The 115343-nt window shown below is 38.4% G+C and carries 108 protein-coding genes and 1 tRNA gene (2 of these 109 cut by a window edge); 51 read left to right on the top strand and 58 right to left on the bottom strand.

The genetic code is table 11. The features are described 5' to 3' along the window. The 12 genes from rpoN to ACFOSX_RS04650 all read right to left on the bottom strand — a co-directional run. A protein-coding gene (gene rpoN / locus ACFOSX_RS04595) for an RNA polymerase factor sigma-54 (protein ID WP_386097475.1) crosses the window boundary here: on the bottom strand, nucleotides 1-1444 show its 5' portion. 20 nt of this gene lie to the left of the window's left edge; 1444 of the gene's 1464 nt are visible here — the first part of the coding sequence; the start codon lies at nucleotides 1442-1444; the stop codon falls past the left edge of the window. Between the two features lie 261 nt (nucleotides 1445-1705). Beyond that, on the bottom strand, nucleotides 1706-3139 hold the full coding sequence (gene asnS, locus ACFOSX_RS04600) for an asparagine--tRNA ligase (protein WP_386097477.1): 1434 nt from the start codon (nucleotides 3137-3139) through the stop codon (nucleotides 1706-1708). Between the two features lie 7 nt (nucleotides 3140-3146). Further along, nucleotides 3147-5555, bottom strand: a complete 2409-nt coding sequence (locus tag ACFOSX_RS04605) for an efflux RND transporter permease subunit (protein ID WP_386097479.1) — start codon at nucleotides 5553-5555, stop codon at nucleotides 3147-3149. Nucleotides 5556-5629: 74 nt separating this feature from the next. After that, the gene (locus ACFOSX_RS04610) at nucleotides 5630-6910 is read right to left on the bottom strand and encodes a DUF5686 family protein (protein WP_386097481.1); all 1281 of its coding nucleotides are present in this window, start codon (nucleotides 6908-6910) and stop codon (nucleotides 5630-5632) included. Between the two features lie 39 nt (nucleotides 6911-6949). Then, nucleotides 6950-7504, bottom strand: a complete 555-nt coding sequence (frr, locus tag ACFOSX_RS04615; RefSeq protein WP_386097483.1) for a ribosome recycling factor — start codon at nucleotides 7502-7504, stop codon at nucleotides 6950-6952. 48 nt (nucleotides 7505-7552) lie between these two features. After that, nucleotides 7553-8260, bottom strand: coding sequence for a UMP kinase (pyrH, locus tag ACFOSX_RS04620; protein WP_386097485.1), 708 nt, complete (start codon nucleotides 8258-8260; stop codon nucleotides 7553-7555). 124 nt (nucleotides 8261-8384) lie between these two features. Continuing rightward, entirely contained in the window at nucleotides 8385-9200 is an 816-nt protein-coding gene (locus ACFOSX_RS04625) for a hypothetical protein (RefSeq protein ID WP_386097487.1), read from the bottom strand. Between the two features lie 131 nt (nucleotides 9201-9331). Further along, the gene (gene tsf, locus ACFOSX_RS04630) at nucleotides 9332-10306 is read right to left on the bottom strand and encodes a translation elongation factor Ts (protein ID WP_386097489.1); all 975 of its coding nucleotides are present in this window, start codon (nucleotides 10304-10306) and stop codon (nucleotides 9332-9334) included. Nucleotides 10307-10366: 60 nt separating this feature from the next. After that, nucleotides 10367-11152, bottom strand: a complete 786-nt coding sequence (rpsB, locus tag ACFOSX_RS04635) for a 30S ribosomal protein S2 (protein ID WP_386097491.1) — start codon at nucleotides 11150-11152, stop codon at nucleotides 10367-10369. A gap of 316 nt (nucleotides 11153-11468) precedes the next feature. Next, nucleotides 11469-11855 carry a 30S ribosomal protein S9 gene (rpsI, locus tag ACFOSX_RS04640; protein ID WP_386097493.1) on the bottom strand — a complete coding sequence of 129 codons (387 nt, stop codon included), beginning with the start codon at nucleotides 11853-11855 and terminating at the stop codon, nucleotides 11469-11471. Then, on the bottom strand, nucleotides 11855-12310 hold the full coding sequence (gene rplM, locus ACFOSX_RS04645) for a 50S ribosomal protein L13 (RefSeq protein WP_386097495.1): 456 nt from the start codon (nucleotides 12308-12310) through the stop codon (nucleotides 11855-11857). Before rplM ends, rpsI begins: the two co-directional genes overlap by 1 nt. Before the next feature lie 201 nt (nucleotides 12311-12511). Continuing rightward, nucleotides 12512-13519: an FUSC family protein gene (locus ACFOSX_RS04650; protein ID WP_386097497.1), complete on the bottom strand. Its 1008-nt coding sequence runs from the start codon at nucleotides 13517-13519 to the stop codon at nucleotides 12512-12514. A gap of 170 nt (nucleotides 13520-13689) precedes the next feature. Between ACFOSX_RS04650 and ACFOSX_RS04655 the strand changes: the two genes are divergently transcribed. Next, the gene (locus tag ACFOSX_RS04655; protein WP_386097499.1) at nucleotides 13690-16347 is read left to right on the top strand and encodes a DUF5916 domain-containing protein; all 2658 of its coding nucleotides are present in this window, start codon (nucleotides 13690-13692) and stop codon (nucleotides 16345-16347) included. On the opposite strand, the gene ACFOSX_RS04660 is transcribed toward ACFOSX_RS04655, so the two are convergent. Further along, nucleotides 16325-16501: a hypothetical protein gene (locus tag ACFOSX_RS04660; protein WP_386097501.1), complete on the bottom strand. Its 177-nt coding sequence runs from the start codon at nucleotides 16499-16501 to the stop codon at nucleotides 16325-16327. The two genes, ACFOSX_RS04655 and ACFOSX_RS04660, sit on opposite strands and share 23 nt — an antisense overlap. 214 nt (nucleotides 16502-16715) lie before the next feature. Between ACFOSX_RS04660 and ACFOSX_RS04665 the strand changes: the two genes are divergently transcribed. Further along, entirely contained in the window at nucleotides 16716-17276 is a 561-nt protein-coding gene (locus ACFOSX_RS04665; protein ID WP_386097503.1) for a type 1 glutamine amidotransferase domain-containing protein, read from the top strand. 56 nt (nucleotides 17277-17332) lie between these two features. Here the strand turns inward: ACFOSX_RS04665 and ACFOSX_RS04670 are convergent, their stop codons facing one another. The 3 genes from ACFOSX_RS04670 to polA all read right to left on the bottom strand — a co-directional run bounded on the left by ACFOSX_RS04670 (nucleotide 17333) and on the right by polA (nucleotide 22601). Beyond that, nucleotides 17333-18028, bottom strand: coding sequence for a DUF2490 domain-containing protein (locus tag ACFOSX_RS04670; protein ID WP_386097505.1), 696 nt, complete (start codon nucleotides 18026-18028; stop codon nucleotides 17333-17335). Further along, nucleotides 18028-19665 (bottom strand): FAD-dependent oxidoreductase, encoded by a 1638-nt coding sequence (locus tag ACFOSX_RS04675; RefSeq protein ID WP_386097507.1) that lies wholly within the window; start codon nucleotides 19663-19665, stop codon nucleotides 18028-18030. The genes ACFOSX_RS04670 and ACFOSX_RS04675 overlap by 1 nt, the downstream gene beginning before the upstream one ends. 98 nt (nucleotides 19666-19763) lie before the next feature. Further along, nucleotides 19764-22601, bottom strand: coding sequence for a DNA polymerase I (polA, locus tag ACFOSX_RS04680; RefSeq protein ID WP_386097509.1), 2838 nt, complete (start codon nucleotides 22599-22601; stop codon nucleotides 19764-19766). A 192-nt stretch (nucleotides 22602-22793) separates the two neighbouring features. Between polA and ACFOSX_RS04685 the strand changes: the two genes are divergently transcribed. Beyond that, on the top strand, nucleotides 22794-23726 hold the full coding sequence (locus tag ACFOSX_RS04685) for an isoaspartyl peptidase/L-asparaginase family protein (protein ID WP_386097511.1): 933 nt from the start codon (nucleotides 22794-22796) through the stop codon (nucleotides 23724-23726). Here ACFOSX_RS04685 and ACFOSX_RS04690 read toward each other — a convergent pair whose 3' ends face one another. Continuing rightward, nucleotides 23727-24587 carry a cyanophycinase gene (locus ACFOSX_RS04690; protein ID WP_386097513.1) on the bottom strand — a complete coding sequence of 287 codons (861 nt, stop codon included), beginning with the start codon at nucleotides 24585-24587 and terminating at the stop codon, nucleotides 23727-23729. A 92-nt stretch (nucleotides 24588-24679) separates the two neighbouring features. Between ACFOSX_RS04690 and cphA the strand changes: the two genes are divergently transcribed. Then, nucleotides 24680-27319, top strand: a complete 2640-nt coding sequence (cphA, locus tag ACFOSX_RS04695; protein ID WP_386097515.1) for a cyanophycin synthetase — start codon at nucleotides 24680-24682, stop codon at nucleotides 27317-27319. A gap of 19 nt (nucleotides 27320-27338) precedes the next feature. Here cphA and ACFOSX_RS04700 read toward each other — a convergent pair whose 3' ends face one another. From ACFOSX_RS04700 to ACFOSX_RS04710, 3 genes are all read right to left on the bottom strand, one after another. Continuing rightward, nucleotides 27339-28376, bottom strand: coding sequence for an aldo/keto reductase (locus tag ACFOSX_RS04700; protein ID WP_386097517.1), 1038 nt, complete (start codon nucleotides 28374-28376; stop codon nucleotides 27339-27341). 128 nt (nucleotides 28377-28504) lie between these two features. Continuing rightward, a complete protein-coding gene (locus tag ACFOSX_RS04705; RefSeq protein ID WP_386097519.1) occupies nucleotides 28505-29464 on the bottom strand; it encodes an OmpA family protein in 960 nt (319 codons plus the stop codon). A gap of 23 nt (nucleotides 29465-29487) precedes the next feature. Continuing rightward, on the bottom strand, nucleotides 29488-30249 hold the full coding sequence (locus ACFOSX_RS04710) for an exodeoxyribonuclease III (RefSeq protein WP_386097521.1): 762 nt from the start codon (nucleotides 30247-30249) through the stop codon (nucleotides 29488-29490). 141 nt (nucleotides 30250-30390) lie between these two features. Between ACFOSX_RS04710 and ACFOSX_RS04715 the strand changes: the two genes are divergently transcribed. Then, complete coding sequence (locus ACFOSX_RS04715) at nucleotides 30391-33810, top strand: hypothetical protein (protein WP_386097523.1); 3420 nt, start codon at nucleotides 30391-30393, stop codon at nucleotides 33808-33810. Nucleotides 33811-33873: 63 nt separating this feature from the next. After that, nucleotides 33874-34428, top strand: a complete 555-nt coding sequence (locus ACFOSX_RS04720; protein WP_386097525.1) for a DUF3575 domain-containing protein — start codon at nucleotides 33874-33876, stop codon at nucleotides 34426-34428. Here the strand turns inward: ACFOSX_RS04720 and ACFOSX_RS04725 are convergent. The 3 genes from ACFOSX_RS04725 to ACFOSX_RS04735 all read right to left on the bottom strand — a co-directional run bounded on the left by ACFOSX_RS04725 (nucleotide 34425) and on the right by ACFOSX_RS04735 (nucleotide 38723). Then, on the bottom strand, nucleotides 34425-36164 hold the full coding sequence (locus tag ACFOSX_RS04725) for an FG-GAP-like repeat-containing protein (protein WP_386097526.1): 1740 nt from the start codon (nucleotides 36162-36164) through the stop codon (nucleotides 34425-34427). The two genes, ACFOSX_RS04720 and ACFOSX_RS04725, sit on opposite strands and share 4 nt — an antisense overlap. Before the next feature lie 63 nt (nucleotides 36165-36227). Beyond that, nucleotides 36228-37769, bottom strand: a complete 1542-nt coding sequence (locus ACFOSX_RS04730; RefSeq protein WP_386097528.1) for a glycine--tRNA ligase — start codon at nucleotides 37767-37769, stop codon at nucleotides 36228-36230. A gap of 66 nt (nucleotides 37770-37835) precedes the next feature. Beyond that, nucleotides 37836-38723, bottom strand: coding sequence for a hypothetical protein (locus tag ACFOSX_RS04735; RefSeq protein ID WP_386097530.1), 888 nt, complete (start codon nucleotides 38721-38723; stop codon nucleotides 37836-37838). 126 nt (nucleotides 38724-38849) lie between these two features. Between ACFOSX_RS04735 and ACFOSX_RS04740 the strand changes: the two genes are divergently transcribed. Continuing rightward, nucleotides 38850-39467 carry a ComF family protein gene (locus ACFOSX_RS04740; protein ID WP_386097532.1) on the top strand — a complete coding sequence of 206 codons (618 nt, stop codon included), beginning with the start codon at nucleotides 38850-38852 and terminating at the stop codon, nucleotides 39465-39467. A gap of 44 nt (nucleotides 39468-39511) precedes the next feature. Then, complete coding sequence (locus ACFOSX_RS04745; protein ID WP_386097534.1) at nucleotides 39512-41137, top strand: Ig-like domain-containing domain; 1626 nt, start codon at nucleotides 39512-39514, stop codon at nucleotides 41135-41137. On the opposite strand, the gene ACFOSX_RS04750 is transcribed toward ACFOSX_RS04745, so the two are convergent. Further along, nucleotides 41121-41903, bottom strand: coding sequence for an amidohydrolase (locus ACFOSX_RS04750; protein WP_386097535.1), 783 nt, complete (start codon nucleotides 41901-41903; stop codon nucleotides 41121-41123). The two genes, ACFOSX_RS04745 and ACFOSX_RS04750, sit on opposite strands and share 17 nt — an antisense overlap. A gap of 75 nt (nucleotides 41904-41978) precedes the next feature. On the opposite strand from ACFOSX_RS04750, the gene ACFOSX_RS04755 reads away from it, so the two are divergent. Continuing rightward, nucleotides 41979-43133 (top strand): serine hydrolase domain-containing protein, encoded by a 1155-nt coding sequence (locus ACFOSX_RS04755; RefSeq protein ID WP_386097537.1) that lies wholly within the window; start codon nucleotides 41979-41981, stop codon nucleotides 43131-43133. Here the strand turns inward: ACFOSX_RS04755 and ACFOSX_RS04760 are convergent. From ACFOSX_RS04760 to ahcY, 6 genes are all read right to left on the bottom strand, one after another. After that, nucleotides 43130-43639, bottom strand: coding sequence for a hypothetical protein (locus tag ACFOSX_RS04760; RefSeq protein WP_386097539.1), 510 nt, complete (start codon nucleotides 43637-43639; stop codon nucleotides 43130-43132). The two genes, ACFOSX_RS04755 and ACFOSX_RS04760, sit on opposite strands and share 4 nt — an antisense overlap. A gap of 60 nt (nucleotides 43640-43699) precedes the next feature. Continuing rightward, nucleotides 43700-44845 carry a methionine aminotransferase gene (locus tag ACFOSX_RS04765; RefSeq protein WP_386097541.1) on the bottom strand — a complete coding sequence of 382 codons (1146 nt, stop codon included), beginning with the start codon at nucleotides 44843-44845 and terminating at the stop codon, nucleotides 43700-43702. Further along, a complete protein-coding gene (locus ACFOSX_RS04770) occupies nucleotides 44829-45308 on the bottom strand; it encodes a very short patch repair endonuclease (protein WP_386097543.1) in 480 nt (159 codons plus the stop codon). The genes ACFOSX_RS04765 and ACFOSX_RS04770 overlap by 17 nt, the downstream gene beginning before the upstream one ends. A gap of 65 nt (nucleotides 45309-45373) precedes the next feature. Continuing rightward, entirely contained in the window at nucleotides 45374-46012 is a 639-nt protein-coding gene (locus tag ACFOSX_RS04775; RefSeq protein ID WP_386097545.1) for a transglutaminase domain-containing protein, read from the bottom strand. A gap of 45 nt (nucleotides 46013-46057) precedes the next feature. Next, the gene (locus ACFOSX_RS04780; protein ID WP_386097547.1) at nucleotides 46058-46537 is read right to left on the bottom strand and encodes a DUF1569 domain-containing protein; all 480 of its coding nucleotides are present in this window, start codon (nucleotides 46535-46537) and stop codon (nucleotides 46058-46060) included. Between the two features lie 148 nt (nucleotides 46538-46685). Further along, nucleotides 46686-48002 (bottom strand): adenosylhomocysteinase, encoded by a 1317-nt coding sequence (gene ahcY / locus ACFOSX_RS04785; RefSeq protein ID WP_386097549.1) that lies wholly within the window; start codon nucleotides 48000-48002, stop codon nucleotides 46686-46688. A 134-nt stretch (nucleotides 48003-48136) separates the two neighbouring features. On the opposite strand from ahcY, the gene ACFOSX_RS04790 reads away from it, so the two are divergent. From ACFOSX_RS04790 to ACFOSX_RS04825, 8 genes are all read left to right on the top strand, one after another. Next, the gene (locus ACFOSX_RS04790; RefSeq protein ID WP_386097551.1) at nucleotides 48137-48763 is read left to right on the top strand and encodes a 4'-phosphopantetheinyl transferase family protein; all 627 of its coding nucleotides are present in this window, start codon (nucleotides 48137-48139) and stop codon (nucleotides 48761-48763) included. Next, nucleotides 48763-49509 carry a geranylgeranylglyceryl/heptaprenylglyceryl phosphate synthase gene (locus ACFOSX_RS04795; protein WP_386097553.1) on the top strand — a complete coding sequence of 249 codons (747 nt, stop codon included), beginning with the start codon at nucleotides 48763-48765 and terminating at the stop codon, nucleotides 49507-49509. The genes ACFOSX_RS04790 and ACFOSX_RS04795 overlap by 1 nt, the downstream gene beginning before the upstream one ends. 36 nt (nucleotides 49510-49545) lie before the next feature. Continuing rightward, nucleotides 49546-49806 (top strand): hypothetical protein, encoded by a 261-nt coding sequence (locus ACFOSX_RS04800; RefSeq protein ID WP_386097555.1) that lies wholly within the window; start codon nucleotides 49546-49548, stop codon nucleotides 49804-49806. Next, nucleotides 49790-50422, top strand: a complete 633-nt coding sequence (pnuC, locus tag ACFOSX_RS04805; RefSeq protein ID WP_386097557.1) for a nicotinamide riboside transporter PnuC — start codon at nucleotides 49790-49792, stop codon at nucleotides 50420-50422. Before ACFOSX_RS04800 ends, pnuC begins: the two co-directional genes overlap by 17 nt. After that, nucleotides 50383-50958: an AAA family ATPase gene (locus tag ACFOSX_RS04810; protein ID WP_386097559.1), complete on the top strand. Its 576-nt coding sequence runs from the start codon at nucleotides 50383-50385 to the stop codon at nucleotides 50956-50958. Before pnuC ends, ACFOSX_RS04810 begins: the two co-directional genes overlap by 40 nt. Beyond that, nucleotides 50949-52505 carry a DUF4301 family protein gene (locus ACFOSX_RS04815; RefSeq protein WP_386097561.1) on the top strand — a complete coding sequence of 519 codons (1557 nt, stop codon included), beginning with the start codon at nucleotides 50949-50951 and terminating at the stop codon, nucleotides 52503-52505. Before ACFOSX_RS04810 ends, ACFOSX_RS04815 begins: the two co-directional genes overlap by 10 nt. Beyond that, the gene (gene arfB / locus ACFOSX_RS04820) at nucleotides 52502-52906 is read left to right on the top strand and encodes an alternative ribosome rescue aminoacyl-tRNA hydrolase ArfB (RefSeq protein WP_386097563.1); all 405 of its coding nucleotides are present in this window, start codon (nucleotides 52502-52504) and stop codon (nucleotides 52904-52906) included. Before ACFOSX_RS04815 ends, arfB begins: the two co-directional genes overlap by 4 nt. 438 nt (nucleotides 52907-53344) lie before the next feature. Beyond that, nucleotides 53345-55597: a TonB-dependent receptor gene (locus ACFOSX_RS04825; RefSeq protein WP_386097565.1), complete on the top strand. Its 2253-nt coding sequence runs from the start codon at nucleotides 53345-53347 to the stop codon at nucleotides 55595-55597. On the opposite strand, the gene ACFOSX_RS04830 is transcribed toward ACFOSX_RS04825, so the two are convergent. Next, complete coding sequence (locus ACFOSX_RS04830; RefSeq protein ID WP_386097567.1) at nucleotides 55594-56025, bottom strand: hypothetical protein; 432 nt, start codon at nucleotides 56023-56025, stop codon at nucleotides 55594-55596. The two genes, ACFOSX_RS04825 and ACFOSX_RS04830, sit on opposite strands and share 4 nt — an antisense overlap. Before the next feature lie 245 nt (nucleotides 56026-56270). Between ACFOSX_RS04830 and greA the strand changes: the two genes are divergently transcribed. The 3 genes from greA to ACFOSX_RS04845 all read left to right on the top strand — a co-directional run bounded on the left by greA (nucleotide 56271) and on the right by ACFOSX_RS04845 (nucleotide 58022). Beyond that, on the top strand, nucleotides 56271-56744 hold the full coding sequence (gene greA, locus ACFOSX_RS04835) for a transcription elongation factor GreA (protein ID WP_386097569.1): 474 nt from the start codon (nucleotides 56271-56273) through the stop codon (nucleotides 56742-56744). A gap of 129 nt (nucleotides 56745-56873) precedes the next feature. Beyond that, on the top strand, nucleotides 56874-57266 hold the full coding sequence (locus ACFOSX_RS04840; RefSeq protein ID WP_386097571.1) for an HIT family protein: 393 nt from the start codon (nucleotides 56874-56876) through the stop codon (nucleotides 57264-57266). An 18-nt stretch (nucleotides 57267-57284) separates the two neighbouring features. After that, entirely contained in the window at nucleotides 57285-58022 is a 738-nt protein-coding gene (locus ACFOSX_RS04845) for a hypothetical protein (protein WP_386097573.1), read from the top strand. Here ACFOSX_RS04845 and ACFOSX_RS04850 read toward each other — a convergent pair. Next, nucleotides 58019-58375 (bottom strand): hypothetical protein, encoded by a 357-nt coding sequence (locus tag ACFOSX_RS04850; protein WP_386097575.1) that lies wholly within the window; start codon nucleotides 58373-58375, stop codon nucleotides 58019-58021. The two genes, ACFOSX_RS04845 and ACFOSX_RS04850, sit on opposite strands and share 4 nt — an antisense overlap. A 4-nt stretch (nucleotides 58376-58379) precedes the next feature. After that, on the bottom strand, nucleotides 58380-59603 hold the full coding sequence (locus ACFOSX_RS04855; protein WP_386097577.1) for a sensor histidine kinase: 1224 nt from the start codon (nucleotides 59601-59603) through the stop codon (nucleotides 58380-58382). A 121-nt stretch (nucleotides 59604-59724) separates the two neighbouring features. Here ACFOSX_RS04855 and ACFOSX_RS04860 point away from each other — a divergent pair, with 121 nt between their 5' ends. Genes ACFOSX_RS04860 through aat form a run of 3 tightly spaced genes read left to right on the top strand, consistent with a single transcriptional unit; the run spans nucleotide 59725 to nucleotide 61696 of the window. After that, a complete protein-coding gene (locus tag ACFOSX_RS04860) occupies nucleotides 59725-60594 on the top strand; it encodes a flavin reductase family protein (RefSeq protein WP_386097579.1) in 870 nt (289 codons plus the stop codon). Between the two features lie 40 nt (nucleotides 60595-60634). Further along, nucleotides 60635-61012, top strand: coding sequence for a DUF3127 domain-containing protein (locus ACFOSX_RS04865; RefSeq protein ID WP_386097581.1), 378 nt, complete (start codon nucleotides 60635-60637; stop codon nucleotides 61010-61012). Nucleotides 61013-61072: 60 nt separating this feature from the next. Next, the gene (gene aat, locus ACFOSX_RS04870) at nucleotides 61073-61696 is read left to right on the top strand and encodes a leucyl/phenylalanyl-tRNA--protein transferase (protein ID WP_386100217.1); all 624 of its coding nucleotides are present in this window, start codon (nucleotides 61073-61075) and stop codon (nucleotides 61694-61696) included. Between the two features lie 7 nt (nucleotides 61697-61703). Here the strand turns inward: aat and ACFOSX_RS04875 are convergent, their stop codons facing one another. Beyond that, nucleotides 61704-62267, bottom strand: a complete 564-nt coding sequence (locus tag ACFOSX_RS04875; RefSeq protein ID WP_386097583.1) for a DNA-3-methyladenine glycosylase I — start codon at nucleotides 62265-62267, stop codon at nucleotides 61704-61706. 70 nt (nucleotides 62268-62337) lie between these two features. Between ACFOSX_RS04875 and ACFOSX_RS04880 the strand changes: the two genes are divergently transcribed. Beyond that, the gene (locus tag ACFOSX_RS04880; protein WP_386097585.1) at nucleotides 62338-62964 is read left to right on the top strand and encodes a thioredoxin family protein; all 627 of its coding nucleotides are present in this window, start codon (nucleotides 62338-62340) and stop codon (nucleotides 62962-62964) included. On the opposite strand, the gene ACFOSX_RS04885 is transcribed toward ACFOSX_RS04880, so the two are convergent. From ACFOSX_RS04885 to ACFOSX_RS04915, 7 genes are all read right to left on the bottom strand, one after another. Then, the gene (locus tag ACFOSX_RS04885) at nucleotides 62961-63854 is read right to left on the bottom strand and encodes a hypothetical protein (protein ID WP_386097587.1); all 894 of its coding nucleotides are present in this window, start codon (nucleotides 63852-63854) and stop codon (nucleotides 62961-62963) included. The genes ACFOSX_RS04880 and ACFOSX_RS04885 overlap by 4 nt on opposite strands. Before the next feature lie 18 nt (nucleotides 63855-63872). Beyond that, nucleotides 63873-64610: a hypothetical protein gene (locus ACFOSX_RS04890; protein ID WP_386097589.1), complete on the bottom strand. Its 738-nt coding sequence runs from the start codon at nucleotides 64608-64610 to the stop codon at nucleotides 63873-63875. 93 nt (nucleotides 64611-64703) lie between these two features. Next, nucleotides 64704-65399 carry a tRNA pseudouridine(55) synthase TruB gene (gene truB, locus ACFOSX_RS04895; RefSeq protein ID WP_386097591.1) on the bottom strand — a complete coding sequence of 232 codons (696 nt, stop codon included), beginning with the start codon at nucleotides 65397-65399 and terminating at the stop codon, nucleotides 64704-64706. Further along, nucleotides 65399-66190 (bottom strand): undecaprenyl-diphosphate phosphatase, encoded by a 792-nt coding sequence (locus ACFOSX_RS04900; RefSeq protein ID WP_386097593.1) that lies wholly within the window; start codon nucleotides 66188-66190, stop codon nucleotides 65399-65401. Before ACFOSX_RS04900 ends, truB begins: the two co-directional genes overlap by 1 nt. A gap of 74 nt (nucleotides 66191-66264) precedes the next feature. Beyond that, nucleotides 66265-66534, bottom strand: a complete 270-nt coding sequence (locus ACFOSX_RS04905; protein WP_386097595.1) for a DUF3098 domain-containing protein — start codon at nucleotides 66532-66534, stop codon at nucleotides 66265-66267. 141 nt (nucleotides 66535-66675) lie between these two features. Further along, the gene (locus ACFOSX_RS04910; RefSeq protein WP_386097597.1) at nucleotides 66676-66810 is read right to left on the bottom strand and encodes a hypothetical protein; all 135 of its coding nucleotides are present in this window, start codon (nucleotides 66808-66810) and stop codon (nucleotides 66676-66678) included. 151 nt (nucleotides 66811-66961) lie between these two features. Then, on the bottom strand, nucleotides 66962-67840 hold the full coding sequence (locus tag ACFOSX_RS04915) for a cell division protein FtsX (protein ID WP_386097599.1): 879 nt from the start codon (nucleotides 67838-67840) through the stop codon (nucleotides 66962-66964). A 118-nt stretch (nucleotides 67841-67958) separates the two neighbouring features. Between ACFOSX_RS04915 and ACFOSX_RS04920 the strand changes: the two genes are divergently transcribed. From ACFOSX_RS04920 to ACFOSX_RS04930, 3 genes are all read left to right on the top strand, one after another. Next, on the top strand, nucleotides 67959-71285 hold the full coding sequence (locus tag ACFOSX_RS04920) for a leucine--tRNA ligase (RefSeq protein WP_386097601.1): 3327 nt from the start codon (nucleotides 67959-67961) through the stop codon (nucleotides 71283-71285). A gap of 97 nt (nucleotides 71286-71382) precedes the next feature. Further along, nucleotides 71383-72078, top strand: a complete 696-nt coding sequence (locus ACFOSX_RS04925) for a zinc metallopeptidase (RefSeq protein ID WP_386100220.1) — start codon at nucleotides 71383-71385, stop codon at nucleotides 72076-72078. A 108-nt stretch (nucleotides 72079-72186) separates the two neighbouring features. Then, nucleotides 72187-72894: a Bax inhibitor-1/YccA family protein gene (locus ACFOSX_RS04930; protein ID WP_386097603.1), complete on the top strand. Its 708-nt coding sequence runs from the start codon at nucleotides 72187-72189 to the stop codon at nucleotides 72892-72894. A gap of 94 nt (nucleotides 72895-72988) precedes the next feature. On the opposite strand, the gene ACFOSX_RS04935 is transcribed toward ACFOSX_RS04930, so the two are convergent. Further along, nucleotides 72989-73459 (bottom strand): Lrp/AsnC ligand binding domain-containing protein, encoded by a 471-nt coding sequence (locus ACFOSX_RS04935; protein WP_386097605.1) that lies wholly within the window; start codon nucleotides 73457-73459, stop codon nucleotides 72989-72991. A gap of 56 nt (nucleotides 73460-73515) precedes the next feature. Then, on the bottom strand, nucleotides 73516-74880 hold the full coding sequence (locus tag ACFOSX_RS04940; protein WP_386097607.1) for a saccharopine dehydrogenase family protein: 1365 nt from the start codon (nucleotides 74878-74880) through the stop codon (nucleotides 73516-73518). Between the two features lie 79 nt (nucleotides 74881-74959). Here ACFOSX_RS04940 and ACFOSX_RS04945 point away from each other — a divergent pair, with 79 nt between their 5' ends. Both ACFOSX_RS04945 and pckA read left to right on the top strand, forming a co-directional pair. Continuing rightward, entirely contained in the window at nucleotides 74960-75349 is a 390-nt protein-coding gene (locus tag ACFOSX_RS04945; protein ID WP_386097609.1) for a DUF423 domain-containing protein, read from the top strand. A gap of 65 nt (nucleotides 75350-75414) precedes the next feature. After that, nucleotides 75415-77031 carry a phosphoenolpyruvate carboxykinase (ATP) gene (gene pckA / locus ACFOSX_RS04950; protein ID WP_386097611.1) on the top strand — a complete coding sequence of 539 codons (1617 nt, stop codon included), beginning with the start codon at nucleotides 75415-75417 and terminating at the stop codon, nucleotides 77029-77031. A gap of 70 nt (nucleotides 77032-77101) precedes the next feature. On the opposite strand, the gene ACFOSX_RS04955 is transcribed toward pckA, so the two are convergent. Together ACFOSX_RS04955 and ACFOSX_RS04960 are read right to left on the bottom strand one after the other, a co-directional pair. Next, a complete protein-coding gene (locus ACFOSX_RS04955; protein ID WP_386097613.1) occupies nucleotides 77102-77851 on the bottom strand; it encodes a uroporphyrinogen-III synthase in 750 nt (249 codons plus the stop codon). Nucleotides 77852-77867: 16 nt separating this feature from the next. Further along, nucleotides 77868-78518, bottom strand: coding sequence for a DUF4271 domain-containing protein (locus ACFOSX_RS04960; RefSeq protein ID WP_386097615.1), 651 nt, complete (start codon nucleotides 78516-78518; stop codon nucleotides 77868-77870). Between the two features lie 118 nt (nucleotides 78519-78636). Here ACFOSX_RS04960 and ACFOSX_RS04965 point away from each other — a divergent pair, with 118 nt between their 5' ends. From ACFOSX_RS04965 to ACFOSX_RS04975, 3 genes are read left to right on the top strand one after another with little or no spacing between them, the layout of a single operon-like run. Beyond that, nucleotides 78637-79365, top strand: coding sequence for a polyprenol monophosphomannose synthase (locus tag ACFOSX_RS04965; protein ID WP_386097617.1), 729 nt, complete (start codon nucleotides 78637-78639; stop codon nucleotides 79363-79365). Between the two features lie 2 nt (nucleotides 79366-79367). Further along, on the top strand, nucleotides 79368-80711 hold the full coding sequence (locus ACFOSX_RS04970) for a dihydroorotase (protein WP_386097619.1): 1344 nt from the start codon (nucleotides 79368-79370) through the stop codon (nucleotides 80709-80711). Further along, nucleotides 80708-81160, top strand: coding sequence for a DUF4296 domain-containing protein (locus tag ACFOSX_RS04975; RefSeq protein WP_386097621.1), 453 nt, complete (start codon nucleotides 80708-80710; stop codon nucleotides 81158-81160). The genes ACFOSX_RS04970 and ACFOSX_RS04975 overlap by 4 nt, the downstream gene beginning before the upstream one ends. Before the next feature lie 7 nt (nucleotides 81161-81167). On the opposite strand, the gene ACFOSX_RS04980 is transcribed toward ACFOSX_RS04975, so the two are convergent. Continuing rightward, nucleotides 81168-82184 carry an NAD-dependent epimerase/dehydratase family protein gene (locus ACFOSX_RS04980; protein WP_386097623.1) on the bottom strand — a complete coding sequence of 339 codons (1017 nt, stop codon included), beginning with the start codon at nucleotides 82182-82184 and terminating at the stop codon, nucleotides 81168-81170. 93 nt (nucleotides 82185-82277) lie between these two features. Here ACFOSX_RS04980 and tyrS point away from each other — a divergent pair, with 93 nt between their 5' ends. After that, complete coding sequence (gene tyrS / locus ACFOSX_RS04985) at nucleotides 82278-83573, top strand: tyrosine--tRNA ligase (protein ID WP_386097625.1); 1296 nt, start codon at nucleotides 82278-82280, stop codon at nucleotides 83571-83573. Nucleotides 83574-83656: 83 nt separating this feature from the next. Here the strand turns inward: tyrS and ACFOSX_RS04990 are convergent, their stop codons facing one another. The 3 genes from ACFOSX_RS04990 to ACFOSX_RS05000 all read right to left on the bottom strand — a co-directional run bounded on the left by ACFOSX_RS04990 (nucleotide 83657) and on the right by ACFOSX_RS05000 (nucleotide 87014). Continuing rightward, a complete protein-coding gene (locus ACFOSX_RS04990; protein WP_386097627.1) occupies nucleotides 83657-84103 on the bottom strand; it encodes a YHS domain-containing (seleno)protein in 447 nt (148 codons plus the stop codon). 42 nt (nucleotides 84104-84145) lie between these two features. Continuing rightward, nucleotides 84146-85126, bottom strand: a complete 981-nt coding sequence (locus ACFOSX_RS04995) for a LuxE/PaaK family acyltransferase (protein WP_386097629.1) — start codon at nucleotides 85124-85126, stop codon at nucleotides 84146-84148. Between the two features lie 73 nt (nucleotides 85127-85199). Then, nucleotides 85200-87014, bottom strand: a complete 1815-nt coding sequence (locus ACFOSX_RS05000) for a T9SS type A sorting domain-containing protein (protein WP_386097631.1) — start codon at nucleotides 87012-87014, stop codon at nucleotides 85200-85202. 223 nt (nucleotides 87015-87237) lie between these two features. Between ACFOSX_RS05000 and ACFOSX_RS05005 the strand changes: the two genes are divergently transcribed. Both ACFOSX_RS05005 and ACFOSX_RS05010 read left to right on the top strand, forming a co-directional pair. Then, the gene (locus tag ACFOSX_RS05005) at nucleotides 87238-87924 is read left to right on the top strand and encodes a response regulator transcription factor (RefSeq protein WP_386097633.1); all 687 of its coding nucleotides are present in this window, start codon (nucleotides 87238-87240) and stop codon (nucleotides 87922-87924) included. A gap of 38 nt (nucleotides 87925-87962) precedes the next feature. Next, nucleotides 87963-88964 (top strand): sensor histidine kinase, encoded by a 1002-nt coding sequence (locus tag ACFOSX_RS05010; protein ID WP_386097635.1) that lies wholly within the window; start codon nucleotides 87963-87965, stop codon nucleotides 88962-88964. Here ACFOSX_RS05010 and ACFOSX_RS05015 read toward each other — a convergent pair. Beyond that, entirely contained in the window at nucleotides 88938-89987 is a 1050-nt protein-coding gene (locus tag ACFOSX_RS05015) for a glycosyltransferase (RefSeq protein WP_386097637.1), read from the bottom strand. The genes ACFOSX_RS05010 and ACFOSX_RS05015 overlap by 27 nt on opposite strands. Before the next feature lie 57 nt (nucleotides 89988-90044). Between ACFOSX_RS05015 and trmB the strand changes: the two genes are divergently transcribed. The 8 genes from trmB to ACFOSX_RS05055 all read left to right on the top strand — a co-directional run bounded on the left by trmB (nucleotide 90045) and on the right by ACFOSX_RS05055 (nucleotide 95381). Further along, complete coding sequence (gene trmB, locus ACFOSX_RS05020) at nucleotides 90045-90719, top strand: tRNA (guanosine(46)-N7)-methyltransferase TrmB (protein ID WP_386100223.1); 675 nt, start codon at nucleotides 90045-90047, stop codon at nucleotides 90717-90719. 2 nt (nucleotides 90720-90721) lie between these two features. Then, nucleotides 90722-91351: a LysE family transporter gene (locus tag ACFOSX_RS05025; RefSeq protein WP_386097639.1), complete on the top strand. Its 630-nt coding sequence runs from the start codon at nucleotides 90722-90724 to the stop codon at nucleotides 91349-91351. Further along, the gene (locus ACFOSX_RS05030; protein WP_386097641.1) at nucleotides 91351-91695 is read left to right on the top strand and encodes an MGMT family protein; all 345 of its coding nucleotides are present in this window, start codon (nucleotides 91351-91353) and stop codon (nucleotides 91693-91695) included. Before ACFOSX_RS05025 ends, ACFOSX_RS05030 begins: the two co-directional genes overlap by 1 nt. A gap of 121 nt (nucleotides 91696-91816) precedes the next feature. Next, nucleotides 91817-92953: an Mrp/NBP35 family ATP-binding protein gene (locus ACFOSX_RS05035; RefSeq protein ID WP_386097643.1), complete on the top strand. Its 1137-nt coding sequence runs from the start codon at nucleotides 91817-91819 to the stop codon at nucleotides 92951-92953. Nucleotides 92954-92956: 3 nt separating this feature from the next. After that, nucleotides 92957-93196: a NifU family protein gene (locus ACFOSX_RS05040; protein WP_386097645.1), complete on the top strand. Its 240-nt coding sequence runs from the start codon at nucleotides 92957-92959 to the stop codon at nucleotides 93194-93196. Between the two features lie 9 nt (nucleotides 93197-93205). After that, on the top strand, nucleotides 93206-94267 hold the full coding sequence (locus ACFOSX_RS05045; protein ID WP_386097647.1) for an NAD(P)/FAD-dependent oxidoreductase: 1062 nt from the start codon (nucleotides 93206-93208) through the stop codon (nucleotides 94265-94267). Between the two features lie 52 nt (nucleotides 94268-94319). Continuing rightward, complete coding sequence (locus tag ACFOSX_RS05050; RefSeq protein WP_386097649.1) at nucleotides 94320-94889, top strand: hypothetical protein; 570 nt, start codon at nucleotides 94320-94322, stop codon at nucleotides 94887-94889. Between the two features lie 156 nt (nucleotides 94890-95045). Beyond that, entirely contained in the window at nucleotides 95046-95381 is a 336-nt protein-coding gene (locus ACFOSX_RS05055; RefSeq protein ID WP_386097651.1) for a ferredoxin, read from the top strand. A gap of 8 nt (nucleotides 95382-95389) precedes the next feature. On the opposite strand, the gene ACFOSX_RS05060 is transcribed toward ACFOSX_RS05055, so the two are convergent. The 6 genes from ACFOSX_RS05060 to ACFOSX_RS05085 form a co-directional block, all read right to left on the bottom strand. Beyond that, nucleotides 95390-96286, bottom strand: coding sequence for a serine/threonine protein phosphatase (locus ACFOSX_RS05060; RefSeq protein WP_386097653.1), 897 nt, complete (start codon nucleotides 96284-96286; stop codon nucleotides 95390-95392). Between the two features lie 48 nt (nucleotides 96287-96334). Beyond that, nucleotides 96335-96997: a hypothetical protein gene (locus ACFOSX_RS05065; protein WP_386097655.1), complete on the bottom strand. Its 663-nt coding sequence runs from the start codon at nucleotides 96995-96997 to the stop codon at nucleotides 96335-96337. A 10-nt stretch (nucleotides 96998-97007) separates the two neighbouring features. Then, a complete protein-coding gene (locus ACFOSX_RS05070) occupies nucleotides 97008-98186 on the bottom strand; it encodes an acyl-CoA dehydrogenase family protein (protein WP_386097657.1) in 1179 nt (392 codons plus the stop codon). A gap of 110 nt (nucleotides 98187-98296) precedes the next feature. Next, on the bottom strand, nucleotides 98297-99010 hold the full coding sequence (locus tag ACFOSX_RS05075) for a tRNA1(Val) (adenine(37)-N6)-methyltransferase (RefSeq protein WP_386100226.1): 714 nt from the start codon (nucleotides 99008-99010) through the stop codon (nucleotides 98297-98299). Nucleotides 99011-99086: 76 nt separating this feature from the next. Then, nucleotides 99087-99614 carry a ribosome maturation factor RimM gene (gene rimM / locus ACFOSX_RS05080; protein WP_386097659.1) on the bottom strand — a complete coding sequence of 176 codons (528 nt, stop codon included), beginning with the start codon at nucleotides 99612-99614 and terminating at the stop codon, nucleotides 99087-99089. Nucleotides 99615-99771: 157 nt separating this feature from the next. Further along, complete coding sequence (locus tag ACFOSX_RS05085; RefSeq protein ID WP_386097661.1) at nucleotides 99772-100326, bottom strand: 30S ribosomal protein S16; 555 nt, start codon at nucleotides 100324-100326, stop codon at nucleotides 99772-99774. Nucleotides 100327-100494: 168 nt separating this feature from the next. On the opposite strand from ACFOSX_RS05085, the gene ACFOSX_RS05090 reads away from it, so the two are divergent. From ACFOSX_RS05090 to ACFOSX_RS05115, 6 genes are all read left to right on the top strand, one after another. Next, a complete protein-coding gene (locus ACFOSX_RS05090; RefSeq protein WP_386097663.1) occupies nucleotides 100495-100992 on the top strand; it encodes a DUF6252 family protein in 498 nt (165 codons plus the stop codon). A 231-nt stretch (nucleotides 100993-101223) separates the two neighbouring features. Next, nucleotides 101224-101673 carry a ferritin-like domain-containing protein gene (locus ACFOSX_RS05095; protein ID WP_386097665.1) on the top strand — a complete coding sequence of 150 codons (450 nt, stop codon included), beginning with the start codon at nucleotides 101224-101226 and terminating at the stop codon, nucleotides 101671-101673. A 264-nt stretch (nucleotides 101674-101937) separates the two neighbouring features. Further along, nucleotides 101938-106323 carry a DNA polymerase III subunit alpha gene (gene dnaE / locus ACFOSX_RS05100; RefSeq protein ID WP_386097667.1) on the top strand — a complete coding sequence of 1462 codons (4386 nt, stop codon included), beginning with the start codon at nucleotides 101938-101940 and terminating at the stop codon, nucleotides 106321-106323. 200 nt (nucleotides 106324-106523) lie between these two features. Next, nucleotides 106524-106841 carry a thioredoxin gene (trxA, locus tag ACFOSX_RS05105; RefSeq protein ID WP_386097669.1) on the top strand — a complete coding sequence of 106 codons (318 nt, stop codon included), beginning with the start codon at nucleotides 106524-106526 and terminating at the stop codon, nucleotides 106839-106841. 128 nt (nucleotides 106842-106969) lie between these two features. Continuing rightward, the gene (locus tag ACFOSX_RS05110) at nucleotides 106970-107899 is read left to right on the top strand and encodes a DUF58 domain-containing protein (RefSeq protein ID WP_386097671.1); all 930 of its coding nucleotides are present in this window, start codon (nucleotides 106970-106972) and stop codon (nucleotides 107897-107899) included. 74 nt (nucleotides 107900-107973) lie between these two features. Then, nucleotides 107974-108047 (top strand) — tRNA-Asp (locus ACFOSX_RS05115). A gap of 203 nt (nucleotides 108048-108250) precedes the next feature. On the opposite strand, the gene ACFOSX_RS05120 is transcribed toward ACFOSX_RS05115, so the two are convergent. Together ACFOSX_RS05120 and ACFOSX_RS05125 are read right to left on the bottom strand one after the other, a co-directional pair. Then, nucleotides 108251-108937, bottom strand: coding sequence for a glycoside hydrolase family 78 protein (locus tag ACFOSX_RS05120; RefSeq protein ID WP_386097673.1), 687 nt, complete (start codon nucleotides 108935-108937; stop codon nucleotides 108251-108253). 2 nt (nucleotides 108938-108939) lie between these two features. Then, nucleotides 108940-112440 carry a T9SS type A sorting domain-containing protein gene (locus ACFOSX_RS05125; RefSeq protein WP_386097675.1) on the bottom strand — a complete coding sequence of 1167 codons (3501 nt, stop codon included), beginning with the start codon at nucleotides 112438-112440 and terminating at the stop codon, nucleotides 108940-108942. 634 nt (nucleotides 112441-113074) lie between these two features. Between ACFOSX_RS05125 and ACFOSX_RS05130 the strand changes: the two genes are divergently transcribed. Both ACFOSX_RS05130 and ACFOSX_RS05135 read left to right on the top strand, forming a co-directional pair. Further along, the gene (locus ACFOSX_RS05130; RefSeq protein ID WP_386097677.1) at nucleotides 113075-113248 is read left to right on the top strand and encodes a hypothetical protein; all 174 of its coding nucleotides are present in this window, start codon (nucleotides 113075-113077) and stop codon (nucleotides 113246-113248) included. A gap of 113 nt (nucleotides 113249-113361) precedes the next feature. Further along, nucleotides 113362-115343, top strand: partial view of an ATP-binding protein gene (locus tag ACFOSX_RS05135; protein WP_386097679.1) — the 5' portion only. Its footprint extends 46 nt past the window's final position; the window shows 1982 of its 2028 coding nt (coding positions 1-1982); its start codon is at nucleotides 113362-113364; its stop codon lies beyond the right edge, outside the window.

The following is a 115343-nucleotide window of genomic DNA, read 5'->3' on the forward strand; positions in this document are numbered from 1 at the left end:
GGGCAACAGGTAGATCCAATTGCTCTCGGTATTTTGCAACGGTTCTTCGTGCAATAGGATAACCTTTTTCTTTAAGGATTTTAGCCAGTTTCTCGTCGGTTAGTGGTTTCTTTTTGTCCTCTTCTTCAATGACCGTTTCAAGGATTTTTTTGATTTCACGCGTAGACACTTCCTCACCTTGATCATTGGTCATCGATTCCGAAAAGAATTCCTTTATCAATTTAGTGCCATAAGGTGTATCGACATATTTACTATTGGCTACACGAGAAACGGTTGAGACATCCATTTCAATCTCGTCTGCAATGTCCTTAAGAATCATTGGTCTTAATTGACGCTCATCACCAGTTAAAAAGTAATCCTTTTGGTAATGCATAATAGAGCTCATTGTTACAAAAAGCGTTTGCTGACGTTGACGTACAGCTTCAATAAACCATTTGGCGGCATCAAGTTTTTGCTTTATAAACATTACCGCATCTTTCTGGGCTTTGGTCTTTTCTTTAGATTCCTTGTAGCCTTTAAGCATGTTATTATACTCACGGGATACATGGAGTTCTGGTGCATTACGGCCATTTAGCGTTAACTCCAATTCGCCATCAACAATCTTAATGGCAAAATCTGGAACCACATGTTCTACCATACGGTTATTGCCCGCATAAGAACCTCCTGGTTTAGGGTTAAGACGTTCTATTTCTTCAATGGCATCTTTAAGCTGGTCTTCTGTAATACTGAATTTTTGAAGTAATTTTTTGTAATGCTTCTTAGCGAATTGCTCGAAGGCAGTATCAATGATTTTGGCGGCCAATTCAACATCAGGATGCTGTTCTTTGCGTTGTAATTGAATACTCAAACATTCTTGAAGGTCCCTGGCACCAACACCAGCAGGGTCTAATTGATGCACAATTTGAAGTACTTTTTCAACCTCTTCATCCGTAGTAAATACGTTTTGGGTAAATGCCAAATCATCGGTGATATCAGAGATTTCTCTTCGGATATATCCACTTTCATTAACACTTCCGACTAAAAAAACAGCAATTTCATATTCCTGTTCATTCAATCTGAAGGTGTTAAGTTGGTTGATTAAATGTTGTGTAAATGATGTGCCTGCGGCGTATGGTATAGATTTTTCATCGTCATCTGCACTGTAATTGTTGGCATGCGTTCTGTAATCTGGGATTTCATCGTCACTTAAGTAGTCATCAACGTTGATGTCACCCGCATCGATGGTGTCGTTGTCATCGTATTCGTCCTGAGAATTGTCAAACTCATCATAAGCGTCCTCAGCAGCGTCACTTTCCTTGCCAGTATCTAATGCCGGATTTTCTTCCAGCTCTTGTTTTAAACGCTGTTCAAAAGCCTGCGTCGGTAACTGAATCAACTTCATCAGCTGAATCTGCTGTGGCGAGAGTTTTTGAGAGAGTTTAAATTGTAAATACTGCTTGAGCATAGGGTTGTTTGTGTCTTACATTAATTTGATTCTTTAGCTAAAAATACAACTAAATATAAATAGCTCTTAAAAATAAACTGTTGTCACTTTGAGCGCAGTCGAAAGGTATTTCATATTGACAACTTTAATAGGTTTCGACTGCGCTCAACCTGACATTTAAACTATAACCAGTTCCGTATTCGGACTAGATTAAAGTTAAAAAAACAATCTAAGATTATTAATGCATTTGTAGGGTTTGTTTTGTCATTCTTTTTGACGCATTTAGAATTCTGCATTCTGAGGTGTTCGTGGATAAGGAATAACATCCCTAATATTGGTCATCCCTGTAGCAAACATCACCAAACGCTCAAATCCTAATCCGAAACCTGAATGCACCGCCGTACCATATTTTCTTAAATCTAAATACCACCAAAGTTCTTCTTCAGGAATATCTAAAGCGGCCATTTTTTCCTTAAGCACCTCCAAACGTTCTTCACGTTGTGAGCCACCTACGATTTCACCTATGCCAGGGAAAAGGATATCCATTGCGCGTACGGTTTTTCCATCTTCATTCAAACGCATATAAAATGCTTTGATATTAGCTGGATAATCAAATAAAATAACAGGGCATTTAAAGTGCTTTTCAACTAAAAACCGCTCATGTTCCGACTGTAAATCGGCACCCCATTCGTTGATTAGATATTTGAATTTTTTCTTCTTATTGGGCTTACTGTTTCGTAAAATGTCAATAGCTTCTGTATAGCTAACACGTTTAAAGTTATTATCAGTGACAAATTTGAGCTTTTCAAGTAAACGCATTGGACTACGGTCAGCTTGAGGTTTTGTCTTTTCTTCATCAAAGAGGCGATTATCTAAAAACTCTAAATCTGTTTTATTATGCTCAACAATATAAGAAATGACGGATTTTAAAAAGTCTTCAGCTAAGTCCATATTACCAGCCAAATCCATGAATGCCACTTCTGGCTCAATCATCCAAAATTCTGCCAAATGACGTGAGGTATTTGAATTCTCAGCTCTAAACGTTGGTCCAAAGGTATAGACTTTCCCTAATGACATAGCGTAGGTTTCAGCCTCTAGTTGACCAGACACGGTAAGATTTGCTTCTTTACCGAAAAAGTCTTCCTTGTAATCAACTTCTCCATCGTCATTGAGAGGTGGATTTCTTGGGTCTAATGTACTCACTCTGAACATTTCGCCAGCACCTTCGGCATCACTTCCTGTAATGAGCGGTGTATGCATATTGTAAAAGCCATTCTCTGTAAAATATTTATGTACAGCAAAAGAGGCTGATGAACATACACGCATTACTGCAGAAAACGTATTGGTTCTCGTGCGTAGATGTGCATTTTCACGTAAAAATTCGAATGAATGTTTTTTTGGTTGAATCGGATAGGTTTCCGGGTCGGAATCACCTAAAACTTCAAGCTCAGAAACTGCAATTTCAACGCTTTGGCCTTTACCTTGGCTTTCCACCAATTCACCTTTAACGTGTATCGCGGCGCCTGTTGTGATTCGTTTTAAAAGTGCTTCGTCAAAATTTTCAAAATCAACAACACACTGAATGTTATTTAAGGTAGACCCATCATTTAAAGCAATAAAGCGGTTGGCTCTAAAGGTTCTTACCCAACCTTTTATATCTACTTGTTGTAGTGTAATGTCTTGAGATAATAAGTCTGAAACGGTATATGTTTTCATAAAAATGTTAATCTTTTAAATCGTCGGGAGCGTCGCCTTCTCCGTCTTCTGGTATAATATTTATAGCTGGTTTACGTAGTGTTTGTTTGTTGGCAATACTACGTTCTAATGATAATAATAGCGAAGGCAATAATAGTAAATTAGACAACATGGCGAATAATAATGTCGCTGAAACCAATGCGCCAAGAGCTACGGTGCCACCAAAACTCGAAATGGTAAACACCGAAAACCCAAAGAATAATACTATGGAGGTGTAAAACATACTTACGCCTGTTTCACGCAAAGCGGCGTAGACAGACTTTCGTATTTTCCAGTGGTTGGCTTGCAACTCTTGTCGGTATTTGGCCAAAAAGTGAATGGTGTCGTCTACCGAAATACCAAAGGCAATACTGAAAACCAGAATTGTGGATGGCTTAATCGGTACGCCAAGGTAACCCATTAATCCGGCGGTAACCAATAATGGCAATAAATTTGGAATCAACGAGACGACAATCATTCGAAACGACCTAAACATAAAGGCCATAAAGAGCGAAATTAAAACAATGGCCAACGATAGTGAAATAACCAGATTTTTAACAAGGTACTTTGTTCCTTTTTGAAAGACCAAGGCTTTACCGGTCATTGTGACTTCGTAACGTTCTTCGGGAAAAAGTTTGTCTATTTTAGTTTGAAGGTCTTCCTCAATACGTTCCATGCGGTCCGTACCGATATCCTTCATAAACGTGGTAATCCTAGCATACTGCCCCGTACTGTCCACAAAGTTTTTTAGAAGGTCGACATCGGAGTTTGAGTTCTTTGCATAAGACAAGATGAAACTATTCTCTTGGCTGGTTGGCAATTGATAATACTTGGGATTACCATTGTAGTATGCTTGTTTAGAATACTTCACCAAACTGACCACAGATACAGGGCGAGATAATTCTGGTGTATCTAAGATTAAGTCTTCAAGCTCATTGATACGCTTTAGGGTTGCCAGTTTCATCACACCCTTTTTACGCTTGGTATCTACCATGATTTCTAAAGGCATTATACCATCGAACTCACGTTCAAAAAAGCGGATGTCCTCAAAAAATTCGGTTTTTTTCGGCATGTCTTCAATGAGGCTTCCTGATATTTTAATTTGATATATTCCAATGATACTAGCGACTAGCAACACCAGGGAAATGACGTAAATAGTAATGCGTCGGTGTTTTACCATACGCTCCATCCAATCCACAAAAGCATTAATCCAGCGTTTGTTGAGATGCTCTAAGTGTCGAGGTTTAGGATACGGCAAAAAGGTATATAGAATCGGAATAATAAAAAGGCAAAGGATAAAAATGGCCAATATGCTCAATGAGGCGACGATACCAAATTCCTTAAGCAACTTGCTTTCCGTAAGAATAAATGTTGCAAAACCCGATGCCGTAGTAACATTGGTCATCAAAGTAGCGTTGCCAACTTTGGTAATTACACGTTGGAGCGATTTTACTTTATTGCCGTGTAACTTTACTTCGTGCTGGTATTTATTAATGAGAAAAATACAGTTAGGGATACCGATGACGATAATCAATGGCGGAATCAAGGCCGTGAGTACCGTGATTTCATAATTCAATAATCCTATAATCCCAAAGGTCCACATTACCCCAATACACACTACGATTAGCGAAATAATAGTAGCTCTAAACGACCTAAAGAATAAAAAGAATATCAGTGAGGTTACCAGAAGTGCGGCGCCAATGAACATCCCAATTTCATCAATGATGTTTTGAGAGTTCAGTGTACGGATATAAGGCATCCCTGACACGCGCACATCGAGGTTGTTATCGGCTTCAAAAGAGGCTATTTTCTTTTGAAGGGTCTCCATGATAAACTCTTTCCGTGCCGGAGTGTTTACAATATCTTTTTTAATGTAAATGGCCGTTCTAACGGTTTTTGTTTCGGTGTTGTAAAGGAAGTTATCGTAAAACGGATAGTTATTAAAGAGGTCGTTTTCGAGTGTTTTAAGCTGTTCGGAGGATTGAATAGAATCTTTGATAAACGGTTCTAAATCAAACTGTTCCTTCTCGTTGTTTTTGACTAATTTCTGAAGGTCTTTTATAGAGACCACTGTCTCAACTTCATCGTAAGCTTTGAAATCTTCTGATAGTTGATTCCATGCATTCAGTTTGTCAACCGTAAAAAGCGAACTATCTTTTACGCCGAGAATTACGAGATTGCCTTCCTCACCAAAAATATTGAGAAAATTGTTGTAGACAACGTTGACCTCATGGTCATCCGGAAGCAGATTTGCCTCGGTGTAGGTAAAGCGCATTTTGTCCCACTGCATGGCAAAGAAAATGGTGTACAGCGCCACGGTGATTAATATGGCAATTTTATTGCGCAGTATCAATCGGGCAGTTGCTTTCCAAAAGCCTGTGGTCAAAGGTTTTTTCATATTGAAAATAATGCCCACAAAGGTAGAAAAAAGCTAAGTACTTACTAAAAATTTAACCTGCTAAATAGCTAGGCTTAAAGCGAAAGATTAAAGGTGAATTTAAAGGCGAAATTATCTTCAAAAACAGGGAGGTGATAACTGCCATAGCGATAAGCAAAACTCAACCCGAAACCGAAGATAAGCTTATTGATTTCAAAACCAGATTCACTATACAATTGTTCCAAAGTTTCAAACGGAATACCGATGTGTCTATCTCGACTTCGCATATTGCCCAAAGCATGTCTTGAAATCAGTACCAATTGTGGTTTAAACCAGTCCGAAATGTTAAATGGCCTTAAAAAATGTTTGAATTGAAACGTCATAAAACGGTCACTAAAGAACTCATTAAAGTACATGGTTTCAAAACTGTTTAAACCAGCCACAGAAAAACGTTGTAAAATGGTGTCCTTGTTTATGTTGTTTGGGTAGGCGTGGTATAAATGTGTCAAAGGAATTTCGCCACCAGCTAAACCACCTACTAATGTAAGATTGGTGATAGAATCTTCGCCTAAACTGAATTGGTGAATCGTCCTAAAATCCACTTTCCCAAAGTTGAAATCAGCATTGAACACGTCGGCAAAACCCTTGGTGTATTGTAATGTGAATTTTGGAAAGCCATCAACAACTTCATCGACACGTTTGTCTACCATTTCAAATTGACTAAACGGACTCCATTGCAAACTGACCGTTGCCGTAGACAAGGCAAAGGTATTGAAGAGCTCGCCGTTTAAATCAAAATTATAGTTGTAAGTAGGATTGATACGACTGACAGCCACTTCGGTTTCAGAAAGTAAATGATTGCTGATGCGATGTTCTAAGGATAGCGATTTTGTAATTTTTCTATGGAACAAATCAATGTTCAATAATCGCGGTTCAAAAAAGGTAAAAAAGCGTTTGTCCGTTAAAAAGCCAGAGCTTCCTGTTTCTTGAAGGTCATCGGTATAGGTAGCATTTAACCATGTGCCACTGCCTTCATGAAGCCGAACACCACCACCGATACTATACTTAACTTCTTTGTCCTTAAAGCCGTAAACCACATAGCCATTGACTCTATATTTTTCTGAAAAGGCTTCATTGGTAATACCACCAACCCCCGTTCTAAAACCTTCAAACTGATTGAATTTTACAAGGTGACGTAAATCGAAATTCCAATACTTTGTCGGAAAATATCCAACACCAATATTTTGAAGAAACTCTGCTTTTCGGATAGAGTCCCGTTCAACTTTAGTGATGGAGTCTAAAGCTCTTTTTGGAGTTTGAGCACGTCCTGTTACTGCTGTGAGAAGTAATAAAACAATAACAAGATGTTTAATCATAAATTTTGAATTAGCAACAGGCAAAAAAAATGACGGAATTTAAACCGTCATTATTTCTTTTTCCTTGACATCTAAAATGTCGTCTATGCGTTTAACGTATTTATCGGTTAAATCTTGTACGTCGATTTCAGCATTAGCTTGTAAATCTTCAGATACATCCGATTTTTTAATATCGTTATTGGCCTCTTTACGAGCGCTTCTAATCCCGATTTTAGCATCTTCAGCCTCAGCTTTAGCTTGTTTGGCCAAATTTAAGCGGCGTTCTTCTGTTAACGGTGGTACATTGATGATAATCATCTCACCATTATTCATAGGGTTTAAACCTAAATTGGCAACCATAATACCACGCTCAATTTCTTGAAGCATGGATTTCTCCCAAGGCTGTACGGAAATGGTTCTGCCATCCGGGGTATTAACGTTGGCGACTTGGTTTAATGGTGTCTGTGAACCGTAATAGTCAACCATTACAGAACCTAACATGGCTGGGCTGGCCTTACCAGCTCTAATGTTAACCAATTCTTTTTCTAAATGCTTAATGGCGGCATCCATAGCCTCCTTAGCGGTATCAATAATAAATTTAATGTCTTCGTTCATAGTATGAATTTTAAATCGATGCTATCAAATTGTACGCCAAATTTAAAACTACAAGTTGACTTGCGTTCCAATTTGTTCGCCAGAAATTAATTTTAATAGGTTGCCTTTCTTGTTCATATCAAAAACAATGATGGGCAATTCGTTTTCTTGACTCAATGTAAATGCTGTTGTATCCATGACTTTTAGTCCTTTTTTCAAGACGTCTTCAAACGTTATAAAATCGAATTTTGTAGCTGTTGTATCCTTTTCTGGGTCGGCGGTGTAAATACCGTCTACACGTGTTCCTTTTAAAATAACATCCGCTTCAATTTCAATGGCTCTCAATACAGCGGCCGAGTCTGTCGTAAAATAAGGATTCCCTGTACCGCCACCGAAAATAACAACACGTCCTTTCTGTAAATGGCGCATTGCTTTACGTCTTATGAAGGGCTCTGCCACTTCATTGATTTTAATGGCGGTCTGTAAACGAGTTGGTACATCAGCATCTTCTAAAGCCGATTGTAAGGCCAAGCCGTTAATCACGGTAGCCAACATGCCCATATGGTCACCTTGTACACGGTCCATACCGTTACTAGCGCCTGCGACACCTCTAAAAATATTGCCACCACCAATGACAATAGCTACTTCAACACCCAAATCGGTCACCTGTTTGATGTCTTGGGCATATTCTGCCAAACGTTCTGGGTCAATACCGTATTGGCGATTGCCCATTAGGGCTTCGCCTGATAATTTTAAAAGGACTCTTTTAAATTTCATGTGTGTTGTCGTAGATTTTGGCTTGTGGCACTACTGCTACAAAGCAGAGCAAAGCTACATAAATATCTCTAGCTTTAAAAGTGATTTTTGGGTGTAAAAAAAGCCACTTTGAAGATTAAGTTTTTCAATTTTCAGTTTTGAGTAAGATGTTTAAATCTTTAATCTTTTTTGGATAATGCTTTTGAAAGTTAGAAACAACTTCCATCGTAGTTTCATCATAAATTAAACTGATATCATATTTTTTTAAAAAATGATTGATTTCAATAAACTCGGGTTTCAAATCATTGAAGTAGCTTTCAAAAGTTTTGTAGTCACTTGGATTTTTAGGTAATTTCATTTGCACCGCATAAATAGTATTGTTTTTTAAAATGAAATAGGTGTCCATTCCATCTATAAAAAAGACAAAGTTTTCTTTTTCTAATTTTTCTTTATAGGTATAAACTTCTGTTAAATCAAACGGGAGACCTGTGACAAATTCATTTTTATGGATTAAAAACGAATTAGTTAGAAACTCAAATTCATCAGTTTGTTTTTGAATACCGGAAAATTTATAATTTGCATTTACCGAATGCATACTAATTAAAATATCTTCATCGTATATGAAAATTACTTGTTTTTCAAAAGCATCGGAAAAGTCTATTAGACTAATGAAATTTTTAACTTTCGAATAATCTTCAGTCACGTTATTGAGTTTAAAAATTGGGCATGAATAAATATCTAAATCAGTTCTTTTATGCTCTATTGCAATTAAAGAACTTGTGTGCTTTTGAATTATAGAATCTTCGATTTTCGAGATTTCTAAATATTTTTCATCAACATAATGAGAAGCGTACTTTTGATAATCTTCAAGATTTATATTAATCAATTTAGAGTCTTTTTGAGAAGCACAACTAGAGACAAATAGAATAGATATAAAAATGATAATGTTTTTTATTTCCATAATTAAACATATGAAAAACTTAATTAATACTTGGTTATCCTGGCGGAATAGTGACACTAATTGATTTTTAAAAACAAAAAACCGCTTCAATTTACATCGAAGCGGTTTCAAATTATTGTAATGACTAAGGCTTACCCTAAAGTAACACGTTTAAATCCGGTTACGGCAACATCACCGTAAGACTCTACATATTTCGCTACAGTCATTTTTTCGTCTTTAATGAAGTTTTGGTCCAACAAACACTGCTCTTTATCAAGTGTTGTGTTGTCAGAAATAAAACGCTCCATCTTACCTGGTAAGATACGGTCCCAGATTTGCTCTGGCTTACCTTCAGCTTTCAATTCTGCTTTGGCATCTTCTTTAGCTTGCGCTAAAACCTCATCCGTCAATTGAGACATAGAGATGTATTTAGGTACATTTTTTAATGGCTTACCTAAACGACCTAATTCAATATTATCTTTTTCAATCACTGCGATACGTGCTTCAGTTTCTGAAGCCACATAAGCAGGGTCAAAATCCTTGTAAGATAATGACGTTGCGCCCATAGAGGCAATCTGCATCGCTAAATCTTTAGCCAATGTTTCAACATTGTCAACTACAGAAGATAAACCAACGATAGCTGCAATTTTGTTGATGTGTACATAAGAACCAACGTAAGCTGCTTCTAATGTTTCAAAGGCATTGATGTCTAGTTTTTCACCAATAACACCAGTTTGCTCAACTAATTTTTCTGCAACAGTCATACCTCCGAAATCAGCAGCCAAGAATTCTTCTTTGCTGTTGTGGTTTAAGGCAATCTCTCCAAGGTCGCTTGCTAATTTTAGGAAGTTCTCGTTCTTTCCAACGAAATCAGTTTCACATCCTAAAACAATAGCCACACCTTTAGTATTGTCTGCGTTTATTTTTGCTACAGCAGCACCTTCAGTAGATTCTCTGTCGGCTCTCTTTGCAGCAACTTTTTGTCCTTTTTTACGAAGGACCTCAATGGCTTTGTCGAAATCACCTTCGGCCTCAACCAAAGCTTTTTTACAATCCATCATACCTGCACCCGTTGCTTTTCTAAGCTTATTAACTTCGGCAGCTGTAATTTTTACTGTGTTTTCCATAATTATTAATTAAAATAGAAATCTATTTTGTTTAAGATTCCCACTGGCGCGGGAACACGTTTATTCTTCTTCCTCTTTTGTGGCAACAGCTTCTTTCTTTGCTTCAGCTTTTGGAGCTTCTTTTTTAGCTGCTGGCGCATCTTTAGCTTCTTTTTCAGATTTTCTGTCAGCAAGTCCGTCAGCAATTGCTCCGGTAACTAAGCTTAAAATCTTATCGATAGACTTAGATGCATCATCATTTGCAGGGATTAAATAATCTACCTGACGTGGGTCAGAGTTGGTATCTACCATTGCAAAGATTGGAATGTTTAATTTCTGTGCTTCTTTAATAGCGATGTGCTCACGCATAATATCAACTACAAATAAAGCACCTGGTAAACGTGTCATATCAGAAATAGAACCTAAATTCTTTTCTAATTTAGCACGTTGACGGTCAACCTGAAGACGTTCTTTCTTAGATAAAGAGTTGAATGTCCCGTCTTTCTTCATTCTATCGATAGAAGCCATTTTCTTAACGGCTTTACGGATAGTGATGAAGTTGGTTAACATACCACCTGGCCATCTTTCAGTAATGTAAGGTTGATTTACGGCACCTGCTTTTTCAGCGACGATGTCCTTAGCTTGCTTTTTAGTAGCAACGAAGAGAATCTTCTTTCCAGAAGCTGCTATTTTTTTAAGCGCTTCAGACGTCTCCTCAATTTTAGCTGCTGTTTTGTAAAGGTTGATGATATGGATGCCGTTACGCTCCATATAGATGTAAGGGGCCATGTTTGGATTCCACTTACGTGTTAGGTGACCAAAGTGTACACCTGCGTCAAGTAATTCTTTTACTTCTACGTTTGCCATTTTGTAATAGTTTACGTTCTGTTGTATTAGCAATAATAAAGTGGTTGTTGTAAGCCTTTACTATTTAGATGCTAAACTAAGCTCTGACATTTATCGTCATGAGCAACAAAAACTGGTTTTAGTTTTGCAGTCCCGAGCTATTCGGGATCTAGCGATTTCAATAAGTTTTGCCAACTCGTGGCTAATTTCTCGAAGATGCTTTAAACTCATCTTCACTGTCTCGTTGAGCGCAGTCGAAACGTTTTAGGAGTTCTCGACTCCGCTCGAACTGACAGGGTATATATTCACAATAAAACTGAATATAAATTGTTGGATATTAACGTTTAGAGAACTGGAATTTCTTACGCGCTTTCTTCTGTCCGAATTTCTTACGCTCTACCATTCTTGGATCTCTTGTTAATAGACCTTCTGGCTTTAATATTGCTCTGTTTTCAGCATCTAGCTCACACATTGCGCGAGATAATGCTAAACGTATTGCTTCCGCCTGGCCGGTGATACCACCTCCATATACGTTTACAGTAATATCAAAGTTGCCATCATTGTTAGTCAAGGCCATTGGTTGATTTACCTTATACTGCAATGTTGCAGTAGGGAAATAGACCGCCATGTCTTTTTTGTTCACCGTGATGTTACCTTTTCCTTTGGCAACGTACACACGAGCAACAGCCGTCTTTCTACGGCCAATTTTGTGAATTACTTCCATTAGTTAATGTCGTTTAATTTAATTGTTTTAGGCTTTTGAGCTTGGTGAGCATGCTCAGAACCAGTCACAACGGTTAGGTTACGGAAAAGTACAGATCCCAATTTGTTTTTTGGAAGCATACCCTTTACCGATTTCTCTACCAATCGTGTTGGATCTTTGTCAAACATCTCAGTAGCACTCAAACTTCTTTGCCCACCTGGATAACCTGTGTGACGGATATAAGATTTATCTGTCCACTTGTTTCCTGTTAAGTTGATTTTCTCTGCATTGATAACAATAACGTTATCACCACAATCAACGTGAGGTGTGAAGTTTGTTTTGTGCTTTCCTCTAAGAAGTATTGCAACTCTAGAAGCTAGACGGCCTAAGTTTTGTCCTTCAGCGTCAACTAAAACCCACTCCTTATTCACGGTAGCTTTGTTAGCAGAAACTGTTTTGTAGCTTAATGTGTCCACACTAGTTAATTTAATAATCACGCTATTAGGCGTGATAGGTTATACATTTCTCTCCCGAAAAAGAGTTTGCAAATTTACGATAACTTATTGGATTGGCAAGTGTTGAGTGTTTTTTTTTGAGTCTGAAAATCAATTGAATGTAACATCAATTTTTAAGATTATAATTTGAAGGGTTTAACTATAGTTTGAAGACCAATAAATCTAGTCTGAAAAGCTTTCATTCAAACCAATTAAACTATCCTGAATTTCCAAAACCCCAAACACAAAGGCATGTCTCAAAAGATTAAGATCACGATTATCCTCACTGTTTTTAAAGTTGTCCTTAACTTTAGATATTTGCTCTTTAAATTCTTCAAGCTTTTCTTCGGAAGCACATTCGTTGTCAATCAAATCTTTTATCAAATCTAAAGCACACAATTTTAAGTCTTCCGTGTTTTTTTCAATTCCGGAGTCGCCATCAGTAACGTCTGCTTTGGTATTCAATGCCACCCGATTGATAATTAAGGTAGAATTATACAGTTTTTCAATCTGGTTGATTTGGTTTCTGAATCCTTTAGGGTCATTAAAGGTTATCGATCCTACGCTTTGTTTAGCTTTACTGAGACTTTCATGAAATTTTGAAGCATGCGCACTGCCTTCATTCTCTTCAGAACGGGTATTGTCTATAGCGAATTCAAAACGTTTGTATAAAGCTCTAAGTGCATTTTTGATATGTCGTTTTGTTCGGGTTTCAGACTTTTCGGGCCATACGACAAAGGAAACCAAAATGCCAACTGCCACACCAATACCGATGGCAATTATTCTATCTAACGATGTATCCCACGCATCATTTGTCGACCCCAGAGCAATGGCCACCGCAGCCACGACTCCGTAACGCCAAGTAGGTTTAAAACTAGATATGCCATTTAAAACAAACATAGCAATAGCTAAGGAAAGCGCCGTGCCAAATCCCCAAGGAATAACGACTAGTAAAATGAACCCTATAGCACTTCCAACGATAGTGGCCAACACACGACCCTTTGCAGCAATAAAGGTATTTCCGATACTGGGTTCCACAACCAACACCGCAGACAGCACGGCCACAAAAACTTCTGGAAGGTTAAAATATTTAAGGATAACAAATGTCAATGCAGCTGAGACGGCAGATTGTAACGCTAATCTTAGGGCATCTTTTATTTCGACTTTGGAAAAATTAAAAGGAATGGTCATAACGCCAATGATATGAAATAGCCATTATTAATATTGATGTATAACCATTTAGTATTGGCTGATTTCAAACAGAACCGTTCTTTTTTTAAGAATTGTGTAACACTACCGTATTAAAATAGTCTTTAGTATTGTAACAACTAACTGAACACAATCATCAATCAATCACAATCATGACTTCTTTTAGACTGTTTTTACTCCTCAACTTTGGGGTTAATTTGGCATTTTATGCACAATCGGGATCAATACCAAAACGAACCTACACTACAAAGCCCATTGTCAATCAAAAAGCACCTTCAATCGACGGCCAGTTAAATGATGTTGCATGGGAACTGGTAGAATGGACAAGTGATTACGTGGAATTTCAACCTGATGTTGGGACAGCTCCCACGGAGCAAACGAAGATGAAAATTCTATATGACGAAAAGAATTTATATGTGGCATTTAAATGTTATCAGAAGGATCCTTCAACCATTGAAAAACGCATGGGACGACGCGATGATTTCCCGGGCGATTGGGTAGAGATTAATCTCGACAGTTATAATGATGACAGAACCGCATTTTCATTCACCATTTCGGCATCGGGTGTAAAAGGCGATGAATTTGTATCGAATAATGGGAATTTTGACTCTAGTTGGAATCCAATATGGTATACAAAAACCCAAATTGATGAAGAAGGTTGGACGGCAGAAATGCGTATTCCTTTAAGTCAATTAAGATTTGGAAATGAGCAAGAACAAACTTGGGGTTTACAATCCACAAGACGTTATTTTAATAATGAAGAACGTTCAACCTGGCAACCACTTGAGGCTAATCCGCCTGGGTGGGTCAGTGAGTTTGGGGAATTAAGAGGGTTAATAGGTTTAAAACCTCAAAAACAACTTGAAATTCAACCTTACACTGTTGCTCAGCTTAACACTTATGAAGCGCAATCTGGTAATCCTTTTAGAGACGGTAGCGATACACGTTTAACAGGAGGTTTGGATGCCAAGATTGGTATTACCAATGACCTTACATTAGATTTAACTATAAACCCCGATTTTGGTCAGGTAGATGCAGATCCGGGTGCCATTGCCTTAGATGGCTTTGAGATTTTCTTTCAGGAACGCCGACCATTCTTCGTGGAAAATAAAAATGTATTTGATTTTAGGTTGGGTGGTGGCTCTGACAATTTGTTCTTTTCAAGACGTATCGGTCGGACACCACAGGGGTTTACAACAGCAAATCCAAGTTTGGGCGAATATGAAGATATTCCCAATTTCAGTACCATTTTAGGGGCAGCGAAATTCAGCGGTAAAACCAAAGACGGTTGGGCCATCGGAATATTGGAAAGCGTTACAGCCAAAGAATTTGCTGAAATTAAATTAGACGAACGCGAGGAGATTATAGACAACTTGGCTACCGTTGGCGATGAACGTGAAGAGCTCGTTGAACCATTTACCAACTATTTGGTCACACGGGTTCAAAAAGATTTTAATGATCGAAATTCCTACATCGGCGGTATTTTTACAGCCGTAAACCGAAAGCTAGAAGGCAATTTGGACTTCCTTCATAAATCAGCATATTCTGGCGGGATAGATTTTAGACACAATTGGAAAAATAGAACCTACTATGTGGAAGGTAATCTTTCTCTAAGTACCGTGAAGGGAACTGAAGAGGCTATTGCTAACACTCAATCTAATATTACACATTTATTTCAGCGCGTCGATGCAGATTATTTAGATTTTGATCCAAACAGAACATCCTTAACAGGAACTGGTGGCGCTTTGGAAGTTGGAAAAGGTGGAAATGGAAACTGGAACTATAATATAGGAGTGAATTGGAAATCCCCAGAGTTGGAATTGAACGATATAGGATTTTTGAGACAAGCCGACGACATTAGGCAGTTTGTCAACATCCGACGGTTTTTTAACAAACCAACGGATTGGTATCGTAGAGCGCAGTTATCCTATGAGTTAGTAAACCGTTTTGATTTTGGAGGCCATTTTAATAGAACCCAACACGAATTTAAAGGCAATGTGAATTTTGCCAACAACTGGTTCTTTGATACAGGTTTTGGTCATATTCCCAGAACATATTCTAATGCCTTTTTAAGAGGTGGCCCACGTTGGCAAGATAATCAGGAGAATTTTGGGTTTTGGTTTGTTGGAACAGATCAAAGGAAGAAATTCAGTACGGTTTTGGGCTATGTTCATTTAGATACTCAGGAAGATGTTTTTCAATTGAGACGTTACGAGATGCGCTTTAGATACCAACCTTTAAACGCATTGAGCTTATCATTAGACCTTCGATATGAGCAAACGCCAACCATTACGCAGTACGTAGGGCAAGCATCTTTTGAGGACACCAGCCGTTATATTTTAGGGACGATTGACAATGAAAGTTTGAGTGCTACGTTACGTTTAAACTACAATATCAACCCGGATTTAACCATCCAATACTACGGCCAACCCTTTATATTCAAGGCAGATTTTTCAGATTTTAAATTTGTAAATCAAGCGGATGCAGATTCTGTAAATGATCGTATTACAGTATATGATGAAAATCAAATTAGTCAAGACGGAAATACCTTTAATGTAGACGAAGACAGAAATGGAAGTACGGATTATTCATTCGGAAATCCGGATTTTGCCTTTGTGCAGTTTCGATCTAATTTAGTATTGCGTTGGGAGTATATTCCAGGATCGGAAATTTTCTTGGTATGGTCACAAGGCATAACAGGTTTAGGAAATGTCAATAATGACTTTGGAAGCATTATTGATAATCAATTGCTAAAACAGCGTCCTGAAAACACCTTTTTACTTAAGGCTACTTATCGATTCGCACTTTAGTATCAGCTGAAGGATCAACCTTTAATTCTGGCTCGGGTTCACCTTTCTTAATGGCGTAAGCAAGAATGGCTAATTTTGCCGCTCCGATCAGGAATCTGGCTTTTTTGTTTTTTAAAACAACGCCTCCAAGAGATAGTAATTTTGAGATAATCATAGTTCTGAATTTTCAGACTACAAACTACGATAAAGGTTATGAATCTCTAACCTCATTTCAAATGGATGTTGACTTAATCGGTATCCTTATATCAAAAATAACATCTCTTAACAAAAGGTACTAAGCTTAGGTTAAACCCTTTAAAATCCTTGTAATTACAGGTCTTTCGTGTTATATTTAAGTAATTAAATTATTAACAAATTAAAATTTCAAAATGGAAAATTTAGATAGAAAGACCGTTGCTATTTTGGCAACCAATGGATTTGAAGAAAGTGAATTAAGAGAACCAAAAAAAGCCTTAGAAGAAGCTGGTGCGGATGTGCACATCATTAGTGTGGAAGAAGGTGAAATCAAAGGATGGGCTGACGGAAATTGGAGTAATTCTTATAAAGTAGATAAAACTGTGGATGAAGTCTCACAGAAAGATTATAACGCTCTAGTATTACCGGGAGGCGTGATTAACCCAGATCAAATTAGACGCGACAAAACAGCAATTAATTTTGTACGCTCATTTTTTGAAAACCATAAGCCAGTGGCGGCAATTTGCCACGCGCCATGGATTTTGGCAGAAGCTGATGTGTTAAAGGATAGAGAGATTACCTCATTTAACTCTATTAAAACAGACATGATTAATGCTGGTGCAAACTGGAAAGATCAAGAGGTAGTTGTTGATGCAGGGTTGGTAACAAGCCGTTCTCCAGAAGACCTGCCAGCATTTAATGCCAAATTAGTAGAAGAAGTCTACGAAGGAAAGCATGAAATGCAGATGGCATAATCTTGTAATCAGATTATAATAAAAAAGCAGAACGTTTGTTCTGCTTTTTTTATGCATTATATTTTGTGGTGCAAACTAAATTGCAACTGATTCTTTCCCCAGTTATCCGTGACTTGGCGCATGTAACCTAACTGAATATTCACTTTAGGTGAAAGCGAATAACCGAGTCCTAAATAGGTTCGGTTTCTGTCAAATAATTCTACACGTCGATTGTCACCGATGTTCCGTTCGCCATTGAGGAATAATTCATTATAAAGCGCAAGGTAAATGGCGCCTTTAGAGATTTCAGACTGATTTAATGGCACATTCAAAAATAAATTATACCGATATCTTGTTCTAAAATCCTGATTCTCTACCCAACGCTGTTCGTATCGGATTCTATGGTTAAAATATAATCGATTCCCCACTTTTGAAGGGAATAAGGCTTCCTGATAAATACGACTTTCATTTACAGTGTCGTCAGCATCACTACCAAAAGCACCCGTTGTAATATTTCCGTAACCTAAGGTAAATTTAATGTTGGCTGTTTTTGGTGTGTATGTAATTCCACCCCTTAACAATAATTGCTCTAAATCACCGATGAGGTTCCAGTTACGATATTGAATATCACCTTGAAGTCCCCATTGACTTTCCTTAAATTGTGTATTCCAAAAATACATGTACCAGGCACCGACTTTGTCTTCGCCAATTTGCGCTTTACTAAATAGAGAAAAGCATACTAGGGTTAAAAAAAGGAATAGTTTTTTTGTCATTATAATTTATTGTTTAATTCACTTAAATAGGTGTGGACTTGAGATACCGCCATGGATCCTTCGCCTACAGCCGAAGCAACACGTTTTACAGAACCGTTTCTGGCATCGCCCACAGCAAAAATCCCAGCAACGCTAGATTCTAAAGACTGGGGTTTTCTGTTTTTATAAATATGGCAGGTTTCTAAATCTTTTGGTTGAAGGTTTGGTCCAGTGCATATAAAGCCTCTTTCATCTGTGACTACATTGTCTTCCAACCATTTGGTATTTGGCTTGGCGCCTATGAAAGAAAATACGTTGGAAATTGGCATTTCATTGGTGTTGTCTTTACAACTCACTTCTATGGATTCTAGGTAATGGTTGCCATTCAACTTTGTTATTTCTGTTTCCTTATGAATTTCTATCACATCAGAATCCTCTAAACGTTGTACCAAATAATCACTCATTTTTGCGCCCAGATTATTCCCTCTAATCATTACATGGACTTTATCTGCAAAACCAGATAGAAACATAGCTGCTTGACCAGCAGAATTACCACCACCAACAATTACTACCTCTTCGTCTTTGCAGTGACTGACGTCCATACCTGTTGCTGAATAGTAAACTCCGCTACCTTCATAATCGTTTATATTATCTATGGGAAGCTGTCTGTAATCTGCACCAGTGGCTATAATGATGGCTTTAGATTTAATAACTTTATCATTAGTGGCGCAGACTGTAAAATATCCATCATGGCGCTCAAGGCTTTTTGCTCTATGGGGGATGGAAATATTGCATCCAAACTTTTGGGCTTGCACATAAGCACGATTTGCCAAATCACCACCAGAAATGCCGGTTGGGAAGCCTAAATAATTTTCAATTTTTGAACTTTTACCCGCTTGTCCTCCAGGCGCTTCACTGTCTATAGTTACTACTTCAAGTCCTTCAGAAGCGGCATATACACTTGCAGCTAAACCTGCTGGGCCAGCACCAATGACCAAAACATCAAAGATTTTATCTTCAAAATCCATGAGAACACCGCTATAGCGTCCTAACTCTTCCAAACTAGGATTTTTGCATACTTTGGATTCGCTATTTATAAGAAGTGGTAAATCATCTTGCGAAAGATCAAAATGCGCCAATAGATCTTTGGCCTCTTGGCTAGAATCAACATCCAAGAAATTATACCATATATGGTTTTTCTCTAAAAAGTCTCGAATTTCATAAGTTTTGTTTGACTTTTCTGAACCTAATAACTTCATGCCACCACTCATTTCATTGAGAACAGTTTCTTGTCGTAACAAAAAGGCATTGAGTAGAATGTCACTGATGTCACTATTTTTTGAAATAGCTTCTTTCAGCTGTTTGGGTTTTATGCGTAGTAGAGTTGACCCAGCTTTTGCCACAGCGTGAAACTGTGCGCTACGTTCAGAAAGCATGCCACTGTCTCCTGAGAATTCGTATTTACCATGCTTTACAATTATGGTGTCGTTGTAAGGGTCTTCAATATGAATTTCACCTTCAAGAATAGCAAAAAAATCATAGGTGTTATCACCAATTTTGAAGACATAAGCATCTTTTTCATAAGTCTCTACTTCGCCGTAAGACTTTAATTTGTTGATTTGGCGATATGATAGTTCTGGAAACCTTGGGTCTTTCATGAAATTGTATTAACCGACTTACTTTTTCGTAAGTACGAAGATATTAAATACCTATACTACTTAAAAGCCTGTTATAATATCATTAACGTCAGTGGCTATTAATGCGCCTCTAGCCAATTTTCTCCAACGTCCATTTCAACATCGAGTGGCACTTCTAATTTAAAAGCGTTTTCCATTTCAAACTTTATGAGTGCTTTTAGTTTTTCAAGCTCAGGTTTGTAGGCGTCAAAGACCAATTCATCGTGTACTTGAAGCAACATCTTGGAGGTGTAATTTTCAGTTTCTAGTTTTTTATGAATGTTAATCATTGCCAGTTTAATGATGTCGGCCGCAGATCCTTGTATCGGTGCATTGACGGCATTTCGCTCAGCGGCACCTCTCACCACGGCATTTCTGGAATTGATATCTTTTAAATAACGGCGACGTCCTAAAACCGTTTGTACATAACCATTGTCTCGTGCAAAATCTACTTGGTCGCTCATATAGGCGCGAAGTTTTGGATATGTAGCATAATAGGTATCGATAAGATCTTTGGCCTCACTTCGCGACAAATCTGTTTGGTTGCTCAAACCAAAGGCAGACACACCATAAATAATCCCGAAGTTGACCGTTTTGGCATTACTACGCTGTTCTCTTGTGACATCATCAATAGCCACATTAAAGACTTTTGAAGCCGTGGACGCATGAATATCTTCACCATTTTTAAAGGCTTCAATCATGGTTTCCTCTTCACTTAGAGCTGCTATGATGCGTAATTCTATCTGACTGTAATCTGCCGCTAACAAAACGTGGTTTTCATCTCTAGGGATAAAGGCTTTTCGGACTTGGCGACCACGTTCTGTTCTAATAGGGATATTCTGCAAATTAGGATTATTACTACTCAATCGACCCGTCGCCGCAACGGTCTGCATGTAATTGGTGTGTACACGCCCGGTGGTTTTTTCAACCTGAGTTGGAAGAGCGTCGACATAAGTGCTTTTCAACTTGGTCAATCCACGATAATCCAATACATGCTGAATGATAGCATGGTCTTTTGCCAAATAACTCAACACATCTTCAGCAGTGGAATATTGACCTGTCTTGGTCTTTTTTGGCTTATCGACCAACTTCAATTTTTCAAAAAGAATAACGCCAAGTTGCTTTGGCGATCCAATGTTGAATTCTTCGCCAGCATCGTCATAAATCTGTTTTTCGAGATTGGCAATATCTGTATCTAAAGCGGAAGACAAATCCGATAGAAAATTAGTGTCTAGATTAATACCTTCAAGCTCCATATCAGCCAAAACACGTAATAGTGGCAATTCAATTTCCTTGAAGAGTTTTTGAGTATTGGCGTCTTGCAATTCTTTTTCGAAATGGGTCTTCAATTGTAAAGTAATATCCGCATCTTCAACTGCATATTCGGTTTGCTTTTCTAATGGCACATCACGCATGGAAAGTTGGTTCTTCCCTTTTTTGCCAATGAGTTCCGTAATGGAAATTGGTGTGTAGTTGAGATAAGTTTCGGCTAATACATCCATGTTATGACGCATATCTGGATTGATTAAATAATGCGCCAACATAGTATCGAATAATGGCCCTTTGACATCGATACTGTACTTGGCTAAAACTTTTATATCGTATTTAAGATTCTGCCCGACTTTCTCAATAGCCTCGTTTTCAAAAAACGGTTTCAATGTGTCCACAATGGTTTGGGCTTCAGACTTATCTTCCGGAATTGGAACATAAAATCCCTTGCCAGCTTCCCAGGAAAAGGCAATCCCAACGAGTTCTGCTTCGAGCGGATTCAAACTTGTAGTTTCTGTATCAAAACACACGGACGTCTGATTCATCAAATTCTTTAAGAATAAAGTGGTTGCCATACCTGGCGCCACACTTTGGTAAAAATGAGATGTAGTTTCAGCCGTTTGTCTTATATGGCTTGGCGTTTGGGAAGTGTCATCCGATTCCTCTGAACCACCAAAAAGCGAAAATTGGCCAAAACCTGCGCTTTTTGGTTTTGAAGGTTGTTTAGTCTCGGCAGTGGCAGTTGCCTTCGGAGCTTCTGCGTCTTGAGGCGCAAAAGTCTTCAAAAAGTTGTCCGTCAATCTTCTAAATTCCAGCTCCTGAAACAGCGCCTTTACTTTTTCAACATCAGGGTGGTCCAATTCAAAATCCTTTGCATTAAAGGTCACAGGGACATCGAGTATAATGGTCGCCAGTTGTTTGGATAATAATCCAAGTTCTTTACTGGCTTCGATTTTTTCCTTCATTTTACCTTTTAGCTCGTGGGTGTTGGCCAAAAGATTTTCCATACTGCCATATTGGGCCAAAAACTTTTTCGCTGTTTTTTCGCCAACGCCCGGTAAGCCTGGAATATTATCTGAAGAATCGCCCATCATTCCCAAGAAGTCAATCACTTGGAGCGGGTCGGTGACTTCAAATTTTTTCTGAACTTCAGGGATTCCCCAAGTTTCGTAACCACCGCCAAAAACGGGGCGATACATAAATATGTTTTCGGTGACTAATTGCGCAAAATCCTTATCTGGCGTGACCATGTAGGTTTTGTAGCCTTCCTTTTCGGCTTGCCGAGACAGAGTTCCGATGATATCATCGGCTTCGTAGCCTTCCTTTACCATAATGGGGATGTGCATAGCTTCCAAAATTTCACAAATATGCGGAATGGCGGTGCGGATGCCTTCTGGCGTTTCGTCACGGTTGGCCTTATATTCTTCAAACATTTCCACACGGTCGGCACTACCTCCTTTGTCAAAACACACGGCTAAATGGTCTGGGCGTTCGCGCTTAATAACGTCTAAAAGCGAATTCATAAACCCCATAATGGCTGAGGTATCTTGGCCTTTGGAATTGATTCTTGGATTTTTTATAAATGCGTAATAACCTCTAAAAATCAATGCGTAGGCATCAACTAAAAATAGGCGTTTTTGGTCGGACATAGTTTCAATTTTGAAAGAGCATAAAGCTACAAAAATATGAGCGTTTCCACGGATAGTTTTTGAAACGAAATGGGAAGAATTATGTTTCGATTTTAGCCATCGTGATATTGCAATATTAAATCAGTTAAATTTTAAGTTTGAAGAAATAGTCTAACCTAAAACATCCGTATTTTTGAAGCAAATTATATGATGATGAAAAACCCAATTGCTTTGGCCATTCACGGTGGCGCAGGAACGCTGGTAAAAGGGCAAATGACACCAGAGCTTGAAAACGAATATAAGTCTGCGTTAGAACAGGCATTGGCTATGGGCTATGCTATTCTGGAAGCAGGAGGCTCAAGCACGGATGCTGTGGAAGAGGCTGTAAAACAATTGGAAGATTCACATTTATTCAACGCAGGAAAAGGCAGTGTGTTCACGGCTGAGGGTACGCATGAAATGGATGCCTGTATCATGGAGGGCGCATCTAGAAATGCTGGTGCAGTTAGTTTGGTGACTGGTATTAAAAATCCGGTGGCATTGGCTAGAGCTGTTATGGACAAAAGTGAGCATGTGTTTTTGGCTGGGGAAGGTGCTATGGCGTTTGCGAAAGCCCAGAATTTTAGCTTGGAAGAGGCCTCTTATTTTTATGATGAACTAAGACACAATCAGTGGTTAGAGATTAAAGACACGGATAATTTTCAGTTGGACCATTCGTTGAAAAAAGATTCAAAATTTGGAACAGTAGGCGCCGTGGCGTGTGATGTAGATGGTAACTTGGCGGCGGCCACATCTACCGGTGGTATGACGAATAAAAAATGGGGTCGTGTTGGTGATAGCCCGATGGTTGGTGCAGGCAATTATGCCAATAATAAAACCTGTGCAATAAGTTGTACGGGCAGTGGTGAGTTCTTTATTCGAGGTGTAGTGGCCTATGATGTCTCATGCCTTATGGAATTCAAAAACTGGTCTTTGGAAAAAGCGTCAGACCACGTGGTTAATGAACGTGTGCTCAATATTGGCGGTGATGGAGGTCTAATTGCGGTTGATACAGAAGGCAATATCAGTATGCCTTTTAATACGGAAGGTATGTACCGCGCAAGCAAATCTTCTAACGGTAATTTTGAAATTTCAATCTACAAATAGCTAAACAAACGGTTCCGTTACCGGGAGGACTTTTACCGTCTTCTTCTTAATATTGAAACGGTCCCCATTGGCCAAAACATGGGTCTTCAAATTAGTTAAACTCATTGGGGTTCCTTCAGAAAGGATGGAAGAGTTATTATGCTTCAATTTACGAGGGTCAAAGACAATGACCATTCCAGAACCGATGACTTCACATTCATTTTTTTGAATCACTAAACCTGTGTCTTCGGCTAATCCAATACCAATACGTTCAGGATATCGCGCCACAGCTTCGGCCAAACGTCCAAAGCGTCCACGTTTTATAAAATGCGTATCAATCGTCAATTGAGGCACGAGAGAAAGTCCCTTTTTCATTTTTACTGCGCCTTTTACGAAAGAATCAACGGCACTACCGCCAGCTATCATATTATTCGCCATAGCCATGGCGCCAGCGCTTGTTCCGGCAATTACAAAATCGCTTTCGTTCTTGTAACGTTCTTTCAAAATCTTGTGAATAGAAGAACCTCCGATATGCTCCGTAATCTTGGATTGGTTACCTCCTGAAAACATCACACAATTGGCTTTCGAAATTAAATCTATTGCGCGAGAACTTTCAGAATCCTTTTGAGAACGGATGTCCAATATTTCAACATTAGTACAACCAATAGTGCCAAAAGCTTCAAGATAATTATCGCCAATTTCAACAGGAATACTACTTGCCGTAGGGATGACCACAATTTTGGCATCAATGCCACCAGAAAGTTCTACAATGCGATATAAAATACCTTCGGTGACAAAATCCAACGTGTACATTTCGTCTGCTTCAATCCCTTTATCTTCATTACCGCCAATAGGAATGAGTATCCCTTTATTGCTTTTCATACCGTCAACATTAGTTTAATCGAGGCAAAAATAAACTAATTTACATGTAGAAAAATGCATATCTTTAAAATCTTTACTGAAAACCAACCTCTATGAAAATTCGTGAAATAAATGCCATGCGCGGGCCTAACTATTGGTCTGTAAGACGTCATAAATTAATTGTGATGGTACTTGATTTGGAAGCTATGGAAGACTATCCTACCAACAAAGTACCAGGCTTTTCAGAACGTCTAAAAGAAATGTTTCCCAGTATGTATGAGCATCGATGTTCCGAAGGCTGTCCTGGAGGGTTTTTTATGCGTGTGGATGAAGGCACTTGGATGGGTCATGTTATAGAACATATAGCTTTGGAAATTCAGACTTTAGCTGGCATGGATACAGGCTTTGGAAGAACCCGTGGTTACGGTGAGGATGGTGTATACAACGTTGTGTTTTCCTATATAGAAGAAAGTGTTGGGCGTTATGCGGCTAAAGCTGCTGTAGCCATATGTGAAGCTTTGATTGGTGCTGAGGATTACGATTTAGACAAGGATATTCAAGAAATGCGAGAGCTTCGTGAAAGCTCAAGATTGGGGCCAAGTACAGGCTCTATTGTTGAAGAAGCTGAATCAAGAGGCATACCTTGGATTAGATTGAATAAATATTCATTGGTACAATTGGGTTATGGTGCTAATCAAAAACGAATACAAGCCACAGTAACTAGCGAAACAAGTAGTATTGGTGTAGAATTAGCTTGCGATAAAGAGGATACCAAATATTTATTGGAACAAGCTGAGGTTGAAGTGCCACGAGGTGATATCATTCGAAGAGAGCGTAGTTTAGAAGATTCTTGCCGTTATGTAGGTTATCCTTTGGTTATTAAACCGATTGATGGAAATCACGGTCGTGGGATTACAGTTGATATTCAGAATTATGATGAAGCGTTGGAAGCCTTCAGACATGCAAAAGACAGCTCAAGAAGTGGTGCTATCATTGTAGAGAAGTTTATTGTTGGGGAAGATTACCGTTTGCTGGTCATCAACAATCAATTGGTGGCTGCTGCTAAACGTTCGCCAGCGCATGTCATAGGTGATGGTGAATCTAATATTCAGCGTTTAATAGATATTGTCAATAGAGACCCCAGACGAGGTTACGGGCACGAAAAGGAACTAACCCAGATTACGGTCAATGAATTAACCCAAACCATTATAAAGGATGCAGGCTATACTTTAGAATCTATACTACCAAAGGGTGAAAAGCTGATTCTAAAAGATACTGCCAACCTTTCCACTGGAGGTACTGCCGAAGATGTTACCGATATTGTTCATCCAGCGAATGTTTCTATGGCAGAGCGAATTTCAAAAATAATTGACTTAGACATTTGTGGGATTGATATCATGACCACTGATATTTCTAAACCATTGTCAGAAACTGGTGGCGCCGTATTGGAAGTTAATGCTGGGCCAGGCTTTAGAATGCATTTGGCACCAACAACAGGATTGCCTCGAAATGTGGCAGCGCCTGTCATAGATAAATTGTTCCCCAATCATAATGACACAGGACGAATCCCAATAATCGCTATAACAGGAACTAACGGAAAAACAACAACCTCAAGATTGGTATCCCACATCGCAAAAATGAAAGGGTATCGCGTAGGTTATACAACGAGTGATGGAGTTTATATTCAGAATAGATTACTGATGACCGGTGATTGCACAGGACCGGCAAGTGCGGAATTTGTACTCAAAGATCCTACGGTGAATTTCGCCGTTTTAGAATGTGCTAGAGGTGGTTTACTCAGAGCTGGTCTTGGTTTTAAACGTTGTGATGTGGCCATTGTCACTAATATTGCTGCCGATCATTTAGGTTTAAAAGGTATTCATACCGTAGAACAATTGGCTAAGGTTAAAGGTGTAATTCCTGAAACCGTTTTGCCAGATGGCTACGCTATTTTAAATGCGGATGACGATTTGGTCTATGATATGCGGCGCTCCTTAGAGTGTAATGTAGCGTTGTTCTCCATGGATGAAAACAATCCAAGAATCAAAGCTATGCAACGCCTCAATGGCTTAACGGCAGTTTACGAAAATGGTTACGTTACAATTTGTCGAGGCGAATGGAAAATGCGCATTATGCAAGCTGAAAATATTCCGTTGACTTATGGCGGAAAGGCAAAATTTATGATTCAAAATGTGTTGGCAGGAATTTTGGCAGCACATGTTCAAGGCATTAGAATTGAAGATATGAAAGCCGCACTTGAAACCTTTGTGCCTTCCGCAACACAAACACCTGGACGATTGAATCTTTTTAAATTCGAAAAGTTTTCAATCCTTTTAGATTATGCCCATAACCCAGCCGGAATGCGTGCTTTGCAAAAGTTTACTGATGAGCTCGAAGCAACGGTCAAGGTCGGGATCATCGCAGGTATTGGTGATCGTCGTGTAGAAGATAACAACGAAATGGGAAGTATTGCCGCCGAAATGTTTGATGAAATCATCATCAGACAAGACAAGCGTCTACGAGGTAAAACCGAAGAGGAGCTCATAAAAATGCTGAATGACGGCATTAAAAAGAAAGACCCAAACATTAAGACTACAATTATTCCATCTGAAAAAGAAGCCATAAAACATGCGGTAAAAAATGCTGTGGATGGTTCCTTGATTATTTTGTGTAGTGATGTTGTTCCTGATGCGCTCGATTTGGTACAACACTTAAAGAACCTAGAATCTAAAGGGGAATTACATACAATTTAAATTCAAGAAAAAAAAAGGTTTAAGGCGCTGGGTTGGGAATCACAGCATGGACCTCATTAATGGCTTTCAAAACGTCATCTGATAGTTCAACATTAATACTGTCGATATTTTCTTCCAGTTGCTCTAAAGACGTTGCACCAATAATATTACTCGTTACAAATGGTCTAGAGTTCACAAAGGCTAAAGACATCTGTGCAAGTGACATTTCATTGTCTTCTGCAATTTTTAAATAGCGTTTTGTCGCTTCTGTAGATTGCTCACTACTATAGCGTGCAAATCTTGGGAATAGTTTTAATCGGGCGTTGTCGGCTGCCGTGCCTTTGACATACTTTCCTGAAAGCACACCAAATGCCATTGGTGAGTAAGCTAGCAATCCAATGTCCTCACGGTGCGAAATCTCTGCCATGTCACCTTCGTAAACTCTATTCAATAGAGAATAGGCATTTTGAATAGTAATTGGTCGAGCTAAATTATGTTTGGCTGATTCGTTGAGGTATCGCATTGTACCCCACGCTTTTTCATTAGATATTCCTATCTGGCGCACTTTACCTGATTTAACAATCTCGTCCAGATTATGAAGAATTTCTCCAAAATTATCTTCCCACTTATCATTGTCATCTCTAGTGTAATTCCTAACTCCAAAGGTATTTGTAGAACGCTCAGGCCAGTGTAATTGATACAGGTCCACATAGTCCGTTTTAAGACGCTTAAGACTATTGTTTATAGCTTCATTCAAAGCTTCTTTACTAAAGCCCGTTGTTCTGATATGTGCTGTATAATCTCCAGGCCCAGCAATTTTTGTTGCTAATACAACTTTATCCCTATTTCCAGTTTTTTCAAACCAGTTCCCGATGATACGTTCTGTTTCGGCATAGGTTTCAGCATTGGCGGGAACAGGATAGAGTTCGGCACAATCAAAGAAGTTGACACCTTTTTCAAGCGCTAAATCCATTTGGGCAAAACCTTCGTCTTGCGTATTTTGGTTGCCCCAAGTCATGGTTCCTAGGCAAATTTTACTGACTTTAATATCGGTGTGTGGGAGGTTAGTGTATTTCATCTTCAGTTCCCGCGTAGGCGGGAATCTCTTTAAGTAGTTAAACAAGAATCATAGTAATATGACAAAAATAAAAAGACCTGACAGCTTTTGAAGGCTCGTCAGGTCTAAATCTATGTTAAGTTTTTTATTTAGATGTCATTCAACAACTTTGAAATCTCATCTAACTTCGGCGTTAAAATCACTTCTATACGCCGGTTTTTGGCTTTACCTTCTGCTGTATCATTGGTAGCGATTGGGGCATATTCACCTCGCCCAGCTGCCGTTAGATTTTCAGGGTTAATGGCATTGTTTTCTCTAAGGATATTCACAATAGCCGTTGCACGTTTTGTCGATAAATCCCAATTGCCGCTGAGTTGTGCATTGCCTTTGTAAGGGACGTTGTCGGTATGACCTTCAATTAAAATGGCAATCTCAGGATTCTCTGCTAAGACAGACCCAAGTTGTTGAACAGCTTTTCTGCCTTCGGTTCCTACCGACCAACTTCCGGATTGAAACAACAGCTTATTTTCCATGGACACGTACACTTTTCCGTCGCGTTGTTCAACTGTTAAACCTTTCCCTTCAAAATTGGTTAAGGCTTGAGAAATAGCATCTTTTAATTTGGTCATGGCCGCATCTTTTGACGCAATGACCTGCTCTAAATCAGCGACGCGTTGTGAGCGTGCGGCCAATTCTTTTTCAAGTTTATTTAAGCGCTCGCTTTCTGTGGCCAAGGCTTGTTCTTTGGCTTCGAGTTGAGCGAGAAGCTCCCTGTTTTTTTGTGAATTTGATGCTATGGCGGCAGAACTGTTTTTTTCTAAAGCGTCGTAAGAGGCTTTCAAATTATCTAAATTTGCTTTGCTTGCAGCCAAATCTGATTTTGATTTATCACGTTCTTCAACTGCCTGGGCATAGGCGTCTTGGAGTTTTTCTAAATTGTTTTTTAGTGTGTTTCGCTCTTTGGTTAAGGCTTCGTTTTGTTCATTTAGCGCACGCTGTTCCTTTTTAAGGTTGGCATAACGGTCTTCTAAATCCGTATATAATTTTTTGGAGACACAAGAGGTGAAGGTCGCCAATGTCATTGCTATTACTAAGCTTTTATTAATCATTGATTTGTTTTTTTTGATTGATTTTAAAATTCAAATTCTACTAAAATCGGGCAGTGGTCACTATGCACTGCATCGTTAAGGATAACGCTTCGTTTTATATTTTCTTGTAAATTTTCGGTCGCCATAGCATAATCTAATCGCCAACCTTTGTTATTCGCGCGGGCATTGGCACGGTAAGACCACCAACTGTATTTCTGAAGTTCAGGATTTAAATAACGAAACGTATCAATAAAGCCACTCTGAATGAAGTTGCCAATCCATTCGCGCTCCACAGGAAGGAAACCCGAAACGCCTTTCATTTTAGGGTTATGAATGTCGATTTCTTCATGACAAATATTGTAGTCCCCCAAAATGACAAGTCCGGGTAAATTAGTTTTTAATTGATTGATGTAGTTTTGAAACATGGCCATATATTCTAACTTATGGTCCAATCTGGCATCATTGGTTCCCGACGGCAGATACAAACTCATCACGGAAATATTATCAAAATCCGCGCGGATATTTCTACCTTCAAAATCCATGGAGGCAATGCCGGTCCCGTATTCCACGTGGTTGGGCTCGGTTTTACTTAAAATGGCAACACCACTGTAGCCTTTCTTTTGTGCGCTAAACCAATATTGGTAGCTGTAGCCCGCATCTTTAAATAGTGAAAGGTCTAATTGGTCTTCTTGGGCTTTAATTTCCTGAAGACAAATCACATCGGGATTCGTAGCTGTTAACCAATCTATAAAGCCTTTTTTTAGGGCGGCCCTGATACCGTTGACGTTATACGATGCAATTTTCATACGCGTTTCCCATTAAAGCGGGACTCTCATTTAAGTTAAACTCAATTTCCCAGCTAAATTAATAATACTGTACATTTACGCTATTATTTTAGGCTTGATTTAACGATAAAATAATTCTCGTTTTAGGAAGTTATTCTTTAGATGAAGGTTGCCGTAACTATTGTTTGTTTACTTGTGTCGTATCTTGGGTTTTCTCAAAAATCCGAAGGCAACTACCGAACCAAAAAACTAGCCGTAGAAGATTCTATAAAATTAGATTCGGTAAGTATAAATCCCGCTTATTTTAGTTTGAAGACCAAAGCTGGAACGTTAATCGATTCATCCCTATTCAGCATTGATTTTCCGACTTCAATTTTGAAATTGTCCAGCACGCTTGAAACCGACACCATTATTGTTTCATATTTACCCTACCCGAAATTTTTAACCCAAACCTACCGACAACTTGATTCTTCGGTGATCGTGAATAATTCTCAGGGTTTGCAGCGCTTGTATACCCTTCAAAATAGAGAACGAAAACGCGACTTTACACCGTTTGATGGGTTGACCACTTCTGGAAGTATTTCCCGCGGTGTCACTATTGGAAACAATCAAAACACGGTTTTAAATTCTGAATTAGACTTGCAGATTTCTGGAAAGCTTAGTGACAAGGTGACCTTAAAAGCCTCTATACAAGACGCCAATATCCCCTTGCAAGAAAGTGGGTATTCTCAACGTTTGGATGAGTTCGACCAAGTGTTTATTGAACTGCAAAGTGAGGATTGGCGTATCCGTGCGGGCGATATCGATTTGGTGGATACACAAAGTTATTTTGCGCGCTTTTCTAAACGTGTGCAAGGGCTTTTGGTCAATGCCAATCTCAGCGAAAAGATAACCGTTTTTGCTTCGGGCGCTTTGGTACGGGGACAGTTTACCACCAGTCAATTCACGGCGCAAGAAGGCAATCAAGGGCCGTACAAATTGCTTGGCCCTAACGGAGAATTATTTGTCTTGGTGGTGTCGGGAAGTGAGGTCGTCTATGTCAATGGAATTCCACTGACGCGGGGCGAAAATGAGGATTACATTATCGATTATAATGCGGGAGAAATCATTTTCAATTCAACGTATCCGATAACTTCGGAAATGCGAATCACAGTCGATTATCAATTCAGCGAACGCAATTATTCACGATTTATAGCCTTCGGTGGCGGGACGTTTGAAACTGAAAAACTAAAATTGAAAGCGTCGGTTTATTCCGAAAGTGATGCCAAAAATCAACCTTTACAGCAGAATTTGTCGACGGAACAAGTTCAGATTTTAGCGGATGCTGGGGATGACAGAGGGCAAATGGTAGCACCGTCTGCCCAGCAAGAAGACTTTTCCGAAAATCGAATTTTATACCGAAAGGATTTTGATGGCACAACGGAAATCTTTGTGTTTTCCAACAATCCTGAAGATGAATTGTTCAGTGTCCGTTTTTCGCAAGTCGGGCAAAACCAAGGGAATTATATCATCAGTACCACCGATGCCGTAAGTACCATTTATGAGTATGTTGCGCCCATTGCTGGCATTCCCCAAGGTAATTTTGAACCTGTGATTCAGCTCATAGCTCCTGAGCGTTTGCAGATTGCAGTCGTAAACGGCAACTATAAACCAAGCGAAAAAACCGATATCTTTTTTGAAGCTTCGGGGAGTAAGGAAGACCTCAATTTATTTTCAGGTCTAGATGATGGAAATAACGATGGCTTCGCCGGAAAGTTACGATGGAAACAGAAACTCATTCAGAATGATAGCCTCTGGAATTTAACGGCGCTAGCCGATGGGGATTTTATCAATAAAAACTTTAAGACCATTCAACGTTTGTACCGGGCGGAGTTTAATCGGGATTGGAATTTAGACATGCCTCTGGGGAATCAGTTACTATTGAATACGGGATTTCAGCTCAGCCATGCTAAAAAAGGCCAAGCCTCATATAATTTTGAACACCTTAATTTCTCCGAAAATTTTAACGGCAATCGGCATTTGTTGTTTGCCAATTTTAATTTGAAGGGCTGGTCAGTATTTAGCAATTCTAGTTACCTAAACAGTGAAAGCAATATCAATAGTTCTGAATTTTTGCGTTCGTTTAATCGAGTGGTTTACGGTCAGAAAAATAAATGGGCTGGCACAAAAGTGGCTTTGGAATCTAACGAGCAAAAAGATAAAGCCACTAATGAATTTACGCCGTTAAGCCAGCGTTTTATATCGTATGAAGCTTTTGTTGGCGTCGGCGATTCTACAGCGATTTTTGCTGAAGTTGGATATAAATTCAGAACCAATGATAGTTTGCGCAATAATCAAATTGAGCGCGTTAACACTTCGGATACCTATTATGTAGAGTCGAAATTGATTCAATCTGCAAAAGCCAATCTAAACCTATTTGCCAACTACCGTAATTTAAAATTCACAGACCCCGAGATTGAAGACCAAAACTCACTCAATAGCCGATTGAGTTTCAATTTAAAATTGTTTCAAAATGTGTTGTTGTCCAATACTAATTATGAAACCAATTCGGGTTCGCTACCACAACAAGAATTCACCTATGTGGCGGTAGAGCCGGGACGAGGTGCGTATACCTGGAATGATTACAATAACAACCGTATCCAAGAGTTGGATGAGTTTGAATTGGCACAGTTTCAAGACCAAGGCGAGTTTATTAGAGTGTTATTACCAAATCGGATTTTTGTTAGGACTCATCAAAATCGTTTTAGCCAAACCTTAACGTTTAATCCACAACCTTGGGCCGTTTCAGAAGATAAAACAAAAAAATTCTGGTCTCATTTTTACAATCAGTCGTCCTTTTTAGTCGATAATAAATTGCGAAGAACGGGTAACGATTTTAACCTAAATCCGTTTGAAGCCTTGGGCGATGTTGCGGATGATAATCCCGACCGATTAGGCCTGAATATCAGTTTGCGGAATACCCTGTTTTTTAATCGAGGAAAGCAGAATTTTACAACATCCTACACGTTTTTGAATAATAAAACTCAGAATCTGTTATCTATAGGTTTTCAGAAGAACAATTCGGTGGCGCATCAGTTTAATTTCAACCATAAGTTAGGTGCAAATTGGCTGTTAACGGCGATATCTAATTTTAGTACAACGGAGAATTTAAATCAGAATTTCGCCAATAGGGATTTTGACATCAAGGCTTCAGAAATCCAACCGAAATTGTCATATTTATTCAGTGAAAATGCTCAGTTTGATGTGTTTTATACCTTCAAAAATAAATCGAATGAAATAGGGTTATTGGAAGCGCTAGACCAGCAGAATTACGGATTTTCGTTCAATTTTAATAATGCCCAGAAGATAGGTTTGATAGGCGCGTTTAATGTCTTTCAGAATGATTATGAAGGCAATCCCAATAGTCCGGTAGCTTATCAAATTTTAGAAGGTTTACAGCCTGGAACTAATTTTACGTGGAATCTTTTAGCCCAGAAAAGGCTGACTAAATATCTTGATTTAAACCTAAGCTATTTTGGAAGAAAGAGTGAGTCTTCAAGAACCATCCATACAGGCAATGTGCAATTACGTGCCTATTTTTAATGTTACTGAAGCAACCTTTTTACTATACTTGCATCTAGTAAAGAAATTAATCAATGTAATATTATGAAAAAAATCATTTTAACTGTTTTAGCACTTTCAATTTTTATTACATCTAAAGCTCAAGACGGCGAAACGCCAGAAATTGCTGATAATGCAACAAGTGAAGTAAAACTAAATGCTCTTTTTATGGTGGTTGGAGCCTTTGACGTCACTTATGAATATCTGTTAAACCAAGAATCAGGTCTCGGTATTGAGGTATTTGTCCCATTCGATGAAGAGATTAGGGATGATATTAATTATTATGTATCACCATATTATCGACTGTATTTTGGAAAGAAATATGCCGCTGGATTCTTCTTGGAAGGCTTTGGAATGTTAAATTCCATTAAAGAGACAACCTTTGATTTTTCTCAAACAGTATTTGACGGCCCTGTAATTGAACGTGAAGAAAACATCACAGATTTTGCGCTCGGTATTGGTTTAGGTGGCAAATGGTTAACTAATAGCGGCTTTGTTGGTGAATTGAGTTTTGGAATCGGCCGAAATTTATTTAATAGCTCCGATGTTAGCGAAGATTTTGTAGGTAAGCTGGGTATTACTTTAGGGTATAGATTTTAATGTTTTAAAAAACGTTGCGTTATTGGGCCACTTGAAGTCATTGCTTCTAGAAAATAAATACCACTTTGATATAGCGAAACGTCAATATGTTTTTCATACGAGTTTACCTTAAAATGCTTTATTATTTTACCTGTAGATTCGTATAGTTTTACAAATTCAATATATACCTTGGATTTTAGTTTTAATATATCTGTAACCGGATTTGGATGCAGTGTAAAGTCCAACACCGCTGTTTCATTTAAACTTAGAGTGTTTCCTTCTATAAGAAATAGTGTCTGATTTGGATTAATATCTCTATAGGTTTCTACTAGTCCACTCAACCAAGTAACCTTTACGTAATCAATAAGGGTAGCATTACCGATGCCAAATGTCTCAGTAGCTGAATTTTGTCCTAGATAGCCTTCACCACAATTGGTGTAATGATATTGTTGCTGTCCGTTCGAAGAAATTTCAATTACTGAGCCAATACCATCTCTATTACTGGTTGTGCCTTGAAGTTTAACTTTTAGCCAATTATTGTTTTCAGTGTTTTTATTTTCCCAGAGTACAATATCCTGGTCATCGGTATTAGTTACTACAAAATCAGTAAGCCCATCATTATTTAAATCTCCTGTTGCGTTACTATGGCTTCGCCCTTCGTCATTGTCAAAACCAGCCATAGTTGGGATACTGAAATTACTGTTACCATCATTTTCAAAGAATGCTGCAGATGGAAAACTACTTTGAAAGAGACTACTGCTTACATAGAGATCTAAATCAGCATCATTATCTCCATCTAAGAATATAGCACCCCAAGTAAAGCTGACGAGATCGGTGCCTGTGCTTGGAGCAACATCTGTAAAAGTTTCATCTCCATTGTTTTTTAGTAGGACACATTCGCCAGCATTGGTGACATAAATATCAAAAAAACCGTCACGGTTATAATCGCCAACAGTTACTGTCATCGCATCAATTAAAAGATCAGTTCCCGAAGAAGCACTTATATCAGTAAACGTACCGTCGCCATTATTCTTGTAAAGCTGATTTTTATGAAATTCTTCAGCTCTTTTATCATTTGAAATATACAAGTCCTGAAAACCATCATTGTTAATATCAATCCAAGCCGAGCAAAAAGAAACATGCTTAGAACGGTCAATACCTGCCTCTACTGAAACGTCCGTAAACGTGGAATCACCATTATTTTTATAAAGGTAGTTAGGCGTAAAAGAAGACACCATTGGATCTCGGCTAGAAATGAACACATCTAAGAATCCATCATTATTATAGTCGCCCCATGAAGCTCCAAAAGAGTTTAAATCAGTAGTAGGAAACCCAGCTGTAACTGTGATGTCCTCAAAGATTAAATTACCTGTATTTTTAAAAAGTTTATTTCCAGCTTCATCACTAGTTACAAATAGATCTTTATCGCCATCATTGTCAATATCTACCCAATTAATTTGCTTCGCTTGGAAATCGATGAGGTTGTTATCGGTATCTCTCAGATTCAGGTTTATAGTAACAAAACCTAAGCCATCAATATTTTGAAAAAAAGCAAGCTCCGCACCGCTCTCAGTAGCAAATGATAAGTCGTCAAAACCGTCGTCATTAAAGTCGAAAAACGAAACGCCACCACCTAAAAAGGGAGCGCCACATGAAAAATCTACACCACGAGAAACTGCGGTGTTTTCAAATCTAATCTGAGCATTGGAAATAAAAGAAACGCTACAAAGCGCAAAGCCAAGTAATATTCTATTCATAATAGCACTTTTTTAAGCAAAGTATTGAATATAACTTGATATAGCAAATTATTAAGAATTGGCTTACATCCGCTTCAACCACTCCTTTACATCAACTTCTTTTTTAATGATCGACCTTAGGTCTTCAATTTTAACGCGACGTTGTTCCATGGTGTCTCTATGACGGATGGTTACACTGTTATCATCCAAGGTGTCATGGTCTACAGTGATACAGAAAGGCGTACCGTTTGCGTCTTGTCTACGGTAACGTCTACCAACTGCATCTTTTTCGTCATAAGCAACATTAAAATCCCATTTTAAATCGTTGACGATTTGTTTTGCGATTTCGGGGAGTCCATCTTTTTTAACCAGTGGAAGAATTGCCGCTTTGGTTGGTGCCAAAACTGCTGGCAACTTAAGAACGGTTCTCGTGGTATTGTTCTCTAATTCTTCTTCAACGAGGGCTGTAGATAGAACCGCCAAAAACATTCGGTCCAAACCGATAGATGTTTCCAAGACATAAGGTGTGTAACTCTCGTTGTCTTCATGGTCGAAATATTGGAGTTTTTTGCCTGAATGTTCCTCGTGAGCCTTCAAGTCGAAATCTGTACGTGAGTGTATACCTTCTAATTCCTTAAATCCGAATGGGAACTTAAACTCAATATCGGCGGCGGCGTCCGCATAATGCGCTAATTTTTCGTGGTCATGAAAACGGTACATATCCTCTCCCATACCAAGAGATAAGTGCCATTTCATTCGAGCTTCTTTCCAGTATTCATACCATTCGCCTTGTGTCCCTGGTTTAATGAAAAATTGCATTTCCATTTGTTCAAACTCACGCATTCTGAATATAAACTGACGCGCCACGATTTCGTTTCTGAATGCTTTTCCGGTTTGGGCAATGCCAAAAGGAATCTTCATGCGTCCGGTTTTCTGAACGTTTAAAAAATTCACAAAAATACCTTGAGCTGTTTCAGGTCGTAAATACAAATCCATAGCATGTTCGGCTGAAGCGCCAAGTTTGGTGCCAAACATTAAATTAAATTGCTTAACGTCGGTCCAATTCTTACTACCAGATAGAGGGTCGGCAATTCCCAGCTCTTCAATCAACGCTTTTACGTCTGCTAAATCTTCAGCTTCGAGTGATTTTGCCATTCGAGATAAAATCTCATTGATTTTTGTTTGATACCCTACTACTCGTGGATGTGTGCTTACAAATTCGTCTTTATTAAAGGCATCGCCAAAACGCTTTTCGGCTTTTTTAACTTCCTTATCAATCTTAGCCTCAAGCTTGGCGCAATAGTCTTCGATAAGCACATCGGCGCGATACCGTTTCTTGGAATCCTTATTGTCTATTAATGGGTCATTGAAGGCATCAACATGCCCAGAAGCTTTCCATGTGGTTGGATGCATAAAGATAGAGGCATCAATCCCAACAATATTGTCATTGAGTTGCACCATTGCCTTCCACCAATAGTCGCGGATGTTCTTTTTTAATTCTGCTCCATTTTGAGCGTAGTCGTAAACGGCACTTAAGCCGTCATAGATTTCACTGCTCTGAAACACATAGCCATATTCTTTGGCATGTGATATTACTTTCTTAAACTGGTCGTCGTTGTTTGCCATAGCGCAAAAATAAAAAACCGCACTTAGTTAACAGCGCGGTTTTTTAAAATTATAATTAGTTAATTTTTATTCGAGTGTAAAAGAGATTGTACCCAATTTTTGGCCTTTGTTAAATACCGTGATAAAGTATAAGCCCTTCATAAATGGTTCTTCATTTTCCTTTGGTTGAATAATCATACATAGGTCCACTGATCTGTTATTGTATTCTATAACGCGCTTATGACTGTAGATTAGACTTTTAGTGTTGAACTTAACCTCACCCATATCAGAAACTACATTATTTTCTGGGTCTACAATTTGAACGTAAATATCCTTCTCTCCGGCTTCCACCAGTGGATTACCCACTAGTGAGACACAGACATCCACGCCTTTGACACGTCTTGCTTTATCTGTATAAACACGTTTGCCGAAAATAGACCTTTTAAAGGCATTGGCTTTTACTTTAGCCATCGTTAAATAGGAAGCTTCGGACAAGCGTTCTGCCAATTGTCGGTTTGTTGTTTTGAGTTCGCTAACGTATTGATTTTTAGAATCTAACGATACTAATGATTCTTCTTTGGTGTTTTTTAGAAGCTCATTAGAGGAATTTAAAGAATCTATAACCGCCAATAAATGGTTGTTTTTCTGCTTAATCTTTTGGTACTGATTTCTGAGAATCATCATTTTAGATAATTCATTTTTGGCATACTTTAGGTCTATGATAGCCGATTGTAATTCCTTTTTAGTCTCTGAAATTACGTTAGACAAATGTGCATTGTCCGCCTCGATATCTTCGTACTTATCGAGCATCTGCATAATCTCAATCTGAATTAAGTTATTCTCTTCTTCAAGAAAGTTCTCCGTTGTTTTGAGCGAACCATAAGTAGAATATCCATAAATAGATATGGCTACGATAGCTAGTGCAAGAGACCCGATGAGAAGGCGGTAGTTAAAATGTTGAGGGTTAACTATCATGCTTTTGGATGTTGTGTCGAAAATATGTAATATTAGTATGGTCTCTTATTTTAATCGATGTAAGTATTGAAAAATTTGTTAAACCTGTTTTTTCCTACAGTTTGTGTGGGATGTAAAGTGCATTTAATGGATAATGAGGAACTTATGTGTACGAGTTGTAGACATCAGTTGCCCGTCACAAACTATCATTTCGTCGATAATGAAGCGGTTAAAAAAGTACTCTATGGTAGAATTAAATTGAAAAATGCAACATCGCTTTTACATTTTTCAAAGAAAGGATTGGTGCAAGAACTTTTGCATAACCTTAAGTATCGTGGGCATGAAGATATCGGCAAACATTTTGGACAATGGCTCGGTGCTGAATTGAAGGAAACGGGCGATTATAATTCTGTAGATGTTGTTATTCCCGTCCCGTTGCACAAATCAAAATTACGAAGTCGAGGCTATAATCAGGTAGATAAATTTGCTCAAGAAATTGCGTTGGCTTTAAATGTTGAATTCAGAAAGGACTTACTTATTAAACAGTTTGCAACTAAAACGCAAGTCTTTAAAAATCGTTTGATGCGCTATGATGATGCCAAGGCGCAATTCAAATTAATTGATACCGAAATATTAAAAAACAAACACGTTTTATTGGTCGATGATATTATTACAACGGGTGCTACGCTCGAAACTTGTGCCAACGAACTGTTAAAAACGGAAGGATTGACCCTTAGCGTCGCAACGATTGCAATTGCGGATTGATTTTTTCGTTTGTAGCTTTTAAAGTTGTTATTTTGCCTAAAATTTTGAAGACCATAATGCGAGGACCTGCTTTCCGTTTTTTCTGTGTATTATCATTAACGCTTCTTATTGTTGCTTGTGCCAGTAGAGGCCGACCTTCAGGCGGTGAAAAGGATACCGAACCACCGGTGATTGTACGTTCAGACCCAGAGAATTTCACTACCAATTTCAATAAGGACGAAATTCGAATTTACTTCAACGAATACATCAAACTGAAGGATATTCGTAAGCAATTGATTGTGTCGCCTCCTATGGACAATGACCCCATAATCTCGCCACAAGGTTCGGCAGGCAAGTACATTAGCATAAAGATCACAGACACCTTGGCGCCCAATACCACTTATGCCTTCAACTTCGGACAAAGCATTGTTGATAATAATGAAGAGAACCCATTTAGCTATTACCGCTACGTCTTTTCTACGGGGCCTACTATTGATTCGCTCTCGGTTACCGGTGCCGTTTTGGATGCGTTGGAGCGTCAACCAGAAACCTTTATAACCGTTGGTCTTTACGAGGTCGATTCTACGTTTAACGACTCCACCATTTACAAACAGAAACCAAAATACATTACCAATACCTTAGATAGCTTAACCACTTTTAGCATTGAAAACATCAAAGCTGGGACGTATAAGTTAGTCGCGTTAAAAGATAATAACGGAAACTATACGTTTGAACCTAAAACAGACAAAATCGGGTTTGTAGAAGGTTATATCGAAGTGCCCAAGGATACCAATTATCTCATAAAACTATTTAAAGAAGTACCGAAATTGAAAGTCTTACGACCCTTCCAAGCGGGAGAACAGCGTGTAGGTTTTCCGTTTGAAGGTAATCCCGAAGGCTTGAAGATTTCAATGTTAGATGCCCTTCCCGAAGGTACTAAAACCCGAATCACCAAAGACCGCGACAAAGACAGTTTATACTATTGGTACCATCCAAAACTTGAACTAGACTCTACATTTTTCAAGCTTGAAAGAGGTACTTTTGTGGATACGTTGAAGCATAAATTCAGGCCAGCCGAAAAGGACTCGTTGACGATAACCATGTTGACCCCAGGAAATTTACCGTACCAAAAAAACATGACTTTGGCGGGTAGCACACCTTTCGACTTATTGGACAGAAGCAAAATTACACTTATCGATAAGGATTCAGTTGCTGTGGCTTTTACTATTGAAGAAGACTCATTGTTGAACACGTATCAATTTCCTATTGAATTAAAAGAAGATGAGCGTTATGCTATGAGTATTCTGCCCGGTGCGTTTGAAGATATTTTGGGCACACAAAACGACACCCTAAACTTCAATTTTAGAACTCGAAAAAAATCTGAATTAGGAAATATTAGAGTCTCCTTAATTAATGCGAAACTTCCATTAATAGTGCAGTTAACAGATGAACAGGGAAAAGTGCTATATGAAAAATATGCAGAAACAAGTCCTGTGGTAGATTTTACCAATATTGAACCTAAGCAATATCAGCTTCGTGTTATTTTTGACGAAAACAAAAACGGCAAGTACGACCCTGGCAGTTTCTTACTCAATACTCAACCTGAACGTACGAGTTATCATCCCGTATTAGAGGATACCAATGTCCGTGCTAATTTTGATTATAATATTTCTCTTACTCTCGAAAATTAAAGTGGTCGCGGTCGTTTAAGAAATTGAGTTTATCTCGGTACGTTTTAATCTTAGATTTCTCTAAAGTCACAACTTCGATAGCTTCTTTATTCTCAGGAATCGAATCTATTCTATGCCCCAAAACATCATAGCACGCCGAGTGTCCAGGATACTCATGATTGTTGCCGTCCAAGCCAACTCTATTTACACCAATGCAATAGCTCATATTTTCAATAGCGCGCGCTTTCAATAGCGCATCCCAAGCGTTGATTCTCGGTTTAGGCCAATTGGCAACATAGAGTAAAAGGTCATAATCTTCGGTGTTTCTTGCCCAAACGGGGAAGCGTAAATCATAACAAATTAGAGGGCAAATTTTCCAGCCTTTATAGTCAATGATGACCTTTTCTTTTCCTGCAGTGTACACCTTATGCTCGCCGGCCAACGTAAAGGTGTGGCGTTTATCGTAAGTTGAAATTTTGCCATCAGGTTCTATAAATACAAGCCTATTGTAAAGCTGTTCATGCTCTTTAATGACCAAACTGCCAGTAATAGCAGTATTGTTTTTTTTTGCTAAATTTTTTAAAAGTTGAATGGACTCACCATTCATGGTTTCGGCAATGCTTTCACCATGCATTGTAAAGCCAGACGTAAACATTTCGGGTAAAACGATAAGGTCTACAGCGTCTGAAATCTCTTCAATATGTTGTTGTATGGCTACCCGATTTTGAACTGGATTCTCCCAAGCCAAAGCCATTTGCACCAATGCAACGGTTAAGTCTTCCTTCATACCGTTAAAATTACGCTTTTAAAATTTCAATTAAAATATATGTGCTAATTTCAAGCATCAAAAAAATTTCAAGATATGCGTATTACCTTTTGGAGTTTGCTGTTTGTTTTTGTAGGGTCGTTTCAAACTTCTGCTCAGAATGATTATTACTTTCCAGCGAAAGCTGAAGCTTGGGAAACGGTTTCAACATCAGATTATAATATTAATAATGGGCAACTTCAAAAGGCCGTTGATTTTGCCAAAGCGAATGAATATTCTGGGTCTCGTGATTTGCGTATCGCTATTTTAAAAGGCTTCGAGCGCGAGCCATTTCATGAAATTTTAGGTCCGACCAAAAAGCGTGGAGGTCCTGCCGGAATGATACTTAAAAACGGGTATAAAATTGCGGAATGGGGAGATACCAAACGTGTGGATATGACCTTTAGCGTTACAAAAATTTTCCTATCTACCGTTGCAGGATTGGCCGTTGACCAAGGTCTTATCGCTTCCGAAAATGATAGAGTCGGCAATTATGTTTGGGATGGCACATTTAGAGGGAAGCACAACGAACAAATTACTTGGGCACATTTGTTACAGCAAAATTCGGATTGGTCGGGAGAACTTTGGGGTATTAAAGATTGGGCGGACCGACCACCACGAGAAGGCGATATTGATGATTGGAAAAACCGAAAACTTAACACGCCAGGAACAGTTATGGAATATAACGATGTCCGCGTCAATGTTTTGGCGTACTCCTTATTACAAGTATGGCGCAAACCAGTGCCACAGGTTTTAAAGGAGAATTTGATGGATAAAATCGATGCCTCAACCACTTGGCGTTGGTTTGGTTATAAAGATGCTTGGACAACGGTTGATGGCTTACAAATGAAGTCGGTTACAGGTGGAGGCCATTCTGGCGCAGGGTTGTTTATTTCTACAGAAGATATAGCCCGATTTGGACTGCTATTCTTAAACGATGGTAAATGGAATGAGGAACAAATTATAAGTAAAGATTGGATAGAACGAGCCATAACACCATCCGAGCCCAACGTGAATTACGGCTACATGTGGTGGCTCAATAAAAAAGGACCACGCCATTGGGAGCAAGTTTCAGAATCTATTTATTATGGTGCTGGATTCGGCGGTAATTTTATAATCGTAGACCGAGATAATGACGTTGTTATAGTAACGCGCTGGTTAGAACCTTCAAAAGTGAAGGAATTTATGCAGACTTTGGTGAAGGCGTTTTAAGACCGCTCAACCTTATCCAATTTTTCCTTAGCCTCATTCACTTTTTCACGGAGTTTGGCAATGTCGGTTTCGTATTCCTCGATTTCAACAGGAGATAGTTTCCCTTTTTTCTTAAGGCGTTCAAACTTATTTTCTTTATCGTTCAAGCGCTCTTTGGCTTTAAGGTAATTGTCTCGCGCACGCTCTAATTCGCGTTGGCGTTTTTCAATTTTATCTTGTTTGCGTTTTAGTTCTTTCGCTTTGTCTTCTGCTTCTTTTTTCGCCTTTTCAATATCTCTTTCACGTTTTTCCAACGCTTCCTCGGCTTCGAGTCGCTCTTCTAAATTTGAAGTGATTCTTTGCTTGTCTTCCTGCGATAATTGTGCCGTTACGTCTTGGCCTTCGTTATAAAAGGTATCGCCTTTTACGGTGTAAACTTTCCCAGAATCCATAATGACCTGCTCGCTACTTCCGCAGGACACTAGGGTTATGGCGAGTGCAAAAAATGTATATTTTAAAAATCTCATAGTGTTATAATTTGTGAACTGATAAGATAGGGAAACCCTTGGCTCATCTTTGTTCAATCCCTATTTTATTTGACACAAAATCTCCGAAGCCTTAATCAGAGTTTCGTCCGTTTTGGCGAAACAGAACCTCAATACCTTGTCGTCTTTTCCGTCGACATTAAATACCGAAAGCGGAATTGATGCAATTTTGAAATCTTTGGTTAAGCGTTTAGCAAAATCAACGTCATGCTCATCTGTAATGTTTGAAAAGTCCAAAACCTGAAAATACGTCCCTTTTGAAGGTTTAAATTTGAATTTTGAATCGGAAATCAAATTCAGGAATAAGTCGCGCTTCGCTTGAAAAAATGACGATAGATTCAAATAGGTTTGTTCGTCTTGCATATAATCCGCAATGCCTTTTTGCGACGGGTGATGCACCGAAAATACATTGAATTGATGTACTTTTCTGAACTCGGCCATTAAGTTTGAAGGCGCGCAGGTATACCCAATTTTCCAACCGGTATTGTGAAAGGTTTTCCCGAAGGACGCTGTGATAAAACTTCGGGCTTTGAGATTTTCAAATGTACAAAGGCTGTGGTGTTGGGCGTCATCATAAACCATGTGTTCGTAGACTTCATCGCTAAGTACTATGATTTCTGTATTGTTAGTCAAATTTTCTAAAGCTTTCATGTCACTTTCAGACCAAATGGTACCACTTGGATTATGAGGTGTATTGATGATAATCATCCTCGTTTTTGATGACACTTTGGATTGTACCTCGTCCCAATCGACACTGTAATCGGGCGCAGACAATTGAACGGATACAGTTTTTCCGCCATTAAGATTAATCGCAGGCTCATAGCAATCGTAAGCCGGTCTAAAAATAATGACTTCATCATCGGGTTTTACAAAAGCAGAAATGATGCAATAAATGGCTTGTGTAGCGCCGGCAGTTACTGTGATTTCGGTATCGGGATGGTAACTGGCGTTGTACAGTTTTTGGTATTTATTGGCGATGGCCAAAAGTAAATCTAACTGTCCTGGCATGGGCGCATACTGGTTGTAACCGTTGTTTGAGGCTTTAGACACCAAGTCTATCAACGTTTGGTCACTCGGAAAATTAGGAAAACCTTGCGAGAGGTTTAAAGCGTTATGGGTGTTCGCCAACTGGCTCATTACCGTGAAAATGGTAGTGCCAACATTTGGGAGTTTAGAGTGGATAGTCATGCGGGTCAGTCGTTAAATAGACCATGACATCGTCAACGCAAGTGTTGAGGTTGTTTTTGATTTCATGGTCCCAAAACCTAAAGATAGTAAAACCAAGGGCTTTTAACTCACTGTTCACCTGCCGGTCGCGTTGCATATTACGTTCTATCTTCGGAATCCAGAAATCACGATTGGTTTTAATCTTGGCTTTGCGTTCTTCCCAATTGTAGCCGTGCCAATATTCGCCATCGATAAACACGGCGAGTTTATATTTTTTAATGGATACATCAGGTCGTCCCGGTAATTGCTTGCTATCCACACGATACCGAACGCCTTTTTTCCAAAGCGCTTTCCGAAAGAGAAGCTCAGGCTTTGTATTCTTCCCACGGATTTTGCTCATGATTTTTGAGCGTTTTTTGGTGGTGTAGAAACCCGCTTCTTCACTAAATTTTGGGACTTTGATTATGAGTTCGTCATAAGCCATGGGCTAAAGTTACTCATGAAATCTGATTGGGATTGTTTCTAAAGCATTAAAAATGAATGCAAGTCTTAAGGCCTTGAGGAACTATTTGCGAAATCTGAAAGTCTTGGCGTATCCTTTAACAATGTCCACCGCTCCTCCAAAGGAAAATGCGAACGAACAAAAATTTCAGGATTGGTAAGGAACCAATAATCATCGGTGTGGTTGGCATTTTTATGACTATTTGCCCAAGTTAAATCCAATAAGTGCCATTGTCCGTTGAGCTTTACGGCATTCCATGTATGGTTTGGGGCATTGTAGCTGGTCGCCATTTTGGTAAAACCGTGAATGTATTCCGATGAAATTCCAACACGTTCACATAGCGCCTTGAATAGAAAGGCGTAGCCACCGCATAAGGCTTTTTTGCGTTTAAGAACGTGAGCAATCACGTTGTATTCAGAAGTGTAAATCTTTTTTTGGAGTGACTTGCTGAGGCGTAAGTCAAAATCATAGTTGATGTTTGTGATAATCCAACGGTAAATAGCTTTTGCTTTTTGGTGTTGTGAACTGCTGTTTTGTGTGATTGAAAATGCTAAATGCGAAAGTTGGGCATCCAAAGTATTCTTAACGGTTTCCTGCTGAGGTACGCTTCTTTTTATGACGTATCTCGACTGGGAAAATACCAAAGAGGAGCACAATAAACATATAATTATGAGAAACTTAGGCAACTTTAGCAATTTAGGGTCTGATTTTTAAACGCTAAAGTTTTGAAATTATTGAGTGTTTCGCACATTTAGAATATCCCTAACAATCTTGAGGTGATGCTCAGTATGAAGTTTAAGAAATCTCAGGGTTTGTTGCTTGTTCAACTGTCCAAAATACGGATGCTTAAAATTGGCTGTTTTTGGTAGGTCTATAACGTGTTGTAATTCGCTCTTGGCATAATTGACCTGTTTTTTTAAATCCTCTGCTGTTATGATTTCGGGTGGTAAGACAGCTTTGGGTGATTTGCCTTTACCTCGTGGTATATAATTGAATGTAAAACAATACAGTCTCATTGCACTGAAATTGGGTTTGAAGCCTTCAGGGTCTGATTGCTGTAGAAGTCCGGCTACACCATTAACCACTTTTAAACTATGGTCTAAATGCCAAGCGATATTCGATTTTGAAACTGCTTTGTTTTCTGTAGTTGCTTTAGTTATATGATTTTCAATTTCAGAAAGTTGTTTCTGTACTGCTTTTATGTATTTCATTGAATAGATATGTAATATCAATATATGGAAAAGAATTGAAGCAAGTACATATTGATTTTCCCAAATTCATTATAAGAGTTTCTAAATAAAAAATCCCAAGCCTGCGACTTGGGATTTGTATGATGTGATTCCAGTTTCTACAAGAATCTTAGTATCTGTAATGTTCCGGCTTAAAAGGCCCTTCAACTGTTACACCGATGTACTCGGCTTGGTCTTTTTTAAGCTCTGTTAGTTCCACACCGATTTTTTCCAAATGTAACTTTGCTACTTTTTCATCGAGGTGTTTTGGAAGCATGTAAACCTCGTTACCGTAAGCTTCACTATTTTTCCAAAGTTCAATCTGAGCCAAGGTTTGGTTAGTAAATGAATTACTCATCACAAAACTTGGGTGACCCGTTGCACAGCCTAAATTGACCAAACGACCTTCGGCTAAGACAATGATATCTTTACCATCAATGGTGTATTTGTCCACTTGAGGTTTAATGGTGTCTTTGGTGTTGCCATAATTGTCATTTAACCACGCCATTTGAATTTCATTGTCAAAATGACCGATGTTACAAACGATGGTTTTGTCTTTCATAGCTTTGAAATGCTCATCTCTTACGATGTCTTTGTTTCCGGTAGTTGTGATAACGATATCCGAATTTCCGACAACAGTTTCCAAACGCTTTACTTCAAAACCGTCCATAGCAGCTTGCAATGCGCAGATTGGGTCAATTTCAGTAACGGTTACAATAGAACCAGCGCCTTTAAATGAAGCAGCTGTTCCTTTACCAACGTCTCCGTAACCACAAACGGTTACGCGTTTCCCAGCTAACATTATATCAGTAGCACGACGAATGGCATCTACTGCAGATTCTTTGCAACCGTACTTATTATCGAATTTAGATTTTGTCACAGAATCGTTAACGTTAATAGCAGGCATTGGCAATGTACCGTTCTTAACACGCTCGTAAAGTCTGTGCACACCTGTGGTTGTTTCTTCCGAAAGCCCTTTGATGCCTGCGGCCAATTCAGGATATTTATCCAAAACCATATTGGTTAAATCGCCACCGTCATCTAAAATCATGTTTAAAGGTTGACGGTCTTCCCCAAAGAATAAGGTTTGCTCTATACACCAATCAAACTCCTCTTCAGTCATGTCTTTCCATGCATAAACAGAAGTTCCGGCAGCTGCAATAGCAGCGGCAGCTTGGTCTTGGGTTGAAAATATGTTACAAGAACTCCAAGTAACTTCAGCTCCCAAAGCTTGTAAGGTTTCTATTAAAACAGCAGTTTGTATGGTCATGTGCAAACAACCTGCAATACGTGCACCTTTTAAAGGTTGCTCGTTTTTGTATTCCTCTCTAAGGCTCATTAAACCTGGCATTTCTGCCTCGGCCAATTCAATCTCTTTGCGTCCCCATGCCGCAAGCGACATATCTTTTACCTTATTCGGTACGTAAGCAACAGTTTTAGTACTCATTTTTTATGTATTTCTATAGTTTTTAAAATGCAACAACTTTGGGTTTCGCGCCTAAAAATGGCTAAATTCGTCTCTCAAAATGTTGCTTTGCTTAAAGCGAGTGCAAAGATAATCAATAACATTCACAATACTAAATGCCACTTTATAAATCCATTAGCCATAACTCACAAACTACTGTTAAAATATGGCAGATTACCGAATCTTTTAAGGACTTGATGGTGCCATTGGATTTAAAACCCGAAAGCCTTTCTAGGGTCGAAAGCATGAAGAGCACATTACACCAACGTGGCTTTTTAAGCGTTCGGCATTTGTTACGAGAGTTTGGGTATACAGACCAAGATTTGTTTTATGATGACCACGGCAAACCGCATTTAAAGGACGGTAAACATATTTCGATTACGCATTCTTTTGAATTTTCGGGAGTTATAATTAGTCATTCTGAAGTCGGTATCGATATCGAAAAACAACGCGAAAAGATTGCTATTATAGCTAAGAAATTTGTGGATTATGAATTTCAATATTTAAGTTTGAAGGCTTCAGATTATGTGAGAAAGCTAACCGTCATTTGGGGCATAAAGGAATCCTTGTATAAATTGTTTGCCACGCCAGGCATGTTGTTTCGAGAGCATTTTTTGGTCATTCCGTTTACGCTTGAAGATTCGGAGACGGTCTGCTGGATTGACTACAACAACCAAAAACACCGTTACAATGCTAATTATTTAGAATTTGAAGGCTTCACCTGCGCTTATGTTGTTGAATGATGGATAAACAGATTTATAAAAACATACAAACCGCTATAAAAAATCAACAGCGTTTGCTGGCCATTTTACTGGACCCAGACAAGTTGAGTATAGCTGATGTTTCAGAAGTGACAAATAAAATTAATGCTTCAATCGCTACACATATTTTTGTAGGTGGTAGTACTGTGGATGATAATAGAACGGAGGCGCTTTTAATCGAATTGAGAAAGCACACTGACTTACCATTACTAGTTTTCCCCGGGGATACTAATCAAATTTCAAATGAAGCTGATGGTTTGTTGTTTTTATCCTTGATTTCAGGGCGAAATCCGGATTATTTAATTGGAAAGCAAGTCGAAGCCGTTTCAAAATTGAGAGAATCGAATCTGGAAGTCATTCCAACAGGATACATCCTTATTGGTGAAGAGAACGAAACAGCAGTTGAAAACGTAAGCCAAACAAAGCCTATTCATTCCGAAGATATTACAACTATTGCTGATACCGCTAAAGCAGGAGAGTATTTAGGTTTTAAATTAATCTATCTCGAAGCTGGGAGCGGAGCCAATCACTCTGTGACTTTTGAGGCTATTCAGCAAGTGAAATCAGATTTAAATATACCGCTAATTGTTGGTGGCGGTATTATGTCTAAAGAAGCCTTTGAGACTGCCCACCAAGCTGGAGCAAATATGGTCGTTATTGGGACGGCTTTTGAGAATGATTTGGAATTCTTGGACTATTTAGAAACTAAGTATCAAGTAGAATTATAAAAATTTCTTCCCTTTGGGAAGATTAAGATGGGAACCATGCAAATATCCGTTGAGTTAACTTACTCGCCATTACAAGCCGATTACGAAGCTGAAATAATTGATTTCATAAAACGGTTGAGGACTTCTAAATTCAAAATTTTGGAAAATCCATTGAGCACCCAAGTCTACGGGGATTATGATGAAGTGATGGCCTTTTTAACCAAAGAAATCAAAGTGGCTTTTGGCGCAATAGATATTGGACTGATGCACCTAAAAATCGTAAAAACGGACCGAAACGATTATGAACGGAATTATTGATTTCTTTTTCGGGCAGTACGCCGACTACGAAACACTCGATACTGTTTTAGAAATTATCGCGGTGGTCTTTGGATTTCTATCAGTTTGGTTTTCAAAGCAAAATAAAATTTGGGTCTTCCCTACGGGAATGATAAGCACATTAATTTTTGTGTATTTGCTTTTAAAGTGGGAACTGCTCGGCGATATGATGATTAATGCCTACTACTTTATCATGAGTATTTACGGTTGGTATATTTGGACGAGGAAAGTCGATGAATCGCAAGTCACACCAATTTCAAGAACCACTAGCAAAGAGAAGCAAATCAGTCTCGTCATATTCTTGGCCACATTAGGCTTTGTTTATGCCGTTTATCAAACTTTCGATAAATGGACAAGTTGGACGGCCTATGTAGATACCATCACAACAGCCATTTTCTTTGTAGGCATGTGGCTAATGGCTCGACGAAAAATCGAGAATTGGATATTCTGGATTATCGGCGATATTATTTCAGTGCCATTGTATTTTTATAAAGGCTTTACCTTTACCAGTTTTCAATATTTAGGCTTTACCTTTATCGCCATTTTTGGATACTTAGCATGGAAGAAAAACTTAAACAGCAACCATCAGACTGCATAAAAATTGTGTTGTTTGGTCCAGAATCAACGGGTAAAACGACATTGTCCCGACAGTTAGCCGAGCATTACCAAGCGCTTTGGGTGCCTGAGTATGCGCGAGAGTACCTGCAAAAAAAATGGGATGAGACAAAAACGATATGCCAACCCGAAGATTTATTGCCCATTGCTATCGGACAAATGCAACTCGAAAACGAACTCGCAAAACAAGCCAACAACATTTTAATTTGTGACACAGATTTGCTTGAAACAAAAGTCTATTCCGAAGCCTATTTTTCAAGTACCTGCGACTCGATGCTCGAAAAATACGCTCTAGAAAATTCTTACGATTTATACTTTTTAACTTATATTGACACCCCTTGGACTCCTGATGATTTAAGGGATAAACCAGGCGAGCGAGAGTGCATGTTTCAAGCGTTTGAAAATGCATTGAACGAAGCCAAAAGGCCTTATGTGTTACTAAGGGGCAATGAAAAAAAGCGATTTAAAACGGCTACCGAATATATTGACAAACTACTAGAAAAACGCTTATGCATCTGAAAGATTCAGATATAAAATACATTACGGACAAAGGACTCACTTTGGACCAGGTTGAATCTCAATTGCAGATCCTAAAAAAAGGTGTGCCCTTTAGTAATATTAAAGAAGCAGCAACTTTAAACAATGGTATAATAGTTCTTACACCAGAACATCAGGAATTATATCTGTCGAGTTATAGTGAAAAAATACAAGGCAAGTCTGTTATTAAATTTGTGCCTGCTTCAGGGGCTGCAACACGCATGTTCAAATTTCTTTATAGATTTTTAGATGAGTTCAATCCCAACGAACAGTCTTTAAATTTTTATATTAATAAGAACAAGGCAAAAGATCTGTCATTGTTTTTGGTAGGGCTGGAAAAGTTTCCATTTTATAATGCTGTCATCGAAAAGTTACAAGAAAAGCTGAAATATGAAGAGCAGCTATCTGCTGGACATTATGCACACGCTTTTGTTGAAACGATGTTGTCTAATGATGGTTTAGATTTTGGTAATTCTCCAAAAGGGCTCATACCGTTTCATAAGTACAAAGATGGTAGCATTGCTACAGCTTTTGAGGAGCATTTATTCGAGTCCGCACTTTATAGTGCAGATTCTAAAATGATAAAACTCCACTTCACTATTTCCGAGCGTTTTAAGGATAAATTTAAGGATGAATTTAAACGTATTCAGAAAAAAGTAGAAGCCATAACAGAGTGCGAATTTAATATTGGTTATTCGTTTCAGCACGAATCAACGGATACCATAGCCGTTAAGGTAACCAATGAACCAATGAGGAATGCAGATGGTAGCTTGCATTTTAGACCTTCTGGTCACGGCGCACTTTTAAAAAATCTTAATGACTTAGACAATGACATTATCTTCATTAAAAATATAGATAACGTTGTTGTTAAGCATTATAAAAATGAAATTGCCAAATACAAGAAAGTCTTAGCCGGATACCTTCTAACGATTCAGGAGCACATTTTCGACTTTTTGAAGCAGTTGGATGATACTGATATTTCCGAAAGCGACATCATCACAATCGCCGAGTTTCTGGAACGTCAACTCAACGTTAGAATTACTGAGGAATTTGAAAAATATTCAAACGAATATAAAATCGAATACCTCCGCGATAAATTAAATCGTCCGCTCAGAGTCTGTGGTATGGTTAAGAACGAAGGCGAACCAGGCGGAGGCCCGTTTTGGGTACGGAATCAGAGTTGGGTGGAATCGTTGCAGATTGTGGAATCTGCGCAAATCAATATTAAAGACAAGCAACAGCGAAAAATTCTCAAAAATGCGACGCACTTTAATCCGGTAGATTTGGTATGTGGCATAAAGGATTATAAAGGCAATAAGTTCGATTTGCAACAATTTGTAGACCATAAGGCCTCTTTTGTGACCATGAAAACCAAGACAGGAAAAGACATAAAGGCACTTGAACTCCCAGGACTTTGGAATGGAAGCATGGCACATTGGAATACTATTTTCATAGAAGTCCCACTGATAACGTTTAGCCCAGTAAAAACGGTGAATGACTTACTGAAACCACCGCACCAAATTAGATGATAAATTTCGAAGATTTACTTTCTGAAGTCAGCTATAAAGCCGTACGAAGTTCGGGAGCAGGTGGGCAAAACGTCAATAAAGTGGCCACGAAAGTAGTCCTACAATTTAATATTGAAGAAAGTCAAATCCTGTCTGAAGAACATAAGGAAAGACTTCGTGAATTCTTCAAAACACGACTTGATAAAAATGGAATATTAACGCTGAATTCTAGCGAAAGCCGAAGTCAATTCAGGAATAAAACTCTTGTCACACAACGTTTTTTAGAATTATTGGAAGAAGGCTTAAAAGAAGAAAAAGAACGCATTCCTACCAAAACCCCAAGAGCCGTGAAGCAAAAGCGGTTGAAGAACAAGAAAATACAAAGCGACAAAAAAGCAAATCGGAAGAAACCTGATGTTTGATATTCTTTTTTCATAATGATATCATCGTAATATTGCAATATTACGATGATTGCTGTATTGGAAATAAAATTTCCATCATTTTACCCATAAAAATCATTTTCTAAACTACCTTTGCAACGTTCTCAATAAAGGGGTGCTATATTAAATTTAAAGTGTCAATAGGTATAGAAGTGGTAAACTTTGAACCATAGACTTGAAGCTTTGAACTAAACACGGCTGAGAATATACCCATTGAACCTAGAACAGGTAATGCTGTTTAGGAAAGCGAGCGTTAAGAAAATGTCTAGTAGACATTTTTAGCGAGTGCGATTAGTTCAACGATTTAGATTTCAAACCGAAACTAAATCATGAAAAAATTGTCAAAGTAAAGCTCACAAATTAAGAATTGTAACAAAGAATAATCGCCTCTTTTTATTCGAAATAAAAATTGTATTTCGAATGTTTTCATTTAAAAAATGTAGCACTTTAGCTCTAGGGCTTATCTTCAGTTTTAGTGCTTTTGCCCAAGACAAACCACAAGATTCTACCAAACTCGAAAAACTGGACGAGGTTTTGGTCAAAGCCGTCCGTGTGGATGCCAAGTCGCCAATTACCCACAGTAATGTGTCTAAAAAGGAAATTGCTAAGCGCAATTTGGGGCAGGACATTCCTATGCTCTTAAACTTCTTGCCTTCTGTTGTGACCACTACTGATGCCGGAGCAGGTATTGGATACACAGGCATCAGAGTTAGGGGAATTAGTTCTCAATCCACTAACGTTACCATCAACGGTATTCAATACAACGATTCTGAATCGCTTGGCACATTTTGGGTGAATTTGGGGGATTTTGCTTCCTCTATTGAAAGTCTTCAGTTGCAAAGAGGCGTTGGTACATCGACCAATGGTGCCGGAGCTTTCGGTGCGAGTATCAATATTTTAACGGATGCTACTTCTGCCGAATCTCTGGGCGAAATTTCAAACTCGTTCGGAAGTTTCAATACCAGAAAACATACGGTAAAATTTAGTACGGGTCTTCTTAATGACCATTTCGAAATTGCGGGAAGACTATCCAATATACAATCAGATGGATTTATAGATAGAGCCTCTTCAAACTTAAAATCGTACTTTTTGCAAGGCTCCTACGTGGATGATAATACCTTGATTAAAGCCATAACCTTTGGTGGAAATGAAGTTACATACCAATCTTGGTACGGCTTTGAATCCGCAACGATTGATGCTATTGGTTTTAACCCAAATATTGAAGAAAACAGTCAATTTAATATCGCTGGAATCATTTTCGATGACGAAGGTAATTTTGAAGGCTACCACAACAATCAAGTGGACGACTATAGTCAAGACCACTTTCAACTCCATTGGAACGAACGCTACAACAGCAACTGGTCTACAAATATTGGTTTGAATTATACTAACGGGCGTGGATTCTTTGAAGAGTATGTTGATGATTATTTATACAGCAATATCTATTTTTCTGACGATGCCACTTTCGATTTTCTTGGTCTCGAACCTATAAATATGGATGGCGAAACCATAAATTCCATGGATTACATTAGACGTCGATGGTTAGACAACAACTTTTATGTGATTAACGCTAGCGCGAATTATAAAGAAAATAATTTGAATGCCATTTTTGGAACGTCTTACAGTTATTACGATGGCGACCATTTTGGCGAAATCATTTGGGCAGAATATGCTAATCAGCTCAATTTTGAAGAACGTTATTACGATGGAAACAGTATCAAAACCGATTTGTCATTTTTTGCAAAAGCCAATTACAGGTTGAATGATAAAGTCAGTCTTTACGGAGATTTACAATTGCGAAATGTCAATTATGAAACCACGGGAACTTCTTCAGATTTGGTTCTGTTTGAAATCGATAAGGACTTTTCATTCTTCAATCCCAAAGCCGGAATCACCTACGAACTGAATGACAACAACAACTTTTACTTTTCGTATGCTAGAGCCAATCGTGAACCCAATCGTACGGATTTTGAAGCCAATGCCGATGTAAGGTCAGAGCAGTTAAACGATTTTGAATTAGGTTGGAGACACCAATCCGACAAATTGCGTTTTAACGCCAATGTATATTATATGTTATATAATGAGCAATTGGTACTTTCTGGTCAGTTAGATGATGTGGGGAATCCTTTTAGAACCAACAGTGGCGACAGTTATCGCCTAGGGTTGGAGTTAGAAGCGGTTGTGCCACTGACTGAACAACTTACACTTCAGCCTAATGCCACAATCAGTTCCAACAAAAACATGGAAACCATTGTATCGTTAGATGGTGACTTCGTCAATTTAGGAAAGACGGATATTTCATTTTCACCAGAATTGGTGTGGGCTAATGCTTTTGTATATCAGCCTTTTGAAAACCTTCAGATGTCATTATTGAGCAAATATGTCGGAGAGCAGTTTTTGAGCAATACGGAATCCGAATTTTCGAAATTAGACAGTTATTTTACAACGGATTTCAACATCGTATATACCATTAAGACAGAAAAGATTTTCGATTCAATTGTATTAACAGGATTAGTCAACAACATCTTTGACGAGCAATATGTGTCTAATGGTTATTACTATACGTTTGATGATGATTTTTCAAATCCAGGAACAGTCACTACTATTGAAGGAGCAGGATTCTATCCGCAAGCGGGCACCAACGTTTTGCTAGGTGTAACTCTTAATTTCTAGTTATTAACCACAAACTGGTTATTGCCTAAAGCCGTAACCCTGTATTCTCTAAGTGTGCAGGGTTGCGGATTATTACCCACAATTTGGCCAGAAAGCAACTCGTATTCATTCCCGTCTGGGCATCCGCAAGTCGCTGTAAGTCCATTAATCATTAACCCTGAACAACTCGATGGTGCATGATTGGGGTCCGAGCCATCCCAAGCGCGTATTGTTCCAGAATTTACAGCGACAAGAATCAATCCATTATTGCCAGGGCCTTCAACACGTACCGCATTCACTGGGAATTGAAGTTGGTTAAATTGGGGAAGATTGAGGTTGACGTTAAAATTAACACCAACATTGAGTAGAAAGCTACATTGGTTGGGGCGGTCATCGCCGGCACAACCAAAAAATAGTATAGATAGGAGTAGAAAAGCTACTTTTTTCATCTTGTTTCTGTGAATGCAGAAATCTTTTACGTTTACCATAGAATTTTGAAACTAAAGTTAAATTTTAACTTTTTTTACGCTAGCGCAATTTACAATATTTCAGTCGTCGACTAATAATTTTGTATATTTGTTGAACAATCTCGTGAAAGCGGGATTTTTTGCGTTTTCTCGGATAGCTCAGCCTATATTTTAGAGTTGTATTCGAGATTATTCAATTTATAGCATAACGATTAAACGACAGAATTATGAGTAAAGTATCATACTATACAGCGGAAGGATTAAAAAAATTAAGAGAAGAGCTAAATCAGCTTAAGGATATAGAGCGCCCAAAAGCATCACAAGCGATTGCAGAGGCAAGAGACAAGGGCGATTTGAGTGAAAATGCAGAATACGATGCGGCCAAAGAGGCGCAAGGTATGTTGGAAATGAAGATTTCTAAAATGGAAGAGACTCTAGCCAATGCACGCGTAATTGATGAGTCGCAATTAGATACGTCTAAAGTTTTGGCCTTGTCAATTGTAAAGATTAAAAACCAAACAAATGGTATGGAAATGACCTATACCTTGGTGGCAGAAAGTGAAGCCGATTTGGCCTCTGGTAAGATTTCAGTAAACTCACCTATTGGTAAAGGTTTATTAGGAAAATCTGTTGGTGATATTGCAGAAATACAAGTACCAAATGGCATAATGAAATTTGATATTTTGGAAATTTCGAGATAACATACCAAGGTTCATTTTGAGAATATTATCACAGACCTGTCAGGTTTTTAAAACCTGACAGGTCTAGTTCTTTAATAACAAAATCATCTTTCAAAGAATCTTTTATCTTTACTAGAAATAACATCAAAAATGGCTTCGATTTTTACAAAAATTATAAATGGCGAGATTCCTTCGTATAAAATTGCTGAGACTGATGATTTTTATGCGTTTTTAGATATCAATCCCAACACTAAAGGACACACATTGTGCATTCCAAAGCAAGAGGTCGATAAGCTATTTGATTTAGACGAAGAGACTTATGCTGGACTCATGGAATTTTCTAGAAAAGTCGCCAAGGCCATTGAAAAAGCCATTCCCTGTAAACGTGTTGGTATGACCGTCATTGGTTTGGAAGTACCACACGCTCACATCCATCTTATTCCTCTTCACGGTATGGAAGATGCGCGATTTACGTCCAAAACCAAGATGACACCAGAAGAATTTGAGACTACGGCCCAACGGATTGCTTCTCAATTGAGTTAACTTAATTTTTTTCGATTGATGTTCTGGAAAAAGAAACCAAAATTACCTATTACTTCAGAAGATAAGGCTTGGGTCGACGATTGCTTAAAATGGTTGCGCAGTGAACTAAGTGAAAGACATTTCTTAGAAATAAAGACAGTTACTCCAACCAAAGATTTTTACAATAGGACATTTGATGGAACTGAGGATGACGCTCATTTTATTTTGAAGCGAACTATGGAGTTAATGTGCATTAAGGATGTAGATATTGAATTAGAATTCTTTTCTGACAATGCAGTTCATTCAGAAGACGGTTCTATACTAACTACACCATCCGAAGAAATCGATGGTTCTTGGGATAGTGCTGCAGGGATATATGAAATGAAAGATGGAGAATTAAAGATTTACATTGAGCGTGAGCAACTAAAAAGAACGATTTCATTAATCGCAACAATAGCACACGAATTAGCACACCAAATACTGATTGGAGAAAATAGAATTGAAAAAAATGATGAATATTTAACGGATCTGGTCGCTATAACTTATGGTTATGGAATTTTCTTAGGGAACAGTCGTTTTGATTTTTCAACGTTTAGTACTTTTGATGGAGGAGGGTGGCAGTCGAGTGCTCAAGGCTATTTACCCGAACAAGTTATTGCGTATACAATGGCTAAACTCTCTTTTGAAAGAGGAGAAAATATAGACTTCAACCAGTTTCTTGAAAAAGAAATAAAAACCTATTTCTTACAGAGTTATAACTATTTGGAGACTAATTAGATTTCAATAATCCCAGTCACAAACAAAACAATCCCAATAATTATCAAGAGGTCTACAATAATAAACGCATAAGCCAAAGGCTTTAGTTTAAAGGATTTCTTTTTGGGAACCACAGCACGTTCGTGATAGGCTACAACACGTTCTATATCATCATCCCAACGGACAGGAAAAATCTCTGTATTACAGGTTTTACAATGCATCTCATGCTTGGTGTCTTCCGTAATGGCCTTCACAAATACATTGTCAGTCATCTTTTGCTTAAAAGTTAAATGCAATCCATCGTTGCTGTAACATTCTGGACAATTGTTCTTTAACTGTACGTCTTTTAGCGTAAAATAATCGGTTGATGCCATAAGTCTAAGATAAAACTTTTAACGAAATCTGAAAGGTCGTGCCTTTGTTCAACTCAGAATTAAGTACTTTTATTTTCCCATTGTGGTATTCTTCAATAATACGTTTGACAAGGGATAAACCTAAGCCCCAACCTCGGGTTTTTGTTGTAAATCCAGGTTGAAAAATAGTATTAAATTTAGATTTCGGGATACCTTTTCCGGTGTCGGAAACACAAATAATCACCTGTTTTCCTTGTTGCTTAAGTTCCAGATTAATAGTGCCTTTTCCCTTCATGGCGTCGATACCATTTTTCACAAGATTTTCAATCGTCCAGCTATATAACGGCGCATTGAGGTTTACTAGTATTTCTGTATTGGGAATAGAACTTTTAAAATCAATCAATTTTGAACTTCGAGCTTTCAGGTAACTAAAAGTGTCTTCCGTGACAGCCACAATATCTTCTTGTTTCAAGGTAGGCACGGAACCAATCTTACTAAAGCGCTCGGTAATGGTTTGCAAGCGGTCAACATCTTTTTCGATTTCTGAAATGTAGTCAGGATTTACCTGTTCGCTCTTTAGGATTTCAGTCCAACCGATTAAAGAAGATAAGGGTGTCCCAATTTGATGGGCCGTTTCCTTGGCCATACCCGTCCAAAGTTTATTCTGTTCTGCATTTTTAGAACTTCGGTAAAAGAAATAGACCACAGCCCCAAAGAGAAGAATGATAAGCAAAAGGGCGAGTGGATAATACTTTAATTTTTTTAAAAGAGGAGAGTTGCCATAATATAAAGTTTGATTGAGTTCTTCAATATACAAGGGCTCGTTTTCCCGTTTCAATTTTTCTAAGAGCATATTTTTATTCTCAAAAACGAAAGATTCGTCGAGACTATCATTCAAACGTTGTACAAAATCACCTTCCCCACGGTATTTATTGGGAGCGAAAATATTTCTAAATCGTTCTATGTCATTGTTTTTATCTACTAACAACATAGGCGTGTTAATTGTAGAATCAAGAACAATGTACTGAGCCACTTCATTAACTTCAAAGTCATCAGGGTTTTCAGGGTTAGTAGTCAGATTTTCAACATATTCATTATACGCAAAAGTCCAACTCTTCATTTTGGCGCGCTCTTCAGCCTTAAAATACTGAAAGAAGGTATAGGTGTTCCAAAGAATGAGGGAGACAATGACAAACGAGGAGATAATCATTATCCATCGCAGGGCATTTCGTTTTGTGGGTAGCGCCATGTAGTGCTTTAATTTCTGATTTTAAATATAATGCATTTCTTCGGAAAATATTGTGGATAAGTCCTTCGACGAAACCTAAAAACCTTTTGAGATTGGTTATATTTGGGAAACGCTTTTTTCAATGAAATCTTTTACTGCCAAAGACTTGGCGACGCCAAAATTACATGGTTACTTATTGAGCGCTGTGGCGCCCAGACCTATTGCTTTTGCAAGTACAATCGATGCTGAGGGCCGACCAAATCTTTCGCCCTTCAGCTTTTTTAATGTGTTTAGTGCCAATCCGCCCATCATGATTTTCTCACCGGCAAGACGCGTACGAAACAATACCACAAAGCATACTTTGGAAAATGTGGAAGCTGTGCCCGAAGTGGTCATAAATGTGGTGAACTATGATTTGGTGCACCAAATGTCATTGAGCAGTACCGAGTATCCTGAAGGTGTCAACGAATTCGAAAAAGCGGGACTCAGCATGTTACCTTCCGATGAGATAAAGCCGTTTAGGGTTGGTGAAGCGCCCGTTCAGTTTGAATGCAAGGTCAATAACATCATAAAATTAGGTAAGGGAGGTGGCGCAGGAAATTTAATACTATGTGAAGTCGTTAAGTTCCATATTTCGGAAGAGGTTTTAAATGAGGACGAGAGTATTAATCAGGAAAAATTAGACTTGGTCTCCCGTGCCGGAGGTAGTTATTACAGCAGGGCGAAATCAGGCTTTTTTGAAATTCCTAAGCCATTATCTAGTTTAGGAATTGGTGTTGATAGTTTGCCAGAAAGCATAAAAAACAGTACTGTTTTAACAGGAAACGACCTCGGCATGCTAGCCAATGTTGAAGCTTTGCCTAGTCAAGAAGTAGTTGAAGCCTTTATTTCTGAAGTTGGGGAGCGCTATCCGAATTTAAGAACCACAGAAACGCTCGAAAAACATAAAATAGCTCAAAATTATTTGAGCTTTGGAGACGTAGAAAGTGCTTGGAAGTTATTACTTTCGTAGCCAGCTAAATTTGAATACATTAATACAATAAATATTTACGATGGAAGTACAAGGACGCATTAAAATGATTGGAGAAACCCAGACTTTTGGAAGCAATGGTTTTAGAAAAAGAGAAGTTGTGGTAACGACGGAAGAGCAATATCCACAGCACATTATGGTGGAATTTGTTCAGGATAAGACGGACTTATTAAACAATTATCAAGTAGGACAACAAGTAAAAGTAAACATCAACCTTAGAGGCCGTGAGTGGGTTAATCCACAAGGCGAAACTAAGTATTTTAACTCTATCCAAGGTTGGAGAATTGAAGCCGTACAAGCCGAGCAAGGCGGTAGCGATATGCCACCTGTACCACCGACGGATGCTTTTGAGCCCGCAGGAGATTTAAATAGTGATGACCACGACGATTTACCGTTCTAGTCCACAAAAAATATAAATTTGAAAGCCACGCTCGTCGTGGCTTTTTTCGTATTTTATTGCATGCACTTTTTAGACCAACGCATAGAATTCCCGGATGTCTCCAAAGCTACTCATGATGGTCTTTTGGCCGTTGGTGGTGATTTGTCCCCAGAGCGCTTATTACATGCCTATTCTCGTGGAATATTTCCTTGGTTTGAAGAAGGCGAAGCTATTCTATGGTGGTCGCCCGACCCACGATTTGTACTGTTTCCAAACGAGTTGAAAGTCTCAAAAAGTATGAAGCAACTCTTGAAAACTTCAAAATTCCAAATAACAATTAACGAACAATTTGAACAAGTCATTTCGCACTGCGCTAACATAAAACGCGACGGCCAAGCCGGTACTTGGATTACATCAGAAATGAAAACCTCTTACCTAAAATTACACGAACTCGGGTATGCTACTTCTGTTGAGGTTTGGGAAGGCGATGAATTGGTTGGTGGTTTGTATGGTATCGATTTAAAAAATGGGATGTTTTGTGGCGAAAGTATGTTTGCTCTAAAAAGTAATGCTAGCAAATACGGTTTTATTTCCTTCATACAGCAGAGCAATTTTAAATTGATAGACTGCCAAATCCATACGCCTCATTTAGAAAGTTTGGGCGCAAAACTGATTCCAAGACAAGAGTTTATAAGTTTTTTGTAAAAGGAGTTTAGACTTCATCATACCTAAAACACCCCACCTCATGGTCATTAACCATGCCTGTGGCTTGCATGTGCGCATAAACCACGGTAGAGCCCACAAATTTAAAGCCTCGCTTTTTTAAATCCTTGCTAATGGCATCACTCAATGGCGTGTTGGCGGGCGCATCTTTATAATGTTTAAAACTGTTTTTTATGGGCTTGCCGTCGGTGAATGTCCAGATGTAGTCTGAGAATGAGCCAAACTCTTTTTGCACGTCCATAAACGCTTTCGCATTGCTAATGGTAGCATTTATTTTCAGTTTATTCCGGATGATACCTGCATCTTGTAGAAGCCTGTCAATTTTCTGGGCATCGTACTTGGCAATTTTCTTATAATCGAAATTATCGAAGGCTTTTCTAAAGTTTTCGCGTTTACGCAAAATGGTAATCCAGCTCAATCCTGCTTGGAAGGTTTCGAGAATCAAAAACTCAAACAAGGTGTCGTCATCATATACGGGAACGCCCCATTCTTCATCGTGATAAGCCTCGTAAAGTGCGTCACCAGCGCACCAGCCACATCTGTGATTTGCCATGTGTAAGGATTTATTTATTGTTGGACTAAGGTACTAAGTCATTTTGAAATGAGTGACGTAAATTTGCACTATGGAAACATTAGAGAAAACGAAACTGAATACCATCATATCCGACAGCTTAAAAAGCAGTCAATCCTATTCTGAATACCGCGCATTAGTTTCAGAATTAACGGAAGTGCAATCAACAACAGGCCCAGATAAATCTGAAGCTATGGTGAATTATACCATGCTGAACGACCGACGTATGAAACGTTGGGACAAAACCGTTAAGGTATCTGACGCGGACCAAGCTGTCATCAAAAATTTTGAAGGCCGATTAACGTGGTTGGTGCTAACCGAAAGCTGGTGTGGCGACGCCGCCCACATTATGCCGGTCATCAACAAGGTCGCCGAACTCAACCCGAATATTACCTATCGTGTGGTTTTAAGGGATGAGAACGAAGATTTGATGAATCAATTTTTAACTAATGGCGGAAAGTCCATTCCTAAAGTGGTAATGATTGATGATGCATCTGAAGACATTGTTGGTTCATTTGGCCCAAGGCCTTCTTTAGCCACAAAATTGGTTAATGATTACAAAGAAGCACAAGGCAAACTCACACCAGAATTTAAAGAGGATTTACAGCGTTGGTATAACAATGATAAGGGGCAGACTGTAATTGCGGATTTGGTGGCGTTTTTGAAGTCTAAGGGTTAGTCTTGCTCTATAAGTGCAAATTTTTGTTTCTGATTTAGATTAATCATACCACTAGACTTTAAGGACATAATTCCATTGTAGGAAATCCATTTCCCTTCATCTATTGAAAACTCAGCTTGCGCTTTAAATACGAATGTCATTTCCGTTTTAGTGCCTTCTTCTTTAGTTGAGAAAAGTGAAGTTGAAGAGGATTCGCCTGAAACAAACTCTAGTAAGTCGTATTCAATTATGGCTACACTTCGGCCTTCTTTCTCTATGATTTCGTTTAAAGTAATATGATTTTTCTTTTCAGCTTTTCTACAAATAAAATCTTGACTGTTATTTAGAAAATTCACATTATTTAAAGACCAAGAATCTCCCTTTTCTAAATGTTTTTCTGGTAATTCGAAGAAAAGAGAAACAACGTTTTTTTGAGTGCGTTTTAACCAAAAACTATGTAAAGAACCTGTTTTGTATATTGACCCCCTTAGAACTGTTCCAGCTATTAACGGTGTAGGTTGACTGCTGTTTTTTATTGAATCATTCTTTCTTGACCCAGCTATAGTTTCAATATTTAATACATTATCAAAATTTTTGGAATTTGTTAATGTTGTCGTCAAATTAGTATCGTTGTATAGACCTTTAATTTTTTCGTAAAACTCTCTTGAAAAATTGTCATTCTTTGAGTTTACACTGTCAATACCATTTAGTATATCTTGAGATGAATCTTCAATTTGATTTATAACGGTTCTGTAGACTAGGGTGTCATTTTCTGAAACTTTCCAATTTAACTGTACACCTTCTTCCGATTGATTTGATACTTTGCTATTGGATGTGTTAGAGCAAGAAATAAAAATAACGGACATTGAAATAATAGTAAAAGTAACTCTGATGAAAAAAGTAGTTCTCATTTTTAATATTATATGACCTTAACCTTTCGCCCTAAACAAAAACGTAATCGTGCCAATCTGTTTTGGCTTTGAACCCTCATTGAACCGAACCGTTTTTGCATAATCTATCGCATGGTCAATCAAACATTGGTCTGAAGCTGTAGACGCACCATTGATACTTGCATCAACTACTTCGCCGATTTGATTCACTTGAATAGAAACGACAACCTTTCCGCCTTCCTCGCATAAATAACGTGGTGTTTTGTAGCTTTCTAAAACGCGGTCTTTTAAAGAATAGGTCAATGTACTGTTGCCAGACGCGTGTTCATCAGCCTGATTCACGTTTTTACTTCGCTTTTTCAGAATGTCTTTTAGTTTATTAAAAGATTCCTTTTCGTCTTTTTTGAGGGCGTAGCCATTATTATCACTATACGAATCGTTGGTATTCAGTTCTTCGGTAACATCACTTTCATTTGGTGCAGTTTCCTCTGCCGTATTGCGTTCAAAATCATCGGAACTTACAGTTTTGAAGTTCTTCATCATCTGTTTGAATTCCTGGTCTTCATTAAATGCTTTATTTGTGGTTGGGATATTGGCATCAGCCAAATCTTTGAGCTCTTGGGCAATTTCCTCTTCGGTTTTTGGCTCTACCAAATATTGACTTTCGGCTCTAAATTCGGCATGCTTCTTCAAGTGAAAACTGAACATACCAAGCACCACAATCCCTATAACAAGGAACGTGAGAATAAAGGCTTTATGCTGGTCTACAAGTTTCAAAATTGCAAATAATGGGTTCTTTTTAATACCCTTCTTATATACGAATATAGTGCTGAAATCGATTTTTCAAAAAAAAGAGGTGCAAATACTATGCTAAAATGAGGGTAAGCTGGCAATAAATTCTTCTGGGGACAGTGCATCTTCGACCTTAAAATCGCCAATTTGTGTACGACGCAATGCCGAAAGGTGTGCGCCAGAATTCAAGGCTTTTCCAAAATCGTGCGCCAACGACCGAATATAGGTGCCTTTACTGCATTGTACTTTAAATTGGAGGTCGTTCCCTTCAATATGTGTAATGCTAAATTCCGAAATTTCAATCTGGCGCGGGTCAATTTTTACATCTTCTCCAGCACGGGCATAGTTATACAAGCGTTTTCCGTCTTTCTTTAATGCTGAAAACACAGGCGGATATTGTTCTATCTGTCCGATGAATTGTTTGGTGGTTTCGTGAATCAAATCTTCAGTAATGTGGTCGGTGGGAAAGCTATGGTCGATTTCTGATTCTAAATCGTACGATGGCGTTGTTCCGCCTAAAGTAATTGTACCCGTATAGGTTTTCGCCTGGCCTTGAAAGGTGTTTATCTGTTTGGTCATTTTTCCTGTACAGATAATCAAAAGCCCAGTTGCCAATGGGTCTAACGTCCCTGCATGCCCAACTTTTATCTTTTTGATTTTATAGGCTTGACGAATCGCCCAACGCAATTTATTGACAGCTTGAAAAGAGGTCCAAGTCAACGGCTTGTCAATGAGCAATACTTGCCCGTCTTTAAAATCGGCCTCGGTTTTCATTAGAGTAGGGACCAGATTATAGCCGTGACGCCAACAATAACGCAGTAAATCGCAAAATATGAGAGTTTACTTTTCTTAACTAGAGCAATCATCCAAGTGCAGGCAAATAGTCCAGATATAAAGGCCGCTACGAATCCTATACTCAGTGATGTAAAGTTTGACGCTTCGTACGTTAAATCACCACTCAATACATCTTTGGCAATCTTCCCAAAAATCAATGGTACAACCATTAAAAATGAGAATCGGGCCGCTTTGGTTTTGTCATTCCCTAGAAGTACTGAGGTTGAAATCGTAGCGCCAGAGCGCGAAATACCTGGTAACATGGCTATGGCTTGAGAAATTCCTATAATAAAGGCATTGGAGAAACTTACTTTTTTATTGGTGTCTTTGGCTTTATCTGCTAAAAATAGAAGGATAGCAGTGATGATGAGCATAAAGCCAACAAGCATAATGTTACCTCCAAACAAAGCTTCTAATTGTTCTTCAAAAAATAAGCCAACCACCACGGCAGGAATCATACTCAGCGCAATTTTTGAGATAAATTGCAGGTCGTCGTTCCATTCAAATTTTAGGGCGCCTTTGATCAAGCTCAGAATATCTTTTCGGAATACCACAATAGTACTCAACGCTGTTGCAAAGTGAAGCACTACGGTAAATAGCAAACTTTCTTCAGGAATGGAATTATCGCCCAAAATAGCTTTCCCTAATTCGAGATGACCACTAGATGATACAGGTAAAAATTCTGTGAGGCCTTGGATGATACCAAGAATGATTGCATCGATGATTTCCATAGGCGCAAATATCAATCTTCAAAACCCAATTTCCAAGATGGAAGGGGTAAAATGCAGAATTTGAATATTGAAATTTAAGATTCGGAATTTGAATCCTTATTCGGATTTAAAAGAATGGCGTACACTTGAATCCCAAAACCAATAAGAATAAGCGTCGGTGCCAAGCGGATGCGTCTCCAGCTAAAAATGGCATCACTATAAACATTTGGGTCGTCACTGCCACCACCAGACATCAAGATAAATCCAACAGCGATAAAGGCCAAGCCTATAAACAACCACTTATAGTTTTTCTTCCCGAAAATGAAATCGGGTTTGTTTTCAGATTTGCGTTTTTTCTCTCCCATTGGGTGTTGTCTAATAGAACTTGTGCAAATTAAATGATTTTAAGGCAAATTGATTCATAATGGAATCAAAAAATAAAGCCCGAATCAAACATTTGGCTCACCAAATATCCCATTCGGGCATTTCTCCTGATTATTGCTGTGTTACCTAAAATTTTCAGGCACTTCAGCTTTTACGATTTTGTGTTCTACTTTTTTGGGTTGCTCGCTGTTATGCTGGGCAAATAAAAAAATCGCCAATCCCACCAAACACAATCCCACAAATACTATACGATTCATAATGACCAAGGTTTTTAATTAAACAAAAATTGGTTAGCGTATAGTTGTGTCAATAGCTTATAAATACAGTTTTCTGTATAACTAATATTTACGCTGAGTATTGTGGGCTGGACGTTAAAAACGCGTTAATTAAGACAGAAGAATCTGTTAATTAATAGTAAAGTTGGTCGGTCTTCAAGTTTAAAAACCGTTGTGTGGCAATAAATGTGCTAATCCAAGTGATGATAACGCCGAGGATAAAAATTCCGATAAATAAAGCGATAATCAAGACTGTATTTTGAAGCAATTGTAACTCCGGAAATGTTTGGTCCGAATAATAAAGAACCACGGCCATACCTATCAAAGCAACGATAGCTCCGACAATACCCAACTTTACACTTTGCCAGATAAACGGACGGCGTATGAAAGTTTTGGTCGCACCTACCATCTGCATCGTTTTAATGATAAAACGCTTAGAATATACAGCAAGTCTAATGGAACTGTTAATCAAAAGCACAGCAATCAGCGTAAACAGAGCACTAATGATAAGCACCCAAAGTGAAATTTTCTTTACGTTATCATTCATAAGTTCCACTAAGTCATTATCGTAGCGTACCTCTTCTACAAAATCTTTCTGGGTGAGTTCATCTGAGATTTCGGTCAGTTTTTCCGAGGTGACGAAATCGGCTTTTAGAAAGACGTCAATTGAATTTTTCAATGGATTGAACCCTAGAAAATTCATGAAGTCTTCGCCATTTTCGGCTTTCATGAGCTCAGCTGCGTCTTCCTTCGAAACGTAGACTGCTTCTTTGGAGTAATCCGCCATGGCCAAACTTTTTTTCAGTTGATTGACTTCGACTTCTTTTGCGGTGTCATTGATATATATCGTCATAACAACCTGTTCCTTAAAATGGTCTGCTACTTTTTTCGAATTAATCACCAATAAGCCCAAACAGCCCAAAAGAAATAGGACAAGTGCGATACTGATGACCACTGAAATATATGAAGAAACGAGTTTTCGTTTTTGATAAGAATCAAAAGATGAAGCCATAAAATGCAATTATTGTCGTAAAAATATAAAAGAATTTAGTTTTGCTGAGTATTACAACGTTTAGTTTTTAAATGTGTTGTAATACCACTAAATTTGCCGACTTGTAAGCGATGCGACCATGAGATACGATTTCAATACCATTGAAAAAAAATGGCAAGACTATTGGGCTAAGAATGAAACATTCAAGGCACAAAACCCTCCCCTTTCGGGGGAGTTGGAGGGGGCTCCTAAATATTATGTTTTGGATATGTTTCCGTATCCAAGTGGTGCTGGGCTTCATGTTGGTCATCCCCTGGGTTATATTGCCTCGGATATCTATGCACGTTACAAACGTCATAAAGGCTTCAATGTCTTGCATCCTCAGGGCTATGACAGTTTTGGGCTTCCTGCAGAGCAATATGCAATTCAAACTGGTCAGCACCCAAGAGACACTACAAATATTAATATAGATGGTGTTTTAGACGACAATGGAAAGCTTAAGAGTGAGTTCATAAATGAAGACAATACAGTAAAAAATGAAGCTTTACTTCCGGAATATAAAAATGGATTACCGCCTTTTGCTACCGAAGATGATTATAAAGGAAAAATAATTCAAGGTTACCGTCGTCAACTAGACCAGATTGGATTTTCGTTCGATTGGAGTCGTGAAGTACGAACCAGTAATCCTGAATATTATAAATGGACACAGTGGATTTTCATTCAACTGTTTGAATCTTACTACTGTTTTGATGCCGATAAAGCGAAGCCGATTTCAGAATTGACTTCAATTTTTGAATCTGAAGGTAACGCTAATGTCAATACAGCTTGTGATGATAACATAGAAACTTTTTCATCAGACGATTGGAAAGCCATGTCATCTGCTGAACAACAACAAGTTTTACTAAAATATAGACTAACTTATTTGGCGGAAACCGAAGTCAATTGGTGCCCAGCATTAGGGACGGTTTTAGCAAATGACGAAATCGTGAATGGTGTGTCGGAACGTGGTGGTCATCCCGTTATCCGAAAGAAAATGACCCAATGGAGTATGCGTATTTCGGCCTATGCGGAGCGATTACTTCAAGGTTTAGATACCATCGACTGGACAGATTCTCTAAAGGAAAGTCAACGCAACTGGATTGGTAAATCGGTTGGTTCGTCTGTGTCCTTTAAGCTCATTACGAGCGAAGCGTGGCAATCTCTTCCTTCAGAAACCTTATTTGTGGACGTTTTTACAACAAGACCCGACACCATCTTCGGCGTTTCCTTTATGACCCTCGCCCCAGAACACGAACTCGTCTCAAAAATCACAACGCCCGAACAAAAGGCAGAAGTCGAGGCTTATGTTGAAGCTACGGCAAAACGTAGTGAGCGCGACCGTATGGCGGATGTCAAAACCATTTCTGGTGTGTTTACAGGCGCTTATGCCGAGCATCCGTTTACTAAAGAACCTGTGCCAATCTGGATTGGCGATTATGTACTGGCGAGCTACGGAACAGGTGCCGTAATGGCCGTACCTTGTGGCGACCAGCGCGATTATGATTTTGCAAAACATTTTAATATTCCAATTCCGAATATCTTCGATAGCGTTGATATTTCTGAAGAAGCCTACACATCCAAGGACAATGTAAAAATCGCAAATAGTGATTTCCTTAATGGCATGAATATGAAAAAGGCCAGCAAACGCGCCATTTTCGAATTGGAGCAATTGGGTCAAGGCGAAGGAAAAACTAACTACAGACTGCGCGACGCGGTGTTTTCACGTCAGCGCTATTGGGGAGAGCCCTTTCCTGTGTATTATGTTGATGGAATGCCACAAATGATAGATTTAAAGCATTTACCATTGACTTTACCAGAGGTTGAAAAATATCTGCCAACAGAAGAAGGCGAACCACCATTGGGCCGTGCTGAAAAATGGTATTGGCTACAATATGGAGATGATGCCAAAGTCGTGTCTAAAGAAGAGTTTGAAAATTCCTCCCCTTCGGGGAGGTTAGGTGGGGCTTTAGAGTTGAACACCATGCCAGGCTGGGCAGGAAGCTCGTGGTACTTCTTCCGCTATATGGAACCTGGCCTGTCGGCAGGCGGGGATTCTCAACGAGACGAAACCTTTGCAAGTAAAGAAGCCCTCAACTATTGGGAAAATGTAGATTTATACATTGGTGGTAGCGAGCACGCCACAGGCCACTTATTGTACTCACGTTTTTGGGTAAAGTTTATGAAAGACCGTGGTTTTGTCGGTGTGGATGAACCCTTTAAAAAGTTGATTAACCAAGGGATGATTTTGGGGACGAGTGCTTTTGTTTATAGGCTACATAATTTTAACGTATTTGTTTCCGCGAATGTTAGAAATAAAATAGTTCATTCTGATTTAAGTGATTTGAAAAATGAGATAGACTTATTCAATAGTTTATTAGGAGCTGATTGTATAAGTTACGGTACTGGAACAATCAATTTGGTCAATTTTGATTATTCAAAAATCAAATCATTGAATATAATAAATAGAGAAAATGAGAGAATGGGAACTTTGGTAAAATTATTTGAAAATGGTGATATTACTCATTCAGATTTCATATCCCAAATGCCTAATCTTCACGAATTAGAGACTGTTGGAATTAGAAATTTAATTCCAATTCATTCAGATGTTTCTTTTGTTAATTCATCTGATGAATTAGATATTGAAGCCTTTAAAAACTGGCGACCAGAATTTAAAAATGCTGAATTTATTACTGAAGAAGATGGTTCATTCAAAGTTAAACGCGACGTCGAAAAAATGTCCAAATCCAAATACAATGTGGTTAATCCAGATGATATTGTAGAACAGTACGGCGCCGACAGCTTAAGACTCTACGAAATGTTCCTAGGTCCATTAGAACATTACAAACCTTGGAACACTGCGGGTATAACAGGTGTCCATAATTTCCTAAAGAAACTCTGGAAATTATACCACCAAGGCGAAAACGGCAATTTCCGCGCTGACTCTTCCTCTTCGGGGAAACCGGATGGGGCTTCTTTAAAAACATTGCATAAAACCATTAAAAAAGTCCAAGAAGACATCGAAAACTTCTCTTTCAATACCTCGGTATCCACCTTTATGATTGCCGTAAATGAATTGACGGCTCAAAAGTGTACGAGCAGAGACATCCTAGAACCCTTGTTGATTCTAATTTCGCCTTATGCACCGCATATTGCTGAAGAGTTGTGGTCACAATTAGGGCATTCAGAATCGATTTCAACGGCTCCTTTTCCGTTGTTTGATGAAAGCCATTTGGTAGAAAGCAGTAAGGAATACCCAATTTCTTTTAACGGTAAAACCCGATTTACAATGGAATTACCTTTAGACCTTTCAAAAGATGAGATTGAAAAAGCGGTGATAACTAATCCCAAAACCCAAGAGCAATTGCAGGGTAGAACGCCTAAAAAGGTGATTGTAGTTCCTGGTAAGATTGTAAATATTGTGGGTTAGCCGTTAGGGTTAAAACTGACAGTTTTTCAGCCCCCATTATCGGCGTGATATTTGTTATCTTTAGAGTATAATTTTAAAGATTCAAATTATGAACGGAATGATGGGTTATTATATACTTATCGGTGCTATTGCATTGGTAAGCTGGTTGGTTAGTAACCAACTGAAACGCAAATTTGCAAAGTATTCCAAAGTACAGTTACGAAATGGAATGAGCGGTAGAGAAATCGCTGAGAAGATGCTGGCGGACAATGGCATTACAGATGTTGAGGTCATTTCGGTAAAAGGACAACTGACAGATCATTACAATCCCAAAAACAAAACCGTAAACCTTAGTGAACCAGTGTATCACCAACGCAATGCGGCTGCTGCAGCCGTTGCGGCTCACGAGGTTGGTCATGCGGTGCAACATGCTCAAGCCTATAGTGCATTACAGATGCGCTCGGCTTTGGTTCCTATTGTGAGTGTAACCTCTAGCATGTCACAATGGTTGGTCATTGGTGGATTGGTATTAGGTGCTGCAGCCGGAGTTGGTTTAGGCTATTGGGTTGCTATAGCCGGTCTTGTTTTTATGGGTTTTGCTACATTATTTAGTTTTGTGACTTTGCCAGTTGAGTATGATGCTAGTAATCGTGCATTGGCTTGGTTAAAGAACAAGAATATGGTTTCTCAAGAAGAATATGCTGGTGCAGAAGATGCCTTAAAGTGGGCAGCACGTACCTATTTGGTGGCTGCAATCGGAGCCTTGGCTTCGCTCTTATATTGGGCGCTTCAGGTGTTTGGTAGTCGAGATTAAGAAGAATAATACATTATAAGGTCTGTCATTCCCGAGATTGCGGGAATGGCAGATTTTTTATTACAGACCAATCAATTTTTTTAAATTGCAGTAACTAAAACAATTATTATGTTAGAAAATCAAATGACTGAAAAAGTAGTCGTTGGCCAGCTTGATAATGCTGAACGTATGGCTTTTTATCGTAAAACCTATGCCCACGTTGCAGGTGGTGTTCTCATTTTTGTGCTTTTTGAATTCCTCTTGTTACAAAGTGCAACAGTCGTCAATTTCATGATGTCCATGACCGAAGGTTATAAATGGCTTTTGATGCTAGGTGGCTTTATGCTTGTGTCTAACTATGCGGAGAGTACAGCTTTAAGAACTGCTGACAAGAACAAACAATATTTAGCGTACACACTCTACATTTTAGCACAAGCTATCATTTTCGTACCATTATTGGGTATCGCTATTATCTATATGCCAGATGGTACAGAACTAGTGAATCAAGCCGCCATCATCACTCTATTTCTGTTCTCGGGATTAACAGCTGTGGTGTTTTTAACCAAAAAGGATTTTTCGTTCTTAAAAACGGGATTAACCATAGGCTTCTTTATCGCCATTGGGCTGATTATCGCTGGAACCTTATTCGGGTTTAATTTAGGCCTTTGGTTCTCAGTAGCCATGTGTTTATTGGCTGGAGGCTCAATTTTATATCAAACATCTAATCTAATGACTAAATATGGTGTTGAGGAGTATATCCCAGCATCTTTAGGTTTATTTGCTTCCTTGATGTTATTGTTCTGGTATGTGCTTCAGATTTTTATGTCGCGAGACTAGAATTTGAAATTTATATAGAATCCCTTTAAAGAAATTTAAAGGGATTTTTCTTTTAATAGTTCTCGAATCCGCTCGAACTGACAGTTTAATTAACTTAGATCTTGATTTGCCGATCAATTTGCTGTTGCAGGGATATAAAAGTTTCCGTTCGTGATACCCCTGTAATGCTTTGAATGTTGCTATTAAGTACATGCATTAAATGCTCATTGTCTTTAGCCAGAATCTTCAAGAAAATACTCCAATGTCCCGTAGTGTAATGACACTCTATGACTTCTGGTATTTTCTGAAGTTGCTTAACCGCTTCAGGATTACTAACGGCTTTATCCAAATACACGCCGACAAAAGCCATAGTGCTGTACCCTAAAACTTTCGGGTTGACAACGAACTTTGAACCGGCCAAGAGTTTCGATTTTTCGAGCTTACGCAAGCGTTGATGAATTGCGGCCCCCGAAATACCAACATTTCTCGCAATTTCTAAAATGGGCGTACGCGCATCTTGCATTAAGGCTCGCAATATTTTTTTATCGATGCCGTCGATATATAAGCCGTCTTTTCTAACCTTCATGTTCAGTTTCTTCTAAATTTGAAAGTTAAAAGTACCAAAATGATTTCAGATTGAAACTATTGATGCAAAGGATTATAGCCTAAATATTGTGTGTCTTTTTCGTTAAATATAATATCGAAGGATTCCAACTCCTTCAAAATAGTTGTATAGACTTCTTTAGTAATCGGTATTTGTACACCAGGTGTGGAAATAGTGCCATTCAAAATAGCCAATGTGGCAATCGCTACCGGTAAACCTACGGTTTTGGCCATTGCTGTATAGGTTTGGTCCTCACCGAGAGCGACCATCGTAGAATCAATTTGATGTTTTTGACCATTGAGTTCAAACCCAAATTTGTGGTACATTACAATCATGTCTTTATCTTCAGGAGCTAAAGTCCAGCTGTCCATTAATATCTTCTGAAGAATCTGCGCGGGTGTTGCGCGTTTGAGTTCAACACGTTTTTCAGCGCTGAAAATATCTAGTTCCATAAATTTGTCCCAAACAATATCGTCTTGGTCAATTTTTAGAGCGTGTCTAAACTTCAATTCTACAGAGTCAGTAGGGCTATACGCCAAGAATGAATTTACGAAATCGCGATAGCTCATATTTTCACTATCCTCAATCACATAGCTGTCATCGGTCATGCCCAATTGTACAAAAACATTCCAAGCACGGCTAAAACCGACACGTCGCATAGTTCCACGGTAAAGGGTCTTGATGTCTTCAAGCCCATAAACACTTTGGTATTTTAGAGAGTCTCTATTGGCATAGGCTTCAAAACGCCCAAAACCTTCAACATCTAAAAACTCGGTACGTCTAAATAAGCGATTATAAGGAATATACTTGTATTGGTTTTCCTGAAGAAATTTTGCAGCGCCACCTTGCCCAGCAACAACTACATTTCTAGGGTTCCAAGTAAATTTATAGTTCCAGAGATTAGTGTCACTTTCTGGTGCTACCAAGCCTCCAGTGAAGGATTCAAACAATAAAAGTTTGCCACCTTTATCACGTATCTCATCGATAACCTTCATGGCACTCATGTGGTCAATGCCAGGGTCAACTCCAATTTCGTTCATAAATACGAGTCCTTTGTCCTTGGCTAATTCATCCAAGGCCTGCATTTCGTCACTGACATAAGAAGCTGTGACCATGTGCTTTCCTAAGGTGATACAATCTTTGGCGACTTCAATATGAAAGCGTGCCGGAAGCATAGATACAACAATATCTGCATTCTTAACAGCGGAAATTCTAGAACTTGCATCAAACACATCCAAATGAATCACATCAGAATTTGTGTGATTATTGGTTAGCTTTTTAGCATTTTCAACATTTAAATCTCCGATAGTGACATGGAGATTTTCTGATTGGGATTTGTCTAAAAGGTATTTTATTAAGTATGAAGAGGACTTGCCAGCGCCAATGATGAGAATCTTTCGCATAGTGGAATCTTATGTCTAAATTTGTTGCAACGAATGTAATAAATAGTCTTTCGTTTCCTAAACCAAACCTCAGTTTTATATGAACAAATTTGTCCTCACTACAGGTTCAATTTTAGGCATACTTGGCATTATTATCGGTGCTTTTGCGGCTCATGGATTAGAAAAACTGATTGATACTGAAGCGCAACAAACGTTTGAAACTGGTGTACGCTACCAAATGTACCATGCCTTGTTCCTTTTGGCGGTTGGTATGATGCCTAAAATCACTCATAAAGCCAAAAAGCAAATTGGAATTTTAGTTGTTCTGGGCATCTTGTTTTTTTCGGGTTCTATTTACGGATTGGCGACTAACAATCTATCCGCGTTTGACTTTAAAATCATAGGATTTATCACGCCAATTGGTGGTTTATTGCTAATACTGGCGTGGCTATTCTTTTTGATTAAGATTCTCAAAATGAAGCAGGATTAATGTTAAACAAACACCCTTGTTTAAAATAAAGTTTTAATTTTGCATCATAAAACAACACACAAATTATGGTAAACCATACCTCGTCAACGAAAACGATTTCGTTAGATAAATACGGCATTAAAAATGCCAAAGTCAATTACCAACTATCGTCAGATGAATTGCATGCCGAAACGCTTGCTAAGGGTCAGGGGAAAGAAAGTTCAACAGGAACCTTGGCAGTCAATACCGGAGAATTTACAGGACGATCCCCAAAGGATCGTTTTATCGTTAAGGACGCCGTGACCGAAGACCGAGTTTGGTGGGGCAATATCAACATCCCTTTTGATAGTGATAAGTTTGAAGCGCTTTATGATAAAGTAGTCGACTATCTGTCTGAAAAAGAACTTTACGTTAGGGATAGTTATGCTTGTGCTGACGATAATTATAGATTGAATATTCGTGTGATTAACGAATATCCATGGAGCAACATGTTTGCTCACAATATGTTTTTAAGGCCAACTGAAGCTGAGCTCGAAAATTTTGAACCAGAATGGACGATCGTCAATGCGCCTGGCTTTATGGCAAATCCTGAAGAGGATGGCACTAGACAACATAATTTTGCAATTTTAGACTTTACTCGAAAAATTGCCTTGATTGGCGGCACTGGCTATACTGGAGAAATCAAAAAAGGTATTTTCTCTGCTTTGAATTTTATTTTACCTGTATTTAAAGAAACTTTACCTATGCACTGTAGTGCCAATGTAGGGAAGGATGGCGATACGGCAATTTTCTTTGGATTATCAGGTACAGGAAAAACAACCTTGTCTACCGATGCTAACCGTAGCCTTATTGGTGATGACGAACATGGTTGGACAAAAGAAAACACTGTCTTTAATTTTGAAGGCGGTTGCTACGCTAAGGTGATCAATTTGTCTCAAGAGCAAGAGCCTGAGATTTATGGGGCCATTAAAAAAGGAGCCATTTTAGAAAATGTCATCATGGATGGCAACGGCGTTGTAGATTATTCAGATACCTCAATTACTCAGAACACACGGGTCAGTTATCCAATTTATCATATCGACAATATAAAGGAACCTTCAATTGGTAAGAATCCGAAGAACATTTTCTTTTTAACAGCGGATGCTTTTGGCGTTTTGCCTCCTATTTCTAAGTTGACACCAAGCCAAGCGGCTTATCACTTTATTTCCGGCTATACAGCAAAGGTGGCTGGTACGGAAGCTGGCGTTGTTGAGCCGGTACCATCGTTCTCGGCTTGTTTTGGAGCGCCTTTTATGCCATTGCATCCTACAAAGTATGCGGATATGTTGAGCAAAAAGATGAAAGACGCTGGCGTTAATGTTTGGCTGGTCAATACAGGTTGGACTGGTGGCCCTTACGGTGTAGGCACACGAATGAAACTAAAATATACACGAGCTATGATCAATGCCGCGCTTAACGGTGATTTGGGATCTTATAATTACGAAGATTATCACATACACTCAGTATTTGGTGTGGCACAACCAAGACAATGCCATGGTGTTCCAACGGAAGTATTAAGCCCAAGAGCGACATGGAAAGATGATGAAGCTTATTACACAATGGCTTTTAAACTATCTAATGCGTTTCGCAAAAACTTTGAACAATTTGAGAAAAACGCCAGCGAAGAAATTAGACGCGGTGGACCACAGCGCTATGCTTTCTAGTTAAGATTATATCAAACAAAAAAGCGATTTACTTTGGTAAATCGCTTTTTTTATGCTTTCAAAAATCTTACTATTTTCCTTTATTGACTTCTTTAATGTATTTCTGAAGTGCCATGGTCATAGACGGCGTCTCAGGTGTTGGTGCAGCAATATCTACGCGCAATCCTTTTTGCTCGACAGCTTTAATTGTTGTGTTTCCGAAAACTGCAATACGTGTGTCTTTTTGTTCAAAATCTGGGAAATTATGAAATAAGGATTCAATTCCCGACGGGCTAAAGAAAACCAAAATATCATAATATACATTGGCCAAGTCAGATAAGTCACTAATTACTGTTTTGTAGAAAGTGGCCTGTGTCCATTTAACATTCAAACCATCTAAGGTTTCAGGGATAATTGGTTTTACTTTATCTGTTGTTGGCAATAAGAAAGTTTCGTCTTTATACTTTTTGATTAAAGGTGAAAGATCTTCAAAATTACGTTTCCCAACATAAATTTTACGCTTTCTGTATACAACATATTTTTGAAGGTAATAAGCTACTGCTTCAGACTGGCAGAAATATTTCATGCTGTCTGGAACCTTAAAACGCATTTCATCAGCAATTCTGAAAAAATGATCCACAGAATTACGGCTCGTTAAAATTATAGCGGTGTAATTATTGAGATCAATTTTCTGCTGTCTTATCTCTTTTGCAGGAACGCCTTCAACATGGATAAAAGGTCTAAAATCTACCTTTACCTTTTGTCTTTCCTCCAAATCGAAATATGGGGAATTTTCAATTTTTGGCTCCGGTTGCGACACTAAAATCGTTTTCACTTTCATAGACAAAACGCTTGTTTTACGTGTTATACTCTGTAATCACCTTATATAAAATAACATAAGGCCCGATTTCGAGAGCGCAAAGATACAACAAAAAATAAAATAAGTGCCGATTTAGTGTATTTAGATGCGTTTTGTAAGTGATTATGAATCCCATGATATTGACCAATAGAGCAAGGCTTATGGCAACATAAATGAGTATTTCGTTTGGCTCTAATGCATACAATAAAATGAGGTTGCAAATAAGAAGAACAATCCCGGTTAAATTTTTATAAGCTGTTTTCTGAAAAAGATAGCTTTCCAATATAGACTCTATATCAAACAGGCTACCGACTAGTCGCTCAATTAGAGTTTTAACCAAAAGAATAACGGCTACTGCAAACACCAATCTTAAAAAGGGAACTATTGAAAACGCTATTGGGTCCACTAAGTTTGAATAAGCAATATGTGCAAAAATGCTAAGAGAAATAACAAGGTTGGTAAACAGCAAACCGTCAAAAAGGTCAATGAATTTTTGGTCTTTCGAATAAATCTTAAGGTACTTAGAGTTGCCCGCTAATGCAATAAAATCATAGAACCTGGCACTATTGAGTAATTTAGCGAATGTAATAAACAGGAGGCCTGCAAAGCATAAAATTGTAAGCCATTCGTGGGTTATAAATTCTCTCATTCAGTGCCTGATTTGGTCGCATAATTTAACCAATAATTATGAGAAATAAAGCGTTCTAAAGTCTAGTTTTGGACACCGATAAAACTACAAAAAGGTTATTTTTGTCAAAAGCACTGCAATGACGGATGCCATAGTCATCATTCCTACTTACAACGAAATTGAAAACATTGAGCCTATAATCAAGGCTGTGTTTGCTCAAGATGAGTGGTTTCATATATTGGTTGTTGATGACAATTCGCCTGACGGAACCCCACAACGAGTTGAAGCTCTACAAAGTGAATTCAAGGGTAAACTCTTTATCCTTAATCGTAAAAAAAAACAGGGTCTAGGGCGTGCCTACATTGCTGGTTTTGAGTGGTGTTTGGCTAAAGACTACGCGTACATTTTTGAAATGGATGCTGATTTTAGCCATAACCCGAAAGACTTGGTACGCTTGTATAAGGCGTGCAAGGTAGATGGTGCGGATGTTGCCATAGGTTCGCGCTACGTTAAAGGTGTTAATGTGGTCAATTGGCCGATGTCTCGTATTATTTTGTCCTACGGAGCTTCAAAATATGTTCGTTTTATAACACGGATGAATATTCATGATACAACGGCCGGCTTTGTCTGCTATAAACGAGAAGTACTTGAGGCAATTAACTTGAAGTCCATTAAATTTTTAGGCTATGCCTTTCAAATTGAAATGAAATTCAACGCTTACAAACGTGGTTTTAAAATCGTAGAAATTCCAGTGATTTTTACAGATAGAACGCGAGGAAAATCAAAAATGAGTGGTGGGATTATTTCCGAAGCTATTTTTGGTGTGATAAATATGAAGTGGAAGAGCTTTTTTAAATCGTATAGTTAAATATGAAGAATACCCTACTTATAAAGAATGCAAAGATGGTCAATGAAGGCCAGATTTTTGAAGGTGATTTATTGATTGAAGATGATATCATCAAAAAAATTGACACCTCAATAAGCGTAAAGTCTGCCGATATGAATGTCATTGATGCCGAAGGCAATTATCTATTACCAGGCGCCATTGACGACCAAGTGCATTTTAGGGAACCGGGATTAACCCATAAGGCTAATATTGAAACCGAATCTAGAGCGGCCATAGCCGGAGGGATTACCTCATTTATTGAAATGCCAAACACCAATCCGCAAACCACAACGGTGGAGAAGCTGGAAGAAAAGTTTGAAATCGCTTCAAACTCTTCTTATGCCAACTATTCCTTTATGTTTGGTGGGACTAATGATAATTTGGAAGAAATCCTCAAAGTAGACCCAAAAACGGTAGCAGGTTTAAAATTATTTTTGGGTTCCTCAACCGGAAATATGCTGGTAGATGACCCTGAGGTGATTGAAAAAATATTCAGTAGTACAGATATGGTCATTTCGGTGCACTGCGAAGATGAAGACACCATACGCAAAAACATGGCGGAGTACAAAGCTGAGTATGGTGATGATATTCCAATGGAGTTTCATCCCGTCATACGAAGTGAGGAAGCGTGCTATAAATCGAGCTCACAAGCCATTGCCTTGGCCAAGAAAACGGGAGCGCGTTTACATGTATTTCACTTATCCACTGGAAAAGAAACGGCCTTGTTTGATAATGCCAAACCACTAAAAGACAAAAAAATTACTGCTGAGGTCTGTATCCATCATTTGTGGTTTTCAGATGAAGACTATAAGGAAAAAGGCACACGAATTAAATGGAATCCGGCCGTAAAAAAAGCAAAAGACAGAGAACAATTGTGGAAGGCATTGTTGGACGATAGAATAGATGTCATAGCTACAGACCATGCACCGCATACCATAGAAGAGAAAAATAACGTTTATACCAAAGCACCATCAGGCGGGCCGTTGGTGCAACATGCATATGTGGCCTTATTGGAGAAACATCACGAAGGTAAAATCAAAATTGAAAAGATTGTAGAGAAATTTTGCCATAATCCTGCCATTCTGTTTAACGTTGAGAAACGGGGTTACATTAAGGAAGGCTATTATGCTGATTTGGTTTTGGTGAATTTGAATAAACCTTGGACGGTAAACAAAGACAACATATTATATAAGTGTGGTTGGTCACCGTTTGAAGGTAGAACCTTTAGAAGTAGAATTACCCATACCATTTTAAATGGCCAATTGGTTTATGAGAATTTTGAAGTAATGGAGCCACGTGCCGGAAAACGTTTAACTTTTAATCGATGAAAACAAGACTAGTATTTTTTACACTTCTTTTCTTAGGACTTACAATGTCTTGCGAGAAATCGGTAAAGCCACCGAAGCCTGATAATTTGATTTCCAAAGACAAAATGCATAACGTTTTGTACGATATGTTTATCATTAATTCTGCAAAAGGGATCAACAGAAAACTATTAGAGAATGAAGTCGTAAATCCAGAAAAGTATATTCTAGAAAAACATAGCATCGATAGCACACAGTTTGCACAAAGCAATGCCTACTACGCTCATGATATTGAGGCCTATCAAGAAATAATCGCTGCTGTAAGACAACGTCTTGTCAAAGAAAAAGAAGCTGCAGAAAAGGCTGAAACTGATATAAAAGAAGCAGCAAAACGAAAAAGGGATTCCTTAAAAAAGGTCAATGCTAATAAAGAAACTAAACCTATAATAGCAACCGACAAGAAGCGTCAGTAAATTTTAGTTATTTTTTGTCTTCAAGAAACCACTTTGCGGTATCATCAATAGACTTTGAGATGTCCTTAAAGCTAAAATCCAATACACCTTTTATTTTTGAATTATCATAGGTAGTCCTTGACGTTAGGGAGTTTACTAACTGTTTGGTCATACGCCTTCTAGAGTCGGTAATCTTATGTTTTAGCCAATCCAATCGCCAGAGTAGATGTAACAGCCAAGGGTTCGCTTCCTTTTTTGTTGGTGGAACATTTATAGCCTTTGCCACAGTATCCAAAAAGGTTTTAAAAGTCAAATTTTCTGCTATTAAAATATAGCCTTCATTTTTAATACTGCTATTCATTAATGTAATCATGGTTTTGGCAACATCTACAACGTCGATATAGGCTGATGTTCCCTTAGTATAATAAGTGTTATTTTTATTGACACGTGTAAAAATGCTACCGCTACTACCACTTCGCCAAAAGCCTGGGCCAATGACAACACCAGGATTAACAATTATAACGTCCAAACCCTCTTGCGAACCGCGCCAAACTTCTAGTTCAGCACCATATTTTGTAATGGCGTACACACTATTATCTGCTTCAGGGTTCCATGCTGTTTCCTCAGTAATAATTATTTGATTGCTGGTGGGTTGGCCAATTGCCGCAATAGAACTGACATGAACCATTTTTTCAACCTTATGTGCTATACATAAGTTCACGATATTGGCAGTCCCTTCAATATTAATCTTACGAAGCGTTTCAAACTTATCGGGTTCAAAAGAGACAAAGGCGGCACAATGGTAAACTTTGGAGACACCTTCAAACGCAATTTCTAGTTTCGGAATATCAGTAATATCCGCTTCAATCCATTCAATTTTATTGAAAAGGGCTTCAAAATCTTCAGAATAATAGGAGAACACGCGTTTTACCAAATCGAGTTTGTGGGCTCTTCGGTAAATGGCACGTACTTGGGTTTCAGTTTGAAGTAATTCAAACAACAAATGCGAACCAACCAATCCTGTGCCACCTGTAACTAAGACCATATAGCGAAGTTAGTCTTTTTTGGTTTTGTCTTTTCTCTTTCGGGTCGGAAACATATCTTTGCCCTTGTAATTTTCTCGAATAAACCCTTACCGATGAAGACCAATTTTGTTGATGAATTAAAGTGGAGAGGCATGTTGCACGACAGTATGCCAGGCCTGGAAGAACATTTAAGCGAAGCTATGCGAAGTGCTTACGTAGGTTTTGACCCAACGGCAGATTCGCTACACATCGGTAATTTGGTGCCTATTATGTTATTGGCGCATTATCAGAGAAGCGGGCATAGACCTGTGGCTTTGGTCGGTGGTGCAACGGGTATGATTGGTGACCCTTCAGGGAAATCGAGCGAACGAAATCTGCTCGATGAAAAAACTCTACGACACAACCAAGAGGCGATAAAAAACCAATTGGCTCATTTTTTGGATTTTGAAAGTGATGCCCAAAATGCAGCAATTCTGGTGAATAATTACGACTGGATGAAAGAATTCTCCTTTTTGGAATTCATTCGTGATGTCGGTAAGCATATCACAGTCAATTATATGATGGCCAAGGATTCTGTAAAGAATAGAATTTCTTCGGAATCTACTTCAGAAGGTATGAGTTTTACCGAGTTTACCTATCAACTGGTTCAAGGGTATGATTTTCTGCATTTGTACAAAGCCAATGACTGCACCATACAAATGGGCGGAAGTGACCAATGGGGGAATATTACTACAGGAACGGAACTGATTCGTCGTATCGGTAACGGTAAAGGTTTTGCTATTACCTGTCCACTGATTACCAAAAGTGACGGTTCTAAGTTTGGAAAGTCCGAAGGCGGTAACGTCTGGTTAGATGCTGAGCGTACTTCGCCTTATAAATTCTACCAATATTGGTTAAACAGTAGTGATGAAGACGCCGAAAAGTATATTAAAATATTTACGTTTTTATCTCAGTCTGACATTGAATCGCTTGTAGAATCACACAAAGAAGCACCGCATCAACGTCAGTTGCAACGCCGTTTGGCAGAAGAGATTACAAAAATGGTACACTCGGAAGAAGAGTTTGAAAATGCGGAGCGTGCCTCTAATATTCTTTTTAGTAAATCCTTTAAAGAAGATATTGCAACCTTAAATGAGCGTACATTTTTAGATGTGTTTGAAGGTGTGCCACAAGCTGAAATCACAACATTAGATTTTGAAAGCTTGGACATGATTGGAGCATTATCTGCCCAGACCAATTTTTTAGCATCTAACGGAGAAGCCAGGCGCGCGCTTAAAGAAAACTCAATTTCCGTGAATAAAGAAAAGGTAAAAGAAGATTATCAGTTGACATCCAAAGATTTAATTAATGATAGATACATTATTTTAAATCGTGGAAAGAAAAGCACTTACATTATAAAAGTGGTATAAAAGAAAGTGCCCGGTAATCACCCCGGGCACTCAACCAACCAATCAACTTTAAAACTATAATCAGTTTTTCTTTTTCATAGAAATTAGAAATCTTTTATAGCTTCCCAATTTTTGTCGGCTTTTTTCTGTAAACCTTTCACATTATTTTCTCGCCAAGTTTCTAGGGTGTTATTACCCCAAGAATTATAGAATAAATAGAGCTTTCCGTCTCGTATTTCAAAAGTTTCAGGGTCAATACCGACTTTCTTGGATTTCACGGCAACCGCGTAAGCGCAATAGCCACCGTATTGTGGTATATACTGTTCAGGATTTTGCTTGAAGGCCTCAAGATTCGTCTTAGAACTGAATTTAAATTTTACGCCATCATGTGTTAAACTGAATTCTTTTTTGCCTTCCACAGCTTTGTTTTCAAAATAGGAGACTACATCGTAACCTTCGGCGACATAACCTTTTTTAAGATTGTAGTCAATTGATTGTCCAATAAGGTTTAAGCTGAAGATTGAAAACGTAATCAACAAAAGATATTTCATAATGTGTGGTTTTAAAAGTTAGTCTTTATTTTGAAGCTTTACTTACAAAGCCATCAAGTTACAACCTCTAATATCACTATGGTCAAAACGTCCGATAACTTCGAAAGTACAATCATTATAAACACGTCCCAAGTCTTGCGTGGCGATAAATGAACAAGAATTGACATTGGCCAAATCGATAATATTTAACCCGCCAGACTTACCAATAGCTTGAATACTGAAGGGGTCTTCCGTTTCTCGTGTGAGAACGCGCATCCAAGGCGGACATTCAAATATACCATTACCTTTAGAATAGGACTGACTCAACAGCTCCGTCATACCATACTCGCTATGAATGTGGTCAACCCCAAAGCCTTTTTTCAGAATGTTATGTAATTCTACTCTGATGATTTCCTTGCGTCGTCCTTTCATGCCACCAGTTTCCATGATGATGGTATTCTTCAAGTTGAAGGATTGGGTTTCAATTAAATCCAATAACGCGAAAGAGACACCAATCAACAGTGTCTTTTGGTTTTGGTTTTCAAGATGTTGAAGGGTTGCTGATAAGGCATTTAAATCATTTAAATAAAAACCACTTTGAGGATGCTCGGAATCTTTAATCAAACGGTCTGCCATATAAACAAGTGAAGACCCTTCGCGCTCTAAATAGTTGGGCAACAAGGCAAGAATGGCATAGTCCTCAATAGTGCCATAGAAATGATTGAATCCCTTTATAAAACTCTGCTCGTAAATGTTTATATCAGTAACATGGTGTTTGCTGGTGATACTTCCCGTTGTTCCCGAACTTGAAAACGTAATGTCAATTGGAGCACCAGAACTAACAACAACATGCGACTTAAAAAACTGAATAGGTAAAAACGGAATATCTTCAATTTGATTAATATCGCTCGGATGTTTGTACAGCAAATCACAGTAAGAACGGTAAACCTTATTATGTTCATGCTGAAACCGAAAGACATCTAAGGCTACTAACTTAAAGTCGTGCTCAGAGGAAATGGTAAATATGCGTTTGGTGAGTTCCACAGTTCAAAATTAGACAAAATAAAAAACGCTACCCGTATTGGATAGCGCTTTTTCAATATCTAAAAATAAATGCTTAGTTGATGACCAATTTCTTAGTTACCGTTGCTTCATTTTGTGTTAGTCTTAGTAAGTAAACACCAGACTTTAAGTTAGAGACATCTAAACGCTCATTTTTTAAAGTTTCATTCTTTACTTGCTTACCGAGAATGTCATAAACCGCAACCTGAACGTCATCATTGTTCACTGTTGAGATGTTGACGTAACCTTCTGATGTTGGGTTAGGGTATAATGAGAAATTGAACGATCTAACGTCAACATTAGAAAGGGTCATTGGAGTAACTTGAGCATAAGTTGTTCCAATGCGTAACTCATCAAATAACAAAGAAGGAGTTTCTCCAGCAGAATCTTGTCGTAAAAAGAATCTATCAATTACATTTGTTGGGTTTGCATCTGTTTCAGTAAAATCAGGTGCTGGTTCCGCTCCGCCTAAGCTTGTTGGGTTTATCCATCCTTTGATAGAGCCATTTGTAGGGTCATAACTCATTACAACCAGGACGGTGTTTCCTTCGCTATAAGTTCCAGAAAATACTATCCCATCGGTCGAGGAGCTTAAAGATGTTATTGCCATATCATAGGTAGAGGATACAGGATCTGTATTTGGTCGAACCCAAACTCTAACGTCGTACCCAAAATCTGAACCAGCCAAAGCGGCGATATAGCCTCCATCGGCAAGGTCGGTTATTGCGCTTAAGTCGGCAACATTCAATAGAAATGAAGAATAAACAGGGCCCAACGTTGTTGGGGTGAATTCTAATTTAGACTCCATACCACTGCCATCAAAAGTCACATGGTTTCCAGTTTGTGAATTCCCAGCTAAACCTGTGTAGGTTAAGCCTCCAGGCCCGGCTATTACAATGTCATCACCAGAATTAATGTTTGACCATATGTTTTGATCGCCTAGATTTTGACCCACAGTATAATCAAAACCTTCATAATAAGGTAGATTTTGAACAATATTATTAACTGTGAAATTTACGACAGAGCTAACTGCTGGAGTTAGGGGCATCCCTGAGTTATCTACCAATTCTACCGTTAGAGAATGCGGACCTGCAGATAACCCCGTAATCACAATTGCACTAGCGTCAAATTTATTAATAGCCGCATCCGAGTCAATTGTGTATTGGATATAACCGTCTCCAGAATTATCACTCGCACCCATTCCATTATCATTAGAAACCGTAAAGTTTTGAACATCTAATGTTGCATTAAAGCCAGCGGTTCCAGAATTTACAGTTTCACCTTCTGTAGGTGCTATGATGGATAAACTAGGATCAGTTACTGCGCCAGATTCTAATAAAATATTATCGATACCCGCATAATCTGAACCTCCATTTTGTCTAGCTAAAATTGTAAATCTTACGCTTGAAGTACCATCAGGCACAACCTTCGAAAAAAGGCTCCATGCACCACCTGTATCTTTGGCCATCGACTCTTCCCCTTGAGAGACGTCATCAAAAAAGAATTCGACCCTTATGGTATCTGTTGAGTCGAAACCAACAGTTTGGAAATAGAATGTCAGTAAGATGTTCGTCTGACCAGAGACGTTCACATTTGAGAAGGCCAAAGTGTGATCAAAAGCTCCTCCTCCATTAGTGTTTTCTAGATCTTGCATTCCCCAGAAATTCGTACCATTTTGAGGATTTGTAATTGTCCCAACAGACGTGACATTTGCCCAAACGTCGCCACTGACATTATAAGTGCCTGGAGTTTCAATAAAAGTCCAAGTATCTCCTGAAGCGCCTTCAAAATCTTGAGCAGCGAGAGTTGTCTGCCCAAAAGACGCTACCGAAATTAAAATCGTAAAAAGTAAAAAGTAAAGTTTTTTCATAATGTGTTTTGTAAAATTAGCACGTAAATATACGAAGAAATTAAAGTAACCTTTGACGTAATTGAGACTGATTAAGTGCTCTTTACAATATAATAACATTGACTCCATCACCTTGTAGGAAAGTCTTTTCAAATATCAGTGTTATGGTAATGTTACCATTAAAACGAGCGCATTAGATTTTTAACGATTAACCTTATATTTACAAAGATTTAATCTTTCAGTTGTGAAGAAAAAGGACATCAAGATTTTACTGGTGGATGATGAACCAGATATTCTAGAAATTGTAGGATACAATTTATCTAATGAAGGCTACCAAGTATCTACAGCAGAAAATGGTGCTGAAGCTATTGTTGTTGCTAAAAAACAAAAACCCCATCTTATCATTCTGGATGTGATGATGCCCGAGATGGACGGTATTGAAGCCTGCGAGCGTCTCAGGGAAATCCCGGATTTGAGCGAAACCATAATTACATTTTTAACTGCAAGAGGTGAAGATTACTCACAAGTTGCTGGTTTTGAAGCGGGTGCAGATGATTATATCACAAAACCCATCAAGCCTAAAGTCTTGGTTAGTAAAGTGAAAGCCTTATTGAGGAGACTTAAAGACAACAATATTAAGGTCGATAGTATTCTTAAAATCGGGGATTTGGTCATTAATCGCGAAGAATATAAAATATCCCACAAAGGCAAAGAGATTATTTTACCACGTAAAGAGTTTGAATTGTTATCTTTATTAGCAACCAAGCCTAATAAAGTGTTTAAGCGCGAAGAAATCCTAGACAAAGTCTGGGGTAATGAAGTCGTGGTTGGCGGTAGAACAATCGATGTTCATATCCGAAAACTCCGCGAAAAAATCGGTGATAAATCCTTTAAAACCGTTAAAGGTGTTGGTTACAAGTTTGTAGACTAATGCAAAGAAATTTCAGGAGAACATATAAGTTCGCCATAATGACAGCGCTCTACCTCACAATTTTTGTGACCTTATTGATGGTGGTCTTCTTTTACGTCTTACACCAACTCAAATGGCAAATGCTGTTCTTCCCTCTGATTTGCTATCCGTTGTCTTTTGTCATTGTGCAATACCGTGTTGAGCGATTTATATACCGGCGCGTTAAAAAGATTTATGACGATTTAACCTTGTTAGAATCTGCTGATTTAAGGCGTCAACCCATCACCACCGATATGGGAACGTTAACCAGACAGATAGACCGATACGCCAACGAGAAAAAACTAGAAATTGAAACCCTTAAAGTGCGTGAGGAATACAGAAAGGAGTTCATTGGTAATGTGTCCCATGAACTAAAAACACCGCTATTTACGGTGCAAGGATATATTGAAACCTTACTCGGTGGTGCAATGGACGATAAAAAACTACGCGAGAAATACCTGTCTCGAGCTAGTAAAGGTGTGGAACGACTTAGCTATATCATTAAAGATTTGGATATGATTACCAAGCTCGAAGTCGGTGATTTAAGTTTGAATAAGCAACGGTTTGATATTATTGAATTAGTTAAAAACGTTTTTGATTTATTCGAAATGAAAGCGGGGAAAAAGAAAATCACGCTCGATTTTGACCGTGACTACACCAAACCAATTTATGTTTTTGCTGATAAAGAACGCATTCAGCAGGTGTTAACCAATCTCATTGTAAACAGTATTAAATACGGAAAAGAGAAAGGCACCACCGAAGTCAATATTGAAAATCTCATAAAAAATAAAATCATTGTTCGCGTTACGGATAATGGCGAAGGAATTTCCAAGGATAACATTCCACGTTTGTTTGAGCGTTTTTTCCGCATAGACAAGAGTGGCTCACGTAAGGAAGGTGGCTCCGGACTCGGTTTGGCCATCGTTAAACATATTATTGAAGCTCACGACGAAAAATTATATGTAGAAAGTGAAATCGGCGTCGGCTCAGAGTTCTCATTTACGCTCGAAAAAGCGAAATAAATCTTCAAAATCAATATTTGAAGTTTGTGTTTTAAAGCCTGAATAATCTACAACAGCTTTTAATTTTTCAAGATTAAATTCAGTTTGAAGACAGCATGGTGCTATATTTAATTCGTCTAAGCGTTTTGCTAAATACTCTTGTTCAAACTGTCCGGGCGTTGGAATGAAAAAAGCCTTCTTTTCAAGCGACGCTAAGTCCATAATGGTACTGTAACCAGAGCGAGCCAATACGATTTCGCTTTGGTTTACGGCAATTTCCAAGTCGGCACTTATCATGTAATCTACAAAATACACATTGCCTTCAATCTTTTTTTGATTATCTGAAGTCACTACACCACGAACAAAAAGCATCGGTTCAGTGTAATTTCTTAATTGGTTTCTAAGGCTATTTTCTAACAACGTGCGTTGGGGTTCTGGCCCCGATAGCAAAACCAAGAGTTTGTATTTAAGGCTCAAGTCTTTTTTCTTTAAGCGCGAAAGAGGGCCAATATATTTAACAGGAATTTTATCAAATTTTGAATGGCCTAAATTTCCACTTAGACTCGGTTCGTCTTTAAAATCTGGAACCCAGCAAACATCGAATTTTGAAATAAGTTGTTGTTGTAGTTTTGAACTCAGCCATGTTGTTGCGCCACTCATCACATTGAGTTGATGAGTGATAAAAACTGAAGGCACATTAGGATGTCTTACGCCATACCGATTGTCGGAAATGATACCATCAATCTGATGCCTCTTTACATAATTTTGAACAACTTTTTTTTCGGATTTAATCGCCTTCAAAATGGAGGGTGCCAGCTTCAAAAAATGCGATTTAAAGTTTCCGTTTTCAGGATAAGTGATGTTATAAGAAGGTAGTTCTAAATAATTAAGATTCGGAAATTCCTTCCGAAGTAAATCCAATGCCAGCCCATCCGAAGCTATGGTGACTTGAAACTTAAAATCCAGCAACGCATTAATGATGGGGATACACCGTGTGGCATGTCCCAATCCCCAATTTAACGGTGCAACCAAAATTCGTTTCATAAAAGCTATAGCTTGTCCTAAAATCTTTGCTTAGTTTTGCCAAAATATCAAATAAAAGTGGGAAGTAAGAACAAATTAAGACGCTTTAAGGAAAACGAAACCTTTGCCAACGTCCACCAGCCGACGCGCGATGAACTTGTTGGTGCAGATTTTGATTTAAAAGGGCAATGGAGAACAAAGGTTTTTAAAAACGACAATCCCGTAATTTTAGAGTTGGGTTGTGGTAAAGGCGAATATACGGTCGCTCTGGCACAGCGATTTCCAGACAAAAATTTTATTGGAGTAGATATTAAAGGCGCCCGATTTTGGCGTGGTGCAAAAACAGCGATTGAGGAAAATATTCCGAATGCCCATTTTCTAAGAACACAAATAGAACTGATTGACCATGCCTTTGCAGAAAACGAGGTTGATGAAATATGGATTACCTTCCCAGACCCGCAAATTAAGTACAAAAGGACCAAACACAGAATGACTAACCTACAGTTTTTAGAGCGCTACAAAAAAATTCTAAAACCGGGTGGATTGATGCATCTCAAAACCGATAGCGAGTTTATGCATGGCTATACGTTGGGCTTGTTGCATGGCGCAGGCCATGAGGTGTTGTATGCCAACCATAACGTCTATAAGTTAGAAGGAAGCCCAGATGAGGTAACCTCGGTACAGACCTTTTACGAAAGTCAATATTTAGAACAAGACAAAGCAATTACGTATATTCGGTTTAAAATCAACTAAACTTGAGTATTACCATTATCTTCTTCCTTGGGCTAATTGTGTCCTTAATTGGAGTTATTCCGCCTGGATTGCTCAACATGACGGCCGCAAAAATTAGCTTAAAAGAAGGTGCGGGGAGAGGCATTATGTTTTCTTCTGGGGTTTCTTTAGTGGTTTTTATTCAAACCTACATTGCCACCATTTTTGCACGCTATTTATCCAATAGACCAGATATTGTAGAGATTTTGCAACGTGTGGCTTTTGTACTTTTTGTGCTCATTACCATTTACTTTTTGGTACTGGCCTCTAAAAACCCTGAGCCAAAAGTGGAAACGGAAATTACCAGTCGTCACGGACGTTTTTTTCATGGAATGTTACTATCTGTGCTTAATGTTTTTCCTATTCCTTATCAGGCTTACATGACTATTACCTTGGCTTCTTGGGGTGTTATGGATTTTGAACGCCTGAGCATCATCACTTATGTTACGGGAGCCGCAATGGGTACCTTTGTAATGCTCTATATGTATATTTTCTTTTTTGATAAAATTAAGGACAAGGCGTTTACTTCACAAAAAAACATGAATTACATAATTGGCGGAATCACCGGAATTGTGGCGCTCGTTACATTCATTAATATTTTAATGGAAATCTAATGAAGCCAGAAACGCTTGGTTTTTTTGAAAAAGTGTATGATGTCGCTAGATTGATTCCTGAAGGGCGCGTCACAAGCTACGGTGCTATAGCCAAATATTTGGGTGCTGTAAGAAGCGCACGGATTGTCGGTTATGCCATGAATGGCTCCTTCGGAAAGGATGTGCCAGCGCATCGCGTGGTGAATAGAGTTGGTTTATTAAGTGGTAAACATCATTTTGAAGGCACCAACCTCATGCAACAACTTCTCGAAAACGAGGGCATAAAAGTGAAGGATAATCAAATTCAAAATTTTGAAAAGCATTTCTGGGACCCAACTAAAGAATTAGAGGAGTTTGAAGGATAAATAATTCGAATCAAAGCATCAAGCAATTCAATTTAAATCATTTCTAAATACAACATTTCATAGTATCTTTGCTGTTTAGAATTAGTCTTAATAAAGAGTTTCCTGTCTATCAGGATATAGTATGAAAATAAACAAAGTAGATATACAAAATGCCCTTAAAACCATCACAGTGCCTGGCGAAGGCGCCAATATGGTAGAGAGTGGCGCTGTAACCAATATTGTCACTTTTGCCGATGAGGTCATCGTGGATTTAACTATAAGCAATCCAAGTCTTCAGGCACGCAAAAAAACCGAAGTGGAAATCATGCAAGCCATTCACAGAATGGTGTATGAAAAAGCTCAGGTAAAGGTCAATATTAAAGTAGAAGCACCAGTAGAAAATAAAACCAATGTTATCAAAGGGAATCCTATTCCTGGCATAAAAAATATCGTTGCTATCGCTTCTGGTAAAGGTGGTGTCGGAAAATCTACGGTAACAGCCAATCTTGCCGTGACCTTAGCTAAGATGGGTTTTAATATTGGGATTTTAGATGCTGACATTTACGGACCTTCAGTGCCGATAATGTTCGATGTTGCTTCCGAACGCCCGCTCTCAGTAAATGTGGATGGCAAATCAAAAATGAAGCCAGTAGAAAATCATGGTGTAAAAGTACTGTCTATAGGATTTTTTACTCGGCCAGACCAAGCTGTTATATGGCGAGGACCAATGGCATCCAAAGCATTAAATCAGATGATTTTTGATGCCGCTTGGGGCGAGTTGGATTTTCTTTTATTGGATTTACCACCAGGAACAGGTGATATTCACTTAAGCATTATGCAGGCCCTTCCCATTACAGGAGCCGTTGTGGTGAGTACACCGCAAAACGTGGCTTTGGCCGATGCCAAAAAAGGAGTGGCCATGTTTCAGCAAGAAAGTATTAATGTTCCTGTTTTAGGGATTATTGAGAATATGGCGTATTTCACGCCGGCTGAATTACCAGATAACAAATACTACATCTTTGGCGAAAAAGGAGCTCAATATTTGGCGCAAGATTTAGACGTGCCATTTTTAGGTGAAGTACCTTTGGTACAGAGCGTAAGGGAAGCAGGTGATATCGGAAGACCTGCCGCTTTACAAGAAAATACACCAATCGCTGATGCCTTTAATGACATTACAAAAAATGTTGTAGAACAAACTGTGGCGAGAAATGAGAATCTCCCTGCGACCGAAGCTATTAAGATTACCACAATGGCGGGCTGTTCAGCCGTTAAAAAATAAACTATGAATTCAGAAGAATTAAAACAAAATGTCGAAAAGGCATTAGATGAAATAAGGCCATTCCTTCAAAGTGATGGCGGAGACATTTCGCTGTTGTCTATCGAGGATGGTAAAAGCGTAAAAGTTCAACTTTTGGGGGCGTGTACGTCTTGTAGTGTTAATCAAATGACCTTGAAATCTGGTGTGGAAATGACTATTAAAAAGTATGCACCACAGATTGAACAAGTGATTAACGTTGAGTAGCTAGTTTATATGATTAAAACAGATATTCTAATAATTGGGGCTGGCCCAACAGGCTTGTTTACCGTTTTTGAAGCAGGTTTATTAAGGTTGAAATGTCATCTTATTGATGCCTTGCCACAGCCAGGCGGTCAGTGTTCTGAAATATATCCCAAAAAACCGATTTATGATATCCCTGCCTATCCCGAAATTTTGGCGGGCGACCTTACCGATAAGTTGCTAGAACAATGTAAGCAATTCGAACCTGGATTTACTCTCGGCGAGCGCGCAGATACTATAGAAAAACAAGAAGATGCGAGTTTTATCGTAACTACGAACAAAGGGACAAAACACCAAGCACCAGTAGTAGCAATTGCAGGAGGTTTAGGAAGTTTTGAACCGCGTAAACCACTCATTCACAACATTGCAAATTTTGAAGACAAAGGCGTAGAATATATCATTAAGGACCCAGAACTCTATCGGAATAAACGTGTGGTTATTGCTGGAGGTGGTGATTCTGCTTTAGACTGGAGTATTTTTTTAAGTGATGTCTCCAGCGAAGTAACGCTCATCCACCGACGTAATGAATTTAGAGGACATCTAGACTCCGTCGAAAAAGTACAAGAACTTAAAAACGCTGGAAAAATAAACCTAGTGACTCCAGCTGAGGTTATAGGTATTCTTGGTGATGAGAAAGTTGCTGGTGTGGTGGTTAAACAAGCCGAACATATTGAAAAGGAATTCGAAATTGAGTGCGACCATTTTATACCCTTATTTGGACTATCTCCTAAACTCGGACCTATTGCCAATTGGGGTTTAGAGATAGAAAAGAATGCCATTAAGGTTGACAATTCTTTAGACTATCAAACGAACATCCCAGGCATCTTTGCCATTGGTGATGTTAATACTTACCCTGGTAAATTGAAATTGATTCTCTGTGGTTTCCATGAAGCTACGTTGATGTGTCAATCTGCTTATAAAATTATTAATCCAGGAAAACGTTATGTCATGAAATATACAACTGTAGCTGGTGTTGATGGATTTGACGGTACACGCAAGGAAGCGCCGAAGGCAGTTGTAAAAAAGATTGAGTAATTTTACTTTCTAATCTTTATGTTGCAAATAATTTAAACCCAAAATTTACGAAATGAAAATTCTCAATTTATTACTTGGAATCTTAATCGGATTATTAATTTTGGCTTGCTCATCAGATGATAATGATGATGATCAAAGCCAAATTGAATCTGATTTTACAATAAGCGGAACCGAATATTCTATCCCGAATGGATTTATTTTGTCAGCCTTTGACGGAACTAATAACAGTAAACATGCAATTTATCTAATAAACGGAACTATAATTAACAACGAATGGTACGGTGAAGCTTGTGATTTCTCCAACAACTTGACTCAAGGCGTTATTTTTAATGTAACCTCAAGTTCTGCAACTGAATTGGCTAACGGAACTTACAACTACGAATTAAATACGACTGAACCATCGCTAAATGAAACCAATATTGCAACTAATATTGTTGTAGAGAATAATTGTATAATTAGCTCAAATGACATTGACGAAAATCAAATAATTTCAGGGAATTTAACAGTCGAACGTACCAATAATATCTACACGCTAAACTTTACATTTGTGACTAATGATTTCGGAACCGTAAATGGTAGCTACGTCGGAGCATTACAATTAACCCAAGATTTATCTGATTAAAGTTTGTGTTTAAACCCATTGTTAGGTTATAGCCATTGAGTTACTTAATCGGAATCAATTCACATTTGTTATCTTTCGTTTATCGCTAAATCACAGCTAATATTCCGTAACAAACCTTATATAAAACATTATACTTAGCTTTCGAAGCATCTCAAAATGGAAAACCACGACATAAAAATTACCATTATCGACCGCGAGGGGATTACCCACAAAGTGGAAGTCCCGACGGACATGGCCATGAACCTAATGGAAGTGGTACGTTCTTTTGAACTGGCGCCGGAAGGGACTATTGGTGTTTGTGGTGGTATGGCGATGTGTGCTTCCTGCCAATGTTATATCAAGTCAAATCACGAGTTACCTGAAATGCAAGATGACGAAGAAGCCATGCTGTCTGAAGCATTTTACGTCGAAGATAACAGCCGATTGGGATGCCAAATACACATTACACCAGAGCTTGAAGGTTTGGAGGTAGAGTTGGCGCCAGAGTCTTAAATAAGCAGTTATTCCGTTTTATAACCCGCCAAATTCTGAGGGCCCTCCAAAAGCGTCCTAACGATTTTTAAGGCTCCATCATCAGAAGTTTCAATATTCCATTTTACTAAGGAAATACTCCCGTTTTCAATTTCTAAGCCTGTGATACTACGTGGATGTACACAGCTTCCGTCATTGAAGTATGCGATGTCGCCTGGTTCAGGGAATCGTGGGCGATGTGTGTGCCCGACCACGGTAATGAGGTTGTCTTTCTTAATAATCCATTTTTTGGTACGACGTTCAATTTTAATGAGTTCCTTGTAGTTTTTCGCCGGACTTGTAGGGTCGGCAATGCCCATAACGTTTAAAGGTTTCCAAAGGATGCGTACCATAAATCGACTCCATTTCCAAAACAAGAAATTCCACCAATCGGCTTGGTGACCGTGACACATAAAAAGTTCTTGGCCTGTGTCTTCATTTTGAAGTATAAGTGCTTCGTTATAAACGATATCACAAAACAAGTCCATGTCTTTTCCTGTCTTTTTATCGAAATAGGAATACAGGTGTTTTTTTACATAATCTGGATTGCGATACACCATATCATGATTGCCCCATACCATGTGAAGACGCTCTTCGTCATGAAAGCGTTTCAAAAGCATGTACACATTTTTGTGGGCGTAGAAAATTGATTCAAACGATAAATTTTCCCAAAGTTCGTCACCATCGCCTAACTCGCAATACTGAAAGCCTTCGTTATAGTAATGCTTCAGGGCATGGAAATAGATATTCCGATTGTTTGCAAAATCATCCGCAAAGCTATTATCGCCACGATGACAATCACTGAAGATGACAAATTTGGATTCCGAATTAAAAGGAATTCGTTTGGCATCGTTATAAGCCCTATTTAATCTGCTCTTGGAAGACATTTCAGCAAATTACATAAAAAAAGCCTCATTTTGATTGAGGCTTATGGACTATTTATTTGTCAATGGAACACCGTGGTAAGGACAGTAACTCCATTTACCATTGTGTAGTTTTTTGGTTACCGAGCACTGTTTTTCTTGTAATAAACTACCAAGCGGTAGTTCTGTGCCTGTTTCGTAATCGCCCAACGTGAATTGGATGTAACCCTCTTCAAACACGTTTATCGGCGATTTTTTATTGTCATATATGAAGAAATTCATATTCTCGCCCATTGGACCTAGCATATTACTAATCATTGGTTTCATCATACTTATAAAGTTACGTGTATCTGCATTCAGCTCTTTTTCGCCAATCAATCGTAAATCGGTTCCATTATAAGTGACGGTGAATTCTTTTTGAATGTGATCCACGTCCTCATAATTGATGCCACCAAACACCCCAATTTTACCTTTAAGTGCAATGACGATAGTGTAATCTTCAACTAGGCTGACAATTTCTTGGGCTTCACTAGCTGAGATTGATGGATCTTGTGAAAATGAGGCTTCCCAGAATTCATTCGGTATCCACCAAATAAATTCGACTAAATCGGGGCTATCACTGCTAAATTGTGTTTCTGTGGTTAAGGCATCTAGACTTACCTCATTATTTGGCTTTTGTTGCGCTACTGCGCACAAGCTCAACAGGGCTAGGCTTACAATGAATATATGTTTCATAATCTTTACTTTATTTAAAAGCATTAATACCTGTGATATCCAACCCGGTAATCAACAAATGAATATCATGTGTGCCTTCATATGTAATTACACTTTCTAGATTCATCATATGGCGCATTATAGAGTATTCCCCAGTAATTCCCATACCACCGAGCATTTGTCTGGCTTCACGTGCAATTTTTATGGCCATATCCACATTATTTCGTTTGGCCATAGAAATTTGTGCTGAGGTTGCTCTATCTTCATTTTTTAGTTGTCCTAATCTTAAAGCTAGAAGTTGTGCCTTTGTAATTTCGGTAATCATTTCCGCCAATTTCTTCTGTTGTAACTGGAAACCTGCAATAGGTTTTCCAAACTGAATACGTTCTTTAGAGTAACGCAACGCAGTATCGTAGCAGTCCATTGCGGCGCCGATAGCGCCCCAAGCAATACCATAACGAGCCGAATCCAAGCAACCAAGAGGTGCTCCTAATCCAGATTTATTAGGTAATAAATTCTCTTTTGGCACTTTTACATCCTGAAAAATCAATTCTCCAGTTGCGGATGCTCTTAATGACCATTTGTTGTGCGTTTCTGGTGTGGAAAAACCTTCCATGCCACGCTCAACAATCAAACCATGTATACGGCCTTCTTCGTTTTTAGCCCAAACAACGGCAACATTACAGAATGGAGAATTACTAATCCAAAGTTTAGCGCCATTCAATAAGTAATGGTCACCCATATCTTTGAAGTTGGTCGTCATTCCAGCAGGGTTACTTCCATGGTCTGGCTCTGTAAGACCAAAGCTTCCCATCCATTCACCTGAAGCTAACTTAGGCAGGTATTTTTGGCGTTGTTCTTCAGTACCGTATTTCCAAATAGGATACATCACCAAAGACGATTGTACCGAAGCCGTACTACGAACTCCAGAATCGCCCCGCTCAATTTCTTGCATAATAATACCATAAGAAATCTGGTCTAATCCGGCACCGCCATATTCTTCAGGAATGTAAGGTCCAAAGGCACCAATTTCAGCAAGGCCGTTAATGATTTGTTTTGGGAATTCTGCCTTTTGGGCGTATTCTTCTATAATCGGAGAAACATCGCGTTTCACCCAGTCACGGGCCGCGTCTCTCACAAGTTTATGCTCGTCAGAAAGTAGGTCATCTATGTTGTAATAATCTGGAGCTTCAAATAAATCGGGCTTCATTATAAATTGCTTTAATCGTTGGAATTATACTTGAAATGGGCGTAAAAAATTACCAAAAACCCATTATGGGTCAAATGTAACGAAAACGTTTGCATTGCCCAATGGCGAACTTACATTTTCAGGTAAAAATCTTTGGTGAGATTGACGTAATCCTCAGTATAATTATGTCGCTCTTTTTCAATAATTAATTCTGAAGTTTGAAGGTCTGAATCCTGATATGAAAATTCAATCAAACTCCGAACAATCCCAGAATCCGGATTGCCTTTAACACGACATACTCTAGAAGATTTTAGCCCAATTTGAAATGCTAAATCTATGAGATGCTCTTCTTCCTTGTAAGGTAGTATTAATGAAAACAGACCATTTTCTGAAAGTAATTTTGAAACTGCATATACCAAATGTTCAAATGGCATAGCATCTTGAAACCGCGCTGTATCTCTGGCTTCATTTTCTGTTTTGTAATCTTCAGCGTAAAATGGTGGATTGCAAATAAAACTATCGTAGCTGTCGTCAATTTCTTCTGCAAATTCTAATAAAGACGCATGGTAACAAAATAAGCGGTCTGCCCAAGGCGATTGTTCAAAGTTTTCTGAGCATTGCTCATAGGCATCAGGGTCAATTTCCAAGGCATCTATGGTTATTGCGTTACTACGCTGTGCCATCATTAAGGCGATAACCCCTGTGCCTGCACCAATGTCTAGAATGGTATTTGGATTATGATTTAATGAAGCCCAAGCACCTAATAACACCCCATCCGTGCCAATTTTCATGGCGCATTGGTCTTGATTAACTGTAAACTGTTTGAATTTGAATGGTCTTTCCATTTTTCTGTCATGCTGAACTTGTTTCAGCATCTCATAAAGATTTGTATAGATTCTGAAACAAGTTCAGCATGACAAATCATTGAATATAAAGGTCAATAAGACCCTCTGGCGTATCCACTACAATCCTTTTATTGTTTCTATCCACCTTAACAATAAACTCGTCATTCATGGGAATTAAAATTTCTGTGCCATTGCGGTCAATTTCAAAAAGGGACTGTGCTGTGCTGTCGTTAATGCCAGTGATTGTGCCAACTTCTCCGAAGTTTTTATCTTCAATTTTAAACCCGATGACTTCATGGAAATAGAATTTATCGCCTTCAAGCTTTGGAAGCATCTCTAAAGGCAAGTATAATTCGGTTTTTATAAGGGTATCGGCGTCTGCCTCGGTAGTAACATCTTCAAACTTTAAACGTAATAAATCCGATTTATGCAATTGTGACGCTTCAATAAAAAATGGAACAAGGTTACCACGTAGATCAATAAATATGGCATCTAAATTATCATAAAGCTCGGGTTCATCGGTATCTAACTTAGCTAGGACTTCTCCTTTAAAGCTGTACTTCTTTACGATTTTTCCGAGGTAAAAACAATCTTCTTTTTTCATGACACTGCCCGCGGAAGCGGGTATCTCTTTTATATAGATCCCGCTTTGTAGCAGGATTTGTTCAATGACGTGTTGTCTACAGTCAAAATACGATTTCACAAAAAACCCTGACGTTTCTTTCAGAAAGTCAGGGTCAAAAGTATAAAATCTTAAAGTTTTACTCTTCTTCGTTTGCTACTTCAGTATCTGCCGCTGCTGCACCTTCTTCGGCTGCAACTTCTAAAGCTTCAACTTCTTCAGTAGCGTCTACATTCTCCTCAACTTCTGGAGTTGCGGCTGCAATACGTGCTTCGTTTATCGCTTTTTCAGCTTCAAGAGCTTTAGCTCTAGCATCCGCTTCAGCTTTACTCAATTTACTTTCTTTAGCTTCTACTTTAGCTGCTTTTTCTTCCACCCAAGCGTTGAATTTTGCTTCAGCTTGCTCTTCAGTTAATGCACCTTTACGTACTCCACCAGCTAAATGGTTCTTTAACATGGCACCTTTATAAGATAACAATGCTTTAGCTGTATCTGTTGGTTGTGCACCGTTTTGTAACCACTGTACTGCACCGTCAACGTTTAAGTCAATAGTTGCAGGGTTTGTGTTTGGATTATAAAATCCTAATTTCTCAAGATATTTACCATCTCTTTTTGAGCGGGAATCCGCTGCTACGATCCAGTAATAAGGTTTTCCTTTTTTACCGTGTCTTTGTAATCTGATTTTTACAGGCATAATAATTAATTAGTGAGGTTCTCGACCTCTGTTATTAATGAGGGCGCAAAGATAATTTATTTTTTTAATTTTCAAGACTTTAATTATGAAGAACTTATTTTAAAAAATAATATACTTTTGAGATCTATTATTCGTTTCGAATAAACAATGCTACAAAACAATTACATCATGAAGAAATCTACATATCTCTTGGTTTTACTTGCCTTTCTTATGTTAGGGTGTACAGATAATGTTGAATTTAACAATCCGGCCATGCAAGCGAATCAAGAAGGTGAAACTTGGAAAGCTGATTTTTTTGCAGCGGATATTGATTTTGGCGGCTTCCTTTTTGAAGGCCGAAGAGGTGCGGAAGTGTTACAATTGATTGCTTCAGACGATAGACGCGGTTCCTATGAAATTGGACCAGAGACGGGATCGGTCGCTATTTTTAAAGATGCAGACGGCACCATTTATTCAACCAACAATATGCCAGACCCAAGTATCAGTGTATATCCCGGCGAAGGGTTTCTTGAAGTAACGGATGTTGATGATTTTGATCCTAAACGTGTTATAGGTAACTTTTGGTTTAATGCCTATTCTGAAGACGGATTACGTTCCGTTAACTTTATTGGTGGTGTACTTTATAAGGTGTCATTAACTGGAGGTCTTCTTGCGCTTCCGGATTAATTCTGTTTATAGTATTTTTCTTTCATAGATTTCAATTATAGAGCATTACGCCCCTTAATTTAAAAGGATTATTGGGATTCTTGTTAATTTTCGTTAAAAGAAGTCTTTTTCTTACAAAATATGTTAATTTATTTGTTAAATCGAACACTTTTGCTTATACTATATATGCAGATGTGAAACGATACGCATCTATAAATAACTTATTGAAATTAAAAATGATTAGAACGAATTATGAAGTATTCAGAAAAAATTTCAAACCAATTAAACGAATTATTAGTCAAAAATTATGACGCAGAAAAAGGGTATAGAAATGCCATTGAAAATGTAGATAGTAGTGACTTAAAGATTTTCTTTACCAACCGAGCCAATGAGCGCGAAACTTTTGCGGAAGAAATCAAAACAGAGATTAACCGTTATAATGAGACACCAAAAGAAAATGGCAGTTTTACAGGAACGATGCACAGAAATTGGATGTCGCTAAAATCAACCTTCTCAACAAACAACGAGGAAGCGATTTTAGAAGAAGCGATTAGAGGTGAAGAAGCAAGTCTTGAAGATTACAATGATGTACTTTCGGACAGAGATTTACCGCCAACAATCGATACCATGTTGACCAAACATAGAGATGCCATACAAGCATCCATCAACACGGTGAAAGTAAAAGAAGAATTGGTATCCTAAGATACTGACAGGTTAAGATAAAAAATCAGCCATTTGGCTGATTTTTTTGTTTACAACTGTTCATAAATTCATTTTATAAAACTTCAATTTCTCAGTAGATTTATGGGCTGTCTTTTAATCAATGCTGATTCAGATTTTTCAATAAGAAATTTCTTTATAATCTGGCATTTTTTGACTTTTCAGTAAATAAATTTAGAGTATTCATTTCTCCCCAAGCCTGTGCTGAGCGCAGTCGAAGTAGGGAGACCAAGAGGGGCTTTTTTCATGTACTTAATTTTCGATACCGAAACCACCGGACTTCCAAAGCGTTGGGATGCGCCAATAACCGACACAGACAATTGGCCAAGAGCCATACAAATTGCTTGGCAACTGCATGACGCTATGGGGAATTGCATAGAACATCAGGATTATTTGATTCAACCAGACGGTTTTAATATTCCTTATGATGCGGAAAAGATTCACGGCATTTCAACCGAATTGGCGCAAGAACAAGGTATGCCGTTAGAAGAGGTTTTGGGAAAATTCAATACCGCACTTTCAAAAACAAAATTTGTCGTCGGTCAGAATGTAAAGTTCGATTTGAATATCATGGGCGCAGAGTTTGTCCGTGAGTCTATTGATAACCCACTGCAAGACTTACCCGTATTAGACACCTGTACCGAGCATACAGCGGAACTCTGTAAAATTCCAGGCGGTCGCTATGGAAAATTCAAACTCCCAACGCTAACCGAATTACACGAATACCTCTTCAACCAACCTTTCGCCGAAGCGCATAATGCTACAGCCGATGTTGAAGCAACCACACGTTGTTTTCTCGAATTAATCCGAAGAAAGGAATACACCAAAGAGCAGTTAGATGTTCAGCCCTATTATTTTGAAAAGTTCTCCCAAGAAAATCCAGGTGAAATTGAAACCATTGGCCTAAAACATATCAATCTTAAGCGTGAAAGTGCTAAGATTAACGAGCGACTTCAAAAAGCGCAGTCGGATATTGTTTCTCAAAATGTGTCTCGAGAAGACGTAGCAAAGTTAGCGCACGTTGATTTTGTGCATCTACATAATCATTCGCAGTTTTCCATCCTTCAATCCACCATCAGTATTAAAGATTTAGTGGAAGCGACAGCCAAGGAAAATATGCCGGCTGTGGCTTTGACCGACCATGGTAATATGATGGGTGCCTTTCACTTTGTGAGTGCCGTCTCAAACCATAACAAAGCTGTGAAAGCACAGCACGCCGAGGCAGAGGAAAATGGCGAGCCTAAAAAAGGACAGCTCATTAAACCTATTATTGGTTGTGAGTTTTTTGTTTGTGAAGACCGATTTGACAAAACCCGAAAAGACAACGGCTACCAAATTGTCATCTTGGCTAAGTCGAAAAAAGGCTATCACAACTTGGCAAAATTATCGTCTTCTGCCTTTACGGAAGGCTTTTATTATGTGCCAAGAATCGACAAAAAAATCATCGAGCAATACAAGGAAGATTTAATCGTCTTAACCGGAAATCTTTACGGTGAAGTGCCTAGCAAGGTATTAAATGTCGGTGAAAATCAAGCCGAAGAGGCCTTGCTGTGGTGGAAAGACACCTTTGGTGATGACCTTTACGTAGAATTAATGCGTCATAATCAAGAAGATGAAAACCGAGTAAATCCGGTGCTTATTGACTTGGCCAAAAAGCATAATGTAAAACTTGTCGCCACAAACAATACCTATTATGTTGAGCAAGAGAATGCCAACGCCCACGATATTTTGTTATGTGTAAAGGATGGCGAAAAACAGGCCACGCCAATTGGTCGCGGTCGCGGGTATCGTTACGGATTGCCAAACCAAGAGTATTATTTTAAGTCGTCTGAAGAGATGAAGGCGCTGTTTAGGGATATTCCTGAAGCGATTATCAATATCCAAGAAGTCGTGGATAAAGTGGAGCCTTACGAATTGGCGCGCGATGTCTTATTACCTGCATTTGATATCCCTGACGAATTTAAGTTTGAAGAAGACCAGAAAGACGGTGGAAAGCGGGGTGAGAATGCCTATTTGAAACATATCACGTTTGAAGGCGCCAAAAAGCGCTACGGTGATTTAACACCAGAAATAAAAGAACGACTCGATTTTGAATTGAGTGTCATTGAAAACACAGGTTATCCAGGCTATTTCCTTATTGTAGAAGATTTTATCCGCGAAGCCCGAAAAATGGATGTTTCTGTTGGGCCTGGCCGTGGTTCAGCCGCTGGATCGGTGGTGGCTTATTGCCTTTGGATTACCAATATCGACCCCATTAAGTACGACTTACTTTTTGAGCGTTTCCTAAATCCTGACCGTGTGAGTATGCCCGATATTGATATCGACTTTGATGATGAAGGTCGAGGTCGGGTTATGGATTATGTGATTCAAAAATATGGCGCTAATCAGGTAGCGCAAATCATTACTTATGGAACAATGGCGGCCAAATCCTCAATTCGGGATACGGCACGAGTTCTGGATTTACCGTTGGGTGATGCCGACCGGATTTCAAAATTGATTCCAACCATGTCCAAGCTCAACAAGATTTTTGGACTATCAGAAAAAGAATTAGGACAAAAATTCAGGGCTGAGGATTTAGAGAAAGTCAATGAACTCTTAAATATTTCCGATGGAAGTGATTTAGAAGCTGAAACCGTAAATCAGGCGCGAGTTTTGGAAGGTTCTGTTAGAAATACAGGTATTCATGCTTGTGGTGTCATTATCACTCCGGGTGACATAACCAACTATGTCCCGGTTGCCGTGGCAAAAGATTCCGATTTGTACGTGACCCAGTTTGATAACTCCGTCGTGGAAAGTGCTGGCCTCCTGAAAATGGATTTCTTAGGACTAAAAACCCTTACGCTAATTAAGGACACCGTTAAAATCGTCAAGGCGAAGCACGGCATTACGCTCGATCCTGAAAATTTTCCGCTAGATGACGAAAAGACCTATGAGCTTTTCCAACGCGGTGAAACAGTCGGAATTTTTCAGTATGAATCGCCTGGCATGCAAAAGCACATGAAGAATCTAAAGCCAACGGTTTTTGATGATTTAATTGCAATGAATGCCTTGTACCGTCCTGGGCCGATGGAATACATCCCAAGTTTTATCGCCCGTAAACATGGTGACGAAGCCATTGAGTATGACTTGCCCGAAATGGAAGAATACCTTAAAGAGACTTACGGGATTACGGTCTACCAAGAGCAGGTAATGTTGTTGTCGCAAAAGTTGGCCGATTTTACCAAAGGTGAAGCGGACGTTTTGCGAAAAGCCATGGGTAAAAAGCAAAAAGCGGTACTTGATAAAATGAAGCCTAAGTTCATAGAACAGGCGGCGGCCAAAGGCATGGACAAAGACAAGCTCGAAAAAATCTGGAAAGATTGGGAAGCCTTTGCAAGTTATGCGTTTAACAAGTCGCACTCTACCTGTTATGCATGGATTGCTTATCAGACCGCTTACCTAAAAGCACACTATCCTGCAGAATATATGGCGGCGGTACTCTCAAATAATATGAATGATATCAAAACCATTACTTTCTTTATGGAAGAATGTAAGCGGATGCGATTGCCAGTTTTGGGACCAAGTGTTAATGAGAGCTACTATAAATTCTCGGTAAATAAAGATAACGCCGTCCGATTTGGAATGGGCGCCATAAAAGGTGTTGGCCACGGCGCGGTAAAAACCATTGTTGAAAATAGAAAGGAAGACGGTAATTACAAGTCCATTTTCGATTTGGCGAAGCGCGTGGATTTAAGAGCGGCCAATAAAAAGTCTTTTGAAGGATTAGCGAATGCCGGAGGCTTTGATTGTTTCGAAGATACCCACAGAGCGCAGTATTTTGCTCATGATGGTGATGGTATCACCTTTTTGGAAAAAGCTATGAAATATGGTGCCAAACATCAGGAAAATGAAAACTCGGCCCAAGTAAGTTTGTTTGGCGAGGCCAGCGATGTTCAGATTGCGGAGCCTCAGGTACCACCAGCAGAAACTTGGGGTACGATGGAGAAATTGGCGCGCGAAAAAGAAGTCGTGGGGATTTACATATCCGGTCATCCGTTGGATGATTTTAAAACCGAGATGAAGTCCTTTTGTAATGGTGTGGTTGGTGATTTTGAAGATTTGGAAAAGATGGTAGGGCAAAACATAAAGTTTGGTGGCGTGGTTACCGAAGTGCAACACCGCGTGAGCAAGCAAGGTAAGGGTTGGGCCATGTTTACAATTGAGGATTACTCCGATAGTTTTGAATTCAGGATTTTTGGCGAGGAGTATTTAAAGTTTAGGCATTTTCTGGTTCAAAATTCTTTTGTCCATGTTCAGGCTTATGTTCGTGAGGGTTGGGTAAATAGAGATACGGGCAAGAAAAGTGACCCAAGGATTCAGTTTAACAATTTTCAGTTGTTACATGATGTTATGGATGCCTATGCGAAGAAGCTCTCCATTCAATTGAATATAGACACACTGCAAGAAGATACTATCAAGAGCCTTGAGCAACTATTCCACATGCACGATGGAAACAATGCCTTGAATTTCCTCGTTTACGATAATAAAGAAAAGATTAAGGTAAATATGCCAAGCCGAAAGCAGAAAGTCAAGATTTCACAAGAGCTTTTGTCGGCTCTTGAAGAGCGTGAAGTGAAGTATAAGTTGAATTAGTTAGACAAGAAACAAGACGAGGGTTCAGGCTTAATAAGAATTTGACAGAGGCGCCCAAAACCATCTATTACTGACGCAAATACTGCAATAGCCAAATCGAATACTGCCATTGTAAGGTTTGGCTCGTTTTTTGACTAATTTTGTGTGTCTGCTCCAGGGCAGGCGAGAGTTAAAGTTGAATACAATAAAAATTAAATATTATGGCATTAGAGATAACAGATGCAACTTTTGAAGAAACAGTATTAAAGAGCGATAAGCCAGTGATGGTTGATTTTTGGGCGGCATGGTGCGGTCCTTGCAGAATGGTTGGTCCAATCATTGACGAAATCAGCAACGAATATGAAGGAAAAGCTGTAGTTGGTAAGGTGGATGTTGATGCAAATCAGGAGTTCGCGGCCAAATACGGTGTGAGAAATATACCTACGGTACTAGTATTTCAGAACGGTGAAGTTGTAGGTCGCCAAGTAGGTGTTGCACCTAAAAATGCATACGCTGAAGCGATTGATGCGCTTTTATAAGCGAACTATCTAAAAGATATGATAAAAGGTTTGTCCAAGCGGCAAACCTTTTTTAGTTTGTACAAGAATTAATAGGAGTTAGCTAAATACTTTCGATAATGCGGAAAAAGCTTACTGAAATATAGCGGATGGATTTACAACAGGAATTAAATAAAGCATCAGGATTTAAAAACCTGGAACTCTTGGCCAAACAAGTGGTTGAAGGTTTTATTGCGGGAATGCACAAGAGTCCGTTTCATGGGTTTTCGGCAGAATTTGCGGAGCATAAAATTTACAATCAGGGCGAAAGCACCAAGCATATCGATTGGAAACTCTATGCCAAAACCGATAGGCTCTACACTAAACGTTACGATGAGGAAACCAACTTGCGTTTTCATTTAATTGTTGACAATAGTAGCTCTATGCATTATCCGGCACTAAAAAACTTTTCAATTTCTAACTTAAATAAAATCGGGTTTTCCGCCTTGGCCTCGGCGTCTTTGATGCATATTTTAAAGAAACAGCGCGATGCTGTGGGTCTTAGTGTTTACAGTGACAAATACGATTATTATTCGCCCGAAAAAGGCAGTGAACGTCACCACAGAATGCTCCTGCATCAATTGGAACAAACGGTATTGTCTCAACCCGAAAGCAAAATCACGAATACCTATACCTATTTACATCAAATTGCAGAAAAGATTCATCGGCGGTCTTTGATTTTTGTTTTTACCGATATGTTTCAGACTGAAGAAGCTGACGAAAAGTTATTTGAAGCCCTAAGACATTTAAAGCACAATAAGCATGAAGTGGTTTTATTTCATGTTATTGATAAGTCCAAAGAACTCCAATTTGATTTTGATAACCGCCCAAAACGTTTCGTCGATGTGGAAACAGGTGAGGTCATTGATTTGTATCCAGACAACATTAAAGATAATTACGAAAAAGCGGTGGGCATCTATTTTAAAAACCTAAGATTAAAGTGTGGGCAATACCGGATTAAGTACGTAGAGGCGGACATTAACGCAGGTTTTAACCCTATTTTGACGACCTATATGATAGAGCGCCAAAAATTTGTGTAAATGCCTTCAATTTTACTGAAAATTATTTGTCATATTAAAAATGGAATGTATATTTGCCCTCGCAATTAAGCAACGGTCTGGTAGTTCAGTTGGTTAGAATGTCGCCCTGTCACGGCGAAGGTCGCGGGTTCGAGTCCCGTCCAGACCGCAAAAATTGCAAAAGCTCTGAGAAATTAGGGCTTTTTTTAGCAATTATAATGATGTTGTGTTGTGCTGACCAAAGCGTCAGCATGTAGAGATTCCCAAGCAATTGGGGATATCAATGAAAGGCTTTCCTTTTTTCTCCTAGTGAGGAAATTGGGATGCTTTTTTGTTTTTGGGCTTATTGGAAAATAAACAGTCTAAAACAAATCAATTAGTGTTGAAAGACCAGACTTGGCCCGCAGTGGAAGAACTTGGGCTGTCTTTAGCAATAACTCTCCAATAGTAAGTAGAACCTCCATCTAGATCTATCGAGAAGTTGTTACTTATTCGTGCTTCCGCGATTAATTCTTCGGGCGGATTAGTTGTACTTAAAAAAATATCGTAAGAAAGCTGATCCGCATCAGGATCGTTGCAGTCCCATTCTAATAGAACTCCTATTTGAGAGATTGTAGAATTTGGGCTAGGAGAAACTAAATCTGGCGCGTAGGGCAAGTAATTACTTATAGATTCACCTTCCGTGTAGAACTCAAAAATATTGGAATAAGCACTTTGATTGGAAAAATTATCCACTGCCTGAACTCTCCAAAAATATCTTTGACCTTTTTCAAAAGCTATATTAAAGGACGTGGAAGTGGTCGATTGAATATGTGAAAATGTAGTAAAGTCTTCATTTTCAGAAACCTCTAATCTGTAAGTAATAGTATCTCTTTCAGGGTCATTTGACACAGTCCATTCCAGACTTAAATTATTGTCAATGCAAAATAAATTGTTTGTTGGAAAAATTAAATTTGGCACTGAAGGGCTCAAATTTTCTGTTTCTTCAGTATCCGAATCACTTTTGGAGCAACTAAACAGGGTTCCTAAAAGGAATAGAATAAAAATTTTATTGTTCATATTTAGATTTTTATGACTTTGATAAAAAGGCTATTTGGTTTTTCGAAACGAATGTAATAGACGCCATTTGAAAATGTTGAAAGGTCAATTTTTGCTTTGCCTTCAATGGCCTGTGGGCTAACATTTTTCAATAAGCGCATTTTGGCATCATAGATATTAATTTTGGTTTCATTATAACTGTAATCTAAATCTATGAATAATAGTCCCGAGGTAGGATTTGGGTAGCCTTTTAATTGTTCGGGACATGTTGCACAATAGATCAATTCGCCTTCACAGTCCTTTGAAGAGGAGACCCTAATATTATCATTAGGATTATGCGGTATAATCAAATTGTTTAGATTGGTTGTAGTTATCAATTGATTATTCTTATAAACCTTATACGGTTTGGAGCCTTGGTCAATCACTAATGTGAGTAATCCTGAACTAGTGGCGAATCTCCCCGTGAGGCTCTCGGAAGACTCGATATTAAGGTTGAAGTGTTGGTCGTAATTCTCGTCATTAATTGAAATTTTTAAAGTATAAGTGCCTGGGCTAAGATTTTCTATTTCTAATGTTTCAGTGAAGTTATAGACTTGATTATTTACTTGCGCTTGGTAATTTAGATTATGGATTGCATCAATCTTGATTTTTCCATTATTCTCTCCTGGACATGTTTCAGACAGAGTTTCGACTCTGAAGTTATTGTCGGGTAATTCAAAACAACCATATTCATTCACGTAATCTACTAAAACTGAATTTTGGCAAAGATCAACATTGTCAAAAACCCCGTCCGAATCGCTATCAATTTGGTTCAATGCACAGCCTTGTTCATTGACGTCTAGACCAGTTTCTGTAAAAGGGCATTGATCTACATTATCGACAACCCCGTCTGAATCACTGTCAATTTGGCTTGTACTGCAACCTTGATTATTAACATCTTCCCCATTAGGTGTATTTTGACATTGGTCTATTGAATTCCCTATACCATCACCATCATCATCATTTGGCCCGTTATATAAGTAATGACTTAGAAATCCTCTGGTCCAACTAAATTGTTGAAAGGTATATATCTGATTTCCAAATGTCCCCGAAATAATAAACTTATTGGTTGAACTTAAGTTACCTGTAAATAAGTCTCCTTCAATCACTAGTTTATCCACTAGAACCCCATCTTTGTTGAAAACATGGAAAGTCGAATCAAAGTGTCTATATAAAAAGATGTAATCATTTATCAAGAATATCTTTGAGCCATAAAATGCTGAGGGGCCTCCAGTCTCGTAGATCAGATTTTCATTATAAATTTCTATGTGGCCTCCATCAATGTTATCATCGTCAATTATCACAAATACGGATCCGTCATCCAAAATTTTTGTAGTTTCAATTATGTTACTAACTGGTATCGAAGAATAGCTGCCAGATAAGGACACCTTATGTAACTTTTCATGGAGCTGACCGCTTCTGGACCCGAAGCTTATGGTTCCTGACAGGTTGGGTTCTGATATGGTTCTTAGATCGATTTCTTCATTCCCAAAAGCCATATTCATAACTATCGATTGATGTAAATCCATATTTCTGTAAATAGAAAGAATAGTCGGCTGGTCATCTCCTAGTTCTCTTTGTCCGGTGTAGGTGTAAATGTAAAAATCATCGTTAGTATCATTAAATGACGAAATTGCCTCTTGACTTTCAAAACTCTTTTGGCTTAAAAGAGTTCCATTCTCTGAACTATAGGTATAGGTTTTAAAATCATTTTCATTGGTGGAGCTGTTATATTCATTGGCAAATAACACAACATTATTATTGTGGTCTACATGAAGTTCATAACTATTTTCACTTGTTGTTTGAAAAATAACTTCTCCAAAACTCGATATTTTTATTAGTTCATAGGTGATTTGATTTGTGACAGGATCAAAAACTAAAGTATTTATATATAGGTTATTATCACTATCGACAGCTTCATTTATCCCATCTATAAATTCGTTATCTAAAGGTATGCTCCAAATAGAGTTAAGAGATTCGTCAAGTCTTTCTATTCGTCTTGTTTCTGGGGCCCTAGACCCTCCAATAGAAGTGTTGTCGGGTCCTAGCTTTTCTTCTAGTAAAACGTAGTGTTTGTCTTCATTATCAATTAAAGTATTTATCCGATTAACTTTTGAAGTTCCTATACCACCGAAGCTGTAACTGCCAACTTGCGAATTTGAATTAAATTTATTCAAAACGACATCCATTTGTGTGAAATAATCAGAATCTGGATACATCTTGTCTAGTGATGTTTCTGAGGTTACTATTTCGTTTAAGGATGTTTTGGAAACATCATTGATATTATTGGCAGAAAGTATGGCTGATTCATTTAAAAGTGATAAGGATTGATCGTATAATCTGATTTTATTCTCTTGCGTAAAGGCAAGAATAGAGTTGTCTTTTTCAACCTTAACTGAACCAGCTTGGGTATCTGAATCAACATGGCTGGACAGTACATATCCATCGACATCATAAACGTTTAAAGTTAAATTCAATGAACTAGTAGATTCTGCTGAGCTGTTTGATAGTATGTTTAGTTCGTCTCCCGAATTTAAAAAGCTGGATAAATAATATGATGAAATTGAATCGCCTGAACTTAGATTATATGCCATGATTCCATTGGCATTAATCTTTGAATAGTAAATCTCATTAAGTTCTGGTAGGTTATATTCCTGCCAAACCAAATAGCTTTCGTGATTGCTGTTTGTTAAAAAATTAAAATGTTCAAAGTTGGATGTGTTGAAGTTACTAGGGAATTCACTTTGATCGTTCAGTTGGTAAACCAAGTCGCTACTTGAGTCTAAAATTCTATAAAAAGTATTAAATTCTAAAAAGTTTTCATCAATTGGCTCTGTGTAAAAAAGCACATATTTTCCATTTATAAAGTTTTCTTTAAAGAGTTGGGTGTTCAGTTCTATTGAATATTGGTCGACAATTGAGCCATCGACACTTATCGTTATAAAATGAATTGGGGAAGAATTTGACTCATAGCTCACAGGAAAGTAAATTGCATTTAAGGTACCATTTTCGCTAACATAAACATTGAAATATTTATAGTCAAAAACATCATATTCTAATTCGCTTGTAATATTAATAGTCCATAACATGTCTCCATCAGAGCTATACTTTTTAATTACTGCGTCTCCATTAGTATTTGAAACATTATGACTACTTCTGAAAGAAATGTAAATGTTATTATTTAAATCTGTTTGAAGAGAAAGGGGTATGTCATAAGATAAATCAGTGTCTTCAGAAAATGATCTTTGCCATTGTAAGTTTAAATCATTGTCGAACTTACTTAACACTATATCTGTGAAACTAGAGTCTTTCTCGGTTGTTCCAACTGCTATTATATTGTCAAATTCGTCTGCTATACTAAAATAGGAGATATCTCTATTTGTATGATTATTTGAGCCAAACGACAACTGAGATTCTGGTGAAAAAAACTCTTGAGCAGGGAGTAAAAAACTGATACTGATAAAAGCTATTGATAAATACTTCATTTTCTTCCTATATAGAAGCTAAATATAGCTTTTTTAAATTCATTGTTTCGTTTTATAAATAGTGTTCATTATATTATGTGTATTTTTTTTAGGCTAAATAAACGGCCAAACAGTTTTAAGTTTTATTTTACTATAACTAAATTATGACCGCTTAATCCCGAAGCATCGGGAGCGAAAAAGCTCTGAGAAATTAGGGCTTTTTTTAGCACTTATAATGATGTTGTGTTGTGCTGACAATACTGTCAGCATGTAGAGGTTCCCAAGCAATTGGGGATGTCAATGAAAGGCTTTCCTTTTTTCTCCTTGCGAGGAAATTGGGATGCTTTTTTGTTTTTAGGGAGATTTAATAGCTATTTTTTCATGTTAAACGGACTACAAGTATGTTTTTTAACGATAAAAACAATCATTTTATCGACTAAAGTTTTGTATCTCACTTATTTTCAGATATATTTGATGCTCTTCAATAAGCCCCAAATACTTATTTTAGAAAAATTTTAATCCATTTTACTGTTGGGCACAAAAGTGTCCAAGAAGCTACCCTCGCTTTTCTTAGTACAATTTTAGGCTAAGCCTAGAACAATGGTTTTTTGCTATTGTTCAAGTTTTAAACATGAACCTTAAAATTGATTAATATATGAAAGCGTTAAAAATTACTTTATTACTTGTAGCCGTATTGGTATTGACTGTATCAGTTGTAAAATCTAATGAACCAGCGGTTGCTGAAAAGCAGGAAATTCAAAAGACACATAAATCTTATGATTTGTTGGCGCACTGTAAAAAGAAATTAAAGGCTCCTAATCAAGGATAAAATCTATAAACTTCAAAATATATATGCCCGCAAATTGCGGGCTTTTTCGGTTTGAGAAATCTAATAATGTAATTGCCAAATTAGGTTATCTTTGAGGAACAAGATGATTTTCTATGTTAAACCGTTTTGGTGTATTACTTCTAACCTTTATAACTGGCTGTGTCTATAGCCAAGATAGTGGTCAACTGTCCCGCATTATTGAGTTGAGAAACTTATCATCCGATGAAGCCTATGATCAGTCTGAGCGCATAAAATATGCAAAAGAAGCTTCTTTACTATCAGAACAAATAAATATAGATTCTACGTTACTGATTAGTAATAGAAATTTAGCTTTACTTTATAAAAATTTTGAATTAATTGATGATTGGGTAAGTGTTAATAAATCCAATCTTTTATTAGCAAAAAAAATTAATGATTCTTTAGCACTAGGTGCAATTCACTATAATTTAGGATTAAATAATCATTTTTATCAGTATGAATATGATAGTGCATACTATCATTATTTAAATTCAATAAAGTTCTACGATGCGCTTTCTGCAAAAAAAAACTTAATTGCTTCTATGCATCTTTTCATGGCAAGCATGCAACATGATGAAAAAGATTACATCGGTGCCGAGGAGAATGCTATCACAGCCTTAAGATTATTTGAGTCATTTGAAAAAACAGAATCTAACCTAGATAATATCTGGAGTTTATTTAATCTTCTAGGTATAATTTCCCTAGACTTAGAAAGATACGATGAAGCTTTAGAATACCATGAACAGGCTATTAACATTGCTAATCGTATGGATGATGGTGGCTATAATGAAACTATTTCCATAAATAATCAAGCGAGTGTTTACAGGGAGCTTTTTATATACGATAAAGCCATTGAGCTATACAATGAACTAATTGAATTGCGTGAGGAATATGAACCTTACGACCCAACATTCTATCCATTAATCATCGACAACCTAGCTTACACCAAAGTATTGGCAGGCGAAACAGATGACAATAATATTCAAAGTTTATTTTACGAGGCCTACAGAATTAGCGATAGCCTCAATGACCCAACAACCAAGCTGGCCATATCTATAGATTTATCAAAATATTATCAAAATCGAAAAATTCAAGATTCCTCGTTAAAGTTCGCCCTTCAATCCAACAAAATAGCGAAAGAGATTTCAGATAACGACTTGTTGTTAGAGAGTATGCTGGTACTTTCAGATTTATATGAAGGCGAAAAAGGGAAAACCTATTTGAGAGAACACATTGCCTTAAAAGATAGTCTTCAAACTATAGAGCGCAACAAAGTCAATAAGTTTGCTCGTATAGAACTGGAAACTGATAAGCTTGAAGCCGAAAACGAGCAAATTAATAAAGAGCGCCGTTACCTCTTCCTCTTGTCCATTGGGTTGTTGCTCACAGGGATTTTGGTCTATGTCATCATTACCCAACGGGCCAAAAACAAGGAACTACGATTAATGCAAGACCAGCAAAAAGCCAATGAAGAAATTTATAATTTAATGCTCGGCCAACAAGATAAAGTAGATGAAGCTCGCGCACAGGAAAAAATACGGGTTTCCAAAGAATTACACGATGGTATTTTAGGGCGACTCTTCGGAACGCGACTTAGTCTAGACAGCCTTAATTTTGTGGATGGCAAGGACGCCATAAAATCTCGCACTGGTTATATAGACCAACTCAAAGGCATTGAAGAAGACATTCGGAAGATTTCTCACGAGTTGAATACCGATTTTGTTTCAGGTTCTGGGTTTATGGATATTGTTTCTGAATTAATCGATACCCAAAGCCAAGCCTACGGTCTTCAGTCGAGTTTTAACTATACTGACGATATTAGTTGGGAAATAATGTCTAATAAATCAAAAATCAATATCTACCGTATTATACAGGAATCCATGCAAAACATCTATAAACATGCTGATGCTCAGCGTATAGATATTAGCATTTCTCTCAAAAAAGACGTAATTTGTTTGGAGATTGTTGACGACGGCAAAGGCTTTGATACCAGTAGAGGCAAACGCGGTATCGGCCTAAAAAACATGACCTCTAGGGCAACCGAGATTAACGGAAACTTAGATGTCATTTCATCACC

Source organism: Winogradskyella maritima, from assembly GCF_042650215.1.
Taxonomy (GTDB): Bacteria; Bacteroidota; Bacteroidia; order Flavobacteriales; family Flavobacteriaceae; genus Winogradskyella; species Winogradskyella maritima.

Bases quoted from the DNA above. Each gene is read 5' to 3' on its own strand.
- asnS (WP_386097477.1), bottom strand. From the start codon at position 3,139: ATGAAAACATATACCGTTTCAGACTTATTATCTCAAGACATTACACTA.
- ACFOSX_RS04605 (WP_386097479.1), bottom strand. From the start codon at position 5,555: ATGAAAAAACCTTTGACCACAGGCTTTTGGAAAGCAACTGCCCGATTG.
- ACFOSX_RS04610 (WP_386097481.1), bottom strand. From the start codon at position 6,910: ATGATTAAACATCTTGTTATTGTTTTATTACTTCTCACAGCAGTAACA.
- frr (WP_386097483.1), bottom strand. From the start codon at position 7,504: ATGAACGAAGACATTAAATTTATTATTGATACCGCTAAGGAGGCTATG.
- pyrH (WP_386097485.1), bottom strand. From the start codon at position 8,260: ATGAAATTTAAAAGAGTCCTTTTAAAATTATCAGGCGAAGCCCTAATG.
- ACFOSX_RS04625 (WP_386097487.1), bottom strand. From the start codon at position 9,200: ATGGAAATAAAAAACATTATCATTTTTATATCTATTCTATTTGTCTCT.
- tsf (WP_386097489.1), bottom strand. From the start codon at position 10,306: ATGGAAAACACAGTAAAAATTACAGCTGCCGAAGTTAATAAGCTTAGA.
- rpsB (WP_386097491.1), bottom strand. From the start codon at position 11,152: ATGGCAAACGTAGAAGTAAAAGAATTACTTGACGCAGGTGTACACTTT.
- rpsI (WP_386097493.1), bottom strand. From the start codon at position 11,855: ATGGAAGTAATTCACAAAATTGGCCGTAGAAAGACGGCTGTTGCTCGT.
- ACFOSX_RS04650 (WP_386097497.1), bottom strand. From the start codon at position 13,519: ATGACCATTCCTTTTAATTTTTCCAAAGTCGAAATAAAAGATGCCCTA.
- ACFOSX_RS04655 (WP_386097499.1), top strand. From the start codon at position 13,690: ATGACTTCTTTTAGACTGTTTTTACTCCTCAACTTTGGGGTTAATTTG.
- ACFOSX_RS04660 (WP_386097501.1), bottom strand. From the start codon at position 16,501: ATGATTATCTCAAAATTACTATCTCTTGGAGGCGTTGTTTTAAAAAAC.
- ACFOSX_RS04665 (WP_386097503.1), top strand. From the start codon at position 16,716: ATGGAAAATTTAGATAGAAAGACCGTTGCTATTTTGGCAACCAATGGA.
- ACFOSX_RS04670 (WP_386097505.1), bottom strand. From the start codon at position 18,028: ATGACAAAAAAACTATTCCTTTTTTTAACCCTAGTATGCTTTTCTCTA.
- ACFOSX_RS04675 (WP_386097507.1), bottom strand. From the start codon at position 19,665: ATGAAAGACCCAAGGTTTCCAGAACTATCATATCGCCAAATCAACAAA.
- polA (WP_386097509.1), bottom strand. From the start codon at position 22,601: ATGTCCGACCAAAAACGCCTATTTTTAGTTGATGCCTACGCATTGATT.
- ACFOSX_RS04685 (WP_386097511.1), top strand. From the start codon at position 22,794: ATGAAAAACCCAATTGCTTTGGCCATTCACGGTGGCGCAGGAACGCTG.
- ACFOSX_RS04690 (WP_386097513.1), bottom strand. From the start codon at position 24,587: ATGAAAAGCAATAAAGGGATACTCATTCCTATTGGCGGTAATGAAGAT.
- cphA (WP_386097515.1), top strand. From the start codon at position 24,680: ATGAAAATTCGTGAAATAAATGCCATGCGCGGGCCTAACTATTGGTCT.
- ACFOSX_RS04700 (WP_386097517.1), bottom strand. From the start codon at position 28,376: ATGAAATACACTAACCTCCCACACACCGATATTAAAGTCAGTAAAATT.
- ACFOSX_RS04705 (WP_386097519.1), bottom strand. From the start codon at position 29,464: ATGATTAATAAAAGCTTAGTAATAGCAATGACATTGGCGACCTTCACC.
- ACFOSX_RS04710 (WP_386097521.1), bottom strand. From the start codon at position 30,249: ATGAAAATTGCATCGTATAACGTCAACGGTATCAGGGCCGCCCTAAAA.
- ACFOSX_RS04715 (WP_386097523.1), top strand. From the start codon at position 30,391: ATGAAGGTTGCCGTAACTATTGTTTGTTTACTTGTGTCGTATCTTGGG.
- ACFOSX_RS04720 (WP_386097525.1), top strand. From the start codon at position 33,874: ATGAAAAAAATCATTTTAACTGTTTTAGCACTTTCAATTTTTATTACA.
- ACFOSX_RS04725 (WP_386097526.1), bottom strand. From the start codon at position 36,164: ATGAATAGAATATTACTTGGCTTTGCGCTTTGTAGCGTTTCTTTTATT.
- ACFOSX_RS04730 (WP_386097528.1), bottom strand. From the start codon at position 37,769: ATGGCAAACAACGACGACCAGTTTAAGAAAGTAATATCACATGCCAAA.
- ACFOSX_RS04735 (WP_386097530.1), bottom strand. From the start codon at position 38,723: ATGATAGTTAACCCTCAACATTTTAACTACCGCCTTCTCATCGGGTCT.
- ACFOSX_RS04740 (WP_386097532.1), top strand. From the start codon at position 38,850: ATGGATAATGAGGAACTTATGTGTACGAGTTGTAGACATCAGTTGCCC.
- ACFOSX_RS04750 (WP_386097535.1), bottom strand. From the start codon at position 41,903: ATGAAGGAAGACTTAACCGTTGCATTGGTGCAAATGGCTTTGGCTTGG.
- ACFOSX_RS04755 (WP_386097537.1), top strand. From the start codon at position 41,979: ATGCGTATTACCTTTTGGAGTTTGCTGTTTGTTTTTGTAGGGTCGTTT.
- ACFOSX_RS04760 (WP_386097539.1), bottom strand. From the start codon at position 43,639: ATGAGATTTTTAAAATATACATTTTTTGCACTCGCCATAACCCTAGTG.
- ACFOSX_RS04765 (WP_386097541.1), bottom strand. From the start codon at position 44,845: ATGACTATCCACTCTAAACTCCCAAATGTTGGCACTACCATTTTCACG.
- ACFOSX_RS04770 (WP_386097543.1), bottom strand. From the start codon at position 45,308: ATGGCTTATGACGAACTCATAATCAAAGTCCCAAAATTTAGTGAAGAA.
- ACFOSX_RS04780 (WP_386097547.1), bottom strand. From the start codon at position 46,537: ATGAAATACATAAAAGCAGTACAGAAACAACTTTCTGAAATTGAAAAT.
- ahcY (WP_386097549.1), bottom strand. From the start codon at position 48,002: ATGAGTACTAAAACTGTTGCTTACGTACCGAATAAGGTAAAAGATATG.
- ACFOSX_RS04790 (WP_386097551.1), top strand. From the start codon at position 48,137: ATGCCACTTTATAAATCCATTAGCCATAACTCACAAACTACTGTTAAA.
- ACFOSX_RS04795 (WP_386097553.1), top strand. From the start codon at position 48,763: ATGGATAAACAGATTTATAAAAACATACAAACCGCTATAAAAAATCAA.
- ACFOSX_RS04800 (WP_386097555.1), top strand. From the start codon at position 49,546: ATGCAAATATCCGTTGAGTTAACTTACTCGCCATTACAAGCCGATTAC.
- pnuC (WP_386097557.1), top strand. From the start codon at position 49,790: ATGAACGGAATTATTGATTTCTTTTTCGGGCAGTACGCCGACTACGAA.
- ACFOSX_RS04810 (WP_386097559.1), top strand. From the start codon at position 50,383: ATGGAAGAAAAACTTAAACAGCAACCATCAGACTGCATAAAAATTGTG.
- ACFOSX_RS04815 (WP_386097561.1), top strand. From the start codon at position 50,949: ATGCATCTGAAAGATTCAGATATAAAATACATTACGGACAAAGGACTC.
- arfB (WP_386097563.1), top strand. From the start codon at position 52,502: ATGATAAATTTCGAAGATTTACTTTCTGAAGTCAGCTATAAAGCCGTA.
- ACFOSX_RS04825 (WP_386097565.1), top strand. From the start codon at position 53,345: ATGTTTTCATTTAAAAAATGTAGCACTTTAGCTCTAGGGCTTATCTTC.
- ACFOSX_RS04830 (WP_386097567.1), bottom strand. From the start codon at position 56,025: ATGAAAAAAGTAGCTTTTCTACTCCTATCTATACTATTTTTTGGTTGT.
- greA (WP_386097569.1), top strand. From the start codon at position 56,271: ATGAGTAAAGTATCATACTATACAGCGGAAGGATTAAAAAAATTAAGA.
- ACFOSX_RS04840 (WP_386097571.1), top strand. From the start codon at position 56,874: ATGGCTTCGATTTTTACAAAAATTATAAATGGCGAGATTCCTTCGTAT.
- ACFOSX_RS04845 (WP_386097573.1), top strand. From the start codon at position 57,285: ATGTTCTGGAAAAAGAAACCAAAATTACCTATTACTTCAGAAGATAAG.
- ACFOSX_RS04850 (WP_386097575.1), bottom strand. From the start codon at position 58,375: ATGGCATCAACCGATTATTTTACGCTAAAAGACGTACAGTTAAAGAAC.
- ACFOSX_RS04855 (WP_386097577.1), bottom strand. From the start codon at position 59,603: ATGGCGCTACCCACAAAACGAAATGCCCTGCGATGGATAATGATTATC.
- ACFOSX_RS04860 (WP_386097579.1), top strand. From the start codon at position 59,725: ATGAAATCTTTTACTGCCAAAGACTTGGCGACGCCAAAATTACATGGT.
- ACFOSX_RS04865 (WP_386097581.1), top strand. From the start codon at position 60,635: ATGGAAGTACAAGGACGCATTAAAATGATTGGAGAAACCCAGACTTTT.
- aat (WP_386100217.1), top strand. From the start codon at position 61,073: ATGCACTTTTTAGACCAACGCATAGAATTCCCGGATGTCTCCAAAGCT.
- ACFOSX_RS04875 (WP_386097583.1), bottom strand. From the start codon at position 62,267: ATGGCAAATCACAGATGTGGCTGGTGCGCTGGTGACGCACTTTACGAG.
- ACFOSX_RS04880 (WP_386097585.1), top strand. From the start codon at position 62,338: ATGGAAACATTAGAGAAAACGAAACTGAATACCATCATATCCGACAGC.
- ACFOSX_RS04885 (WP_386097587.1), bottom strand. From the start codon at position 63,854: ATGAGAACTACTTTTTTCATCAGAGTTACTTTTACTATTATTTCAATG.
- truB (WP_386097591.1), bottom strand. From the start codon at position 65,399: ATGAAAACCGAGGCCGATTTTAAAGACGGGCAAGTATTGCTCATTGAC.
- ACFOSX_RS04900 (WP_386097593.1), bottom strand. From the start codon at position 66,190: ATGGAAATCATCGATGCAATCATTCTTGGTATCATCCAAGGCCTCACA.
- ACFOSX_RS04905 (WP_386097595.1), bottom strand. From the start codon at position 66,534: ATGGGAGAGAAAAAACGCAAATCTGAAAACAAACCCGATTTCATTTTC.
- ACFOSX_RS04910 (WP_386097597.1), bottom strand. From the start codon at position 66,810: ATGAATCGTATAGTATTTGTGGGATTGTGTTTGGTGGGATTGGCGATT.
- ACFOSX_RS04915 (WP_386097599.1), bottom strand. From the start codon at position 67,840: ATGGCTTCATCTTTTGATTCTTATCAAAAACGAAAACTCGTTTCTTCA.
- ACFOSX_RS04920 (WP_386097601.1), top strand. From the start codon at position 67,959: ATGAGATACGATTTCAATACCATTGAAAAAAAATGGCAAGACTATTGG.
- ACFOSX_RS04925 (WP_386100220.1), top strand. From the start codon at position 71,383: ATGATGGGTTATTATATACTTATCGGTGCTATTGCATTGGTAAGCTGG.
- ACFOSX_RS04930 (WP_386097603.1), top strand. From the start codon at position 72,187: ATGTTAGAAAATCAAATGACTGAAAAAGTAGTCGTTGGCCAGCTTGAT.
- ACFOSX_RS04935 (WP_386097605.1), bottom strand. From the start codon at position 73,459: ATGAAGGTTAGAAAAGACGGCTTATATATCGACGGCATCGATAAAAAA.
- ACFOSX_RS04940 (WP_386097607.1), bottom strand. From the start codon at position 74,880: ATGCGAAAGATTCTCATCATTGGCGCTGGCAAGTCCTCTTCATACTTA.
- ACFOSX_RS04945 (WP_386097609.1), top strand. From the start codon at position 74,960: ATGAACAAATTTGTCCTCACTACAGGTTCAATTTTAGGCATACTTGGC.
- pckA (WP_386097611.1), top strand. From the start codon at position 75,415: ATGGTAAACCATACCTCGTCAACGAAAACGATTTCGTTAGATAAATAC.
- ACFOSX_RS04955 (WP_386097613.1), bottom strand. From the start codon at position 77,851: ATGAAAGTGAAAACGATTTTAGTGTCGCAACCGGAGCCAAAAATTGAA.
- ACFOSX_RS04960 (WP_386097615.1), bottom strand. From the start codon at position 78,518: ATGAGAGAATTTATAACCCACGAATGGCTTACAATTTTATGCTTTGCA.
- ACFOSX_RS04965 (WP_386097617.1), top strand. From the start codon at position 78,637: ATGACGGATGCCATAGTCATCATTCCTACTTACAACGAAATTGAAAAC.
- ACFOSX_RS04970 (WP_386097619.1), top strand. From the start codon at position 79,368: ATGAAGAATACCCTACTTATAAAGAATGCAAAGATGGTCAATGAAGGC.
- ACFOSX_RS04975 (WP_386097621.1), top strand. From the start codon at position 80,708: ATGAAAACAAGACTAGTATTTTTTACACTTCTTTTCTTAGGACTTACA.
- ACFOSX_RS04980 (WP_386097623.1), bottom strand. From the start codon at position 82,184: ATGGTCTTAGTTACAGGTGGCACAGGATTGGTTGGTTCGCATTTGTTG.
- tyrS (WP_386097625.1), top strand. From the start codon at position 82,278: ATGAAGACCAATTTTGTTGATGAATTAAAGTGGAGAGGCATGTTGCAC.
- ACFOSX_RS04990 (WP_386097627.1), bottom strand. From the start codon at position 84,103: ATGAAATATCTTTTGTTGATTACGTTTTCAATCTTCAGCTTAAACCTT.
- ACFOSX_RS05000 (WP_386097631.1), bottom strand. From the start codon at position 87,014: ATGAAAAAACTTTACTTTTTACTTTTTACGATTTTAATTTCGGTAGCG.
- ACFOSX_RS05010 (WP_386097635.1), top strand. From the start codon at position 87,963: ATGACAGCGCTCTACCTCACAATTTTTGTGACCTTATTGATGGTGGTC.
- ACFOSX_RS05015 (WP_386097637.1), bottom strand. From the start codon at position 89,987: ATGAAACGAATTTTGGTTGCACCGTTAAATTGGGGATTGGGACATGCC.
- ACFOSX_RS05030 (WP_386097641.1), top strand. From the start codon at position 91,351: ATGAAGCCAGAAACGCTTGGTTTTTTTGAAAAAGTGTATGATGTCGCT.
- ACFOSX_RS05035 (WP_386097643.1), top strand. From the start codon at position 91,817: ATGAAAATAAACAAAGTAGATATACAAAATGCCCTTAAAACCATCACA.
- ACFOSX_RS05040 (WP_386097645.1), top strand. From the start codon at position 92,957: ATGAATTCAGAAGAATTAAAACAAAATGTCGAAAAGGCATTAGATGAA.
- ACFOSX_RS05045 (WP_386097647.1), top strand. From the start codon at position 93,206: ATGATTAAAACAGATATTCTAATAATTGGGGCTGGCCCAACAGGCTTG.
- ACFOSX_RS05050 (WP_386097649.1), top strand. From the start codon at position 94,320: ATGAAAATTCTCAATTTATTACTTGGAATCTTAATCGGATTATTAATT.
- ACFOSX_RS05055 (WP_386097651.1), top strand. From the start codon at position 95,046: ATGGAAAACCACGACATAAAAATTACCATTATCGACCGCGAGGGGATT.
- ACFOSX_RS05060 (WP_386097653.1), bottom strand. From the start codon at position 96,286: ATGTCTTCCAAGAGCAGATTAAATAGGGCTTATAACGATGCCAAACGA.
- ACFOSX_RS05065 (WP_386097655.1), bottom strand. From the start codon at position 96,997: ATGAAACATATATTCATTGTAAGCCTAGCCCTGTTGAGCTTGTGCGCA.
- ACFOSX_RS05070 (WP_386097657.1), bottom strand. From the start codon at position 98,186: ATGAAGCCCGATTTATTTGAAGCTCCAGATTATTACAACATAGATGAC.
- ACFOSX_RS05075 (WP_386100226.1), bottom strand. From the start codon at position 99,010: ATGGAAAGACCATTCAAATTCAAACAGTTTACAGTTAATCAAGACCAA.
- rimM (WP_386097659.1), bottom strand. From the start codon at position 99,614: ATGAAAAAAGAAGATTGTTTTTACCTCGGAAAAATCGTAAAGAAGTAC.
- ACFOSX_RS05085 (WP_386097661.1), bottom strand. From the start codon at position 100,326: ATGCCTGTAAAAATCAGATTACAAAGACACGGTAAAAAAGGAAAACCT.
- ACFOSX_RS05090 (WP_386097663.1), top strand. From the start codon at position 100,495: ATGAAGAAATCTACATATCTCTTGGTTTTACTTGCCTTTCTTATGTTA.
- ACFOSX_RS05095 (WP_386097665.1), top strand. From the start codon at position 101,224: ATGAAGTATTCAGAAAAAATTTCAAACCAATTAAACGAATTATTAGTC.
- dnaE (WP_386097667.1), top strand. From the start codon at position 101,938: ATGTACTTAATTTTCGATACCGAAACCACCGGACTTCCAAAGCGTTGG.
- trxA (WP_386097669.1), top strand. From the start codon at position 106,524: ATGGCATTAGAGATAACAGATGCAACTTTTGAAGAAACAGTATTAAAG.
- ACFOSX_RS05110 (WP_386097671.1), top strand. From the start codon at position 106,970: ATGGATTTACAACAGGAATTAAATAAAGCATCAGGATTTAAAAACCTG.
- ACFOSX_RS05120 (WP_386097673.1), bottom strand. From the start codon at position 108,937: ATGAACAATAAAATTTTTATTCTATTCCTTTTAGGAACCCTGTTTAGT.
- ACFOSX_RS05125 (WP_386097675.1), bottom strand. From the start codon at position 112,440: ATGAAGTATTTATCAATAGCTTTTATCAGTATCAGTTTTTTACTCCCT.
- ACFOSX_RS05130 (WP_386097677.1), top strand. From the start codon at position 113,075: ATGAAAGCGTTAAAAATTACTTTATTACTTGTAGCCGTATTGGTATTG.